The 106,338-nt window shown below is 37.0% G+C and carries 105 protein-coding genes and 1 tRNA gene (1 of these 106 cut by a window edge); 33 read left to right on the top strand and 73 right to left on the bottom strand.

What is annotated here, in order from left to right; all coding sequences use genetic code 11:
• The 27 genes from UMU13_RS04935 to UMU13_RS04805 all read right to left on the bottom strand — a co-directional run.
• Window positions 1-2,131, bottom strand: a 2,131-nt coding sequence (locus UMU13_RS04935) for a sensor histidine kinase (RefSeq protein WP_328217525.1), incomplete at its 3' end; no start/stop codon positions are given.
• 302 nt (window positions 2,132-2,433) lie between these two features.
• Window positions 2,434-2,772, bottom strand: a complete 339-nt coding sequence (locus UMU13_RS04930; protein ID WP_328217523.1) for a transposase — start codon at window positions 2,770-2,772, stop codon at window positions 2,434-2,436.
• A 39-nt stretch (window positions 2,773-2,811) separates the two neighbouring features.
• Complete coding sequence (locus UMU13_RS04925; RefSeq protein WP_328217521.1) at window positions 2,812-3,483, bottom strand: transposase; 672 nt, start codon at window positions 3,481-3,483, stop codon at window positions 2,812-2,814.
• A 309-nt stretch (window positions 3,484-3,792) separates the two neighbouring features.
• The gene (locus UMU13_RS04920; protein WP_328217520.1) at window positions 3,793-5,448 is read right to left on the bottom strand and encodes a putative bifunctional diguanylate cyclase/phosphodiesterase; all 1,656 of its coding nucleotides are present in this window, start codon (window positions 5,446-5,448) and stop codon (window positions 3,793-3,795) included.
• Between the two features lie 127 nt (window positions 5,449-5,575).
• Window positions 5,576-6,289: a DUF6088 family protein gene (locus UMU13_RS04915; RefSeq protein WP_328217519.1), complete on the bottom strand. Its 714-nt coding sequence runs from the start codon at window positions 6,287-6,289 to the stop codon at window positions 5,576-5,578.
• Between the two features lie 168 nt (window positions 6,290-6,457).
• Window positions 6,458-6,613: a hypothetical protein gene (locus tag UMU13_RS04910; RefSeq protein WP_328217517.1), complete on the bottom strand. Its 156-nt coding sequence runs from the start codon at window positions 6,611-6,613 to the stop codon at window positions 6,458-6,460.
• Window positions 6,614-6,819: 206 nt separating this feature from the next.
• Window positions 6,820-7,773 carry an ArdC family protein gene (locus tag UMU13_RS04905; RefSeq protein ID WP_328217515.1) on the bottom strand — a complete coding sequence of 318 codons (954 nt, stop codon included), beginning with the start codon at window positions 7,771-7,773 and terminating at the stop codon, window positions 6,820-6,822.
• Window positions 7,766-7,957, bottom strand: a complete 192-nt coding sequence (locus UMU13_RS04900; protein WP_328217514.1) for a DpnD/PcfM family protein — start codon at window positions 7,955-7,957, stop codon at window positions 7,766-7,768. Before UMU13_RS04900 ends, UMU13_RS04905 begins: the two co-directional genes overlap by 8 nt.
• Window positions 7,958-8,034: 77 nt before the next feature.
• Window positions 8,035-8,280, bottom strand: coding sequence for a hypothetical protein (locus UMU13_RS04895; protein WP_328217513.1), 246 nt, complete (start codon window positions 8,278-8,280; stop codon window positions 8,035-8,037).
• Window positions 8,281-8,490 carry a hypothetical protein gene (locus UMU13_RS04890; RefSeq protein WP_328217512.1) on the bottom strand — a complete coding sequence of 70 codons (210 nt, stop codon included), beginning with the start codon at window positions 8,488-8,490 and terminating at the stop codon, window positions 8,281-8,283.
• 80 nt (window positions 8,491-8,570) lie between these two features.
• On the bottom strand, window positions 8,571-8,900 hold the full coding sequence (locus UMU13_RS04885) for a hypothetical protein (RefSeq protein WP_328217511.1): 330 nt from the start codon (window positions 8,898-8,900) through the stop codon (window positions 8,571-8,573).
• Window positions 8,897-9,682 (bottom strand): hypothetical protein, encoded by a 786-nt coding sequence (locus UMU13_RS04880; protein WP_328217510.1) that lies wholly within the window; start codon window positions 9,680-9,682, stop codon window positions 8,897-8,899. Before UMU13_RS04880 ends, UMU13_RS04885 begins: the two co-directional genes overlap by 4 nt.
• A complete protein-coding gene (locus UMU13_RS04875; protein WP_328217509.1) occupies window positions 9,645-9,890 on the bottom strand; it encodes a hypothetical protein in 246 nt (81 codons plus the stop codon). Before UMU13_RS04875 ends, UMU13_RS04880 begins: the two co-directional genes overlap by 38 nt.
• A gap of 75 nt (window positions 9,891-9,965) precedes the next feature.
• Window positions 9,966-12,575: a DEAD/DEAH box helicase gene (locus UMU13_RS04870; RefSeq protein ID WP_328217507.1), complete on the bottom strand. Its 2,610-nt coding sequence runs from the start codon at window positions 12,573-12,575 to the stop codon at window positions 9,966-9,968.
• Window positions 12,576-12,671: 96 nt separating this feature from the next.
• Window positions 12,672-13,145: a DUF3232 domain-containing protein gene (locus UMU13_RS04865; RefSeq protein ID WP_328217506.1), complete on the bottom strand. Its 474-nt coding sequence runs from the start codon at window positions 13,143-13,145 to the stop codon at window positions 12,672-12,674.
• Window positions 13,146-13,228: 83 nt separating this feature from the next.
• Window positions 13,229-13,771, bottom strand: coding sequence for a hypothetical protein (locus tag UMU13_RS04860; protein WP_328217504.1), 543 nt, complete (start codon window positions 13,769-13,771; stop codon window positions 13,229-13,231).
• A gap of 10 nt (window positions 13,772-13,781) precedes the next feature.
• Window positions 13,782-14,858 carry a DUF6094 domain-containing protein gene (locus UMU13_RS04855; RefSeq protein ID WP_328217503.1) on the bottom strand — a complete coding sequence of 359 codons (1,077 nt, stop codon included), beginning with the start codon at window positions 14,856-14,858 and terminating at the stop codon, window positions 13,782-13,784.
• A gap of 75 nt (window positions 14,859-14,933) precedes the next feature.
• A complete protein-coding gene (locus UMU13_RS04850) occupies window positions 14,934-15,275 on the bottom strand; it encodes a hypothetical protein (protein WP_328217501.1) in 342 nt (113 codons plus the stop codon).
• Window positions 15,276-15,289: 14 nt separating this feature from the next.
• Window positions 15,290-15,571 (bottom strand): hypothetical protein, encoded by a 282-nt coding sequence (locus UMU13_RS04845; protein WP_328217499.1) that lies wholly within the window; start codon window positions 15,569-15,571, stop codon window positions 15,290-15,292.
• Between the two features lie 111 nt (window positions 15,572-15,682).
• Window positions 15,683-15,844: a hypothetical protein gene (locus UMU13_RS04840; RefSeq protein ID WP_328217497.1), complete on the bottom strand. Its 162-nt coding sequence runs from the start codon at window positions 15,842-15,844 to the stop codon at window positions 15,683-15,685.
• Window positions 15,841-16,107, bottom strand: coding sequence for a hypothetical protein (locus UMU13_RS04835; RefSeq protein ID WP_328217496.1), 267 nt, complete (start codon window positions 16,105-16,107; stop codon window positions 15,841-15,843). The genes UMU13_RS04840 and UMU13_RS04835 overlap by 4 nt, the downstream gene beginning before the upstream one ends.
• 150 nt (window positions 16,108-16,257) lie before the next feature.
• Window positions 16,258-17,223, bottom strand: a complete 966-nt coding sequence (locus tag UMU13_RS04830; RefSeq protein ID WP_328217493.1) for a hypothetical protein — start codon at window positions 17,221-17,223, stop codon at window positions 16,258-16,260.
• Window positions 17,224-17,467: 244 nt separating this feature from the next.
• Window positions 17,468-18,346, bottom strand: a complete 879-nt coding sequence (gene bet, locus UMU13_RS04825; RefSeq protein WP_328217492.1) for a phage recombination protein Bet — start codon at window positions 18,344-18,346, stop codon at window positions 17,468-17,470.
• Between the two features lie 153 nt (window positions 18,347-18,499).
• Window positions 18,500-18,892 (bottom strand): single-stranded DNA-binding protein, encoded by a 393-nt coding sequence (locus UMU13_RS04820; RefSeq protein ID WP_328217491.1) that lies wholly within the window; start codon window positions 18,890-18,892, stop codon window positions 18,500-18,502.
• 362 nt (window positions 18,893-19,254) lie between these two features.
• Complete coding sequence (locus UMU13_RS04815) at window positions 19,255-19,443, bottom strand: hypothetical protein (protein ID WP_328217489.1); 189 nt, start codon at window positions 19,441-19,443, stop codon at window positions 19,255-19,257.
• A gap of 105 nt (window positions 19,444-19,548) precedes the next feature.
• The gene (locus UMU13_RS04810; RefSeq protein ID WP_328217488.1) at window positions 19,549-19,683 is read right to left on the bottom strand and encodes a hypothetical protein; all 135 of its coding nucleotides are present in this window, start codon (window positions 19,681-19,683) and stop codon (window positions 19,549-19,551) included.
• A gap of 85 nt (window positions 19,684-19,768) precedes the next feature.
• On the bottom strand, window positions 19,769-20,092 hold the full coding sequence (locus UMU13_RS04805; RefSeq protein WP_328217486.1) for a hypothetical protein: 324 nt from the start codon (window positions 20,090-20,092) through the stop codon (window positions 19,769-19,771).
• 850 nt (window positions 20,093-20,942) lie between these two features.
• On the opposite strand from UMU13_RS04805, the gene UMU13_RS04800 reads away from it, so the two are divergent.
• On the top strand, window positions 20,943-23,231 hold the full coding sequence (locus UMU13_RS04800) for a PAS domain-containing hybrid sensor histidine kinase/response regulator (RefSeq protein ID WP_328217485.1): 2,289 nt from the start codon (window positions 20,943-20,945) through the stop codon (window positions 23,229-23,231).
• Here the strand turns inward: UMU13_RS04800 and UMU13_RS04795 are convergent, their stop codons facing one another.
• The 18 genes from UMU13_RS04795 to UMU13_RS04710 form a co-directional block, all read right to left on the bottom strand.
• A complete protein-coding gene (locus UMU13_RS04795) occupies window positions 23,232-23,804 on the bottom strand; it encodes a hypothetical protein (RefSeq protein WP_328217483.1) in 573 nt (190 codons plus the stop codon). It abuts the gene before it with no gap.
• Window positions 23,804-24,229, bottom strand: coding sequence for a hypothetical protein (locus UMU13_RS04790; protein ID WP_328217482.1), 426 nt, complete (start codon window positions 24,227-24,229; stop codon window positions 23,804-23,806). Before UMU13_RS04790 ends, UMU13_RS04795 begins: the two co-directional genes overlap by 1 nt.
• Before the next feature lie 266 nt (window positions 24,230-24,495).
• A complete protein-coding gene (locus UMU13_RS04785; RefSeq protein WP_328217481.1) occupies window positions 24,496-24,768 on the bottom strand; it encodes an HU family DNA-binding protein in 273 nt (90 codons plus the stop codon).
• A gap of 64 nt (window positions 24,769-24,832) precedes the next feature.
• Window positions 24,833-25,285 carry a hypothetical protein gene (locus tag UMU13_RS04780; RefSeq protein WP_328217479.1) on the bottom strand — a complete coding sequence of 151 codons (453 nt, stop codon included), beginning with the start codon at window positions 25,283-25,285 and terminating at the stop codon, window positions 24,833-24,835.
• A gap of 20 nt (window positions 25,286-25,305) precedes the next feature.
• On the bottom strand, window positions 25,306-25,674 hold the full coding sequence (locus UMU13_RS04775; RefSeq protein ID WP_328217478.1) for a hypothetical protein: 369 nt from the start codon (window positions 25,672-25,674) through the stop codon (window positions 25,306-25,308).
• Complete coding sequence (locus tag UMU13_RS04770) at window positions 25,661-26,620, bottom strand: ParM/StbA family protein (RefSeq protein WP_328217477.1); 960 nt, start codon at window positions 26,618-26,620, stop codon at window positions 25,661-25,663. The genes UMU13_RS04775 and UMU13_RS04770 overlap by 14 nt, the downstream gene beginning before the upstream one ends.
• 123 nt (window positions 26,621-26,743) lie before the next feature.
• Window positions 26,744-29,209 carry a type IV secretion system protein TraC gene (gene traC, locus UMU13_RS04765; RefSeq protein ID WP_328217476.1) on the bottom strand — a complete coding sequence of 822 codons (2,466 nt, stop codon included), beginning with the start codon at window positions 29,207-29,209 and terminating at the stop codon, window positions 26,744-26,746.
• 2 nt (window positions 29,210-29,211) lie between these two features.
• Complete coding sequence (traV, locus tag UMU13_RS04760) at window positions 29,212-29,835, bottom strand: type IV conjugative transfer system lipoprotein TraV (protein WP_328217475.1); 624 nt, start codon at window positions 29,833-29,835, stop codon at window positions 29,212-29,214.
• Window positions 29,836-29,865: 30 nt separating this feature from the next.
• Window positions 29,866-31,230 (bottom strand): TrbI/VirB10 family protein, encoded by a 1,365-nt coding sequence (locus tag UMU13_RS04755; RefSeq protein ID WP_328217474.1) that lies wholly within the window; start codon window positions 31,228-31,230, stop codon window positions 29,866-29,868.
• Window position 31,231: 1 nt separating this feature from the next.
• Window positions 31,232-31,948 (bottom strand): TraK domain-containing protein, encoded by a 717-nt coding sequence (locus UMU13_RS04750; RefSeq protein ID WP_328217473.1) that lies wholly within the window; start codon window positions 31,946-31,948, stop codon window positions 31,232-31,234.
• Window positions 31,945-32,514, bottom strand: a complete 570-nt coding sequence (locus UMU13_RS04745) for a TraE/TraK family type IV conjugative transfer system protein (RefSeq protein ID WP_328217472.1) — start codon at window positions 32,512-32,514, stop codon at window positions 31,945-31,947. The genes UMU13_RS04750 and UMU13_RS04745 overlap by 4 nt, the downstream gene beginning before the upstream one ends.
• A gap of 9 nt (window positions 32,515-32,523) precedes the next feature.
• On the bottom strand, window positions 32,524-32,808 hold the full coding sequence (gene traL / locus UMU13_RS04740; protein ID WP_328217470.1) for a type IV conjugative transfer system protein TraL: 285 nt from the start codon (window positions 32,806-32,808) through the stop codon (window positions 32,524-32,526).
• A gap of 94 nt (window positions 32,809-32,902) precedes the next feature.
• Window positions 32,903-33,247: a TrbC/VirB2 family protein gene (locus UMU13_RS04735; RefSeq protein WP_328217469.1), complete on the bottom strand. Its 345-nt coding sequence runs from the start codon at window positions 33,245-33,247 to the stop codon at window positions 32,903-32,905.
• A gap of 95 nt (window positions 33,248-33,342) precedes the next feature.
• The gene (locus UMU13_RS04730; RefSeq protein WP_328217467.1) at window positions 33,343-33,951 is read right to left on the bottom strand and encodes an OmpA family protein; all 609 of its coding nucleotides are present in this window, start codon (window positions 33,949-33,951) and stop codon (window positions 33,343-33,345) included.
• Window positions 33,952-34,310: 359 nt separating this feature from the next.
• Window positions 34,311-35,060: a hypothetical protein gene (locus UMU13_RS04725; RefSeq protein WP_328217466.1), complete on the bottom strand. Its 750-nt coding sequence runs from the start codon at window positions 35,058-35,060 to the stop codon at window positions 34,311-34,313.
• 2 nt (window positions 35,061-35,062) lie between these two features.
• Window positions 35,063-36,061 carry a ParB/RepB/Spo0J family partition protein gene (locus UMU13_RS04720; protein WP_328217465.1) on the bottom strand — a complete coding sequence of 333 codons (999 nt, stop codon included), beginning with the start codon at window positions 36,059-36,061 and terminating at the stop codon, window positions 35,063-35,065.
• Between the two features lie 144 nt (window positions 36,062-36,205).
• The gene (locus tag UMU13_RS04715) at window positions 36,206-36,454 is read right to left on the bottom strand and encodes a hypothetical protein (protein ID WP_328217464.1); all 249 of its coding nucleotides are present in this window, start codon (window positions 36,452-36,454) and stop codon (window positions 36,206-36,208) included.
• Between the two features lie 115 nt (window positions 36,455-36,569).
• A complete protein-coding gene (locus UMU13_RS04710; RefSeq protein WP_328217463.1) occupies window positions 36,570-37,814 on the bottom strand; it encodes a hypothetical protein in 1,245 nt (414 codons plus the stop codon).
• Between the two features lie 564 nt (window positions 37,815-38,378).
• Here UMU13_RS04710 and UMU13_RS04705 point away from each other — a divergent pair.
• The 3 genes from UMU13_RS04705 to UMU13_RS04695 all read left to right on the top strand — a co-directional run bounded on the left by UMU13_RS04705 (window position 38,379) and on the right by UMU13_RS04695 (window position 41,675).
• Window positions 38,379-38,798, top strand: coding sequence for a helix-turn-helix domain-containing protein (locus UMU13_RS04705; protein ID WP_328217462.1), 420 nt, complete (start codon window positions 38,379-38,381; stop codon window positions 38,796-38,798).
• A 154-nt stretch (window positions 38,799-38,952) separates the two neighbouring features.
• The gene (locus UMU13_RS04700) at window positions 38,953-40,050 is read left to right on the top strand and encodes a helix-turn-helix domain-containing protein (protein WP_328217461.1); all 1,098 of its coding nucleotides are present in this window, start codon (window positions 38,953-38,955) and stop codon (window positions 40,048-40,050) included.
• A 110-nt stretch (window positions 40,051-40,160) separates the two neighbouring features.
• Window positions 40,161-41,675, top strand: a complete 1,515-nt coding sequence (locus UMU13_RS04695; protein WP_328217460.1) for a hypothetical protein — start codon at window positions 40,161-40,163, stop codon at window positions 41,673-41,675.
• A 150-nt stretch (window positions 41,676-41,825) separates the two neighbouring features.
• On the opposite strand, the gene UMU13_RS04690 is transcribed toward UMU13_RS04695, so the two are convergent.
• Both UMU13_RS04690 and UMU13_RS04685 read right to left on the bottom strand, forming a co-directional pair.
• A complete protein-coding gene (locus tag UMU13_RS04690) occupies window positions 41,826-42,332 on the bottom strand; it encodes a lytic transglycosylase domain-containing protein (protein WP_328217459.1) in 507 nt (168 codons plus the stop codon).
• Window positions 42,329-42,769: a metal-dependent hydrolase gene (locus tag UMU13_RS04685; RefSeq protein ID WP_328217458.1), complete on the bottom strand. Its 441-nt coding sequence runs from the start codon at window positions 42,767-42,769 to the stop codon at window positions 42,329-42,331. Before UMU13_RS04685 ends, UMU13_RS04690 begins: the two co-directional genes overlap by 4 nt.
• 577 nt (window positions 42,770-43,346) lie before the next feature.
• On the opposite strand from UMU13_RS04685, the gene UMU13_RS04680 reads away from it, so the two are divergent.
• The gene (locus UMU13_RS04680) at window positions 43,347-44,726 is read left to right on the top strand and encodes a hypothetical protein (protein ID WP_328217457.1); all 1,380 of its coding nucleotides are present in this window, start codon (window positions 43,347-43,349) and stop codon (window positions 44,724-44,726) included.
• Between the two features lie 178 nt (window positions 44,727-44,904).
• On the opposite strand, the gene UMU13_RS04675 is transcribed toward UMU13_RS04680, so the two are convergent.
• The gene (locus tag UMU13_RS04675) at window positions 44,905-46,185 is read right to left on the bottom strand and encodes a hypothetical protein (protein ID WP_328217455.1); all 1,281 of its coding nucleotides are present in this window, start codon (window positions 46,183-46,185) and stop codon (window positions 44,905-44,907) included.
• Window positions 46,186-46,906: 721 nt separating this feature from the next.
• Window positions 46,907-47,329: a hypothetical protein gene (locus UMU13_RS04670; RefSeq protein WP_328217454.1), complete on the bottom strand. Its 423-nt coding sequence runs from the start codon at window positions 47,327-47,329 to the stop codon at window positions 46,907-46,909.
• 138 nt (window positions 47,330-47,467) lie between these two features.
• Between UMU13_RS04670 and UMU13_RS04665 the strand changes: the two genes are divergently transcribed.
• The 10 genes from UMU13_RS04665 (at window position 47,468) to UMU13_RS04620 (ending at window position 59,420) form a co-directional block, all read left to right on the top strand.
• The gene (locus UMU13_RS04665) at window positions 47,468-47,920 is read left to right on the top strand and encodes a TrbI F-type domain-containing protein (RefSeq protein ID WP_328217453.1); all 453 of its coding nucleotides are present in this window, start codon (window positions 47,468-47,470) and stop codon (window positions 47,918-47,920) included.
• Between the two features lie 3 nt (window positions 47,921-47,923).
• The gene (locus UMU13_RS04660) at window positions 47,924-48,583 is read left to right on the top strand and encodes a hypothetical protein (protein WP_328217452.1); all 660 of its coding nucleotides are present in this window, start codon (window positions 47,924-47,926) and stop codon (window positions 48,581-48,583) included.
• Window positions 48,570-49,526 (top strand): TraU family protein, encoded by a 957-nt coding sequence (locus UMU13_RS04655; RefSeq protein WP_328217451.1) that lies wholly within the window; start codon window positions 48,570-48,572, stop codon window positions 49,524-49,526. Before UMU13_RS04660 ends, UMU13_RS04655 begins: the two co-directional genes overlap by 14 nt.
• Window positions 49,511-50,239, top strand: coding sequence for a hypothetical protein (locus UMU13_RS04650; protein WP_328217450.1), 729 nt, complete (start codon window positions 49,511-49,513; stop codon window positions 50,237-50,239). Before UMU13_RS04655 ends, UMU13_RS04650 begins: the two co-directional genes overlap by 16 nt.
• Before the next feature lie 14 nt (window positions 50,240-50,253).
• On the top strand, window positions 50,254-52,545 hold the full coding sequence (traN, locus tag UMU13_RS04645) for a conjugal transfer protein TraN (protein WP_328217448.1): 2,292 nt from the start codon (window positions 50,254-50,256) through the stop codon (window positions 52,543-52,545).
• 13 nt (window positions 52,546-52,558) lie between these two features.
• The gene (locus UMU13_RS04640; RefSeq protein ID WP_328217447.1) at window positions 52,559-53,125 is read left to right on the top strand and encodes a TrbC family F-type conjugative pilus assembly protein; all 567 of its coding nucleotides are present in this window, start codon (window positions 52,559-52,561) and stop codon (window positions 53,123-53,125) included.
• 244 nt (window positions 53,126-53,369) lie between these two features.
• Window positions 53,370-54,353 (top strand): conjugal transfer protein TraF, encoded by a 984-nt coding sequence (gene traF, locus UMU13_RS04635; RefSeq protein WP_328217446.1) that lies wholly within the window; start codon window positions 53,370-53,372, stop codon window positions 54,351-54,353.
• Window positions 54,343-55,806, top strand: coding sequence for a conjugal transfer protein TraH (locus tag UMU13_RS04630; RefSeq protein ID WP_328217444.1), 1,464 nt, complete (start codon window positions 54,343-54,345; stop codon window positions 55,804-55,806). Before traF ends, UMU13_RS04630 begins: the two co-directional genes overlap by 11 nt.
• 9 nt (window positions 55,807-55,815) lie before the next feature.
• Window positions 55,816-56,199 carry a hypothetical protein gene (locus tag UMU13_RS04625; protein ID WP_328217442.1) on the top strand — a complete coding sequence of 128 codons (384 nt, stop codon included), beginning with the start codon at window positions 55,816-55,818 and terminating at the stop codon, window positions 56,197-56,199.
• On the top strand, window positions 56,196-59,420 hold the full coding sequence (locus UMU13_RS04620) for a conjugal transfer protein TraG N-terminal domain-containing protein (protein ID WP_328217441.1): 3,225 nt from the start codon (window positions 56,196-56,198) through the stop codon (window positions 59,418-59,420). Before UMU13_RS04625 ends, UMU13_RS04620 begins: the two co-directional genes overlap by 4 nt.
• A 71-nt stretch (window positions 59,421-59,491) precedes the next feature.
• On the opposite strand, the gene UMU13_RS04615 is transcribed toward UMU13_RS04620, so the two are convergent.
• Window positions 59,492-59,803: a hypothetical protein gene (locus UMU13_RS04615; protein ID WP_328217440.1), complete on the bottom strand. Its 312-nt coding sequence runs from the start codon at window positions 59,801-59,803 to the stop codon at window positions 59,492-59,494.
• Window positions 59,804-59,953: 150 nt separating this feature from the next.
• Between UMU13_RS04615 and UMU13_RS04610 the strand changes: the two genes are divergently transcribed.
• The 11 genes from UMU13_RS04610 (at window position 59,954) to UMU13_RS04560 (ending at window position 69,738) form a co-directional block, all read left to right on the top strand.
• Window positions 59,954-60,358, top strand: coding sequence for an MbcA/ParS/Xre antitoxin family protein (locus UMU13_RS04610; RefSeq protein ID WP_328217439.1), 405 nt, complete (start codon window positions 59,954-59,956; stop codon window positions 60,356-60,358).
• Window positions 60,351-61,046, top strand: a complete 696-nt coding sequence (locus UMU13_RS04605) for an RES family NAD+ phosphorylase (RefSeq protein ID WP_328217438.1) — start codon at window positions 60,351-60,353, stop codon at window positions 61,044-61,046. The genes UMU13_RS04610 and UMU13_RS04605 overlap by 8 nt, the downstream gene beginning before the upstream one ends.
• A 135-nt stretch (window positions 61,047-61,181) precedes the next feature.
• Window positions 61,182-62,036: a DsbA family protein gene (locus tag UMU13_RS04600; RefSeq protein WP_328217437.1), complete on the top strand. Its 855-nt coding sequence runs from the start codon at window positions 61,182-61,184 to the stop codon at window positions 62,034-62,036.
• 11 nt (window positions 62,037-62,047) lie between these two features.
• Window positions 62,048-63,772: a type IV secretion system DNA-binding domain-containing protein gene (locus tag UMU13_RS04595; protein ID WP_328217436.1), complete on the top strand. Its 1,725-nt coding sequence runs from the start codon at window positions 62,048-62,050 to the stop codon at window positions 63,770-63,772.
• A 13-nt stretch (window positions 63,773-63,785) separates the two neighbouring features.
• Window positions 63,786-64,289 carry a hypothetical protein gene (locus tag UMU13_RS04590; protein ID WP_328217434.1) on the top strand — a complete coding sequence of 168 codons (504 nt, stop codon included), beginning with the start codon at window positions 63,786-63,788 and terminating at the stop codon, window positions 64,287-64,289.
• A gap of 18 nt (window positions 64,290-64,307) precedes the next feature.
• Window positions 64,308-64,898: a DUF4400 domain-containing protein gene (locus UMU13_RS04585; protein ID WP_328217432.1), complete on the top strand. Its 591-nt coding sequence runs from the start codon at window positions 64,308-64,310 to the stop codon at window positions 64,896-64,898.
• Between the two features lie 209 nt (window positions 64,899-65,107).
• Window positions 65,108-65,299, top strand: a complete 192-nt coding sequence (locus tag UMU13_RS04580; RefSeq protein WP_328217431.1) for a hypothetical protein — start codon at window positions 65,108-65,110, stop codon at window positions 65,297-65,299.
• Window positions 65,299-66,564, top strand: coding sequence for an ATP-binding protein (locus tag UMU13_RS04575; RefSeq protein WP_328217429.1), 1,266 nt, complete (start codon window positions 65,299-65,301; stop codon window positions 66,562-66,564). The genes UMU13_RS04580 and UMU13_RS04575 overlap by 1 nt, the downstream gene beginning before the upstream one ends.
• A gap of 2 nt (window positions 66,565-66,566) precedes the next feature.
• On the top strand, window positions 66,567-68,165 hold the full coding sequence (locus UMU13_RS04570) for a TraI domain-containing protein (RefSeq protein ID WP_328217427.1): 1,599 nt from the start codon (window positions 66,567-66,569) through the stop codon (window positions 68,163-68,165).
• A gap of 100 nt (window positions 68,166-68,265) precedes the next feature.
• Window positions 68,266-68,556: a helix-turn-helix transcriptional regulator gene (locus tag UMU13_RS04565; protein WP_328217425.1), complete on the top strand. Its 291-nt coding sequence runs from the start codon at window positions 68,266-68,268 to the stop codon at window positions 68,554-68,556.
• 9 nt (window positions 68,557-68,565) lie between these two features.
• The gene (locus tag UMU13_RS04560) at window positions 68,566-69,738 is read left to right on the top strand and encodes an Arm DNA-binding domain-containing protein (protein WP_328217423.1); all 1,173 of its coding nucleotides are present in this window, start codon (window positions 68,566-68,568) and stop codon (window positions 69,736-69,738) included.
• A gap of 12 nt (window positions 69,739-69,750) precedes the next feature.
• Here the strand turns inward: UMU13_RS04560 and UMU13_RS04555 are convergent.
• From UMU13_RS04555 to UMU13_RS04495, 13 genes are all read right to left on the bottom strand, one after another.
• A tRNA-Thr gene (locus tag UMU13_RS04555) sits at window positions 69,751-69,823 on the bottom strand.
• A complete protein-coding gene (gene rnr, locus UMU13_RS04550) occupies window positions 69,814-71,886 on the bottom strand; it encodes a ribonuclease R (protein WP_328217421.1) in 2,073 nt (690 codons plus the stop codon). Before rnr ends, UMU13_RS04555 begins: the two co-directional genes overlap by 10 nt.
• Window positions 71,879-73,276: a sigma-54-dependent transcriptional regulator gene (locus UMU13_RS04545; protein ID WP_328217419.1), complete on the bottom strand. Its 1,398-nt coding sequence runs from the start codon at window positions 73,274-73,276 to the stop codon at window positions 71,879-71,881. Before UMU13_RS04545 ends, rnr begins: the two co-directional genes overlap by 8 nt.
• Complete coding sequence (locus tag UMU13_RS04540) at window positions 73,273-74,226, bottom strand: two-component system sensor histidine kinase NtrB (protein ID WP_328217417.1); 954 nt, start codon at window positions 74,224-74,226, stop codon at window positions 73,273-73,275. Before UMU13_RS04540 ends, UMU13_RS04545 begins: the two co-directional genes overlap by 4 nt.
• Window positions 74,227-74,229: 3 nt before the next feature.
• Window positions 74,230-76,482: a penicillin-binding protein 1A gene (locus UMU13_RS04535; RefSeq protein ID WP_328217416.1), complete on the bottom strand. Its 2,253-nt coding sequence runs from the start codon at window positions 76,480-76,482 to the stop codon at window positions 74,230-74,232.
• 5 nt (window positions 76,483-76,487) lie between these two features.
• Window positions 76,488-78,464: an excinuclease ABC subunit UvrB gene (gene uvrB, locus UMU13_RS04530; RefSeq protein WP_328217414.1), complete on the bottom strand. Its 1,977-nt coding sequence runs from the start codon at window positions 78,462-78,464 to the stop codon at window positions 76,488-76,490.
• A complete protein-coding gene (gene fdhD / locus UMU13_RS04525; protein WP_328217412.1) occupies window positions 78,461-79,237 on the bottom strand; it encodes a formate dehydrogenase accessory sulfurtransferase FdhD in 777 nt (258 codons plus the stop codon). Before fdhD ends, uvrB begins: the two co-directional genes overlap by 4 nt.
• Complete coding sequence (mobA, locus tag UMU13_RS04520; RefSeq protein ID WP_328217410.1) at window positions 79,197-79,808, bottom strand: molybdenum cofactor guanylyltransferase; 612 nt, start codon at window positions 79,806-79,808, stop codon at window positions 79,197-79,199. Before mobA ends, fdhD begins: the two co-directional genes overlap by 41 nt.
• Before the next feature lie 14 nt (window positions 79,809-79,822).
• A complete protein-coding gene (locus UMU13_RS04515) occupies window positions 79,823-80,707 on the bottom strand; it encodes a PHP domain-containing protein (RefSeq protein WP_328217409.1) in 885 nt (294 codons plus the stop codon).
• A gap of 3 nt (window positions 80,708-80,710) precedes the next feature.
• Entirely contained in the window at window positions 80,711-81,280 is a 570-nt protein-coding gene (locus tag UMU13_RS04510; protein WP_328217408.1) for an indolepyruvate oxidoreductase subunit beta, read from the bottom strand.
• Window positions 81,281-81,306: 26 nt separating this feature from the next.
• Window positions 81,307-83,073 (bottom strand): indolepyruvate ferredoxin oxidoreductase subunit alpha, encoded by a 1,767-nt coding sequence (iorA, locus tag UMU13_RS04505; protein ID WP_328217406.1) that lies wholly within the window; start codon window positions 83,071-83,073, stop codon window positions 81,307-81,309.
• A 6-nt stretch (window positions 83,074-83,079) separates the two neighbouring features.
• Window positions 83,080-83,643, bottom strand: coding sequence for a hypothetical protein (locus UMU13_RS04500; RefSeq protein ID WP_328217405.1), 564 nt, complete (start codon window positions 83,641-83,643; stop codon window positions 83,080-83,082).
• Window positions 83,644-84,306: a histidinol phosphate phosphatase domain-containing protein gene (locus UMU13_RS04495; protein ID WP_328217404.1), complete on the bottom strand. Its 663-nt coding sequence runs from the start codon at window positions 84,304-84,306 to the stop codon at window positions 83,644-83,646.
• A gap of 367 nt (window positions 84,307-84,673) precedes the next feature.
• Here UMU13_RS04495 and UMU13_RS04490 point away from each other — a divergent pair, with 367 nt between their 5' ends.
• The 3 genes from UMU13_RS04490 to UMU13_RS04480 all read left to right on the top strand — a co-directional run bounded on the left by UMU13_RS04490 (window position 84,674) and on the right by UMU13_RS04480 (window position 89,710).
• Window positions 84,674-85,951 carry a c-type cytochrome gene (locus tag UMU13_RS04490; RefSeq protein ID WP_328217402.1) on the top strand — a complete coding sequence of 426 codons (1,278 nt, stop codon included), beginning with the start codon at window positions 84,674-84,676 and terminating at the stop codon, window positions 85,949-85,951.
• Window positions 85,951-87,048 (top strand): hypothetical protein, encoded by a 1,098-nt coding sequence (locus tag UMU13_RS04485; protein WP_328217401.1) that lies wholly within the window; start codon window positions 85,951-85,953, stop codon window positions 87,046-87,048. Before UMU13_RS04490 ends, UMU13_RS04485 begins: the two co-directional genes overlap by 1 nt.
• 277 nt (window positions 87,049-87,325) lie before the next feature.
• Window positions 87,326-89,710, top strand: coding sequence for a vitamin B12-dependent ribonucleotide reductase (locus UMU13_RS04480; protein ID WP_328217400.1), 2,385 nt, complete (start codon window positions 87,326-87,328; stop codon window positions 89,708-89,710).
• 60 nt (window positions 89,711-89,770) lie between these two features.
• Here UMU13_RS04480 and murI read toward each other — a convergent pair whose 3' ends face one another.
• The 7 genes from murI to hflK form a co-directional block, all read right to left on the bottom strand.
• Window positions 89,771-90,541, bottom strand: a complete 771-nt coding sequence (gene murI, locus UMU13_RS04475; RefSeq protein ID WP_328217399.1) for a glutamate racemase — start codon at window positions 90,539-90,541, stop codon at window positions 89,771-89,773.
• Window positions 90,542-90,651: 110 nt separating this feature from the next.
• Entirely contained in the window at window positions 90,652-92,238 is a 1,587-nt protein-coding gene (cimA, locus tag UMU13_RS04470; RefSeq protein ID WP_328217398.1) for a citramalate synthase, read from the bottom strand.
• Complete coding sequence (locus UMU13_RS04465) at window positions 92,228-93,457, bottom strand: aspartate kinase (protein WP_328217397.1); 1,230 nt, start codon at window positions 93,455-93,457, stop codon at window positions 92,228-92,230. Before UMU13_RS04465 ends, cimA begins: the two co-directional genes overlap by 11 nt.
• A 15-nt stretch (window positions 93,458-93,472) precedes the next feature.
• Window positions 93,473-94,639: a cofactor-independent phosphoglycerate mutase gene (locus UMU13_RS04460; protein ID WP_328217395.1), complete on the bottom strand. Its 1,167-nt coding sequence runs from the start codon at window positions 94,637-94,639 to the stop codon at window positions 93,473-93,475.
• A gap of 18 nt (window positions 94,640-94,657) precedes the next feature.
• Window positions 94,658-95,971, bottom strand: coding sequence for a homoserine dehydrogenase (locus UMU13_RS04455; protein ID WP_328217393.1), 1,314 nt, complete (start codon window positions 95,969-95,971; stop codon window positions 94,658-94,660).
• 118 nt (window positions 95,972-96,089) lie between these two features.
• The gene (gene hflC, locus UMU13_RS04450; protein ID WP_328217392.1) at window positions 96,090-96,947 is read right to left on the bottom strand and encodes a protease modulator HflC; all 858 of its coding nucleotides are present in this window, start codon (window positions 96,945-96,947) and stop codon (window positions 96,090-96,092) included.
• Window positions 96,944-97,936, bottom strand: a complete 993-nt coding sequence (hflK, locus tag UMU13_RS04445) for an FtsH protease activity modulator HflK (protein ID WP_328217391.1) — start codon at window positions 97,934-97,936, stop codon at window positions 96,944-96,946. The genes hflC and hflK overlap by 4 nt, the downstream gene beginning before the upstream one ends.
• A gap of 555 nt (window positions 97,937-98,491) precedes the next feature.
• On the opposite strand from hflK, the gene fusA reads away from it, so the two are divergent.
• The 4 genes from fusA to UMU13_RS04425 all read left to right on the top strand — a co-directional run bounded on the left by fusA (window position 98,492) and on the right by UMU13_RS04425 (window position 102,418).
• Complete coding sequence (fusA, locus tag UMU13_RS04440; RefSeq protein ID WP_328217389.1) at window positions 98,492-100,573, top strand: elongation factor G; 2,082 nt, start codon at window positions 98,492-98,494, stop codon at window positions 100,571-100,573.
• 50 nt (window positions 100,574-100,623) lie between these two features.
• Window positions 100,624-101,442 (top strand): hypothetical protein, encoded by an 819-nt coding sequence (locus UMU13_RS04435; RefSeq protein WP_328217388.1) that lies wholly within the window; start codon window positions 100,624-100,626, stop codon window positions 101,440-101,442.
• A gap of 378 nt (window positions 101,443-101,820) precedes the next feature.
• Window positions 101,821-102,096: an integration host factor subunit alpha gene (locus tag UMU13_RS04430; protein WP_303701791.1), complete on the top strand. Its 276-nt coding sequence runs from the start codon at window positions 101,821-101,823 to the stop codon at window positions 102,094-102,096.
• Window positions 102,089-102,418 (top strand): MerR family transcriptional regulator, encoded by a 330-nt coding sequence (locus UMU13_RS04425; RefSeq protein ID WP_328217385.1) that lies wholly within the window; start codon window positions 102,089-102,091, stop codon window positions 102,416-102,418. Before UMU13_RS04430 ends, UMU13_RS04425 begins: the two co-directional genes overlap by 8 nt.
• A gap of 29 nt (window positions 102,419-102,447) precedes the next feature.
• Here UMU13_RS04425 and rlmN read toward each other — a convergent pair whose 3' ends face one another.
• The 3 genes in view from rlmN to UMU13_RS04410 are tightly spaced (at most 42 nt apart) and all read right to left on the bottom strand, a layout consistent with a single transcriptional unit that may run on beyond the window.
• Window positions 102,448-103,488 carry a 23S rRNA (adenine(2503)-C(2))-methyltransferase RlmN gene (rlmN, locus tag UMU13_RS04420; RefSeq protein ID WP_328217383.1) on the bottom strand — a complete coding sequence of 347 codons (1,041 nt, stop codon included), beginning with the start codon at window positions 103,486-103,488 and terminating at the stop codon, window positions 102,448-102,450.
• Window positions 103,485-104,813 carry a GGDEF domain-containing protein gene (locus UMU13_RS04415; protein ID WP_328217382.1) on the bottom strand — a complete coding sequence of 443 codons (1,329 nt, stop codon included), beginning with the start codon at window positions 104,811-104,813 and terminating at the stop codon, window positions 103,485-103,487. Before UMU13_RS04415 ends, rlmN begins: the two co-directional genes overlap by 4 nt.
• 42 nt (window positions 104,814-104,855) lie before the next feature.
• Window positions 104,856-106,338, bottom strand: partial view of an ATP-binding protein gene (locus UMU13_RS04410; protein WP_328217381.1) — the 3' portion only. The gene runs 5 nt beyond the window's last position; 1,483 of the gene's 1,488 nt are visible here — the last part of the coding sequence; its start codon lies beyond the right edge, outside the window — the gene reads right to left on this strand; it ends in the stop codon at window positions 104,856-104,858.

The following is a 106,338-nucleotide window of genomic DNA, read 5'->3' as shown; positions in this document are numbered from 1 at the left end:
TGTCAACACTTATACTGCCGCCCATAAGATTAATAAGACGCTTGCTGATAGGTAACCCCAGGCCGGTACCCCCTGCCTCAACACCAGCCTGCGACTGGCTGAACGAATCGAAAATATTTTCCATATCTTCCTCTGGTATACCGGGGCCGCTGTCTTCCACTTCGAACATTAGATTTACCGCTTTACTTTCTTCATGACCGGTTTCATCTTTTTCCTCAGCTTTTACCTTCAGACTTACCCCTCCGGATTTGGTAAATTTAACAGCATTTCCGATCAGATTAACGAGTATCTGACGAAGTTTCCCTTCATCTGCAATAATGTTTTGAGGAACATTTTCCTCCCGGTCGACAAGAAATTGAATCCCTTTGCCATCAGCTCTGGAACGGAACATCATTTCAATATCTTCCAGAAGTGTGTGCAGACAGAATTTATTTTTATGCAGGGTGAGCTGTCCCGATTCAATTTTGGAAATATCCAGAATATCATTTATCAGATTCAGCAGGTGCCGTCCGCTGCGGTTAATTGTATGCACCTGTTCATATTGTCGTTCGGTAAGTGCGGGATCTCTCTCAAGAATCTGGGCAAACCCCATAATGGCATTCAGCGGTGTACGTATCTCATGGCTCATGTTGGAAACAAAGACACTTTTTGCCCGATCGGCATCTTCTGCTGCCTTGCGTTTTATTCTTTCCCTTTCAGCCTGGTGGCGCTCAGTTATATCCTGCACAACACTGATTACTCTGGTTTCATTATTTTCGGAGTAATACGTATTAAGACTGATCTCAGCAGGAAATTCGCTGTTGTCTTTTCTTCTTGCTAACACTTCCAAACCCTTTCCCATTTCTCTTAAAACCGGATTTTTCAAATAATCTCTGCAAAGCTCTTCGTGTTTATCATGAAAACGTTCGGGTATTAAATCATTCAGATTTTTTTCTCTGATTTCAGCCACTGTGTATCTGAAAATATCTTTCACCTGTTTATTGGCTAACAGGATTTCACCGTCCTCATCAAAAACAATTATGGCATTGGGAGCGGCTTCCAAAATTTTTCGTAAACGCTCTTCACTCTTCCTGAAAGAAGCTGTCATTTTATCTGCAATGCTTTGTGCTCTTTTTGTTGTTTTTATTTGGATCCTTAGTAAAAGGATAGTAAGCAAAATAAGTGTGATACCCGAAAATAGGATACCCATTCGCGAGAGAACGTCCTCTTCATCCATTTTAAATGAAGGCGTTGGTGTAAATGCCAATGTCCACTTTTGTCCGTGCAGATTGAGTGTTTTTTTTACAAATAATCCGTCATCTGTATTTAATTTATTTTTACTTTTGGAATACAAAAGATTTCCGGAAGAAATACCGGAGCCGCTGTATAGTTTCAAAAAAGCGTTCTCAGAAATATACAATGAAACGTAATTCATAAGATTAGGCAGGCTGAAAGCGCAATATACATATCCTTCAATCTTTTCTCTACGATCTTTTACTGAGAAAGGTACCGTTTTCCCCTTATAAACGGGAATAAACAAATAAAAACCTTTGTGAAAGTTCTCTTTTCCTTCAATATTCATTTCAACAGCATCTGAAATGGATGCTTCACCGGTATCCCGGGCACGCTCCATAGTTTTCCTGAATATTGGATTAGAAAAGGTATCAAAACCCAGCCGCTGCCGGTTGTCTTTATTAAACGGTTCCACAAAAACTATAGGAGCATACACTTCCCTGTTTTTATCCGGCCATACAGTGTAATCTGAAAATCCTTCTTCTTTTATTTTACTTATATGATTTTTCAATTGTGATGCACGAATAGTTTGTATAAAACCCACAGCCTGGAAATCAGGATACGGAGGAGTCATTATCCTGTATTCATAATATGCTCTCCACTCGTCCCTGTTTACCTCTTCGGAAGCGAAAAATAGACCGGCCCCTCCCTGCAGGATCATTTTGAAATTATGTAATCTTTCAGTAAGCTCATATGTAATACTTTCAGTATATCTTTTAAACTTTTCCTGTTTTTCTTTTTTGTGGGCATTATTCCAGTGATACCAGACGACAACAGTTGCAACCAGCATAATCAGAATAATAAAATACTGTAACATCCTTTTGAAAAGGGAAATATTTGTCTTTATTTTAGAATCCACCAAAACACCCCGGCAGCATAAATTCTTTTTTAACAGTATCAGATATCAGAAAGCTATAAATAATTATACCATAATTTTTCAATACTTGATTAGATTTTTCTAATTATAAATCATTTCACTCTTAATTTGAGACCTTTGAATCATGTCATTTTTTTTAAATTTCTTCAATTTTACCGCCAAATTTGTTAACTTCTACTTTTTTAAACGATATTATCAGCAAAACAAAATTAGTTTTTTCGTCTAAATTACCTCAAATTGTCCAAAATAGGTAATTTTGGACACACCTGTATTGTTAAATCTTGTCAAATCATTCTTAAAGCACCCTTTCTCAGATTATATGCCATACAATGTATAGACAATTCCAGCCTAACCTTATCAATACCTATAAACCGGCTACGAGTATAACCAAAATGAAGTTTAATCAATCCAATTGCCTGCTCAACGACATAACGAACCTTGCTTACTGCCTTGTTATGAAATTTCTGAAATCCTGTAAGTGACTTATTCCGCGCTGCCTTATACATTATCATATCTACATAATTACTTGAGATATCTCTGCGGTTATATTCACTGTTGTAGCCTTTATCTGCATATATTGCCGTTCCCTTAGGCAAGTTAAGCTTTTGTAATAAAGGTGACAAATTCCGCACCTCACTCTATCTGGCACTCTTTACCATTTCTCACAATATATAACCGTCCGAATTTACACAGAAAAATTGTTTGTAGCCATAATACGCTCTATTACCCTTCTTTAACCAGCTAGCATCAGTGTCCTTCGAATAACTTCTGTTGCTTTCATTATTCCCTCCGGAACCACCACAGGAACTATCATTGTCATCATCTCCTTCATGCCGATCTTCTGCAATATCATTTACTACTTTACGGGGACGGCACGAGGACTCTACCAATGTCGCATCTATTATCGCTTCCTTCCTGCTTTTCACTATTAAATTTGATTCCGATAACTGCCTGTTTATCTCTGAAAATAACTCGTCAAATATCTCCAATTCCAGTAATCTGCTCCGAAACCTGCTGATGGTACTGTGATCCGGAACTTCTCCGGATACACTTACTCCTACAAATCTTATTACTGACAACCGATCCTTTAAGGCAAATTCAGCCTGATGGTCACTCAGCTTTTCCCAGGATTGTACTAAAAGTATTTTAAACAAAAGTAACGGGGAATAAGCTCTGCTGCCAGATGTGTTCTTAGTCCATCTGTATTTCTTATCAAGGATTGATTTTACTTTCTTCCAGTCTATAAGTGAATTTATCTTATCAAGATAAGTCGAATCATTAGCTTTAAAGTCTAACATTGAATCTAATACTGTGGGTTCTATGTACTTTTCCATAATTGCTCCTCTGTCTTTAATTAATCATGTAACTTATCACATAAATACATAACAGTAAGGACAAAATATATTAACTAAAGACCTTTATAGTATTTCCTGTGCAAAGGTCTCTTGTCTTGAAATAATTAATCAAGAATCTGCAATTAAGATAAAATTCATCCTAATTAGACTGTCTGTCAACCTTTATTTTTAAATCATTCAAACTTATCATAATTTCTACAAGCATATTAACGAAATAAAAGAAAAAATATTTTTGAGAGTCTATTAAACAAAAGCTTTTATAAGAAAGAAATAGAAATTTTTTAGAATTTATTCAACAAACTTGCCATTTGTCTTGTTGTAAATTTCTTCAATTTCAGCCGCCGGCAGAGGATGGCAAATATAATAGCCCTGGGCTAAGTCACATTTTTCCTGTTTTAGAAATTCCAGTGATTCCTGTGTCTCAACGCCCTCAGCAACAACTTCCATATCCAGTATATGTGCGAGCCTTATAGCCTCTCTTACAATATGAACCGAATCATTATCCTCAGGTAAATGTTTTACAAAAGCCTGATCTATTTTTACTGCTGAAACAGGCAGTTGTTTCAAATATAAGAGAGAGGAATAACCGGTGCCAAAGTCATCTATGGAAAGAATTATGCCGGCATCACTTAAACTTTTTAGCATAGGGATGGATTGTTCTATATTATCCATAAACGAATTTTCCGTAATTTCCAGCTCAAGATATTTCCCTTCAATGCCATACCGGTCAAGCAAATGAATAATTTTCTGAGTGAAGTCAGAATCAGCTAAATTTTGAGTTGATATGTTTACAGCCAGCCTAATATCTCTAATCCCTTTATCGTTCCACTTCAAAAGCTGAGCAAGCCCTTTATCTATGGTATAAAATGTAAGCCAGTGTATAAGCGTACTCTCTTCAGCTCTGGGAATAAATTTACCCGGTGGAATATAACCATATACTGGATGATCCCATCTCATAAGTGCTTCAAAGCCATGCAATTTGCCTGTACTTAAGTTGATTTTAGGTTGAAAATGAAAATATATTTGTTCCTTATCCAATGCCTCTTTTATATCACCCATTAACTTCAGATTTTCAACAGAAGTTTGAAGTGCCTCACTCATTGTCATAATAAAATATCTTTTATTTGATTTGATTGCTTTGACCGCTGCTGAAGAAGCTTTTTGCAAATAATATGAAGATATATTATTTATTTTATCGAATTTAAAAATGCCCATGAAAATATCGCCATGCAGTCTTATGTCCTCAAATTCAAATGCGTCATAAAAGCGACTTTCCAGTTTTTTAAGCAGTTCTTCTATTTTATTTTCATGATAGTTTTTCACAAGAATACCCACTTGGTCAAAATGGGTGCGGTAAACTTTTATGCTTTCTTTTGAAACTGTGCTCAGGCGGTCTGCCAGCTGCCCTATCATATTGTTTATAACTTCCGGCCCGAATGCACTTTCCAATTCTCTCGAGTTTTTTATTATAGCTGTGATCATGTAATGATGTTTACCCGCTTTTTCCGCGGCTGAAAGATCCTCTACTTCTTTTTCAAGAGAAAGTCTGTTTGGAAGACCTGTTATCTTATCATGTACAGCCTCCCATTTTGTCCGGAGCATATATTTGCGTGCATTGCCGGCAAAAGCACCTATAAACAATCCTATAAATGAAAAAGAACTTGCATGCTCAATCCAGCCGGTAAAAGCTTTGAAACCTTGAGCATCAATATGTGAATGAATCAAAGGGCTGATTGCAATGCTGCCTATAACCCCGGAAATCAGACCTCCCCAGGAACCATAAATAATTCCGCCTAAAATCACCGGTATATACATCAAGTGCAACCAATGACCTTCAGTAAGATGCACCATCAGGGCAATTAATGTTATAAGAAGTAAAATTAAAGGTATACTTATAAGTTTAATAAATTTTATATGGTCTTCAAGCCAATCGAAAATTTTCATAAAATACACAAACGCAGCACCTTTTTTATAAAACTGACTGAAAAATGAAAATTGCTTGTTAATGAAAACACTTTATCATTGTCATTTAAAATTGTTGCTTCAAAAATATCATAATTTTCATGAAGCTTCATACAATATTCCAATCAAATTTATTTGGCAAAGCTTCTGATGATATATTAAGATTATATTTTGTGAGTGGATTTAAGCTACAAGCTAATATATTTGAATACTTTTTATAACCAATAACTTCCAAAATACTTCCAATAGTAGCTCTAACAAATGGCTGATACCCAGATGCAAAGTTTATAAAGTTTTGAAAATTGATATTTTTTCTCAAAAGCTTCTGTTTTAAATAATCAACAACTTTGTCCGGTTCAACGTCAGGAGCTCTTTTTATATTTTTCACCAAATCCAAGTATTGCAAAAGAATGACATCTGATTTGCTTGAAATGTTTACTTCTAATGGCTTAAGATAAATTGTCATTTTTCCTGCGTTTTTCTTTTCCGGAAACTTTACTTTATTTGTACAAATTTCAATTACTGTTGGAACTTGGCTGGTTAATCCCATATAATTATATAGATATATACCGGAGTAATATCCGCTAATTGTCTTGTCTCCTAAATAAAACTTTGCAACATCCTTATAACTTAATGGCCGTGTCCCAAAAATATCTTTTTTAGGCTTATAGTATTTGCCTTTTGAATATCTTTTTATCCTTCCTAATTTCACAAGCCTGCTAATCGAACTTACAGCACTATTTGCATTATCCCATTTCAAATCTTTTAGGGTAAAAATTTTCCCTTCGTTTATATTTTCAATAGATTTAACTATGCTGCTCATTATTAACACCTCTGCGAGTAATAATACATTATTTTTAATGTATTTCAATAGAAAAACATTAAAATATTTTTTATAATAAATTATAAAAAAAGCCTCCTACCGCTCAAGGCGATAAGAGGCTTTGGAACTCGTCTCCGGTATAACCGGCTCGGGTAACATAAATCATTCTTAAGTGCCAGCTTCTGAAACGCTAATATGATGACAAAAACAGCTATCTTCTTCAATAACAATCTGTGCGATGTCTTTAAGATACTTGCTTAGTTTCTGCCATTCTTCTGTTGATACCTCGTAAATTTTACCAGTAACTAATGTGAATCTTACCATAGTGAACCTCCTATCCTAATTTTTGGGTGGGCAAACCCAAGAAAGGCATGACAGGGAGTACGGAGGCAGTTGAAAGGTACTCCCAATGGCAACCCCAACCACTACGGATGTCATGCCCTCTTTGGGAATGCCCGACCCTCAAGGATAGAAAGTTATTTATTGATATAAGCAGAGGGGTAAAAACCCCTCATACTCTGACAATCTGACTAAGCCACTTTGCTATTAGAAGCCCGTTCAGCTTTTTCAACTACATACTGAACAGCCTTCCTTGCTTCCGCAGAAGCTTGAAAGATAGCCTTTTTGTTTTCTTTTATGAATTTACTCCAACCTTTCACATACGCACTGGAGTTTTCATAATTTATTCTCATTCCGGTTTCAGCCATTAAAAAAGCTGCACCGATCTCTGCAACAAGCTCCTCATAAGAGTATTGATGCTTGTCGCCAGTATCTATATTTGACACTCCCGCTCTTTTAAGTCTTGACTCATGCCCTGTGGAATGAGCGATTTCGTGAAAGAGAGAAGAGTAATAACTATCCGTTGACTCAAAATTACCAATATCCGGGATTTGTACCGTATCCCACGAGGGGATATAACAAGGTTGAACCCCGGTATACTGAATATTTAAGCCATCGTTCTGCATACCTTTTACGATATTTTCGGGCTTTTCTTGTTTAGAGTTTGCAAGATTAACATATTTACTCTTGTCAATCCCTTCAACATCATCAAGGTTAAAAACCCTGTAATATCGCATCAGGAAGAAAGTTTTAGGCTTCTTATCCTCCTGTTTATCTTTCTCCTGCTCACTTTCGTCAAAGACTTCAATATCGTCTTTTTTGTCCTCTTTTTCCTCGTCTTTGTCGTTATTTTGAGCAGTAATTTTTTTGTTAAAAATCACCATTGAGCTTTTTGCACCTTTTTTGATGCTACCGCCCAATTGTTGGACCTGCTTAAAAGAGAACCATACCGATGATGTATATTCCATCACCTGCATATCCCAAGAGAGCAATAGTTGGTTAAGCCCCTGGTATTCTCTTTTTGCAAATCCGTTAAAATGTTTTCTCATCCATCCGGCTTTCCAAGGCGGAGTGCCAGACTCTATCTGTTCTATGATTTTTTCAGTGATTATATCATAGACGGATTTTTTAGTTTTCTTAGCCATGAGTGTCCTCCTTCCCGCTTTCGAAGACAGAAAATTCAACATCAACAAAGCTGTCATACTCAAGGACGATGTCTCCACTTCGGTACTGCTTTTTGACCCTATCTAAGGCTTCAATCTCAGAGGGAGCTTTGACACTCACGATTTTTGCTGAAATTTCTTTAATTTCAATTTTATAGTTTTGCATTTTTGCCTCCTGTTTCTTCAACACCAGAGGCAGTTCCCCTCACCGGGGGAATAACTGCCCCCGGTAGGTGGGGTTTTTTATATTAATCGTTCTTCAAAGAGACGGAGAACCATCTCTTTGAGGTATTTATTGTCGCCAAGGCAAAGGTAGGAATAGTACAAATGACTATCTTCCATGTCCTTGACTTTTATAACTTCGCCTTCTTTGGTCGTATGCTCTGCGTCATTTCTTTCTTTTCGACCGGATGGCTGATATTGAGAACCTTCTTCACCAAATTCCCAGTAAATTGCTTGTGCATCTCTTGCATCCCTACCGAGCCCCATCTAATCCTCCTCATCTTCATCAAGTTCCGATGAAAAGTTTTCGGCCGTACACTTGTAAAGAATTTCGTAATCAACTTGTCCGTCTAAGCCTTTTTCTACAAGACGAACAAAATCGTAAAACTCATCTTCTGATTTCGGCGGACGGCCTACATAGGACTCAAAGCAATCTGAATTAACCGGGATTTGGATATTCTCTTCAAAATATGCCATATCTGCCTCCTATTTTTTATTATAGACGGAGACAATTATCCCCCAAACGGAGAACAATGTCCCCGTCCGGGGTTTGTTTTTTACCAACCTTTTTCGCAGAAGTAGTTTAAGTTATCATACCCTTCTGCTTCAAGTTGGCTTATTTTTCTTTTAAGCTTGTTAACCTCATTTTGTTTATAAGTCTTTTTTGAGGTTTCTTCTTTTATAACTTCTCTTAATTGGTCTATCAGTACATTGACTACAAGTATCCCTTTAACTCTTGTTTTTGCGTTGAAGTTTCTAATAATCATATAGTCAATCTTATGGCTGATAGAGTCTATTGTGTTTTCACAAATGTACTCAACTTTTTTCATCATGCGATCTCCAGAGTCTGTTGTGTATTCACAAATGTATTCAACTTTTTTCATCATACAACCTCCATGAAGTCCTCAATGGACTGTTCTCGGAGGTCGGTTTCTCTATATCTCTTTTCAGCAACCCGCTCAGTTTGCATACGATTTGCCATCGATTTAGCTGCACGGATTACCCTATTATAAATGTTCCACTCAGCCGCCGAGAAGTCGGGAGTTTGAACTTGAGGATACCCAAAAGTTTTGTAAATTCTGACTTCTTGAACAATTTTTACCGCAGCTTTCATCTGACATCTTCTGAGATTGAAAACATCAACTCTTGCTATCGAGTAGAACATCTGAAAGAAGTCGTTTTTTCTTTCTTCTTTTTTCTTTTTTTCAGCTTTATATTTTTCTACATCTTCCCGGAGTTCTCTGAGGTTTTTCCTAATACCCTCGATAGTCTCAGAAACCTCAACGAACCGTATGCCATATAGAAAATTACAGGCTTCATTAAGTCTTTTTAAAGAGAATCTTTTGTGGTCGGTTACTAAATATTTTACTTGTGTTGCTAAAATATTTAGCTTTGTTTCAAGCATACTTATTTGAGCTGAAACATTTGCACGGCCAGCAGTTTCTCTTGTGTACCACTGCGACTTAAAGTAGCCAAATTTTTCTCTATACTGCTTTAGCTGGCATATTCTGTCCTCAAAAAGTATGAGAACATCTTGTGGAAGATATTTAGTATTTCTTATCATGACTGCCTCCTTTATTTGAGGGCAGTTCACCACCACGAGGGCAGTAAACCACCCCCGTGGGGTTATTTTATAATTCGTATGGGAAATATCCCCTAATGAACTCACTATCCTCTTCAGATAGCTCTGTATCCATACAAGGACAGGATATTTCCAAAATTGTTTCAGAGGTAATCAGCATATCTGAAAAGTCCTCTTCTTTTACACACTTTAAAAAAGTTTTTGAGCTTACTTGCTCAGAGAAACTTTTTGCAACTATGTCTATTTCTTCGTTGCAATTTTGGCACTTAATACCTTCTTCTAAGATTTTAATCATAACTGCCTCCTAAAATATTATTTAAGGGGGGCATTTGTCCCCACGAGGAGAACAAATGTCCCCCCGCAGGGTTATTTATGCAGCATCTTCACTGTCTAAAGCTTCAAGCATATCGAAAACCGAAACCATTTCGACTTCGCCCTTCTTTTTGCCTTTGCCGACAGTATGCTTTTTAGGTTCAAGATTTGTGATGATCTTGTGGACAGTAGATTCGATTGTCCGGGTTCTGCCTTTTGATGTCTTGATTTCTTTAACCTCTGTAGCTGTCTCAGTGAGATCAGCAATTTCAAAGGTTTCATCAAGGTCAAAATCGGCCACAGCGTCTTTCTCCCTGTAGGAAGAAAACACATCTCCCAGACTGCGATCTTCTGTCTTTTTATCTCCAACCAGTTCTTTGGCCATCTGAATAGCCATTGATTCACCCTCAGACATAGAAGATAAGCCTTGGTCGGAAAGATCACCCTCAACAGCCAATGAAGTCTCAAGTTTTGATGCTATTAACTTCATTGCCTGTTCCTGCATTGTCTCAGCATAAGCCATATAGTAAACTCTAACAGGCTTATCCTGTCCAATTCTCCAAGACCTGCGGGATGCCTGACGAAGCGTATAAATATTATAGCCCGTCTGGAAGAAGATAATTGTCGGAAAATCCAGTAAATCCAAACCCGTTTTAACAAGATTCGGATTACAAATGAGAACATCTGTATCCGGATTTTCCTTCAATTTTTTCTTTATCCATGCTTCCCGCTTGTCGGTCGCAGGTGAGCCGGTTTTTAGTACAAGTGCGTTAATTCCTTGTGCTTCAAGTCTTTCAACAAGATCAGGAACTAAGTTTCTTGTACCTGTATGCTCTAAAAATACAGCACACTTGCGGTTCTCCTGCTTTTCCTCAAGAATTTTGTCTATTAATTTCCGCTCTTTAGGGAGCATATATTGATCATAAGGTTCTGCATATGCTATGACCTCACCTTCTTGGGTCTGCGGATTGTATGTATATGGATCATATACAATCTCACCTCTTCTCGCCCCATCAGGCAAGGAATACAGCGAATTTACCAAAGCTCCCAAAAGCTTATTTGAACCTCTCGCTAAAGCTTGTTTAACTTCAGATGTCAGCTCATTCTCAAATTCTTTGTAGATTTCCTTTTGAGTATTTTCCATAGGAACTGAAATTATATCCTCATTATATTTCGGAAGCTGATCTGAAACATCGGAAAGCTTCATAAAATATGTTGAGTCGAGGATAAACTCAGGAAGTAAAGCCGGTGACATACCCGGTTTACTGTGAATTCTGACTGACTTCAGCTTTTTGCCTATGGAAGAATTTCTTCCGGACTCTCTTACATATATCCGGGTTTCCTCGATTACTCCGTAATTTCTTTCAAAAGACGTTACGGAGTTATGGGCATAACCTTTTTCAATAAATCTCTTTGTAAACATACGAAAGAGGATATAAAAAAGGTTCTTTGCATACCCGCCCATGAGTGTACCAGTCATAGCAAGAGTTTTGTCAGCACAGCTAACAAGATTTGCCATAGCCTGCCCAACAGCGGTATCACCGCCTTTTAACTCATGGACTTCATCGAGGATAAGGAAATCTACTTTGACTTTCTGCCTTTTTATATATTCTGCAAGGCCGTATCTGCGAAAACCTTCTCTATCTGCTTGATAAAGAGGTGTACCACAGTTAGTGCAGGTTGCAGAATTATTTTTTTCATCTTCTATATTTTCGCTTGCGAGCAGAACTCCACAATCAGGACATTTCTTTGCTCTGAGTGTTTCTTCATCCCACTTTACAAGCGATTTTTCTTTATAATGGAGCTTCGCCTTAGTATTTTTTAATACCCAAAACTCCATACCTTGGGGCTTATCAGTATCAACATCGGATACTTTATCCAATGTTTTTACTTTTGCCCCTGGAATTGTCTCTTTAATCTCTCTAACCCATTTTCTTGCCAAATGGGGTGGACAAACAACAAGTGTCCTCTTGTTTTGGCGTGGATTAAGATATGCCACACAAACTGACATTATCGTCTTGCCAGTCCCCATTTCCGCTGTAAGGATTAAAGATTTCTTTTTTTCTTTGTAAAACCCTTTAGCCAGTGCCAGGATTGCATGACGCTGGCTATTAAAAGGTTTTCTAATTAATTTATTGAGCTTGGAGTTCTCTTGTTTTTCCCACTCACCGATTTGAGCGGGATTATAAACAGGCTTGAGCTTGCTCACAGCCTTCTCTTTAAGAGTGTCTCCAAACTCGTTCAGGAAGTCAGTTAAAGTAAGATTGTCATCTTCTTTCTTTTCAGGTTCACCACCGCCCGGACCAGAACCGTTAGGATCGTCTGGATCTTCGGGCAGTGAGTCTAAAAAGTTTTGAAGAGTTTTCTTACTCTTTGTAACTTCCCTAAATTTTTCTAAACTTATATCAGCAGCACCTTCAAGGATGCCACCGTTTTCGACAATATTCACTACTTCTTTTAGTGATCTTGGAGTCTTATAGACTCCCCCGACTGTCATTCCAACTGAAAATATTTCATTCAGTGAGAAATGACCAAACTCGCTGAACTGACCTACAACATATCCGAAAGGTGTATCACCTTGCCTGACATAATCAGTAGGAAACCAGTACCAGTCGAGCTGACCGTTGTAGAAAAAGAAGTTGATTTTGTTTTTTTCAAGATAATCCATTGATCTGCCTCCTTCCCGGACGGAAAGAAAGGACAGACTTATCCCCCGAACGGGAGACAAGTCGCCCCCCGTCCGGGGATGTTTAAATGAGATTTATTATTTTTTTCTTTTAACAAAAATTCCGTAAATAAGTTGTCCGGCCCAATCGCCGACCGCTACCCTGTTACGGATAGTAGAGGGATCGAGTGAATATATCCCGCCTTTGGGACATTCACCTTCATATTCTTTTAGGCAATATCTGTTTAAAGCATGAAGAGCCGAGATTAAAGCTTCATGGGCTGATGTTCTTCGTCTATCCAGCTCCATCATCAATTCTCTGAACTTTTCACCCTCAAGCCTTTTTGCCTGAGTGTTACCTATAACATCATTTCTGCAAATCACTTTTACATACTCAGATGCCTTTTCAATCAGGTTGCCTAAAAGATTTTCACCTATATCGTCACCCTCAACGAGATCTGATATAGTTTCGTATCTTTCGATACTTTCCTCTACTTTATTTTTGTTTTCGTTTTGCAAAATATACTCCTTCTCTCTCTTGGTGAGAGAAATGTTTTTTATGTTATTTTTCATGCTTCGCCTCCTTTGTCAATACAGCAGGAGACGAACGCTATTATACCCAGCAGGGAACGTTACGCCCCCTGCTTTGGGGTTTTTTATGATGCTTTTGCTAAAGGTTCTGATGAAACAATATCAAGAACCTTTGTCTCTAATTCTTCCTGACTCGGCAGTTCTATTTCAACAGCCGATTCATATCCGAAAGTCCGCAATTGCATTGTGTTAGGTGAGTTTGTGACAAACTTTGCATAAAGCTCATCTTTCCACTCCGGCAACAACGGTGTCGGATATTTTGCATCAAGAAGATCGTACAGTTTGTCCGGTGTGGGCTCTATGATAACCGCCACACTCTGAATATCCTGTATATTTAGAATATCTTTCAGATAGATAATGCAGTGATTCACTCCATGAGCAATCTTTTTCTGCATTACTGTATAATTATTGGTTAATGACCTTGCCATAGGAGCAAAGGTTTCGTTTTCTTCCTCTATCCTGATTTCCTGCTTGTTAATTAAAGCACTGGAAATCGCTTTGACAAGATCGGGAGTACCGAATAATGAAATCATATATACTATACCACCCATTTGAACGTATCTGTCCGAATAAGCGATATTCCCCATATAATCTATCTTTCTATACATTCAGCACCCCCTATTCTATATTTATAAACTGCAAAGAATTCAGGTCCAAAGCTCTGACTTGAACCTGATACTTTTTTGTACTCTTAACGGTTGTTTTCTCACTACCATTAAGTAATTCGTCTTCTTCCTCGCCATTTTGTTGCATGAAAGACTTTATGTTTCCCTTAACGACTAAATCATACTTGTCGTTTTTTAGCCTTCCATTCATCATCCCTGATGCGAGCAACATTGCCAAATGTCCATTTCTCAGCATTGATAAAGGCTGTATTTCTTCGACTTTATCAACTGATATCCGGCGATCATACTCGGCATATACTTGGGATGACTTAACAAAAGGGAGGACTTCATCAGGGTCTATGCGGGTTGATGTGAAGTTTTTCAACTCCACATTGTTTCTTTCAACCTCATAAAGAGGACGATAATCACCCGCACGTAAGATGCTTTCTGTTGTCCAGAGCGACTCATAAGCCGTTTCCGGTTCAACATATTTGATGATATTTTTCATCATAGCACGCTTTGCATCTATTTCCGATTTTCCTGAAAAAGCAGAAGATTTGCCAATTACAACTACCTGCTTGAACTGTTTATACAGTTCTTTAGGAAAAGCAAGAACCCGTAAGTCCTTTAATCTGAGGAATAGACGATATGTGTGTTTTAGCGATGCAAAAGGTATTACATACACTAAAACACCTTTGGTATTCAGATACCGCAGATGAAACTGAAGAAATTTTTTTTCCGTTCTCTCGGTATCTGATTCTTCACGCTCTTTAGTTTCCCAATCATAAGTCGGATTAAGAAACAAAAGGTCGAAAGCATTATTTGTTATGCGTGTTTCATAAATCGCATCACAGTTCAACACTTTGCCTAACCTTCCTTTTGCTTGTCTTGCTCTGTCCTTATCAAGCTCAATGCCATATGTTTCTACAGGAGCTTGCTCAGTTAAACCGGCAAGAGCATCGCCTTGACCACAGCAGGTATCAATACATCTGCTACCAGATGAGAAACTAAAGAGTTCCTTTATTTGCTCTATAACTTCGGGGGGCGTGGGATAATGCCCCATTTTAGCTTGAGATGCTAAACGACTCATATTTGCCTCCTTGCTGAGAACAGAGGCACCTATCCCCCGAACAGGGGATAGTACCCCTGTTCGGGATTATTTTTTTTATGATACAGATTTTATTTTTTTCCTACCTTCCACAAAAGGTGGTAGAAATCCTTCTCTATAATGTCTTTCAATATCCCTACCAGTAAGAATACCAAAACACTTTTTCAGTGTTCGATTCCTACTTATTGGACATCCCCAGCATTGGGGGTCCTTGACACCAACTGAGTCAGTGTAATCCTTTACTGTCTGGAAACGTCCGTACTGGCATTCAACTTGATAAAAGAACGGAGCTATTTCTCGTCCGTTTTCTACCATGTAATCCCTAATCTCATTTTGCTCTATATAAGCATCAATAATTTCCGGATCAGGCTTTTTTATTATTTTTTCGATATTTAGCATGATACACCCCCTTTTTACCCGCAAGCGGAATAACCGCAACTGTGGCATTTTCTGCAACCTTCTTCGATTGCAATCGGACTGCCACATTCCGGGCAAGCTCCCATACCAACAGGTTTTTGAGCTACTTTAGTAACAGAAGCCCTGGGAGTGTTATCAGAATATTTTTCAATAGGAGTGATCTGTTTTATACTGCCAAATCTCTCCACAACTTTTTGGAGAAGCGACAATGCTATCTCCATATTGGGATAAGTAAAAACTTTACCTTTTTCTGTCATAATCTGAACTCTTGTGCTCATAATCTACCTCCTGTTTTTTAAATTTTTTTTAGGATTGCCCACCTAAAAATAAGGACAGGAGGCACTATAATCCCCAACAGGGGATTAGTACCCCCTGCTGGGGTTACACAATTAATTCAGTCTATCTAAAGCTTCTTTGGGTGGTGAGCATAAATGGCTCACATTTATCCCCTTTTCTATTTTATTAATTTTATAAGCTATATTTTCAGCTTCCTGCTTTGAAGAAGCTAAAAACAAGTAGTATCTTTCTCCAATTTTCAGGCAATAAGTCATGCAGCACCTCTGTTTCTTCTTTCGATTTCCTCCTCAACAACCAACTCAAGCATCTTTTCATAGATGATTGTCAAACTGCTGAGGATTTTAAGGAAATGTTTGTAATTGCCGATAAATATCACCTGCATTGTGTCTTTATCGACAATTTTATAGGTGCTTTGATCTGAATATGGAGTTCTGCTTATTTGCAGACTAAAACCCCATTTATCAAGAAATTTACCGATTTTTTTAACTGACAATTCTTGGGATGCAATGTCTATCATATTGCACCCCCTATAATAGCAGCTATTGTAACTGCCATTCCGATTAATGTCATATTTACTAATTCAACCATAACTGCCTCCTTCAGTATAGTAACGGAGACAGTTATCCCCCTAACGGGGACAACTGCCCCCGTTAGGGGTGGGTTTTATTTATTTTTTTACTCTTTTCTTTTTCTTAAAAACTTTAAGTGATGCCGGAAACTCTCTCGTCTCCTTGCACTCCTCAAATATCTCAGGGTACTTTTCTTTAAGATCAGCACCCTTAACAAATTCCGATGTTCTCGGAGCCGTCACACTGACGGACAGCATAAGGTCCTCATTTGTTGCCGATAATTTTTCATCACCGGTATATTTGAGGATGTCGTCTCTTATTTTGTCTAATTTGTTTTTCAGCTCTTTTTCCTGTGCCTTTTTATCAGCATAAGAAAGAGCCAAATTCCACACATCTTCCGGAAGCTTGCCCCGATCATAAACAGGACAATCTATCTGATATTCGCAATGCCCGCATAATAGTGAAGGTTCACACTCAGGCTTTACATCACCATTAACGGCACTCCAAATGTTTTGTGCCTTTTCGACAAGCTGTTCAAATATCAGGTCAAAGGGTTCATATGAATTGAACTCTTTTCTTTCTCCTGTGTTCAGATCAAGAGCAAATATAGCACCCTTGATTTTGGCATCAGGGTATATTAGCTTTGCCAATCCCATTTGCCAATATAGTTGAGACACCCAGCCCTCATAAGGCTTATCAGGGATTCCGGAAGTCGTTTTAACTTCGCAAATTCCTATAGATTTCATATCTTTTGAGTAAAAGAAGAAATCCACGTGTGCCTTAAAATGAGGATATTCTGGATGAATCAGCTCTTCTTGTGTGGAGTATTTATAGTTTGTTCTCCCAAAAATTTTTAAAAGAATCTTTTCAGCCAAATGTCCACGCTCAAAGCTTATAAGCGTTTCAATGTCATGCTCAGGCGGAGAAAGTTTTGACAATACCGCCTTACGAGGACAACCAGACACATCAGACGAGCCGATATATTTAGTACGGTCGCCTAATTCCTTATTTGACTGTTCTTTATTTATTTTTGGGAGTGTTTTTTCAATTATTTCTGATAGCATCTTCTCTGCCTCCTTTAGTTTCCACCGCAGGAGGCAGTCGTCCCCCCGTGGGAGACGAAACTAAGCCTCCCACGGTGGGGATATTATTTTATATTAGGATAAAAAGTACATCAATTCCTTTTATCCTTTATTTTTTTCATAATGTATTCCTATAAACAGAGCAATTACAATTATTCCTATCATTGCATATAATGCAATCCATACTATCATGTCATTCTCCATCATTTGACTTTCTCCTTTTCTCCTAAGCAGACAATTGATAAACATCCTCTTTTACTTGGATGAAATATCTCTCAAGCAACTCTTTCGCCTTTGGCTTGCCATATGGAGAACCTTTCACATAGTATGTGTTGGAGTTCTCTTTGCCTTGGGCTATTGTAAAGCCCAAATTTGCCAAAAACTCTAACAGTTGCTTCTTTGCCTGCTCATCATTTATAGGATTTTCTTTCGAGGGCGGTGTTTCCGTTTCAATCTCTCCTTCATTAACAACTGTTTCAGGATCACGGATCACCATTCCCTCAGCATCATATGTGCCATAACCTATTTCCTCTGCACCGTAGATGCCGTTTATATTAAATGCTTTCCGCAAGCACTGTGATTCAGCCACCTTTTTCAGCATAGTGTCAGGTTTATCCCGCCAAAATGCCGTCAAAAAGCCTTCTTTTGTCCGTTGAGCGTACTCATTAAACGAGACCTCAACTATAAAAGGTTGATTTGTGTCTTTACGGTACACGGTACACCGTGCTACAAGCTCATTTTTATATTCCCATCCGTTTTTGTTAAGGACAGGGATTTCTTTTAGAAAAGATTCAGTTTTTATGCCCGCAAACTGTCCGGTCTTATGAGCTATACTCAAAAAACCGTCACGACCGACAAGTGGCTCATATTTTTCGACCCATTTGCCATTAATTTTTTGCCTGCGGGGTACAAACATTACTTCTTTCATCAGCGGATTGAGATCAAGCTGTTTTGCTACACTGATACAATAGCTTATCTCTTCATTATCCGCTCCATGAGGAAAGAATTGCTTTTTAATCACTTGCAATTCTCTTTCACTCAGTGAGCTAAACCCGCTTTTCTTCTGCAATGTTTGTTTTTCTTGAATTCTTGCCACGTTTTGCATAACTGCCTCCTTATTTTATTTCCCCCTGCCGGTTGCTACACCCGCCACAGGGGTACTCTCCTTAATAGGAGACAGTCCAATCCCCCACCGGGATTGACTGAGCAACCCCGGACAGGGGATATTTTGAGTTATTATTTTACAAAAACTTCCCTTTTAGAAAGGGATGTCGTTTTCATCCACATAATTAGCAGTATCAACAACAGGCTCTTGTTGCTGGCTACTACCATTTTTTTTCGGAAACATTTGCACGTTATCAGCCTGGATATAGCTGTAATTGACTTTCTGACCCTCAGCATTTTCAAAACTATTTTGCTTCAAAGAGCCAACAACTATTACAGGCTGTCCCTTTGCAAGGTACTCACCGACTACCTCTGCGGTTCTGCCAAAAGCAGTAACCTTTACAAAGGCTGTTTTGCCGTCTTTCTTCGGCTCGTTGTTAGCCAAAATAAAATTGGTAACAGTAACCGGCTTTTCCCTATCTGACAATACTCTCACTTCGGGATTTTTTGTCAGGTTTCCGCTAATAACTACATTGTTTAGATACATATTACTGCCTCCTGAAAATTTTTAAAATCCCATTATCCGGGTTTTCACCGGCCTGCTCTAATCCGTCAGCAGGGAATACTTCACCAGTACGCAACAATATTATTGTTACAAGTAACCGGTTTCATTTTTGGAAGGGGTTTTCTTTCGAGGGTGCGGACTCACCCTATGGCTTGAAAGTTACCATACAGGAGACAATTATCCCCTCGCAGGAGATCAACCGTCCCCTGCAATGGGGGTTTTAATTAATTACTTTTTTTTTGTTTCTTTTCCATGATTATTAGTGCTACCCCACTAAATATACCTAATGGTGCTATCACTAAAAGAAAAAGAAACAATGGATGTGAGAATAGTTCAAGCATTGTTCACTCCTTATCATCAATTAATAAGATAATTAGCTCCATCACAAAAGTCAACAGGAACGCAAAAAATGCGATCTTAAGAGTTATGCCATCGAATTTTTTATCGAGGGCAATTGCAACAAGAGCTGCAAGCATCAAGTCTTTTGATGCTAAGTGAGTGATTCTAAACAACGCTTTGAGAAAATATTTCATATTACACCTCCCCGCCCCAACAAGCAGGAAGGCGTTTCACTCCCTCACAAGGGAAGTTTAAACAACCTTCCCCTGTGGGGGCATTAATCATCTTTTTTGTTTTGTTTATGCAGCTAAATCATCATCTGCATATTGGTATACACAGACAATTGTTCTTTTACGCTGCATTCTTCTCAATGTGGCGTTATCCACATAGAGCTTGTTGCCTTTTGTTGTTAATACTAAATTTTTGTTTCTCATAACTGCCTCCTTTTGTTTTGACGAGGAGACAGTTATCCCCCAACAGGGAGTAATCTGTCTCCCCGTCGGGGTTTTTTTAGTTTTTTTATGCGGCCTCTTTTTCAGGTATAATCCCGAAACGTATAAGAGCCTCTACAATTGACCTTCTTTCTGCCTCAGTATGCGTTTCATCTTCTCGCTCAACTGAAGCTTGGGAATACACGTTCCCCTTTTTCTGGACTTTGGTAGTAATATACCCGTCCTTTGCCTTAAATGTGTTAATTTCCCAGCCTTCTGAGACCGGAAAATTTGACCTAAATTCGGAAAGAGCTTCAAGATACTCTTTTTCCTGTTTTTCTTTTTTCCCTTTTTTGGAAATTGTTTTGAACATAACTGCCTCCTTCTTTGTTAGGTTTTTTATTTTACCCAACAGAGACAGTTATAGCCCCAAGGGGACAATAATAACTGCCCCCATTGGGCTTGTTGTTTTTTAATTTTGACGAGTTCCCTTCTTTTCGACACCTTTGGTTTAACCTGCCATACAAATATTGCCTGTAAACCTACCTCTCTTTAGAAGTAAGTCCGACATCGTATATAGCAAGTTTCCTCCGGTGTCTTTCATTACACCTACTAACATGACCTGATTAAACACAAGTCAAGTAAGTGCAATGTGCCCAAATGGGCAAAACCCTTTGCATACAAATATCCTGCAATCCTAACGCACTTGTATTGTATACACAAACTTTCGGCTTTCAGCCGATGCTAACTGTCGTTTGATATAGCAGATTTGGCAGGATATACTTCTCCTGTTGTTTTGCTTTTAGATTTTCTTTTTCTTCACTTATTTTTTGATTTTTTTGCAAGACACTTGCATAGAAAGGATTTGTGATTTTATAGATATTAATCTTTGGTTTGTAATTGATTTATTATATTTTTCTGCTCCTCTGGATAATATCCTCAGAACAGCTCCTAAATAAAGGAGATTTAATATTTGAGATGAAAAGAAGGGATGCGGTACTCATTTTATTTCATTATGGATTCCTGATATATAGGCTTTAATTCCCGCAACTCCATAATGAAATCATTGGGCGTAATTCCCCCTGCCACTGGTTCACTATAACCCGCCACGGTTATAGCAATCCACACCGGGGTTTACTTGATATTTTGTTTTCAAACAACTAATAAAATTATACAAAAATAAATGTAATATTTCAAGTATATATCTAAAATCTTTTAAAAAATGTTGCATATCAACTTGTTAAACTGATATAATAATATTTATGAATAACAGCCAAAAGCTTAGCTATCAAAATCTGCTGGATTCCATTCCCGTGCCTATATTCTACAAAGGTACAGACGGTAAATATCTGGGTATGAACAAAGCTTTTGAGGATTTTTTCGGAGCAAGCAGAGAAAATCTTATAGGCAAAGGTGTTTACGATATAATCGATAAAGAATATGCAGACGTTTATTTTAAAAAAGATAAAGAACTTTATGGCAATCCCGGTGTACAAATCTATGAAACTCAGGTCAAGGACAATCAAGGCAATATCCATGAAGTAGTTTTTAACAAAGCAACTTTTTTTGATGAAACCGGTAAAGTTTCAGGACTTGTAGGCACAATTCTCGATGTAACTGACAGAGTCAACGCCGAAAAAGAAATTACTGAAAAGCAACGGAGATTAGAAACACTGATGTCTAATCTGCCCGGGATGGTTTATCAATGTCTGAATGATCCCGACTGGACTATGCTGTTTGTAAGTGAAGGGTGTCTGGATTTAACAGGATATCATGTTGAAGAATTGATATTTAATAAAGATATACCTTATAGTGCTGTAATCCATCCTGCTGATCGTGAAAAGGAATGGGAAAATGTTCAAAAGTCTATTGAAAACAATGAAAGTTTTATGAGCACTTATAGGATAATTACCAAAAATGGTAAAACAAAATGGGTGTGGGAACAAGGAGTAAAAGTTGGCAAAAATGAAAACGGAATTGATATTCTTGAAGGCTATATTACCGATATCACTGAATCCAAAAGTTACTTTGATGAACTTCATACGATAAAAGACTTTGTTGATAATGCTCCAGAAGCAGTATACTGGGTTCGTCAAAATGGAAAATTTGCCTTTGTTAATAACACAGCTGCTCAAATACTGGGGTATCATATTGATGAGTTATCTCAAATGTCAGTATTTGATATTGATGTGGATATTAGTGAAGAAAAACGAAAGGATTTATGGGACAATATACGCATAAATAAAAGTGTTTCAATTGAAAGCAGGCATCAGAAAAAAGACGGCACTATCATACCTGTTGAGATATCAATCAGGAAAATAAATTATGCAGGTGAATATTACCACGGATGTTTTGCAAAAGATATAACTGAACGAAAGAAAGCTGAAAAAGAAAAAGAAATTCTTAATGCCAAACTTAACCAAAGCAGTAAACTTGAGGCAATAGGCAGGATGGCCGGAGGGATTGCGCACGACTTTAATAATATGCTGAGTGTTATTCTCAGTTATTCGGAAATGGGTTTATTAAAATCTAATCGAGCAGATCAATTTCACGAGTACTTTGAGGAAATTGGCAAAGCAGCACACAAATCCGCAGAAATAACTGATCAGCTATTAAATTTTGCCAGAGAAAAACCGATATCGCCAAGAATATTAAATCTTAACGAATCAGTTAAAGACATGAAAAAAATGCTAAGCAAAGTTGTGGGTAAAAATATTGAGCTAAACTGTGAGTTAAGCAGCAATTTATGGCCCGTAAAAATAGATCCCTCCCAAGTGAGTCAAATATTAACTAATCTTTGCGTAAATGCACGGGATGCAATAAAAGACAAAGGGGAAATATATATTAAAACCTCAAATGTGACATTAGATAAACAGTATTATGTTTCTGCTGGAGATTGTTATCCGGGTGAATATGCAGTCCTTTCCGTCAGAGATAACGGTATGGGCATAAGCAAAGAAATACAGGAAAAGATTTTTGAACCGTTTTTTACAACGAAAAAAGAAGGCCACGGAACCGGAATAGGTTTGGCTACACTATACGGTATTGTTAAACAAAACGGCGGATTTATAGATGTCCAGAGCAAAATAGATGTTGGTACAACTTTTAAAGTTTATTTGCCAAAATATAAAGGAGAAAAAACTGCCGGTGATGAAGAAAGAACAAATATTTTAAAGGGCAATGGCGAAACAATATTATTAGTTGAAGACGAGCCTTCTCTCCTTGCTGCAAGTAATAAAATGCTCCAAAAATTAAACTATAATGTAATTTCCAGGCTTTCTGCTAATGAAGCTATGAAGATAGCTGATGAATATAAAGAAAAGGACAAACATATAGATTTATTAATTACTGACGTTGTAATGCCTGAAATGAATGGTAAAGAGCTTTTTCATCAAATGCAAAAGTTATATCCTGAAATAAAAACTTTATTTATTTCCGGCTACCCGGAAAGTCACATAACAGAAGAAGTAACCAAGTCAGATAACATATTTTTTCTTCAAAAACCTTTTAACATTAATTCAATAGGAAACAAGTTAAAAGAAATACTGTGATCAAAAAATCATCGAATAATAAAGAAAAAACGCTAAAATAATAAAAGCAGATAAGGATACCACCGTTCTTCTGACTTTAAGCATATTCAGTCTCATAACCTGCCCCATTAATCTATTTTTTATCAGAACATTGTATTTCTGAATATAGAAAAGAATAAAACTGATCCCTATCACATTTGAAAAAATCCCCATAATCAAAAATGGTACTTCATACTTTGTAAAAAATATAGAAATACCTGAAACTGCCATGAAGGGTATCAGGTTAGCAATATAATGGGTACAGCACAAAGCCATTGTGCCGGAAGAAACACCGCCAGTTGCTACTAAAGTCGAAGTTGGAGCTTTATTTTCTTTCAGGCTCTTTCTCATAAGAGTAAATAACCCTACCTGCAAGCCAAAACCTGCTGCTATAGGCAAATAAAAATACCATCTGAACGCAAATCTTTCTAATGCAGCATCCAATGAATTCAATAAAGCCAATAAAGTAAAAAACAAAAACAGAAGTATTAAAGAAGCTGTAAGACCTGCCCGTAAAGGTAAAGGTATCTTTTTGGCACCTTTGAATGAAGCCATTAAAGACTCCATTCAAAAATTCTTAAGCTATCATTAGTTTTTATAGTGAGTTTTAGCTTATTAATTGCCTTATCATAACCGGGAAAAATAATTTTGCCATACCTATGATGACCACCAGGAGCAGATCCATTCCATTTAATAGGCTTCATAACTTTTTTGTTATTTATGACAAGCTCCGATATTTGACTCATATCAAAATCCAATGATCCGGAATGCGTGTTTATAGCTATTTCAAAAACTATCTCCGAAGAAGAGAGATTAACAGGTTTAGCAACAATTGAAATACCGTCGATTTCGTTTACTATAGAATTCAAACTACCTGTTATATTCTTTGTATTTTCTTTAGCATGAGTATAGCTGTATAGTAACGAAATTAAAAAGAATACTAACAATACTCCGGAAAAGATTTTTTTAAATTTTTTCATAATTCAATCCTTTTTTATAGTTTAATGCTTGATTACCAAAAAACATGCCAACAATCAAAAACCTGCTATTTGTTTGTTATGATTAAATCTTTCTTGTGATAACTAACTGTCTAGATATAATTATTGTGCATATTTTACTCAGTGTTTAGAATATTATACAAATTATTTGGAATGATTAAACAAGATGATAATTAAAAAAGTTAAGGAAATTATGAATTAAAAGGGCTGTCTTTTACTTATAATAACAGCCCTTCTGCATTGATGATTTATTTTACAGCTTCTTTAAAAACTTTCCCTGCTGAAAACTTTGGAACTTTAGTAGCTGGAATTTTAATTTTTTCACCAGTTTGAGGGTTACGCCCTTCTCTGGCATTTCTCTGAGCTTGCTCAAAACTTCCAAAACCAACTAAAGTTACCTTGTCATCTTTTTTTACAGCATCAACAACCGTTTCCTGAAATGCATTTAACGCTTTCTCTGTGGCGGTTTTGCTAAGTCCGCTTTTTTCAGCCATTTTTGCCACTAGATCTGTTTTTGTCATGACTACCTCCAAGATATAATATCTTCTCTATAACATCCTCTGTACTGCTTTATCAAGCCTTAAATCAAGTACTCAAGGGATCTCCGACAACTGCTCCTTTTTTAGTTTTCGATTCTGAGACTTTTTTGTTAGTCTTACTTTTCTTTTCTTTTGAAGCGGGATTCTCTTTTTTGTTACCGCCAGAGCCGTATAGTTCTTGCTTAAGCTCATTATTATACTCAGTAACTTTTGTTACAAGTTCAGCGTACTTGTCTATTGAGTTGTTAAAAATTTTTGCGTCAAGCTTTCCACGTAAACGTAAACGTACTATTGAATTTAAAAGTGAATCTGTTCTTTTAGCTTCACTTATCATCTTTTTTACCGGAGGATTGTTTGGAAAAATAATATAACCTTTAATATTTTCTGCTAAAACATTCAATGAGTGTGTGTCCTGAGCCAAAGCCTCAAATACCTTTTTCACATCCGCTTTGGCAACTCCTGATAAACTTGCCAAATTATCAATATACTTTGCAGCCATTACTGCACCTCCTATATTTTTTAAACATTTAAACCATTAAATGGATTTATGTCGTCCGTTCCCTCTGCCCAATCATTGTTGTCATTAGATTTATTAACTTTTTCAGATTCCTCTGATTCTTGCAGAGTAGTTTTTTGTGGGACGTGCTTTTTTGATTTATTAGATGCACCCTCATCTGATTTACTGATTTCTTTAGCTTCTAACACAGCCAATTCCTCTTGCTCCCGTCCGTAAGACAGGTCTGCAAAAGCATCTAAAACAATGCCCCGAACTACTTTCCCTCTTGCAGACTGAGGAATTTTTTCAAGCAACTTTATTACAACGCTATCTTTTTTATTATTTTCATAGAGAGTGAAAGTAAATTGCCTGCGTCCTTTACTTTTGCTCATTCTCCACCTCTCCTGCCGCCTTCCGACCAAACTTTTCTCCGTACTTGTAAAAACCAAGAACATTAGCCATAGAGGGATTTTCAGGGATATAAAAGTTTGCTTGATCGGGGATTATCTCTTTGATAACTTCTGTGCCGCCGCCAATAAATACAACTCTGTTTACTTCTTTTAAAACCTCTGCCCAGTTTTCGTTTAAGATACCTACTAAATCCTGGCAATAAGCTATCTTAAACTCGCTTATCATTTCGCTAAGATCATATTCCTTGCCCTCATACAGCAACTTATTCGTCCCTACTATGCTTTCTATTCTTTTTATATCAGGGCTAATATTGAATCTTCTATTTATTTCGTTAGCTAAGTCTACATATAATTTCTGTATACCGTAATTTTTTGAAAGTGACTGACCGACATTAAATCCACCTTCCCGAAAATATGCCAAATCAAGGGTATAGTAACCTATATCAACAATAGCTGTGCCCTCTTCTTTTTTCATATACTCCAGTATTGCTCCTGCACCCTGTGGCAGAACAATTACTTTGTCTGTACTGTAAAGAAACTCCTCACCATTTACGCTAAATTTAAAATCGCTTATACTTTTTAACTGGGCTTTTCTTTCCTCGTTATATTGAGATAAGGGTAGACCGAGCACCATTGTGTCGATATTTTCGTTCAACTCATCCCTAAGTTTATATAAAGCGTATCCAAGTAAAGCCTTCCATTTACTGCTTCCATGAAAACTATCACCTATTAAAGATATCGGAGTTCCTTCACTTAAAGCTTTATCACCAACGTAATATTTCTGTCCGTCAACTTCTATTCGGTCAGACTTTTTCATGAAATCAAGATTGTTGCGTCTGTATCTGACAAGGTAAGAATTGAAATAATCTCTTTTTGTATCTGTAGCTATTTTTGTTCTGCCATAACCTACATCAACAGCTAAAACCATATTCTGCCTCCGTAATAGTATTAATGTGTTCCGTTTTACCAGCCCTTTCAGGTTGGTGTTAATGGAACTAATATGCCCTATTAATTGATAGGATTTTGTGGTTTCTCAGCCAGTTTGGTCAATTTAAGCTTCTCTTTCAGCTCGTATAATATGATTTATTGCATCTCTCACACTGCATCCGAGCTGATTTTGTACATTTTTGATCTTTTTCTTATCTTCAGCATCAGTTGTATAGAGATAATATGAATATCTATCCGTAATAAGCCTACCGATGCCAAGTCCGCCGGCACCGGAGATCATAACTTCTGAATATTTTCCTTTTACTGTGTCCACACTCTTTAGAAGCTCGAAAAAGTAATCATGTAAAGAAAGCTTTTTCTCTGACTTCGCCTGCTCTATTATTTCATTTTTCTGCCCAAGCATCATTTTCCATTCTGAGTTAGTAAAAATCGCTCTGGTGGTATCGTTCATAAAAAAATCCATTATAGACTGAGTTACTACAACAGCGGATGCCATATGCTTTCTGAAACGCCTGAAAGATTTTTCTATGAAAGCGGCTGACAGAGAATTTCTCATCAAATCCCATGCTTCCTCTATTACCATCATCTTTTTGCGATCGTATGACATAAAAATATCCTGAGATATTCTAAAAATCATCATCATAAGAAAGATACCCTTTAAATCCTCTTTCTGTTCAAGAGTATCCAGCTCAAGCACAACAAAATCTTTGTCATACTCAAATGTATCCTTGCCGTTTACCCATTTGGAATATCTGCCCTGTTTGGAGAAAGGAAACAATGCTGTTGCAATATCTCTTGCTTTTTTATCATCTTTGTTAGCGAGTATCTGTATAACATCGTCCCAACAGGTTTCATTTTGCTTTTCTCTGAATGCTTGTCTTATAGCCTGTTCAATATGGGCAGCAATCAGTTTTTTCGTCTCATCTTTTTCATCCTGAGATGCGTACAAACTCATACCGAGCATTGAGCCGACAAGGGGCACAAGCAACTCAAATTCATCGCTTGCTATGTTGCCATCCGTACCTATTTTTGCTTTAGTAAAAGGATTGATAACTATATCAAGTTCAGGATCAAACTCTATAAACTCGCCACCTATCTGCTCAGCCAATTTTTCATAGCTTCTACCCACATCAACAATAAAAACTTTCCCGCCTTCTGCCAGACAGGAACAAACCATTTCATTTGTCATAAATGATTTACCCTTACCGGACTCAGCAACTACTGATATGTTATAGTTACCGTCTGTATCATAAGGGTCAAAATTCATTAACTGCCCTCTTCTCGAAACAAATGTCAGATAAGGATTCTTCCCACCCTTCCAGTCAGATGATACAGGAGCCATATTAGCGGCATTATTAGAAAATAAGGGTTCAGCTCTCTTTAAGAATTTTTCGTAATATCCGTCATACTGCAGAGGTAGTGTTGATAAAAAAACAGGAAAGGCCGTCTCCGGGTTTTCAGGGATTATTGTAAAATTTTTTTGCAACCATAATGTCCTTATAAACTGCCCCAAATATTCAATATGATCATCATCATCACCCTGTACCCAAAGGCTTAACTGCATAGGTGTCTGTACTTTGCCTTCTTCATACAGCTCCATTCCCGTCTGAAAATTCTGATACCTTTTCCAAAGGGTAGGCATATATTTAGCAACCGGATTACCATCTGCTTGTTGTGTAGTCCAATGAGATTTTACTTGAAAACGCTCTTTAGCTTTCATAGAGTTCGGAAGTCTTAAGTTCAGAGTCACAGCAAAAGGTGTTGGTATCTGTTTCATATTGTCGGTAAATGAGCCGAATAACTCCCCGAATTCAAATAGATTCATTTCTGCAGGGAAATCTTTTACGGAGTATACCCGGTGAGGTTTGTCATTGATAGATATGTCTCCGTTATCCTGTACTTTTATTTTTGTACTTGGATAAACAACGTGTTCCCTCAACTCCTTAGAAGGATTATAGGTTATATTCTCTGGAACATCGATATTGAGTATTTCTCGCATAGTCTCAATAAACCTTTCCGGCGGGCAGGCTACAGGTCCGAAACCATTGGACTCTAACGTTCCTTTATAACTGCTCAACGCTTTCTTGGCACTCATAATTTCATTGTCTACATCAGTATTGCCTGATAAGGATTTAAAAGGGATTATCACCGAAAAATAAAGTCTGAAATCCCGAACTCTTAAGTCGAAAGAGTCAAAAAAACTTTTTTCTGTATGCTTTAGGTAAAAATCTTTTCTCTGGGCAAACAGCTCTCTTATTGCCTCATCGTCTATGTTTGTTTTGTTATTAGCTTTCCTATCGTAATACTCATCAACCTGTCTATTTATGTTGGGAGATGCATATAACATCAGAGATATATACCAATCATCGCTGTGTCTGGGGGCTGTAAAAAGGGACTCCAGAGCGTTTGATGCACTTGTTCCGGCATAAGGTATAGGGTTGCACTCAAACAGTATCCCCCAGCCACTTCTCAGAATATATATTCCATCCTCGTATCCATAGGGGGTAAGATAGTCGGCAATCCTGCCCCTCTGCATAATTGCTTCAATGTTCTTAACAGCAAGTCCCATATTTAATTGCCTCCGTTTAGAATGCTTACAGGATTTGCATTATTCCTTATACTTCTTGCATCATCTTCGGTTGTAAAAATCCAGTCCGAACGATCTTCAACAACATATATGAAGTGAGAAAATACAAGATCACCCATATCGTTTTCATACGGAGCAATCCATATTCTTGTAACCTTTTCCGGCTGTCTGATCGGAATACCTTCTTTAGCTTTAACAACACCTTTTAAGAATTCTCCGCCCTTCAATGGTGATTGCACTTCTTTCATGTTGTTGTTATGTGATTGTTTAACCAATTTTTCATATCTTTTTTCCGCATCTCTTTTGCACATTCTATATGCAGTTTTATCCTCAAGAAATTTCTCTACTCCGCACTGCTTTTCTATATATTCTTCCTTATCAGGCATGTTCTTATATGCACGATCCTCTTTAAAACCTTGTATATCCTGTCTGTTGCTGTATACATCCTGCACACTCGCACAAACTCCGTTATCAGGATTCGGGCAACTGAACTCTGATGCCCCAGCGGGATTAAGTGCCTTAGCACAGCCACTGAATGTTAAAGCTGAGATCAGCAATATGATAAAAACCTTTATATTCCGGAATTGGGAACTAAAACAAATTTTCATTAAAATACCTCCTTTGCTGTTGGGCTCCTTTCAATTTTTCAGTGGTGTTTTTTCTATATCTTTATTCATTAATACAAATTCTTTTCCGTCTTTTAGTACCATAGTGACATTTCTTCCTGCTCCCACTTCTATTACAGGAAACATGGATTCAGCCATTTTCATATAAAACTCTGCCAATTTGCTCATGGCATTACCCACTCCTTCAAGACCTGCCGCTTGGAAGGCTTTATCTGGATCAATAGATTTTGTAGAGCCTTCAGGAGTTACCGATATATCACTCGCCGCTTGAGTGAAAGCATTAGCAACACCTTCTGCAAAACCTGCGACAAGAGCTTTTGCAAGGATAGTGCCCTGCTTTGATACAAGCCTGCCTCTTAGTCCTACCTTGCCGTCTTCACCCATGATCCAGCCCTGAATATTTGTATCTACAACCTTTTTCTCATAACCTTCCTCAATGCAGGAAAGTTTTACCATGCGTATATATGCACGCTCGCTTGATAAGTCGCCTCTTGCTGAGCCAATGCCTATACAATCAATCATGTTGGACCTGTAACGGTTAGGCAAAATTGTGTTTTCGTTAAGATTTATCAAAACAGGCTGAGGCTGTTGCTCGCCTACCTGCATTGTAGGTGCATCCACACCTGTTAGAAGCACTCCTCTAACGAAAGAGCCGCTCGGTATATAGAAACTCTCCTGCGAGGCATTATCTTTTGTTAGAGAAGCTTTGTCTGCTTCATAGACATATATGCTTTTTTCTTCTTCTCCTGTTGTACTTTCTGGATTTGTAACAGGTTGTTTCATGTAATTACTGTTCTTGTTATAATATTGCTTGTATCCTTCCTGTTCTTTATTGTTTTCATAGGGTTTAGGTGGCGGAGGAAGAATATCCATATTTACAGTTTTAGCTTCTTCCTCTGTACTTTTATTATCTTTTGATAATTTATTTTCAGCATCTTTGTTTTCCTCTGTTGTTGTCTTTTCTGTTGTTGTTTTCTCTATAATTTGTTTCTCCTGATTTATTTTCTGTTTAAGCATTTCCGTAATTTCCTGCTTTGTGATTTCGTTCTCTTTCTTTTCTTTTTTGAGCTGTTGAACAAGTGAGTTTATCTGGGTGCGTAGCTCTTTATTCTGTTGTTTGAGCTCGCTAAAATCAGCCTCTATCCTTGACTTCCAGTCAACTTGTTTTTCTGATTTGCTGAGTAAGCCTTCTCTTTCAATCTTTTTACCTGCATGTAGCTTTTGCTGTTTCTGCACAAAAGACCAGTATGAAAAGACAAGTATGCCGATTATAAATAAAAGCAGTACACCAAATGCCATAAAACGTTTCTTTTTGATAATATCGTCATCTGTCTGTATTCCGTCTTTGTTAAATACGTTTTTCAGCTTATCCAGCATCTTAGCCCTCCACCGTAACTGGATATACTATGTAAGCTTTAGTAGTCCCGTTATCGGACAATTCATGTTTATCTAAAGAGATTGCTCTCATCCCTTGTGTGTAAAAATCACGTTCTTTTAAATATAGAGAATCCCCGGAGATGTTTGTCACTTGCCATATCTCAAGCTTGTATCTGTAACCTTTAAGTTCTTTCAATTTTTGCAGATAAAGCTGATCTGTACTGAAATAAATATTCTCATCTGAAAAATCTTTCTTAAAGTAACCGTCAATATTCCCGCTGTTTTTAGCAGATATAATCATATTTCGGATGACAACTTCATACGGAAGCGATTTCTCAGCTCTTCTAATCTTTTCATTCTTTTTTGTAGGATCAATTATTTCTACTGTTTGAGCTGGAATACTCTGAGGAATGAGGATTATATTAATTACGCTGTGTTCTTCATCATTTAGTATAATAAAAAGCTCTGCCGGCTCATTTTTGTTAAGTCTTACAAATAGGCTTTTGTTCTCAATATTGAGAGTCATTTTTTTAGACGTTTTTACCTCTTTGATTTGATAGGGCAGTTTAATATGATTTATTTCCTGCAAAGATACCTCAATGAATCGGTTCTCCCCGAAAAGCTCTCTAATATCTTTGACTACTTCAGCTTTAAGATTTGTTGTTACTGTCAAACAAAATAAAAAAAGCAGAAAAACCGGTAACATTATACGCTTCATCTTTTATCAACCTCCTTGCTTAAATATGTCAGATACATATGGCCGTTTATAACAGCCATTCTTATGGTGTACTTAACGTCATATTCATTTATGTTTGTCCCCACTTCTCTGAAAGCTTCGCCAGGAATAATCATTTGAGCATAATTTCCTTTAATCTGAAGTTTCATATCTTCCCATTCAGGATAAAAAGCCTGCCTAACCCTGTTTTCTTTCACATGCTTTTCAAGTTCCACTAATTCGGGCTTGATATCTTTTATATTCTCCGGGTGTGTCATGCTAAGAAGGATGTATGTATTATCATCTATATTCTCAGACGAGTAATTCCCGACTGTCGCTACTATATACTTGCCCCACATCTCAAAAAGACTTCTGCTAACCTCGTTCGATGAATAAACTATGGACTCGGTAAGTCTCGTAGGCGGAAGCTGGATAACTACTTTTTGGTGAGTGAAAGAATAGGCAGTCAAAATCATCAAAAACACATTTAATACCGCCAATATTATAGTGAAATGTGAATACTTTTTGGCTTTATTTTCTACGTTTTTCCATTTTTCTACAAATGCCATTAATTCCCCCTAATCAGTGAATTCTCTTACATGGTATGGTGGAATATTGTTTGGCGTCATTACGCCTATCTTATATAAAAAGTGCATAATAAAGCCTTTGTGTTTTGTTTTTTTAAGACGGCGGTAGTACATGACTAAAATAAAAGCTAAACCTACCGTTATAATTGCATGCCTTATAATCAATCCGATGAACATGCTTGCAACTAAGATGCCAAATTCATCAATTTCCCAAAAAAGAACGACCGGTAATTGATCTAAATCTTTAGGTATTTGGTAATTTCTATTGTCTTGCATAACTGCCTCCTTGACAAATGCGGAGCGGAAAACTGCTAATCGGCTTCTAACCGATGCTAAATGACAGAGGGGCGGGAGCAACCCCTCTGTCATTTTAGCTTGTTCCAAAAGCTGCTTGTCCAAGATCAAAGAAACTTGTTGCTATACCGCCAAGACCACCGATTACAAAAGCAAGTACGATTCCCCAGCCGAGTGCAGACAAACTTTTTGTTGCAATGGAAATACCTGCAGCAATAATAAAAGTTACCAGTGCCATCAAAAGACCGAGATTACCGGAGATCCAATCTCCAAGAGTATTGTAAGTCTGTTCGAAGGGATCGGCTGCCATTGCGTTTGTGGAAACTGCAATTACTGCTACACATACAAACAATCCTAATTTCAAAATTTCAGGATTGTGCATGGTACTAAGGTACTGCATCTTAAATTTCTTAATTCTCATTTCTAAAACCTCCTCTATGTTTTTTCCACTCCGGAAATTTAATAACTATCAATAACCCACAAAAGGTTATTGCTCCCGCCAACGCTATGAATAGTTCACTCACTCTTTACCTCACGCACTGCGTCTTCCACTGCTTTTTTTGTTAATATTTCAACTTCAGCACGTCTTGAAAGTCCCTCTGTCCGCTTGAAACAACAGTCCCCCTTGCCTTCAACGGTTGTGTCAAAGCCTTTAGTCTTGAAATAACCGGCAACTGTCATCGCTCTTTTAAGTGCAAGCATGTTGTTGTATTCTTTCGAACCTACACAGTCCGTATATCCGGTTATTTTTAAGGTCGGTTTATTTTTATCCTTATACTTTAGAACAATTCCTTTGAGCTTTTCATAACCTTCAGGAGATATGTTATACTCATCGAAAGCGAAATAGACGGTTGCCAGTAAATTTTTCTGTTCATCAGCCAAAGTTTTATTATCCGCTTTCACAGCTTCGTTTTTAGACAAATCTTTATCTGTACCATGTTTCTTAGCTTTCTCTGTTCCCCTTTTTTGAGGAGTCACCTCTGCTTTCATCAAAGCAAAAGGGTTCTGTATGTCACTGCCTTGACTTTCCACTCTCTCTGCGATTACGTATTGATTGCTTTTTAAGAAGGTTGTGCCTTTATATATATAATCATCTACCTGCTTATGAATTATCGCAGCATCCATAAAACTCTCCTTATCCGATGAATTTGTTGCATATATACAGTAGGGCTAAAAAAGAGTAGTGATTGTGGTTTCTCAAACTTTCTCGAAAATCATTGTTTGAGATACCACATCCATTTTTTCAAAATTTTCCTATTCTGAATTGTGCTATAGGTGAGGGAAAAATACTGATAAGTGAGGATTTTTATGATAAAGTGTCCTTCATGCGGAGAAGAAATGCTCGCAACTAAAGAAAAACATGAAAAAGGAAAAGTCACACTTATGCTTAAATGCGAAAAATGCTGGTTTATTAAATATATTGAATTAAAAACGACCGATCATTTTTTCTTAGAAAACAAATTAAGATTAATAAAGAAACCAAATTAGACAGCTTCTTTGTATTTGTTTTTTCTTTTACAAGATTTGCATACTCTCTCATATCTCTCAGCTATAATTTCTTTGAGACAGATGTTGCATTTTCTTACTTCTAACTGGGCGGAATTAATCAGGATTTTAAAGACATCGTTGGGCTTAAACTCTGTAAAATATTTAAAGTAAAGGCTGATAAAATCTTCAAGTGTAGGTGCTAAATTGTATTTTTTTATAATTTTTAAGCATAAGATTTTTTCTTTTCTCCCCATCAACCTCTTATCAGAAGTATAATCTTCGGGGCATACGTATTTACCTACTTTTATGAGTCTTTTTCTTAAGCTGGAATGATCTGGTGTAAAACCCTCATTTGCTTCTTCAAACAATTTAGCACAGTTTCTCAGGCTAAGGCCGGATTTCAGCAGCATAACACAGTCTTCAAAAAACTGAGTTTCTATATCAGGCTCTGGTGAATAACCGAATTTATCTTTTAGCGATTCGTAAATATAGTTAACATCGTATCTTCCTGCAAATTTACTCAAAACTGATGTTATTGAATGTCCCCTTTTAAGGAGTTTATGAGCAATAGTGACATCCTTAATACTTGGCTTGCGTTTGCCTAAATTTATTTTTACACAGACTTTTTTACTGTACTGATAATTTTTCCTTAAATACTGCACTCTACAGTTTGACAGTTCTGAGATATACTCAGGATTTAACCCCATATCGATAAGCCTTTTTATATCATCACAGTATTTATACATTTTTACTCCAGAAAATTTAAAACTTGCTCTTTATACATTTCTTCTACTTTTTCCGCATCTTTAGAGTTTTCTATAAATTCCTGCAAATCTTCCTTATCAATTAATCGAAATAAAGGAGCTGCAGGAGGATAATAATTATCAAACAGATTGCACTCCACTTCTTTATAATCAGCCATTTTCAATTCTTTTAATGACATATTGTACTGTTTGCACTTTTTTACAAGATCAAGTATCGATGCATTTATTTTGGCAATGTCCAGGGCAATATCTTTTAAGCCGGCGTCACTTTCTGACAGGGGTGAATTACCTCTTACAGTTAATCTTGCCATTTCGTTTTTCAGATCATAATATTTCTTTTCTGCCTTTTTTGCTTTTTTAGATAATGCATCTTTTTCCTCGTATAACCTTTTGAGTTCGTCTTTCACATCTTCTGCAGCTACATCTTTCAGTTGTTCATAAATAAAATATTGTATCTCTGGTGAAGCACTGGCAATACTGCCTGCTTTCTTGATGCTTACATTACCCTTATCGATTATTGGTTTTAATTCCGGAATCATTTTTTCCTCGATACTGATAAGAGAGGCTGTATTATTTTGCCCATACTCAGACACCCTGCTTATCTTTTTTACTTTCTCTTTTTTATTTTTACCGGAAGTTTTTTTATAGAGCATATATAAAGCTTTCGCCTTTTGGGATGTAGTTAATTGCCTTCTGCGGATATTGGCGTCCACCATGCAAAGATATTCTTCTTCTTTATTTCTAAACTTTTTTACAATGCATGGCAGTTCTTTTAAGCCAAGTTCTTTTGCAGCTCTGAACCGCTGGTTGCCGGAAATTATTGTATATTTATTTTTTCCGGTTTCTTTCACAGTTAATGGATCGATGATTCCCAGTTCTGCGATACTATCTTTCAACTCTTCAAATTCTACCCCTATTATATCATCAAAATAGTCTTTGTTTTCTTTGTGCTCCGACAGCTTTTCAATTTCTATCAATTGCACTATAAAACCTCCTTTTTGATGTGTTTCACTTGTTTACCTGCCTTTGAGGCTGGTGCTTTATGCTTAACATTTGGCATACTTTTATACCATTTCACAAAATGTGAAGTGGCATACTTTTATGCCATTTCTATATTATAATTTTGCTCAAGCAATCTTTTTTGACTGAATTATTAACTTTTTCACCTCTGGGTAAGGTATATATACCATCCCATGTTTTTTATGATATTTCAGACGCCCAGCATTTATCAGATTGTAAAGATATTTTTTGCTATAGCCCGTGTGTTCCGTAACCCTTTCTATATTCCAGGCTCTCTCTTCTCCTATTTTATCCCAATCTGTACTATTGAGATATTCGCAAATAACATTATAAAGATTTCTGTCCAAATCGCTCATATGCCAGCCCTCCTAATTTATTGGTCTTCAAAAAAATCATCTATAATTACATTATCCGACGTATTTGTCCGATCTATTGTGGCATTTATAATCTTTTTTCCCCGGATTGATATTCTCACTTTCTTTCTCCAGTAATTACAAGCTTCAACCTTTCAGATCTCCTATAAGTCCTATCAACGTCTAAAATCATTTCACCGGAATCTATTTCTTCTTTAAGCCCTATTTTTTCTATATCAGGTACAGCTTCACTATGGTTAACGCAGATACAGTTACAGGCGTAATTAACGTAAATATCTTCCTTTTCGATGTATCTTTCATAACTTACTTTGCCGGTTCCATTGCAGTATTTGCATGATAAATCTGCTGTGTGCTTAATACGCTCACGCCTATTTTCTTTTACTTTTATATGCTGGTATCTATCTGGCAAAAAATCTTCAAAATAACGGTTGTCTTTTCTTTGGCCATAAAAATTTGAAGGGTCTTTAATATAGCGATGTTCATGAATATGCTTAGTTGTCCTGTATTCTGAATAGTTCTTTGCGGCAGCTTTCAGCTCTTGCTCAGAATATTCGTTTAGAAGTTTTGATATATTTTGTATTGCTCGCTCTTTATTCCTGCGTTTATCACTTTCCTTGTTATAGTTTGCATATTGCTCATAGATCTTCTCAGCGGTTGCTTTTAAATCATCCTCAGGTGCAAAATCTTTTTTTGCACCGCCTGTAGTATTCTCTGTATTTGTAGTCTCCGTAATAATAGTCTCTGTATATGTATTTCCTTTTAGGGAAATACCCTCTTTACTTTTAGGGAAACACCCTCTTTCCTTTTTTGTAACTACCTCTTTACTTTTAGGGAAATAGGTATTTACCTGAGCCGATTTTTCGGGAAAGACCTGTTTACTTTCAGGGAAAGAGGTGCTTTCTTTTAAGTTAATAGTAATCTCTTCAATTCTTTTGGGATTAATATCAATATACATTACGTTAGTTATGATAGATTTGTTCTCAAGTTCTATGTTTTTGAAAACCCTTTTTATTAAACCCAAGTTTTCTAACTGAATCAAAGCTGTTCGGATTTGTTTTTTTGAAAATCCAAATTGAATTTCAAAAGACTTGTATGAACGTTGCAGCATATCATCTTTAAATTTCTTCTTGTACCCAGTAAACTTGCCAGTAGTTTCTTCTTTTACCGCTGTTCCACGATACCAGTACAATATTTCTGCAAGTATTATGATTGCGTTTATATCCGGCTTGCCGTTTGGTCTGGTTATTTGTGAATACCAATTGTGAGGTATTATGTTGCCATCAAGGTTTAGTTTAGTTATTTCCAAAACCTTATCTGTTGCATCTAAAGTTACTTCGGACATTCATTTCTCCAAAATTTTTGTTTTCCGTCACTTTTACATCCAGATAAGCGTCAATTTTTTCGAGTACAATTTTTTAAACTATTCAGTGATTAGTATTTCTATCTTTATGCTGTTATAGCAAATGTGGTTTTTTAAGCTTCTGATAAAAGTTAATTCACGTAAACATTTATTCTGTTATCGGTGCAAAACAGTGAGACTCATAAAGCATTGTTAAACAAGAGCTCTGTCACCCCTGTGACATCTCAATGTCACACCTCTGACATTTGATCTGAACTATCTTTTTAAAATCACATTATTCTTATCGGGTCGATTATTTACCTAATAGAATGTGTTCCATTAATATACAAATATATTGTTTTCAATATATAATTTCAACCATTTTTGTGAATTATAATTAACAAATTGGCTAAATTATTAATCTACACTAATCTTATATAGTTTATTATTAACAAGTTACCTATTCACATACTCATGTGCTCATTATTGCTTGTTTATTTTAATATAATAAGTATTATAAGATAAAAATACCCAAATAATATGTTATAGTGTATAGAGGATTGTTATATGTCTGATATCAAGACCAATGAGTACAAATCAATTATTGGAAGTAATCTTAGGTTCTGGAGGAATATTCGAGGTTTGAAACAAGAGTATATCGGGAAAAAAATAGGTTTAAACAGATCGTACATATCAAAAATTGAAAATGGTGAAGCTAACCCCTCTTTGGAATATTTAAGCAAAATTGCTCAGTTATTAAATGTCGATATTGAAGATATTGTCGCACCACAGCCACACAGAGAGTTAGTTTTAGAAGTTTTTGAAGATAAATCCATTGATCCACCTGTAACAGATGATGAGCTCAAAGATTTGCTCTCCTTAAGGTTTAGAAGCAAAGAGCCAAATCTAAACTTTTTTTATTTTATGTTAGAGTTACTTAGAGGTGGCAAGACCTTTTTTAGTGAAAAAGAAGGTAGTAAACGGTAAAAAAAAGAAAGTGAGCAATGAACTTCCCACGACTAAAGTCGTTGGCTTCTAACTTCACAGTTATAATTTCCTACTTCAATAATATCCTACATATATATACCATTTGACAATATATTGTAATATAGTATATTTAATTAAAAGAAAGGGGGTAGCCATGAATATACATGAACTCTCTAAAAATGTTAAACAACTGAGGAATGCCAAACGGTTGAGTCAGCAGGATTTAGCTGAGATAGCCGGTATTTCTTTACCGGCGATCAAAAACCTTGAAAATAAAAAAAGTGAGCCAAGAGTAGCTACTTTACAGGCAATAGCCAAGGCTCTTGGAGTAAAACTTCACGAGCTTTTCCAGCCTGCGAGGGAGCTAACTACTGTCAGATTTCGTTCAGCAAAACGTATGCAAAATCGTGAAAATATTCTTTCCTATATTGCAAGGCGAATTGACGACTTCAATTACTTGGAAAAAACTTTAAGTAAAAAGAAACAGTTTTCACTTAACTCCATAAGAAATGAATATTCACAAATCTCTCCTGTTGAAGCTGCACAACTTTGCAGAAAGAAACTGGGACTTAAAGATACTGAACCAATCCATGATATCTGCGGCTTACTGGAGGATGCAGGCGTAAAAGTCTTCCCTATTCCATTGTCATCAGATAGTTTTTTTGGTCTCTCGATTGGTGAGGATGATGGTGGTCCTGCTGTCGTGGTTAACGTATGGGATAGGATTTCTGTAGAAAGATGGATTTTTAGTGCCGCGCATGAAGTTGGTCACCTTATACTGCATCCTGATGCATATGACGTTAATTTGGTAAAAGATGATGAGAAAGAGGAAAAAGAAGCCAATATGTTTGCCAGCCATTTTCTTATGCCGGATAAAGGGTTTTTGAAAGAATGGAAAGAGGCTTTAGGTTTACACTTTGTGGACCGGGTTTTAAAAATCAAGCGTATTTTTCGTGTTAGTTATAAAGCTATTCTTTCAAGACTTATAGAGCATGGAAAAGCTGATAATTCTATATGGAAAAAATTTAATTTTGCTTTTCAGAAACGTTATAACCGCAAACTCCCTTTTAAAGAAGAACCGGAAAGTATATCAGGTGCCGAACCCTTTGGTATGCAACGATTTGACTTTTATGAGGATCGTTTCAGCCGCCTTGTGAGAGAGGCTGTGGAAAATGACAAAATATCTCTCAGCAGGGGAGCTGAAATGCTTGAAGTCAGTATTGAAGAAATGCAGGAAATTTTGAAAGACTAAGGAGTAAGGAGGTGGTGTAGAAAATCAATATTTCTTTCTTGCTAAATGCTACGAATTTTACCCTTTTTAATCTATTTTAATCCTTAAATACTTTATAGGAGGTTAGTTTTATGAAAAGAGTTTTTTTGGTGGCGGTTGCTTTGCTTTTTGTGGGTTGTGCCTACACTTCAGGAACTCATTTGGCAGTCTTAAGTGGTGAGACAAAGAAGAATCACCAGATTGATAACACCACAATTAGGGGAAAAGTAGCGTCACTGAATAGCATTAGATATTTGTATGCTGAACACCCCATACACATTTACAATGTAGATGAAAGAACCTTTCTTGTTCCGGTTGGCGGGCATTTAGTTGACAAGCTTAACTCTAAATTGCTGCAAATATGCGAAGATTTGAACGGTTCTGCTATTGAAGAAACTGTTGTTATTGATTCCTTTACAAATCAAAAGTCTATCAAAGAATCAAAAGCTAACGCTAAATCTAATTATTTCAGATGTATCAATGAAGTTAATAATTTTACTGTTGCACAGAGTTTCTCTTTGATGCGTAGGCTTGACCCAAATGGTGAGTATTACCCATTAGGTTTCACTGTTATCATAACTGAAAAACCCGAAAAACCTCAAATGTCTTATATGCAGTATAATACATTTGTTTCTGGCAAAGAAGATATTACCTTGACAGAGCTGTTAGACAGTAAATTTAGCATGATGACTGCATTGGGTAATGGAATTGCTTTATCACATGATAAGATTGGCTTAGGTGGTTTGAAAAAACTTGATGATGGCTCATATGAACAAACATTTACATATGACCCTGACCGTTCAGTTGTAGACCCTGTTCGTGATTATGGAATTATTTCGGATTTAAACGCTTTCTGTTCATACCATGACGGTTATTTGAAGCCTATTACAAATAGCAGAGTAAATATGTTTGCAGAGTTTGGAAAGAAAATTTCAAACACTGTAAATTATCAGTGCAACTCTCCAGACACACCTTTTTATTTTAAATTCAAGTACACAAAACTCGCATACGAAAGACCATATAAAATTGTAATCAGAAGAGGAACTTTGACTAATGTTAAGCAAAAAAATGCAGACAAAACTAACATGGGCCATGATATGCAAAACTCACTGTCTGAACAAGGGCTAAAAGCAATGCTTAAAGAAAAGCTCGCCAAGAAAATGGACTCTTCTGTAAATACTAATATTAACGGAAGTTCATCACAGCTTGTTACTACTGTAAATTTCAGGACTCCACATGCTGTTATGGACAATCCGAATTATGTGCTTGATATATACTGGATAAGGCAAAATGGCAATTGTGAGAATATCTCTATTGTAAAAACATACAAATATAGTAACGATACTGCAGAGATAAAAAATTACCTAAAATGTAACGGACGAGTAAAAAGATTACAGAATACTAACTTGCCGGTTCTATTGCCTGATAACTTAAGAAATAAACAAGACTCTTTCATGAAACAAGTTCAGGATACAGGAAGTTTAGTGTATGTTGATTCTTATTCTGGAATTACTGTCATAGGCAGGAAAGCCGATAATTATTGTAAATCTTATTTGTTCTATATGAAAAATAATCAACTGCTCAAGGCTGTTCAGGGCGGTTGTTAATTACCCGTGGGACACACGGGGGCTCGCTTGGTGCCGCAAGGCAGAACTCCCGGGTACGGGAGTGCCCCCAAGAATCCCACGGCTTTAGCCGTGTGGAGTGTCAAATTATTCGTCACCCGACAATAAACCGGGTGACGGTTTGTTTTTTCATCACTTGGTTTTGCTTGCCAACAAACCGGTAATCTTATTTATATATTTTCTTTTATATTTTTCAGTATGTGAGTGATAACGCCCGATTGCTTCCCAATTGTATCCGTGACGGCTGATCTCATAAGCCAAAATCCAACTTCCCAGATGTACGTTGAAACAGGGGTCGAGTCCGTAAGAATAATCGTAATTAAACCTGTCAAACCACCATTTATTAATCTGCATAATCCCTACATCAAAGCTCTCTGACTTATTTTTGTTAATGATTTTAAGAGCTTTCTCAGGGCTTTCAGGATAGTAACTTTTACCGGATACATTTATTGCGAAAGGATTACCGTTACTCTCAGTCTCTATTATCGCCCTGATTATTTCAGGAGCTATGTTATATTTGTAAGCCGCATCGGATATGCAGGAATCAATTTTACTACTTAAAGAAGGCTCTGACTTCCTTGCTTCCGCATGGGCTATGTTTGCAAAAAGCAGAAGAAATACCAATACAATTAATCTCATCGCCCTACCCCAAAATATAAGAAGGTTGCAGACAATATGGCAACAAGTGCATATTCTGCAGCTGAACCTACTAAGAACAAGTGAAAACCTATTGATTGTTTGAAAGGATTGAGAAAAGGCACTCCGCTTTTTGTGAAGCTGTCAAAAGCGATATGGAGCAAACTGCCGAATGAAAGATACCAGATGATCTCAGATGTGTTTATTTGGAAAATAACAGGAAATACCTGACTATAGCACAGAAACAAGATTACAGCCCACAATAGCCACCAATGCGTAATTGTCCGATGTACTCTGAGAAATGTCCACTCGTTATTTCCGGCTATTATCCTGTCCAGCAAATCAGGTAATATTCCACCGAGTACCGTTAAGGCTATACCGGCTATATCAAAACCGAGAAATACTGAAAGTGAACCGTTAATTGCTTTGTGGGAACCCATCTTCATGAGTGGAAGTATAGGAAGTAAGACGACCCATTTTTGTGGTATTAGGGTATAGAGACTTTTGAATAATTGGTATATTGTCACCCTGAACTTGTTTAATGTGTTCCACTAGCATCGATCAAAGACCGATTAGCAGCTATGTAAATAGCTAAATTGAATGTTTTACAACATATTTACCAGCCTGAAAGCCTGGTGATAGACGAAGTCAATCAATTTGTGTATACAACATATTTACCAACCTATTAGGTTGGTGCTACAGGGTCTCATAACTTATTGATGATACGAGATGCTGAAATAAATGATTGCCTATGGCAAATTTACCCTCCATGGGCGGATGTTACAGCATGACAAATAGAGTTATTCAAAAGTCTCGTTTATGTATATAAAATGTGGAGAATCGGGTTCGATCCCTCCCACCTCCCTATATTCCATCTTTTTTCCCATATTATTAATTATATATCTTTCAAAAAAGTCTGAAATCTTTCTTGAAATGGTAAAACAGTATGCTAAAATAAGATAAATAACCCGGAGGGTACTGCCTATGCCAAGCGGATGGAATCATCAGCTGTTTAATATGTCACTCGTGGCAAAATCAATCCGTGATATCCCTAATAAAATATCAAAAACGGACAAACATTCAATCAACAGTGTAAAACGCAGTATAAGGGAACATTTCAGAGGAATAAAAGAACTATCCGAAATAAAGGCCAAAGCTGAGGAATTATACAGCAGATCCGTAATCACCCGTGAGGAGATGCAGTTTATAATAGATAATCCCGAACTGATTGGTGAAGGCGGTTCTGAAATAATACCCTACCTCGGGTTTGCAGTGAAACCGGTGAAAAATATTTCAGCATCCGGTGGTTCCGGCCGTGATCCGCCTGATATTTCAGGTACAGCCTGCAATTCCGTTAAGAATACAGAAAAAACACTCACCAGAAGACATATCCTCAAAACAGCTGCTGCTGCGGGCATATTTGCAGTCCTTTCACCCTTATTATCCAATGCCGCTTCTCTGGGAGATGCTTTAAGTAAAAACCAAAAAGGAGTTTATCCTACAACATTAGATTATAACTTTGTAACACCAGATGGAACACCTAAATTTGGTTATTCTGAATGGGACAGAAACAGAATGAAAGATCAGAATCTACCTCCGGGCATATGGGAAATGCTCAACAGAGAAGGAAACAAATATATAATAAAAGCATTCAAAAAACACCAAAGTTACGATGCTGATTTAAGACAAATAAATGGATTAGAACATCTTGCTTCTGATGTCCAAATGAGAGAACCTGGGTTTTGGCTAACTTTTGGACTAATAAATAAAAAAACTGGTGGTGCAGATATGCACTATAATTTAAACGACCTACAAAAAGATGAGAGATTTGACGAGCTAAGCCCATCAGTATATTATTTTGCAAGAGGTATGGAAGACTTTGGTACATATTGGATAAAAAATAAGAGAGGTAAAACAAAAGGAGCTACTTTTAAACAATGTAAAGAGATGGAATTACACTTTTTAAAAGGATTATTCACATCTTTCAAATATGAAGACAAAATAACTGATTACGATAAATTAGGATATTATGAAAAAAGAGTAAAACAGAAAGAGATAGGCGAGAAACTCGCAAAAGAATACCAGTCAAAAGATATCAACGGCCGAGAGGCCATGATCAAAAACATTATACTCCCCAAAATCAACCAACTCGGAAATTCCGGCGACGACTATATGAGAAAACTTTGGGCAAGTTGGAACATAACTATGAACGTAATAAATTACGACTACACTTATGGTTATAACAATGGCAATACAGAAAAAAAAGAATATGGAGGAGATAATTCAGATTTAATGTGGAATAAATTAGAGGAAATAATAACACCTAAAAATGGAGACTATATCTTACCACAAATAAGAGGGCCGCCAAGATACTATAATAAAAGATATTATTTTTAAAATAATTCTTTAGCACTTTTCTTCTTAATAGGCTTTCTTGATACACTTCCCGGAAGCGGGGCTTCAGCCCCGCCCGGAAACAATGTCTGTTTGAAAATCAAAACCCGCCTTATGAGTTCAAGGTTCGACGCTGTATTCCCACTCAACCAATACACAAATACACAAATACACCAATAAACTAATCAACTTGCGATATAAATGAAAACCGGTCAGCGGTATCGTTATAAAAATTACGGCTGTTCACCCTGTTAAATCCCAGTTTAAATTCCGGCATCTCCCTGCCCTTTAAAAAATCCCTGTGCATAAGAAGTGTCGGCTTGACAGCACCGTTTTCCACCTGCACAAAGCGTCTGTGGGAAGAACTCAGATTTACAGATGGTACATTCAGCTTGCACGCAAAATATATCAATTCCATTATTTCATCATTGGATACAAGGGGCGCACCCTTTTCCTGAATAAAATACTTCTGCAGACTATCCGCTAAATAGCCGTCCATGCCGCCCGGTCTGAATTCCATCAAAAATTTATCATATGTATCCACCGCATCCATTGCAAATGCACCAAGCATCCCGTCAAAACCGTATTTACTGCATATATACATCATGGCAAGATCATCGGATACTCCCTCGCCATCCCTCAGTCTGAAAAACGCCTGGTCATATTTCGGGTATTTGTATAATCTGCTTTCTTTTTTTATAACACCCAACTCAATAAGATATCGTATGTTTGCGGATGTAAACTCACCTCTGCCCGTATCCCCGAGATTAATGTCCTTGAATTGCCGCCTGTTTACCACATAAATACTGCCGCCACCTATATTGAGATCATTACCGCCGAAATCCTTTTTATACCGACCTATGGTCTTTCTCCGGTATCCGTAGCTGTCCATATAGCCTGCCAGAACCATACCTTTTAAAAAGGGGAGTGTTTCTGCGGATTTGCCTTCAAGAAATTTTACGCCAAACAATCCCCCTGTATCCGTATACAGAGGGATATTATCCTGATCTATATATGCAAAAATATGATTGGTTAATTTTTCGATTTCACGATTCCGGAATCTGCGGACATCCAGATTGTTAAGATGAGGGTACATCCTTTCAAGAACAGTGCAGACCTTGTCAAAAGTGGCATCCTTAAATTTTAAAGGTATCCCGTCATCATCGATAAACCAGCCGTGACCGTTTAATGCCCTGCCCAGAACAGATTGGACAAGGACATTCTCAAGATGCTGACTGCCTAATAAAAATTTCCGGGACAGCAGATATTCAAAATCGAATTCCACGCACTTATTAAAAAGATTTTTATTATTCTCTGTGGATACAGTCTTAAAAATATCCTGCTTCTCAGGATAGGCACCGTCAAACTTGTCATTATCCCTGCCTTTATAGCTGTCCATCAGTATGGATACTTTATTCAGGGATGTATCTGTTCTCTTTTTCTTGTTACGTTTTTCCCGCATTAATACGTACCTTAATTTTGATTGATGAATTTGTACAATAAGCAGGTGAATTTATCAATACAATACCTCCGGAAGATTCTGGTGGATATTATTTATCCTCTTATTCAGCAAAAATTACCTCTAATTTTTGAGTTTTAGACAAAAAGGTAGGTCAGTATACTCAAAAGGACTATCTTGCATCACAAAGGAAATGAGAAGTAAATATGTTTATTATCAGATATATATATCTGTCTCAATAAATCCGATACATATGCTCAACATATAGATGCTTATCATTTGCATACAACCGTTTCATTAAATCCAACAAATTAAGTTCAACACATTAATTTGACTTTATAACTCATCAGAATATGACCGGAAAATCATAAAAAATTATAGCAGAATATAAAAATATATAGGCAGTTATCTACAAGTGGTGAAAGACATATTTAAACAAAACGCCTGTTTGCCACTGGATATTTCATTCCCTTATAATATTCCTGTAATGAGTTGGATAATTATCATAAATATCCATTAGCGATTATTCAAATTTTCACAATCACTTTGTTTTTTATTACTTCCAATTTCACCCATTGCCATAAAAATATATTTTTTCTGGCTTTTTATAAAAGTTGCCTCTATGTGTGCTTCTAATATAAAAGACATATTTGTGAAATTAATAGAAAATACATTAGAATCTATATTTGGATACTTACATATGAGCCCTAATTGATATGACTTATTAATCCCACACTTTTTGACTTTCTCTATATATCCGCCTAATTTTTTGAATTTTTTTTGCATAAAAATCTCTTTTCTCTTGCAATTCACGCATTTCATTTTCTAATTCTTTCAACATAGGATACATATTATCTTTACCATATTGTTTTAAAACTTTATGAGTAATTCTGCGTCCGATTCTTTTACCATACCATTTTTTGCCTTCTTTCGTATTAAGCTTATAGGAGATTTTCCACTCATATGAGTGAGGACAAAAAATACAGTCGTCATTATAACAATGCTTTAGTGTCATATAAATTGAGTTTCTTTCATAATACTTTTTTTGATTTTTAACCTTATGCTCCATTTCTTTTTTCACTTCTTCGAACTTGTCGAATAAGTCATCAAGCAAAGCTTTTAATCTGTCTTTTTCGTATTCAATCACACTATCACCTCAATGCCATTTTACTCATAAGATAGCATTTAAAGACAAAATAAATGTGGTTTTTCATTCAAATACCACAATTTCTTCTCTGTTTTATTATTATTTTCTAACATGAACAAAACTTTGAAGGAGGCAGAAATGGCGGAAGAAAATATCAAATCAAAACCGTCGGAAAACGGTAAAAAAAATAGCAGCAAAGACAGTAACAAGAAAGGGGTTGGAATAACTTTTTATATTTTCGCTGTGATCGCTTCAGCTCTAATCGTTGCAGTCGGCATCACCCAATATCGTATGTTTTATTTCAAAAAGGACATTCATCAAAACATCGCAACGGTTAACACTACCGCTCTCATTCAGGAGTTTAGGCTTAATTCAGTTGAATCGCTAAAGCAAAACAAGCAAACAAGCATCTCTAAAAACGAGTTAAAAAATTATCTAAATGACATGCAGGAAATCGTTGACGGTATGTCTAAGAAGTATGGAGTTGTTTTGCTTGAAAAAGGTGCAGTTATAAGCAAAGGCTTCGTCGACTTAACGCCGGAACTTAGGAAAAGAATGGTAGACAGAGGATATGAGTTTTTAGAGGAGTGATTTATGCGGACTGTCCTTATGGTGATTTTGATAACCTTGGTAGCATTCAATGCCTATACATCAGCAGGCGGAGTTGTAAACTTAGGAACTCATGGGAAAACATATCCAATTATAGAAAACAATTTTTATACTTGGCTGATGGATAGAATCCGTTCTCAGAAAAATAAAGTACCCAGTATAAATGAGCATACCCTCAGCAAAAAACTTGCAAAGAAAATGCAAGTTAAAGATTTTGATATACGCAATTGCACTGAAAATAAAACTAAAACCGTTGATCCTACCTATATCCTCGATCACAACATAACCGATTCAAACGGAAACATTCTTTATTCAAAAGGTACTGTTGTAAACCCATTCGATTATATCAGTTTTAAAAGAAAGTATTTCTTTCTCGATGTGGATAATTCAACACAAATTCGGCTCTATAAAAAATTATTAGCTTCCTCTGATAAACCCATACAGCCATTGGCTGTAAGTGGAAATCTGCAGAGGTATTATCAAAAAGCAAAATCACTAAATATACCTATCCCAGCAGGTAAACCCAACAAAAGAATAATTGAAAAAATGAATATAAAATGTGTACCGGCATTGGCATATCAATCCGGCAAGATTTTAAAGGTTCGGGAGTACGGTTTAAAGGGGGAGAAAAATGCACAAGAGTAAGAAAATTATCATAATTGCAATTATTTTATCTGTTTTTATTTCCATGCCTCGTAAATCCCATTCCGCCGGATGTGTGCCTATGTTTAACCCTATCTCAAATGTTGATTGGAGTATGTTTGTTAGGGAGTTTAGATTTTTAGGTATTTGTGCTTGTGGTGATCCTGTACCAAGAGTAGGCTTAAAGATACAATATGCAGAGCCAATAGCGTTAATTGAAACAACTCAGAAGCCTTTTTTCTTCCCTTCGTTTAATATTGATTTAGGTATGGCTTCAGGCCTTTATAAGGTTGGAAGTCAGATGGGCGACAGTGGAAGTTCAGTAAATTCGCATTTTGTATGGTATCCGGTGTTCTGGGTCTTAAATATATTATCTGATGTTCTATGTATGCAGGCTGATCCCACCTCTATTGACTTCGGTTATTTGTCCGAAGTTGACCCGACTTGGACATATGATGAATTAAATCACTTCATACAGCCGGAGAAACTATTATTTGCCAACCCTATTGCTCAGTCAGCATGTTTGGCAGATTGTGCAGCTTCTACATTTCAAAAACCTCTTAACCTAATGTTTTGGTGTGCAGGCTGTTGGGGCGGTATATTTCCAGATAGTGGCAATGTTCAGGAACAAAAGCAGAACGACATAGTGCAATCTAATCTTATAGCAACAAGAATAATTGATAAAATGCACAATGCTTTTTTATTGTGGGCTACTAGTCCCGGTGAAACAGTTGGCTTGTCTGAAATACCTGATTCAATATGCCAGCCTATGCCTTTTCCCAGGATAATAAAGACTCAATACTGGCTACAGCCCGCATGTCCTGTAACACGAAATGCATATGCAATAGGTACTATACCACCCGTTTTTGAAGCTTTTGCAAAATCTCCGGGCTATGAGGATTACGTTCATGTCTTATGGAGGAAAAGAGTATGCTGTCTATTATAAAAAGAAAGAAAAAACTGATAATTTTAACCTTCTTGTTATTAGACATATTTATAACAAGCACTGTACATAGTGGGCAATATGATAGTTTATACAATGATTTTCACAATGACAGTGAAAGCTATAAAAGCGAAAATAAAATCAATGAAATTAAAAACACTGCTCCCCAGTATGATGAAAATAAAGCTAATTATCAGGATGCTAAAGATCAGGAAAGTGCAAACAGATTTATGGACTATGGAACGGAACTAACAGACTCATGCACGGTACAGCTCTACGAACAGGAAAAAACATATGAATGCAAAGAAGAAGAGGACATAACTTATGATTTCAGTAATGGTAAATCAGAAATCCTAAGCGGAGAGGGTCTTGATGGTATTCAGATTCAAGACGGAAAAATAAGATTTTACGACGATGATTACGGCACAGGTTCTTGGGTTAGTTTAACAGGTTCAGGTAGAAGCGGTTCAAATGACGGTATTCAAATAAGCAATGAGAAAATAAGGGTTTATGACGGTGCTGATTATAGTGGTTGGATTTCATTTAAGAATGGTGGTTTAGCGGCAGCAGGAGATACGGGTATAGAAATTAAGGATGAGCGTATCAGATATCGTGATGATTTTGATAATCAAGCAGGTGGTTGGTTAAAGATAAACATACAAAATCATGTATACAAAGACTGTTCTTATAATATCAGCTCGGAAGCAATTAACTAATAAGAGGTTAAGTTATGAAATATATTGTATATGCTCTAATATTATTTTTTGTTGCAGGAGCTAATGTCTATGCAAATGACGAATGGCAGTGCATTGAACATGGAGATGTTTGCGTACATTCGATAGACGATGACTGCGTTGAGTGGAAATATGATGTATGTAAAAAATATACAAGAAAGGTTAAGCAATATTCAGCCGGTTGTGATCTTTCTAATATTATGGAAATGATTAATCAGGAACATTGCAATGTTGTTATTAAGTGCAACGACCCTATTAGTGTTGTAGGTACATGCGAAAGAGGCTCAGGATGTTATCCCGGACATTATATAGATACCTGCCCTTCCGGGTATGATCTTAGAAATACAGGAAATGTTGAGCAAAGAGACTGTGCACAGTATGGACAACAAGGTACTATGACTGTTCAAAAATTTGAGTACGGGCATTTTGCTGGTGGCTCAGCTATGACACTGCAAGGTGGTGGTGTTACTTGTCAAAAGTATTATAGTCCCAGACAAGCCCCTTCTTGTGCTGAAAGACTATCCAATGGTGAAAGACCTTCAAAGTGTTATGTCAACGAATGTGCTGATTTAGCAAAAAATCCCAGATGCACAAGAGTAGATGATTTAGGAACAACGGAGTATGGAAATGAGCCTGATGTTTTATCAACTGATTGTGTATGGATATATAACCCTGGAACCGGTGGTGCTATATGCACGGATGACCCTAATAAAATTGCCAATCTGACAGATAAAGATAGGCTTTATGATGTTAAAATAGAAAAATATCAGTGTGAAAGCACAGATGTTAGAAATTGCCAAGATAAACAATACAAAATGGTATGTCCAGACGGTTCAGAAACACTTTGTCAAAGTAAAAAAACTTGCCTTGAAAGGCAAGAAACTACAATTACCGAGACTGTTGAACAATCTTACACTCTTACAAGAGATTATACTTCAGAGACCTGTATTGTAGAAAATAATGGCTGTAATGTTTATGCAAATGACGAGAGGTGTGTGGCTATACAATCCAGCTCATCTCCACCTATTAATATGATAGGTGGAACAGGCAACTTAAGCACAGGGGGAGGCGGTAAAGTAATAGTTACTTTAGGTAAAATAGGAGATAATTACTGGTCAGGATGGTGCAGTATATATGAAAGAGAATACAAAATTGAAATAACAGATATAGATAGGATCATCTCTGCAAAACTTACTACTGCCAAATGGGATGATTTCATTGAAATATATGTTAACAACAATTTGGTTTATGATGGCACATATAGTAGTGTTCAAGGACAATTTCCACCAGAAAACCCTAATGGATGTTGGGACCCTTCTACAAGTTGGACAGTTAACCCAAATGTTGACATTCTTCCCTACTTAAAAAATGGTGTGAATGTTCTTAAGATAAGGATTTCAGTGGCTGACGGAGGGGAGGGGTATGCTTTTTTTGAATTGAAGACAGGTACGCAAAGGACTTATAACTGCTATGAAAACTACGATACTTCAAACATAGATGATAGCTGTACTGGGCAGGGAGAGCCTTTGTGCCGCTATTGGCAAAAAGATATTGTTGATGAAACCAAAGCAGTATGCTCCAAAGCGGAATTTTATTATGAGTGTGAGCAGAAAGTCACCGAAAATAAATGCGTTGACTACAAAGAAGAAATTATTTGCCAAGACCAAGCAATATCTCTGCCTAATGTGCAAATGAGAAATGATAACATGACCGGATTTGCAGAATCTTTAGGAATATTAGGGATGTTGGATGATATCAATTCGATCTGGAGTGGTGAATATCAATATTGTTCATACGGTTATTTTGTGAACGGATATGCCGGAGTTTATTGTGACAACTGCGAAGGTGAAGGCGGATTCCTTTGTTTTAAGAAAAAGCCTGAACAGCAAAAAGCTTATGAAATGAACGAAAAAGGCTTGTGCCATTATCTTGAGACAGATTGCACCAATGAGATTGATCTTGGTTTTGATGAAATCTGTATAGAGCATACGAGAAAATACTGCTGTTACGACTCTAAGCTCGCCAGAGTTATTGTTGAGCAGGCTTATCAACAGTTAGGCAAAAGCTGGAGCAGTGGATGCAACGGCTTAACTGTAGATGATTTGAATGAACTTGATTTTAGCAAAATGGATTTTTCAGAAATAGAAGCAGATATAAAGTCTAAAATTGACTCAAGAACCAATAAAATTGATAGCACGATAAAAAGTAGAATAGAAAATTATTACAATGATTTCACAAGTCAAATGGATGCCCAGGGAGCTCATCCTCAAGACCCTGATAATAAGTAGAAGGAGGTATATAGTGAGAAAATTTCTAATTATAGTTTTTATATTAGTTTCAGTAAGCCTAGTTATTGCAGGACAATACGATTATCCCCAACCGGAAATTAAATATGATATGGAAAACGTCTTGAAACAAATGAAAAGATTCCAAAATGAGTATAAAAAGAATGGGCGAAAAAAACAGCCACAGCTTGTATATTTATATTCAGACAGTATGCCGGCAAGTACCTTGCGGAGCATTTTTAAAGATGCCAAAAAAATTAAATCAATCAAGTTTACAGGATGTGTGCGAGGCTTTATCGGCAAAACTTCAGCGGATTTGAAAAAATACATGAGAAAACAAGTAAAAAAAGCAAAGATTGATAATATACCTGTCAGAATGGACCCGTTCTTTTTTAAGGATTTGAAGGTAAAGAGAGTACCCGCTCTTGTTTATGCAAAATGTACTACCTACCCTACAAAATGTGATTATAAGTATATAATTTACGGCGACAGCAAACTCTCATACCTTGTTGAGCAAATCTATAATGCATCCGGAAACCAATTAGTAGGGCAAGTTTTAAAAGAGCTGGAGGGGCAAATATAATAAGAGGAGCTAAAAAGCTCCTCTTTTAATTACTATGGGGGGTCTCCCCAATATTCACCTGCGGGTGTCTCCCGCTAATAGTTTAATTCGGATTTATGTAATACTTAATATTTCACGCTTGTCAATAAAAATCAATTATTAGTGCTATTAAAAAAAAATTCAATTTCCGATAAATACCACAATTTTTTATCAAAAATTTCTTACCATTAAAACTGGAAAATAATTTTTTGATGAGGTTTGTCTTATGCGTATCCCTATGATTTTAGCACTTATCTTGTTTGTTACCACACAAGTTTTTGCCAATGATCCAACATCAGGGTGGCATTGGTATGAAGAACCAATAAAAGAAAAAAAACATGAAACAAAACAAGAAAAGAAACCCGAGCCCAAAACAACGATGAAACAAATAAAACCACCAGAATCAAAAAAGAAAAAAACTCAAAATGCTTCAAAAAAACAATACAACACTTCCGTTAAGAACTTTAAGTTTCCGCTAACAGAAGAAGCAAAAAGAATACCGGTTTTGGCAAACTGGCTGAGAAACCCTACTGAAGAAAATGCTGTAAAATGGCTTGCATGGCAAGCAAAATATTTTGAACATAACGGTAGAATATCCAGAAGTTTAAGAAATGCTTATTTGGATCATGGAGATAAAGTCTACCGATTGGAAGGTATGCCTGAACAGCCTGTAGGCTCTGCTATTGCCAGCAGAAAAGAAGATGAAGTTTATAAAAAAGTTTTTAATTCTGTTGCTGATGAAGTCGGTATATTCTTTTTCTACAAAAAAGGATGCGAATTTTGCGAAGCTGAGATCAGGCCACTCAATAATTTTATTAAAAAATATGATTTCAACGTATTGGGAGTTGTGTCGTCGCCAAAATACGTAATCAAAGGCTTGCCTTTCAAAACAAAAGTATCCCCCGGAGTCTTTTTTAAATATGAAATCACATCTGTACCTACTATTGCCGCTTTTTATTCAAAGGAGAATGATATGCAGGTTATCGCAAAAGGATATACTCCAACCTCTCAAATAGAATTAAATTTAAGAGCATTTCTGCTCAAACATAATCTTATTACCAAAGAAAAATTTATTAACCTTTGGAGAGCTGAGGATACGCTTGTATTAAACAAAGTGCTGAATAAACGAGGTGTTATGCCACAGCAGATAAAAAGTCCAAGCAATTTGAATATACAAGGTCTTGCAGGGGGTTTGAGCTATGTTCAATAAAATTGTTTCAATTTTTATGATTATTGTTGTTCTATCTGTAACCTCCATTCCTTCTTCACCTTTTATAGGAGTTGCAAACGCAGGTATAGAAAGTGATATGGAAGGTTTTCTTGATGAAATGAATGTTATGTCAAATATACAAATGCCAGGAGCTTTTGAAGCCGGAGGTAGAAATATATATTCCGGCGGCTCAATGAGTATGAGAATAGACACATCTACACCTCCAATTATGACATTTCAGCCACCGTCGCTTCGTATTTCATGTTCAGGTTTGGATTTTAATGCTGGTCTTATCTCTGTTCTTAACTTGGATATGATACAAAATTTACTTGAACAGGGTGGGACTTCATTAGCTTGGGGTCTTTTGATAGGATTAGCCTATTCTCTTCCCACAGTTTCAAACGTTTTTGAAAAAATACAGAAATATACTCGTTGGTTACAACAGTTGCAAGGTAATGCATGTCAAATTGGCAAAAATCTTGGAGCTTCACTTGGAGGAGCCATAAGAGAAAGTTTTCAGTCTAAACAGAAGTCGGAAGCAGTAGCAAGCGGTTCTGCTGGTACTACAATGGAAGCTCAAGCTGATATTTGGGACAGCCCAAGTAAATTTGCAAGAAGCTCAAGAGGCAATCTTGTTTATGATGCACTTGCTGATTTAGGTATTATGGATGATGAAACAATAAAAGCTGCAATGGGCATATTTGGAACAATCGAGTGGTTTCCTCAAACTGATAAATCAGGTGACTGTAGCCCCGATAACCCCGAAGAAGTAAATATAATCCATCGTGTTTATACGCCCGCAATGTCAACAAAAACAAGTGACATCATAGAAGCTTTTGTGAATGGAGGTGAAATTGACACATATAGTTGCTCAGCTCATTGTGCCGCTTTGGGTATTTTAAGCACATCCTGTACTGCGTTAGCTCCAACAACAATTCATATAAACGGCTTCAGAGAGGAAATATATGATACCCTATATTCTGCAATTGAGCATCTTGCAGATGGTGAGGGGCTTACCACAATGGAACAGCAATATATTAATGCCCCAGTTATGCCCAATTTTACGGATATGATTCTTTACCTTACTACTCAATACCGTCAAAATAAGCCGATATTAGCAGATTTACAGGCTATTTCCGAATATTACTCATACTGGATGTTAGAATATATGCTGTCATACGTAAACAATGCTATCCACAAAAGTAAACCGATTTTATTGTCATCAAAAGAAGTACCTTCAAGACTTACAGATGAAATTGAAGATTTTTATGCAACATACCGCAAAGCAAGCGTGGATATTAATAAGGTTTTTAGAGAGGCGAGAGAGAGGTTTATTAAAGAAATATCTCTTTCTCAACAATTAGCCGGTATGTCGATACTAAAAGGTAAAAACATCATCGCTAATATGGGGACAATCAATCTTGGTGGCAGTTTGTCTGGAATGAGTAAATAGGGGGGAATAATGCAATACTTAGGATATGCTCTAGCAGGAATTTATTTAATTGCTTGTATAGTAATTATAAATATACCGCTTAAAAAACTGGAAAAGAATAATAACAGTGGAAAGATAACTGGTAAAACTAAAATTGCTTTCAAAACATTGTCAATTACGGTTTTTGGTGTTTTTACAAATTTACTGTTTATTTTTTATTTAATTACATACGAATATACTCAGCAACTCTGTTTGCTATCTATATGCATGATTATAGCAGGAATTTGTTTGAAATTATCCAGTAAATTCAAAGCAATTACCACACAATTAATCTTTTTCTCAACAATGTTGTTTGCCACTACTTTAATAGCATTATTGCTGAGGCATTCTGCCTTAAATGGAGGTGTCTTGTGAAAAAGTTAGTATTAGCTTTGTTTATCATATTACCTGTGCCGGTTTTTGCTGAAAGTATTTATTACACTTACGGCAATGCACCCATGATACACGGAGCTTTTAATGCGATAGCCATGATGTTTAACAGCTCAAGTTTTGCCAGAGCTGTAGAAGTAATCTTTGTATTAAGCTTTGCAGCTTCTGTCTATATGAGTGTTTTTTCAAGACGTTTTGAGTTTTTAAAATATATGTTTCTCTCTATTTTCATTCTAACATTTTTCTTTTGGGACAGAACTACGCTTGTTATTGAAGATGTAACATTGGATCAAACCTATGTTGTGGATGATGTGCCATACGGATATGCTATTGTAGGAGAACTTATTTCCGGATTCGGGCACTTTATAACAGATTTCACTGACACAGCCTTCAGTGTACCTACGACTGAGGTTCTTTTTGGCAAAAACAACGCCATTCCTGCAGAACTGAGCTTTAGCAAAGTGGGTTTTGCGGGTCCTTTTAAATCTATGAAAAGTTTAAGTTCTTTTGAGCTTAAAGATGCCGAGTTAAAATCTGATATTAATGAATATGTAAGCAAATGTTTAGTTTGGGACGCTATGGGACTTAAAAACTATGAAATGAAAAAACTTATGAACAACGATAATCTTATGAAAAACGAGTTGTTCCCGGAAGGTTTCAGATCGAGGTATGATGTACCTGTAAACATTGGCGGCACATCAACAACTTGTTCGATGTATTTTCCAGTATATCTTGAAACAAGAATAACAGAACATACTAATAATTTAATTGGCAACCTTTATTCAGAAACAAAACTCAACCCATATATGGATTCTCTGTCACAGTCACTCGCATTTTTTACAAACAAAAGTTACGACACTTACAACGCAATGGTGCAATCAGCTTTGATAAAAACAACGGTAAAAGGACTTGCCAACGGTACTTTTGCAAACGACAGGGATGCTTATAATCAGTTTATAGCAGAGATGGGCATCGAACAGTATCAGCAGAAAGGCAATATTTTAGCAAGATTCGGGATGCAGGTTATGCCAATCTTTAAGAATGTTATGGAAGTTTTAATGATAGGCGTATTACCCATAATACTTCTATTTTTTATTCTGCCTAATGGGTGGAAACTTGTTTCAAATTATTTTCAATCGTTAATATGGATACAGCTTTGGAATCCTATATTATCTATTATAAATTATGTGCTTGTCATGGCAGGAATCTGGCAAAATCAGATTGCAAACCAAATGGCAGGAATTAGCAATCAGGGATTAACAATAGGCAATTTTGCTTATTATACCGATTTTATAGACAGCTACATTGCAGTTGCGGGATATTTGATGCTCAGTATGCCCGCTTTGGCTACTGTTGTTCTCATGGGCGGACGTTGGGCCACAGGAGCATTGGCTCATGGAATAGCTCTAAGTGCATATGGTGCGGCAGCTCAGGGAGCAAGTCCGCAAGGAATGGAGCAAATTCAGCGACAAGGGGCAATGTCTGAACAAATGGTAAAATGGAATGAAAGTGGCATCGACCGCATCGGTATGCAGATGAATAGGCAAGCAGGTTTCGGACAACAATACATGCAGGAGTCCTCACAAGCCTGGGCTACAACAAGAGCCATGGGTAAAATGGGATATACAGGTTCGCAGGGACAACAACAGTTTTTTAATTGGCAGTCTGAAGTAAGCCAAGCACAACGTATGCAGGATTTGACTTCTCAGGAAATGACAATGAAAGAAATGAGTTCAGGTGGTGGCATGTGGGGCGGTGTATTACCTGCCGCTCAGGCAAGGTCAATGGGTAATGTCGCCAATATGACAGCAGAGCTTGAAAGCCCGCAAAAAACTTTAGGTGCTATGTATGAAGCAAGAAATACATTATCTACATATGAAGCTGAGGCAGCTAATCAAGGCAATGTTGATTTAGCTGCAAAATATGATCGAATGGGAGATATGCTTAATAGCCAAATTTCAAAATATGACGCTAATCAAGACGGCAAAGTGGATTCTGATATGATACAGGAAATGAAGAACGATATTGCTACCTTTAATCAGACAAGGAGTAATACTGAATCACTCGGTTTTATGCAGGGAGCAGAGGAATTTGATAACCCCAGTGCACAAGCAATGTTGATGGCGAGTATGCAGTCATCTGGTGGTCTTAGACAAGCACTTGAAACAAGTGCCGAATATGCTTCTAAAGATTATTCAGATGCTATTAATATAGGTTCAGCTAACGCTGCCGAAACTCAAGCAAGAGCCGATGCTATGCTTGATAAATGGGGAAGCTACGATAATATTGAAAGAGCTAAATACAGTGCCGGCATACTTGCAGAAAGCAAACTTGCAGGACAAATTGAAGGTTGGGATACTGATGGTGACGGCAAAATAGACAGCCCTGAGGCAGAGCAAGGTATTCAACGATTCGCTGCTATGTCCACTTACATGGATAAATCAGAAGCACAGCAATTCTGGGATACTTTTGAGGATGATCCAAATAAGGCTATGGAAGCTCTCAATATGAAATATGGGCAGAGATTTGAAGCAGAGAAAGCTTTTGCAGAAGTAGCAGAAGAGCGTGGCTTGAGTGCTGAAAGACTTGGTGGAATCATGGCCAATGAAGAAATATTCCAGATGGAATACAATGAAGGAAAGAATGCATTGATACAGGACATGGCAAGAGTACTTGGTATGAGCGAGGCAGCCTTGCGAGGTTCTGACCCAGAACTCACTGCTATTAGTGGGTATGCGGGTAACTTATACGATAGAGTTAGAAGTGGAGAAATAACACCAAGCCAAGCTGCTGAAGAATTAAAACTTACTGGCATGGGAAGAATCGGTGCCTCACTTGCTGGGGGTAGTCGAGGTGATTTGAGTTTTATGTCAGGGAATTCAATTGGTGCTACTATTAGTGATGGAGTTGGTGATCATGTGAAGAATGCTGCTAAATTTGTGGCAACGCATGATTTCAAACAGGATGTGCAACAACTCCAAAATGATATTAAAAGTGAAATTAATCGTTTTAAAGAAAATGGTTTTGATGGGCTTAAAATAACTCCGAGCAATACAGTCGATAAAACTAAAGAAAGTTTGCCTGGACAAAGTCTTGACGAAAATAATCCAAACCATCAAAGATATTTAGAAGTTAACTCTCGTACTAATAAAAATCCTTTGAGTCAGTATCAAACAAACAATGTGCCTTGGAAACTTGGACTTTGAGTTGACTTTTAGTCCAAAATTATAAGAAATTAAATAAACAAGAAATAAGCCCTCTTTTAGAGGGCTTATTTTTATAAAAATTCGATAATATACAATAATATAGGTATGATAATTCCTGCAATAATAGCAGCTTTAAACTTAAACACATAAATTTTTGCAGCAGTGTCAACAGCACTGCTATGTCTTGTATAACCAGCTTTTTCTCTCAACTTTGCGTTTTCTCTCTGGAGTTTTTCAAAGCGACCTTTAGTAATAGGGTCCATATACTCTTCATCGTTTGAAGCGTACTCAGAGGATGAACTTGAGTTATTTTTTTTACCCGACAATAATCCAAGCAAACTAGCAAATAAAATAATGAAGATACCTAAAAAAAACTCTATCATAACACTACCCTCTCTTATTTATTCCCACCCCAACTATATAAAACAAGATAAAACACTGCAAATATTTTTCAACATTTTTCTTACATATTTGGAATATTAACTTGATTTTTCCATATATGGAACATAATATATGATATAAGGAGAATGCTTATGTTAGCAAACGAAAAGGAAAATTTTCCTGATAATATTGACAAAGACAAGCTAAACCGTGTGGCTCTAAAAACTTTTTTTAATATCTGCAAACAATGGGGTATTGATAACTACAAAGACCAGATGATACTTCTTGGCTTATCTTCTGAATCCACATTTTATAAATGGAAAAACAATCTAAACGGTAAACTTAGCAAAGATACTTTGGAAAGAATTTCTTATATAATGGGTATATACAAGGCTTTGCAAATTTTACTTCCCTACTCAGCAAAAAACTGGGTCAAAACCAAAAACCCCGTATTTGATAACACATCACCGCTAAAAGTAATGTTGCACGGAAATGTAGCCGACTTATTCATTATCAGGAATTATCTTGATGCTGAGCGGGGCAGTTTGTATGAGTGATGTCCCGGTTTTGACTTTGGAATGGGAGACAAGTTATAGGATCATACCAACTTTGTTTCCGGAAAGAACTCTTTTTGATGAAGTGTGTTCAGGGGATGAGCTTGAGTATGTTTATTATATAGAAAGTTTGACTAACGAGCGAATTAGCGATGAAATAGGTGACACAAGCAAAGTACCAAAAGATGAGTGGGTACTTGGCGAGGGCTCAACTCCAATAATGGCAGCTTTCACTCATGTCAAAGCTTCCAGATTCACTACTGACTATTTTGGTGCATACTATGCAAGTAAAGAGTTAAAAACAGCAATATATGAAACTGTTTATCATAGAGAAAGATTTTATAGTGACAACAAAGCCCCTGCCGGACATTACCACATGAGGGTCTACAATGCCCGGATAAAGGGAAACAATTTTTATAATATTCAAGATCAGAATGTGTACAAAAAATATTATAATCCGGATAATTATCTCGATTCTCAAAAATTAGGTATACTTGCAAAAAAACAAAACCGAGACGGTATAATATACAAAAGCATACGTTATACCGCCGGCACTAATGTGGCAGTTTTGAGACCAAAGGCTATTATTCCCCCAGCTAAGATACACAAAATCCTAAGTTATTATTGGGATGGAGAAAAAATAAGCTTAGTGAGTGATCTTGGTAAAGGCAAGAATTTGTTAAAAGAATAAGCAATTATATACCTACAATTATTGAAATACAATAATTTCAAAAACATTTTCCAAATCTTCTGAAAATACCACAATTTTTTATCAGGTAATTCTTATATTTTTTAGTGATAAAAAAACGGTATAGGAGATAGCCATATGAAACAATCAAATTTTTTTAAAATCATTTGCACTTTTTTTGTGATAATTTTTCTTTCACAGTCATACTTCTTATTTGCCCAAACAGAAGATCTTTCAGAAGCTACAAAGAATATCATCGAATATCTTAATAAAAAGTCCCAGGGCAAAGCGGATATAAATGTGAAAAAAGAAATAGATATACCAGATTCTGATTTTTATTATGTACTATTGGATTTCAGCTTGGGGGACAAATCAAAAGAGTTGTCGTTTATAACAAACGGTAAATATATTACTAATGCTTTGATTGATCTTGAAACTGGCAAAAACCTTGCAAAATATTATGAAAGTATTTCAAAGAGCGTTGATATAGAAGTATCAGAAAATGAGGTTTATTTCGGTAATCCAGAAACAGCTAAAGTAAAAATTGTGGTATTTTCAGACTTTGAATGCCCTTACTGCAGAAAGATGTCAAATGAGCTTGGATCTTTTTTCAATAAGCATAAAAATGACATAGTAATATACTACAAACATTTCCCCCTATCCTTCCACAAAAATGCAAAACTGCTTGCAAAAATCTACGAGGCAGGAAAACAATTAGGCTATAACTGGAATATGTATCAATACAGCTATAAAAACAAATCATACGAAGAGATAACAGGTATTTTTGAGAAGAAGCTTGAGAATGATGATATAGGCAAGTTTTACAAAATACTGAATTCCCCTGACATCACACAAAAAATTAAAAAAAATATAAAACAAGGCAAAGAAATTGGTGTAAGAGGAACTCCATACCTTCTTGTCAACGGTCATCCTATAAATGGCTATCAGCCTGAGTTGATTAAAAATCTTATTATAAAGGAATTAAAGAAATAGAGGGGTGATAGATGTTTTTGAAAAATTACTACATAAAACCCTTTATTATAGAATTCTTGCTTGCCTTAGGGGTTATGTTTTACGGACAATATTTACAACTTCCCAGCTCTATCAGCACAGGTTTAGGTATGGGAATCCTCATATTAGCTATCCATCGTTTTTACAAACTGATGATGCGTTCGGCTGAAGTTAAATCTTTGGCACTTTCCAAACCTGTAACTTACAGCGTTGTTAAGGCGAAGCCGAATAAAGACAAAACTTTTATTGGCAAAGGTTTTGTATGGCAAAATAAGCATGTTCAAAGGATGTATGATCTGTTACAGCAGGAAACTTTGCTTAAATATTTTGATATGAGCAAAACCGGCGGCAATCCGGCTATTCACGGTGTCGGTTATTCTGATGAAAAGACCATTTCGCTACCTAATAAAGTACTTGCTTTGCAGACCGCCGTTGTGGGGGGCACAGGAAGCGGAAAAACAAGACTTCTCGAATCACTTGCAACCCAAGGAATACTTAGAAAAGAACCTGTTATTATCTTTGATCCAAAGGGCGATAATGAGCTTGTAGACAGAATGTATGATGTGTGCAGGCGTACAGGCAGAGAGGACGACTTTCAGTTTTTTTCTCTCGCTCACCCCAAGTATAGCTTAAGCTACAACCCTATGGATAATTTTGCAAAACCTACCGATTTAGCTTCAAGAATGCGGTCTATTATGGAAGTCGGCAATGACCCTTTTTACGCCGATTTCGTTTGGAATGTGATTTTAGGTGTCTGTAAAGGATTAATGTCACTCGGTGAAGCTATAACGCTTGATAATATAGACAAGTATGCTCTTGGGGAGACAAAAGACCTTTTTAAAAGAGTAAAGCAGGCTTATGACGAGGTAAAAAATAAAGATACTGAAAAAAATAAAATGCTTGAAGATGCCTATAAGTCATTATCTAATCTTATGGAATATCCCGGAGATTTCTTTATCAAGGTTCGCTCTAATCTTGCACCAGTTTTAAGTTCTTTGACATATGGTGAAATCGGCACACTTCTTTCAAGCATACCTTCAGACATCACATGGGAAAAAGTAATTAATAAAAATCGTGTTGTTTACTTTTATCTTGGAAGTATGCTTGATGCTACCGTTGCTAAAAACGTGGGGCGTTTAGCCTTGCAAGATTTCTTATATTATGTAGGTAATATCTATGCTTTTCAGGAAGATAAAGACAGACGGCCAATAAATCTGTTTGTTGACGAGTTTTACAACGTTATGTTTGACGGTTATGTTGACCTTTTGAATAAGTCCAGGGGAGCTGGTGTCAGAGCTACACTTGGTATGCAGACATCAAAAGACATAGAAGCTGTTGTTGACCGTGCAAAAGCATCTCAAATACTCGCAAACACAAATAACAAGATATTTTTGAGGACTCCGGAAAAAGAAATAGCAGAGCTGTTCCAAGATTTATACGGAGAAACAATTATAAAAGAAAGAATGAAAACAATCAGTTATTCTCCAGATGCTAAAGAGGACGGTATTCTGTATGGGGGAAGTTCCGGGGAAAGATTGATTAACAAGCCTGTTCCATTAATTGACAAAAGCTACATAACGTCACTGCCTGTCGGGCATGCTTTTATGTATACACAGGGGGAGAACCCTTACAAACTCAGACTTCCTATAATCACTGATAATATTGAGAAGTCCTTTATGAAGGAAGTAATAACGGATAATAAGAGAAAAATAATTTAAACGGAGGTGTTTTATGAAAAAGTTAGTTTTTGTTTTAATGGTTTTAAGTTTGGCAACAGTTGTTTTTGCAGAAAATCAAAAGTTTTGTAACAAAATTAATGCTTTGGATAACCTTAATCTTAGAAATTTTCCAAAAACATTACCAAAAGATTGCAATAACTGGAAAAAAATAGCTTCTACATGGAAAAATTCAACAACTCTAAGATATAACAAAGAGTATGGTTATGATGTGTTACATGAGTTGTGGCAAACAAAAGATGAAACAAAAATGTTTATCTTTGAAACAGTTATCGGAAATAAGAGACCGTATCTCTGGATATTTGTAGACTTAGAAACAAAACTCCAAGATGGTCGTATAGATGAAAACAATGATGGTTCTTTTGAAAGACGTTTTACTTTATATCCCAATGGTCCTAAGCTTAAATATAGGTTGCTACCCGATTGGCAAATAAAAAAATTTACACCTACTCATGGTAAATATTCTTTTGAGCGTACTATGGGGATCAGTCCAAAATAATACTGAAAGAGGTGTAATGTGAGCTCAGAAAGCATGACTGACAGAAGATTTATATTTTTTGCAACAATACTTCTCATTATCGGAATAGAAATGTTTGCCTTGAGATATATGCTTAACACTAACGAATCCTATGGGCAAAGATTAGTAAACGCTGAAGTTGATAACTATGTTCAGATTGCTGGCGGGGAAACAAAGAAATGGATAAATGCCGGTGTGCATAATATTAAAAGTTTTTTGTACCACGCTGTAAAAAAAGATGAAGAAGTCTTTAATATGTTGATGAATTCTGTTGGTGTTCCAATTATTGCAGGATTCATCAGATCTCTGTCCTTGCTTTATGCTTTGCCGCTAATCTTTGTAGGCTCAATACTGGGATTTGCCGAAGGTAGGATCGCTCATAACAAAAAAATTGAGCAGTTTAAAATAAAAAGCACAATTCTGTTCCACTGGACTCACAGATCAGCAGTATTTTTCTTTGTTTGTATGCTTGTTGCTTATTTGCTTTGCCCTATTCCATCAAATCCATACCTTGTTGTTTATGGCTATGGATTACTTGCCTATATGCTTGTTTATAACTCAGTTGCAAATCTACCGATAGGTAATCTCTAAGGTGATTTATGGGAGTATTAAGCGGAGAAGAAAGAAAAAAGCGGGAGTTGTGGAGGCAAGGCAAACTAAGCAGAAAAATCAAATGTTTGAGGTGCAGAGAATATTTTGTCAGTGAAAGTGCTGCTGTCAGAATTTGCAAGCAGTGCAAAAGCAATAAGGACAATTATAATTTAACATATAATTTTTATGGGAAAATATAGAGGTTTGTTATGAAACAATTAATTTTCATACTGGCACTTGCTTTTGGATACCATTGGATGGTTCAGAACGGATACACAGAGGAAGTTCTAAAAGCAATCGGAGATTTTGACCCTGACGGATTTGTGCAATTTGTCAAATCTCTTACATCGGAATTGGCGGATTTAGCTGCAGAAATATTTAAGCAAGTAAGGAGCCAGTAATGCCTTATTATGTTGGTTCTATCAAAGATAAAAAAATATTCTGGGACCCTTTTCAAGCTCATAACCCTCATTTGACTATCTGTGGTTCTTCCGGATCAGGCAAAACCTTTTCAATCAAACAAATAGTAAATACGCTACACAAAAAAGGTGTAACTTTTACTATAATAGACAAGCACGGTGATATTGTCGTAAACAATGCCAACAAGCCTACTCTTCCAATAACAGAGAATGCTTTGTCCATAGACAGTGACAAAGGAATTAATCCACTCAAAGCAAGCGGATTTGAGGGTGGACTGAAAGCGTCCATCCTTTCATTTATTTCACTTTTAAACGAGCTATCATCCGGCACAAAACTTGGACATGAGCAGGAGAATATGCTCTATCATGCAATTGAGGAGTTATATTATAAAAATAAAATCACAGAAGACAACTACAAGAATATTGAAAGATACCCAGACGTTGACGATTTGGTACGGTTTCTAAAATACAAGTATAAAAAGACTCTCACCGGAGAATTGGACTCCAAGGATTTAGAGCCATTAAATCAACTATTCAAATCTAAAAACAAACTTCTCAGGCTAGAGAAAAAGAAAGTTAAAGCTGAATCGTTAGAAATTGATTCAGAAATTGAAGACCTTAATAAAAAAATTCAAAATGAGATTGAGATACTTGTTGAGAAATACAGGCAATATCTTGAGAAAGGCATAATCAACGATAAAGATTTCTTAGTTTATAACAACCAGCGTTCACTGCTTGGCTTAATTAACAGATTAAGCAATATTAACAAATCAGGCGTTTTTGTAAAAAATGAAATTAGTCTTTACGACTCATGCGTTAACATCAAACACCTCGACGATGAGCAAAAGAAGATAGTCACATATTACATTCTTAGCAGACTGTATGATTTTTTCACCAATCAGCCGATAACGGACACAGTAAAGCATTACATCATAATTGATGAGGCCAGCTTTTTTATGGATGTTCCTAAAATAACGAACATGATAATAAAGATAGTCCAGGAAGGCCGAAAATTTGGCTTAGGCGTTATTTTATCTACTCAGAACCCTTTACACTTCCATACGGACATTTTGCTCAACACAGCCACTAAAATCATCTTTGCGATTGATCCTATTGTTTACAAGAACGTATCGAAAAGTTTTGGCGTTGATGAAAAGAGTTTCAATTATCTTAAACCCCGTCAAAACTGCTTGTATTCAACAAAATCATTCAACAACGGTAAATACTATACTTTGCAGAGGGATTAATAATGCTTACAAAGCTTTTTAAGAGAAAACCGGTATTTGAAGATAACGTAAATGCAGAAATTGAAAAATATTTTAGCGAGTACAAAAAGTATATCAATAAAATCGACAACCTTCTCCCTTCATATAAAGACGTAAGCTATGAAATGTTCTATGATATTTTAGTAAGGTTTTTCAGAAAAGTATATGACCTGCCCGCTTCTGAAAATCATCACCATTCTGAAAGATTCGGCTTATTTGTGCATTCACTTGAAACATGCATAAACGCTCTTGTTGCTCAGCACAGAAAATTGGAGCTGAAATTTGACGGTAACGGTGATCTGGACAGCCAATTTAATCTCCGGAATAAAGAGAAGATTTTATACAGGACAGCTATTCATGGGCTACTGCATGATGCAGGAAAAGTTTTTGATATGGATATTATATCTAAAAAGAAAGAAATTCAGTGGGATAATTACGACGACAACCTTTTAGATTTTGTTCTTAAGAATGGTGATTATGATATAAGATGGCACAAAGAAAGAACAGGTAAACACGAAAAAAGAAATATCATAATCCTTTGGCAAATGCTTGAGACAAGAGATAGACAGTATCTGACAGCCTATAACTTTATCAGGCTTATCGACGAATTTTGGGGTTATGACCCAGTGGAAACGACAAAAGAGTTAGTAAAAGATGCTGATATTTTGAGTGTCCAAATGGACTATGAGGAATCTTTGCCTAAAACGGAAAATAAAGAGGAAGTATATGAAATAATAGAAGCTTTTTCAGCCTCAATTGCTGAAATGAGTGATAAGAGGATGCTTGCGATAAATGAGAATTTTAGTGATCTTATTGTTCTTGATACCATAACCCTTATTGTAAATCCCGGAACAATGCAAAAAATCCTTGGCTACATGAAAAAACACTATCAGCTAAAAACAACTCGGGAGCATGTTGTAAAACTGATGAGAGATAAAAATATTATACTTGAAACTGATACCGGCAAAACATTTATACATGCACTCATTACACTGCCCGGGAGTGCTAAAAATTTTAAGCTTAATTTTGTAATTATCAAAAATAAATACGTATGGGGCTGTAATAAACCTGAGAATTTTAAAGGCAAAGTAGAAATACCGGATTTTGACATAGAGGAAGGAAATACTAAAGCAGAATTCAAAGAGAATACCGATAATAAAAAGTTCGATACAGAAACTTTCAGGGAGAACATGACACCTCAGAAAAAATTATACGAATATATTAAAACTGAAAAACCTAAAAAATTCGATATTTTTCTTAAAGCTCTTGCTTTGACTCTTGAGACGGAATCATCGTTAAAAAACATAGAACGTATAAAAATAGATAATCAGGAATACGTTGTTATTGGCTATAAAGAAGGATTTAAGGAAATTGCAGAACACACGGGAGTCTTTGATATAAAAGATGATGAAAAAGAACAAAATAAGGCAATACACGGCTTTATAAACAGTCTATACGACGGTGGGCACACTGCAAAATTTAAAGAGTTTGAAGAAAAACCATTAATACCGGTTAAAGGGAAAAAAGAATATGAAAAGGCAATTTTAGTATTCAAAGATTCTATCATTTCTAAGCCGAATTGAATTGACCACAAAAATTTTTTCATTATTTAGGTAAATACCACAATTTTTTGTCACAGATTTTATTAGATTAATGTCAAGTAAAGATTTTGGAGGTATTATTATGAAACGAGAAGTATATATAAAAAATATTATAAGTGAAGATGGGAGTGTGGCAATTGTGGATGCAACGCCTGAAATTCAAAGTCTTCGAGAAAAATTACGGATGGCCTATATGGAAGACAGTTTGATGTCAGTTGAAGAAGTAAGACAATTGTTAAAGCTGGAAACTAAAGAGGCAGTCTATAATAAAATACAAAAAGGCCATTTTCCACCCTCTTTATACCTTAAAAGAAAAGGCTTCCCTACTTTATTTAAGAAAAAAGCACTTTACCGATTTCTCGGATTAAGTTAATAAAATGTTATGGGTATTTATCAAAGGAATAAAAAATTATGGCTAAATTTTGTTTATAAAGGCGTTCGGTGCTACGAAAGTCTGGGCATAGAAGATACTAAAAGTAATCGTAAATATGCTCAAAGACTACTTGCAGAAATTCAAAACAAGATAGAATTTGATACTTTCAAATATGATGAATACTTTCCTAATTCTAAAAAACTGAAATTATTTAATTTAGTTCCTACCAAAACAAATTACGTTAAAAACGTTGTAACTGAATTCATCAAAACCAAAGAAAACAAATATGAAGCAAACATCATTTCTCATAGTTCCTTACGGAATAATAAGGGAGAGCTGCTGCATTTCAATTCTTATTTTGGTGATTACCTAATAGATAAGATTAACCAAATAGATATTGAAAATTGGATCGTAGAACTTGCTAAAGGACGTAAGAGTAAAACAATTAATAATATATTAAGCACAGTGAAACAACTTTTCAAATATGCAAAAGCAAAAGGATATATAGAATATGACCCTTCAGAAAACGTTAATTTTTTAAGAGAAGAAAAACCTGATATTGAGCCTTTTAGTTTACATGAGATGAATGCAATACTTGAGTTTTTCAAAGAAAACAAACCCAAAATATACCCTTTAATAGCTTTTTTGTTTTACACAGGTTGCAGGACAGGTGAATGCCTTGCAGCAAAATGGGAAAATCTTGATTCAAATACATGGACTTATCATATAAAGGAAAGCTTTTCAGATCATAGGCTAACAAAAACTAAAACAAAAAATTCGAATCGTATAATTGATATTATCCCTCCGTTGCAAGAGGTTTTGAGAAGTCACAAGTTAAAAACATTTATGAAATCTGATTTTATGTTTTTGAACCAATACGGAAAACCCTTCAAATCATCAGGTAAAATATTATGCCAGCATTGGAAACCTGCATTAAAAAGACTTGGGATTAAATACAGGTCAATTTATCAAACCAGACATACATATGCTGTTCTTTCATTAATAGCAGGCGAAAACCCTCATTATGTGTCCAAACAATTAGGACATGTTAATATGCAAATGTTATTTACAAAGTATGCAAGATATATAGAAAATTACAAACATACAGAATCAAAATTTGCAAATTATGTTACAAATGTGTTACATCAAGAAAATACTGATTCCCAAATAATTAATAAATAAAGAATAAAAAAAAGCTGGCAGCCGGAATTGAACCGGCGACCTATGAATTACGAGTTCATCGCTCTACCGACTGAGCTATGCCAGCTTGAAATCCACTTCTAAATAATCATAGTTTATTCTGTCAACCGAAACCTTCAGAACATCCCCTATTCTATACATTTTTTTTGAATTTTTACCAACAAGATATTCATTTTCGGGATCAAAAACATAATAGTCATCATCAATATTTGATATTGATAGGAATCCTGTAAGAAGCATTTTAGGCAGAAATACAAAAATACCGGAGGATGCCACCCTGTTTATATGACAATCAAAAACATCATCAATATGTGCTTCAAGAAAGCGCAATTTTTTATACTGACGAATTTCCCTTTCGGCTTCTTCTTCCTGTTTTTCCATTACTGAGCTGTGTTCTGCTGCCTCATTCATAAATTTTTTGGTCGGTTTAAAATCATAGTTATACAACAGCTTTTTTAAAAGTCTGTGAACAATCATATCCGGATATCGTCTGATGGGGCTGGTAAAATGTGTATATGACTCCGAGGAAAGACCGAAATGACCTATGTTGTCTGTGGAATAAACTGCCTTTTGCATCGTCCGGACAAGAAGTGAACTGAGAATGTAGCTGAATTGTGAGTTTTCAATCAAACTTGATATCCTCTGAATATTTTTCGGGGTTATCTCATCCGGGGTTTTAACGTCAACCCCAAATCTTTTACACGTCTGGACAAATTCATTAATTTTTGCCGGATCTGGACTGTCATGAATCCTGAATATAGAAGTATCAATTTTTTTCTCAAGAAACTCGGAAACAGCCTCATTTGCTTCTATCATAAAATGTTCTATAAGCCTGTGAGCAATGTTTCTCTCCAGCGGTTTCAGATCATACAAATCACCATTATCATCAAATAAAAACTCAACCTCAGGCAGATCAAAGTCTATTGTCCCCTGCTTTCTTCTTCTTTTTATTAACAACTCAGCCAAAGCGGCAGAATCATCAAGCAATTTTGACAGCTTCTTGTTTTTAGGAATTTCTTCTTTTATTATATATTTATAAGCAATATCATAAGTAAGCCTGTAATTACTTCTGATAACCGACTGATATATATTCGAAGAAGTTCTGTTTCCATAAGAATCATAATCGATTTCCGCTGTGAGAGTTAGTCTTTTAACTCTCGGCTTCAGACTGCAGAGATCGTTTGAAAGTTTTTCAGGCAGCATTGGTATGGCAAATTCCGGAAAATATACGCTTGTAGCTCTGTTATAAGCCTCTCTATCCAGATTGGAATCCGGTTGAACATAATGAGCCACATCGGCAATATGTACATAAAGTTTATATCCACCATTGTCATAGCTTTTTATGGAAACAGCATCATCAAAATCCCTGGCACTTTCACCGTCAATCGTTACGGTAAATAATCCGGTTAAATCTTTTCTTTCGCCGGGATTTTCAAACAATGCCTTTGATTTTTCATGAAGCTCCTTAGTGACATCTTTAGGGAATTTCCTTTTATATTCGTATTTTTCCATTACAATTTTATTCTCAATACCCTTGTCAGAAAGGGATCCAAGTTTTTTAGCTATCTTCCCTTCTGCGTTCTTTCCCTTCTCCGGGTATTGAATAATATCGGCAACCACAACATCATCTGTTTTTAATTTTTTGGAAAATCTGTTGGGGATATAAATATCTCCATAAAATTTCTTCACAAAAGGAACAACATAAGCAAAGTACTTGGATTTTTCCACTCTCCCGACAATCCGTTTGAAACCGCGCTCAAGAATTTTCACCACATGCGCTTCTTCTTTACCTTTAAACTTCTCAATTTTAATTGCCACTCTGTCCTTATGAACGGCACCATTTAATCTTTTGGGAGGAATAAACAAATCCTGCATATCTTCTTTTTCAGGCACAAAGAAGGCGTAGCCGTCGGGATGCCCGTCTACATAACCCGTATGCAAATTGAGATCATCTGTTAGTGCATATTTACCGGATTTCAGCTTGACAATATCTCCGGAAATGATCATGGATCTTAAGACCTTACGGAGATTTTTCTTTTCGATTGACAATGCCTGTTGCAACTCGTCTAAATTAAGAGGTCTGCCCAGGTTTTTCAGTTTTTCTAAAATTTCTTTTTTTGTTTTACTCAATATTCAACTCTTTTATTTTTTTTCTCAGTGTATTTCTGTTAATACCCAAGATTTTAGCCGCAAGGGACTTGTTTCCGTCTGTTTCCATCAATGTAGCCTCAAAAAGAGGCTTTAACGTTATACGGCAGAATTCGTCAAATGCCATATTTTTTTGGGAAAGATTTTCTGCATCTATAATATCCTGTGCCAGTTTGTAAAGCTGGGAAAACAAAGAATCGCTGTAACCATTCAGGACATTATTTTTGGAAATTTTCTGAGGAAGATCGTCAACTGTAATAACACTTCCGGATGATTGTATTATTGAGCTTTGTATGACATTTTCAAGCTCTCTGATATTCCCCGGCCAGGTGTACTTTCTAATTTTTTCCATGGCATCTTCGCCTATAGACAGTACTTCACCTTTCAAATCTCTGTATTTTTTAAGAAAATGATTGACAAGGAAGGGGATGTCCTCTTTGCGCTCCCTTAACGGTGGAATATCCATGGATACGACATTAAGTCTGTAATAAAGGTCTTCGCGAAATTTCTCCTGTTTGATAAGATTCTCAAGGTTTTTATTGGTTGCTGCAATAATTCTAAGATCCAGCTTTACGGTTTTATTGGACCCGAGCCTGTTAAGTTCCCGCTCCTGCAGTATTCTCAGCAGTTTCGACTGTAAAGAATAATTGAGTTCGGAAATCTCATCCAGAAATATTGTTCCTCCGTTCGCCTGCTCGAACTTTCCTGTTTTATCACTTACAGCTCCTGTAAAAGAGCCTTTAACATGCCCGAATAGCTCACTTTCCATAAGTTCATCAGGGATTGCAGGCATATTTATAGCCACAAAAGGCTTGTCACTTCTATTACTTTTCTCATAAATCATTCTTGCAAGTACTTCTTTACCCGTGCCTGTTTCTCCTTGTATCAAAACATTTATGTTTGTTTTGGCAATTCGTCCAATTAATTTATAGATATCAAGCATTTTCTGGCTGGAAGTTTGAAAATCATAGACAAATTCCTTGCCCACAGTGGATTCAGCTTCTGTCTTTTTGCATATCTCAAGTATTTTATTCCGAAGTTTCTCCAGATCAAAAGGTTTCGGGAAAAAGTCCAGTGCCCCGGCATTTATTGAGTTGATAACATTGGAGCTGGTATTCTGTGCAGTCATAATAATAAAATTTACTCCGGCATAAGTCTTTTTCCATCTGTCAACCAACTCAATACCGTTTGCATTATCCAGAAATATATCCACAAGACAAACATCTATGTGTTCACGTTCAAGGATATTTGCTGCCTGTTCAATATTTGTGGTTGTCAGGACTTCGATAAAATCATTCTCCAGCCCTTCTTTAAGTAACCACAAAATATTTTCTTCGTCATCGATTACCAGTACTTTTAAAAATTCATTCATATCGGCAATAACACTGTAAAAACTGTTCCTATATTATTTTGGGAATCAAAACTCAATCTGCCTTTATGCTTTTCAATAATTTCCCTGGCTATAATAAGTCCCAATCCCCTTCCCTTGCTTTTTGTCGTAAAAAATGGAGTAAAAATTTTGTTGCGGATATTTTCAGGAATCCCTCCGGCTTCATCGATAATAGTAAATTTTGCCATCGATGACAATCGTTTTTTATTTGAATCTCTGTATTTAATTGTGGTGTCTATCGTATAAAATATTTTAATATTGCCTTCCGGATTTGCCTCACAGGCATTTTTTATAATATTATAAAATGCCCTGTACAACTTGTCCCTGTCGCCGTTTATTTTTTTTAAATCGGTTGAAATCTCTGTAGAAAAACTGACATTTTTAAATAAAACCTGGAGTGAGGCAAGCATTTCTTCAAAAAATTCCAAAATATAAAATTCCCTGTAGTTAAGATTTATATCCAGAATAAAACCGAATTCATCCACAAAATTTTCCAGCCGGCTGCATTCATTATCTATTATCTCAGTACATTTAAGCGTGTAACTATCTTTACTCTTATTTTTTAGAAGCTGAACCGTTCCATTTATCACAGTCAGAGGATTTTTTATTTCATGCAAAAAGGAGCTTATATCAAAAAAACTGCTATATTCAGCAAAAATTTCATCCATTGGAAACAAAATGACATAAACCGTGCTTTCATACTCAGTGGACTTAATGAAAAATTTTTCCTGATTTATGTGGATAAGTTTTTCATTTCCCGCCAATTTACTGCTGAGAAAATAGGGGATATCATGAATACCTGACTTGATGAATTTTGGGAAAAGGTTCTCAGCGCTGCTGTTATATTGGGCAATTTTATTTTGTTCAATTGCAATCAGAGGCATTCCCAAAAGATCAAAATGGTCGAACAGGTCATTATTTATATTGTTCATAAATTATTTAACAACTTTTTGCTCTTCCGGGTTTCTGTAAAACGGTTCAAAGGAATACTGCTCGGAGTAACTGTCCGTAATCTTGTGGGTTTCTTTGTCCACTTTGTAATAGTAAACGTTATCCGTTGAAGGCATTACTTCATAGTCCCTGTATTTAACGGCATCTTCGGTAAAATCAATCCATGCCGGTAGTGCAGCTCTTGCACCAGTTTCCAGATTACCGATAGTTTTATATTCATCAAATCCCGTCCAGCTGCCGATAGTTAAATTAGGTGTAAATCCGACAAACCAGGCATCGATATAGTCATCTGTCGTACCTGTTTTACCTCCCATTACACGGTGAATATGACTGGCCCTGCGGCCGGTTCCGTTTTCTATGACATTTATCAGCATATCCGTCATAATCTGGGCAGTCTCAGGTTTCAGCGTCCTTTCTGCAACTGTCGGCTTTTGTTCATAGATTATCTCGCCGCTTCTGTTAACCATTTTGGTTACATAAAAAGGCTTCATTCTTTCTCCCATATTGGGAAAGACCGAATATGCATAAACCATCTCTTTCAGCGAAATTGCACCTGAGCCAATGCTTATCGAAAGATTGTTTGCAAGGTCTGAGGTTATTCCAAATTTTTCAGCATAATTTTTTATTGTGGAAACACCGATCTGATCAGCCAGTTTAATTGTAACAACGTTTCTGGACTTGGTAAGTGCCTTCTTCAATGTTGTAAAGCCATAAAATTCCTTTTCAAAATTCTCAGGCCGCCAGAACTCGTTCTTATTTTCCATGGTTTTTATAATAGGTGCGTCAAATACCAGAGACATGGGGTTATATCCATTTTCCATCGCTGCGGAATAGACCACGGGTTTGAATAAGCTTCCCACCTGTCTTCTAGCATCCACCGCCCTGTTGAACATGGATTTTTCATAGTCATAGCCACCAACCATGGATAGAATTGCACCCGTTTTGGGATTTATAACCATAAAAGAGCCTTCAACCTGAGGCTCCTGGGTAAGCTCATAATAAGGTTCTTTCTCAGCACCTGTATTTTTTACCAGGATATAATCTCCCTCTTTTATAATTGTTCTCAAGTCATCCAGCCTGTTGCTGTCCCCTTTATAGGGGTGGGCCCACCTGCAGTCTCTAAGAAAAATGCTTGCTGTATTGTTATCAATTTTTATTTCAGCCTTATATCTGCCCACTTCGGATACTTCGGCAACAATGTAGTTCCCCTCTTCTGTTATATATGAGATATCTTTAAGTTTTTTATCAATATCACTTTCGCTTTCATTTCCTATAGGGCCGAAATACCCCTGTCTGTTTGTCACTTCGGCCAAATTCTTTTTCACAGCTTTTTCAGCTAATTTTTGAAATTTCATATTCAAAGTAGTATAAACCTTATAGCCTCTGCTTTCCAAGTCATTTATATTTAACTCTTTTTCAAGGTTGCTTATCACATAGTCCACAAAGTAGCTGGCTGTTCTTCTCATGTTGGGGGCTTCGTCAATAATTTTTATTTCTGTTTGTGATGCCTGATTGTATTCATTTTCTGTTATAAAGCCCTCTTCGTACATCCTGTATAACACATGATTTCTTCTTTCCTTGGCTTCATCCGGATTAATATGCGGAGCGTAGTATCCGGGTGCCTTCGGAAGTCCTGCTATCATTGCGCATTCTGCTAAGGTAAGATCGGATACATGTTTGCCGAAATAAAAACGTGCTGCAGCTTCCACTCCATATGCACCTCTGCCGAAATATACCTGATTCAGATACAGCTCCAGAATTTTGTCTTTGGTTAAATAATTATCTATTTTGTAGGCCAGAATAGCCTCTTTTACCTTCCGCTTAAGTTTTCTTTCCGGAGTTAAGTATATAACTTTGACAAGCTGCTGAGTTAATGTACTTCCTCCCTCAACAATGCGTCCTGCTTTAAGATTTACAAAAAACGCCCTGACAATTCCCTTTAAATCTATCCCGTCGTGCTCATAAAAACGGCTGTCTTCAACTGCAATCAAAGCCTTTTCAAGTTTATCAGGAATTTTTTCAAGACTAACCGGATATCTTCTTTTGCTGCCGAGCTCTGCAATAGTTTTATTGTCTCTGCCATATAAAATGGTGGGCTGTTTATATTTGAAATCTTTCAGTTGTTTGATGGACGGCAGTTCGCTGTTGAGCTTAAAGAAATAAGCACCAAGCCCAATAGTTACCGATAAAGTCAAGACGACAAGCAGTATGCCGGTATATAAAAGAAATTTTTTCATTTTATTTATTTTTTTGCCTTATATTCAAACAGCATATCTCTGATTTTCGCTGCTTTTTCATAGTCAAGTTCCTCTGATGCTTTATACATTTCTTTTTCCATAACTTCAATGTCTTTTTTCCTGTCACCGGTCAGCAGTCTCTCAACGGCATCATCTTCAACCTCAACTGTTACATAGTCTTTCTCGTAAATACTGTCCAGAATATTTGTTATCTCACTCTTTATCGTTTCCGGTGTTATTCCATGTTTTTCGTTATATAACTGCTGTTTTTTTCTTCTTCTGTTTGTTTCCTCAATAGCGAATTTCATCGATTTCGTCATTTTGTCTGCATAAAAAATAGCTTTGCCGTTTACATTACGTGCTGCGCGGCCTATTGTCTGTATAAGGGATCTGTCAGAACGCAGGAAACCTTCTTTGTCAGCATCAAGTATTGCAACAAGGCTTACTTCGGGAATATCAAGCCCTTCCCTCAACAAATTTATACCCACCAGCACATCAAACTTCCCAAGCCTCAGCTCTCTGATTATTTTTATCCGCTCCAGAGTATCAATTTCCGAATGCAAATACTCAACCCTTAACCCCATCTCTTTATAATATCTTGTCAGATCCTCAGCCATCCTTTTTGTAAGAGTTGTCACAAGAATCCTTTCGCCTTTTTCAACAATACTGTTAATCTCGCTGTATAAGTTGTCCACCTGGTTTTTTGCCGGCCTAACTTCGATTGCCGGGTCCATAAGTCCGGTGGGTCTGATGATTTGTTCAACAACAGTATTGCCGGAATCAGTAATTTCAAAGTCAGCGGGTGTTGCACTGACATATAAAACCTTATCCAGCCTTTTATTAAACTCATCAAATCTAAGCGGTCTGTTGTCAAGAGCTGAAGGCAGTCTGAAACCAAACTCCACAAGTGTTGACTTTCTGGATCTGTCACCCTTGAACATCCCCCTGACCTGAGGAATTGTGATATGTGACTCGTCCACAATCACAAGTGAATCCTCGGGGAGATAACTAAGCAGTGTCGGCGGAGTATCTCCCGGATTGCGCCCGTCGAAGTATCTCGAATAATTTTCGATACCGTTGCAGTACCCCGTTTCCTCAATCATCTCTATATCGTACATTGTTCTTTGAGTAAGCCTCTGGGCCTCAACAAGTTTGTTTTCTTTTTCGAGTATAGCTGTCCGCTCCAAAAGATCGGATTTGATTTGTTTTATAATTTTATCCACACTCACAGCGGATGTCACGTAGTGTGTATTGGGGTAAACGGCAATTTTCGGTCTCTCCTTTATTGTTTTCCCCGTTATAGGGTCAAATTCGGAAAGCCTTTCCACCTCATCACCGAAAAATTCTATTCTGTAAGCTAAACTGTCCTCATGCGACGGAAAAACTTCAACAGTGTCACCTTTAACACGAAAAACACCTCTGTGAAAATCATAATCATTCCTGTCGTATTGTATATCCACCAGTTTCTGCAACACCTCTTCCATGCTCCGGTCATCGCCGGTTTCAAGGGTGACAAGCATTCCGTAATAGGCTTCCGGAGAACCTAATCCATAAATACATGATACACTTGCAACAATTATAACATCTCTTCGCTCGAGCAGACTTCTTGTGGCTGAATGGCGCATTTTATCTATGTTGTCATTAATGGAAGAATCCTTTTCTATGTATGTATCAGACTGGGGGACATAAGCCTCAGGCTGGTAATAATCATAATAACTCACAAAATATTCCACTGCGTTATCAGGGAAAAATCTTTTGAATTCGCCGTAAAGCTGGGCAGCAAGCGTTTTATTGTGAGCAATAATCAGTGTCGGAACTTCAAGCTGTTGTATAACGTTTGCCATGGTGAATGTTTTGCCGGAGCCTGTGACACCCAAAAGCACTTCTCTTTTGACGTTGTCACGGTAATTTTCGACTAGCTGTGAAATTGCCTCCGGCTGATCACCGGTGGGCTGGTAGTCCGATACCAAATCAAAAGTCATTCAATCCTTCCCGGATCATTAAATACAGTGAAACCTTTTTTACCGGTTAACCCGGCCAGTGTCATATTGGACTTTTCTGCCAAATCAATCCCCAATTTAGACGGAGCAGTGCGTGAAACAACGATCGGAATCTCTGCACGGCTGCATTTTAGTATCATTTCAGAGGTTAATCTGCCCGTCGAAATCAAGATACCGTCTCTTGATAAGTCTTTCAAAACAATACCGCCTACAACTTTATCTATAGTATTGTGTCTGCCTATATCATCAGATGTAAAACAGTCACCATCAGAACCGGCAAAATAAGCCTTATGGACACACCTGGTTGCACTGTGCAAATCGGATTCTTTTTCCATAACCCCGAAGTGATTCAAAATATCTGCGGCACTGATTTTAAATGCTGAATCAATTGTTTTTATGTCATCATATGTTTTATCCAGCACTTTGCCGCCGCCGCATCCGGATGTAATGGTCCACGTGGAGTTGCTGCCCAACGGTCTCGGATCTTTTAGATAAACATATATGTTATAATTTTCACACATCCTGTAATTAACTACATCATCCGAAGTGTTTATTATCCCGGAAGTAAATAGGAACCCATATGTAAATTCCTTTTGCTGTTCAGGAATAAGCATAACAGATGCAAAAAACTCTCCGTTTACATGAATATTGTGCCTTATTTCTTTGATAATAAGGGATTCTTCTTCAGCGAATGTGCCGTCATACCTGATTGTCTTACAGCGTGTAACCAATTTTTTTGAGAATTTCCACTGCATCTTTGTAATCCTTCTTTGTATTTATATTGATAAAACTCAGCATATTCTCATCAAACTGCCTGCACTCTTCTTCATCCACATATCTGACGTCAATCTCATCCATCATATCAATAATGCGGTAATTACCTTTAAAATATTGCTTTTTCAAATTAGTCAATAGACATTTACTGTAAAACCCCGTCAATGTATGTATCTTATTATTAGTTTTCGGGAGAACTGCATCCCCGTCTTTTAAAGACATATATTCTACAAGCTTCCTTTGAACAAAAGGAGTATCAGCCGAGGCAACAAAAACCTTTTCGTATTTGGAATTTAATAATGCAGTAATAATCCCAACCAACGGACACTGTTTGTCATAAACATCGGCAAGTAATCTCACATTGTTTAAATCGCTGAATTTGCCGGGATTTTTGCATATAACCATTGTATCATCAGATAAATCTGAAAGGCCGTCAGCCAGAATTGAAGTCAGACTTCTGCCGTTAATAGCCGTCAGGGTTTTATCCTGTCCAAAACGTCTGCTCTGACCGCCGGCAAGTATTGCAACAGAGAATTCACAGCCTGCTTCCATAATCTGCCTTTCCTTTATAGATTATATAGATAAAGATTCCTCCGGTCTATTACTTCGAGTAATTTTTCTATTATAGCCGGATTTAAACTGCAGTCCACCCCCATAAAAATATTGGGCTTAACATTGGGACCATGATAATCACTGCCTGCGGTATAAAAACAATTATTTTCATCAGCAACTGACCGAAAGAATCTTACTTCCACGGAATTGTGATAACTGGAAAACACCTCGACAGCGTCAAAAGGAAAATCAAACAAATCGGGCATTATATTGCCGGGATTAAGTATTGGATGTGCCATTGAAAAAACAGCTCTGCCGTACATTTTGTCAAAAAATTCTCCGATATCAATCAGGGGCACGTGAACGTGAGCTAAACCGCCTTTTGCGAAAAAATCAAAATAGAAACTTGTATAGGGCGAATATGATTTTTCCCCTTCAATATATTCTGAAAGCAAAGTTTTATTATCTTCATTTTTCAGCAGCGTATTGAGAAATGTTACTCCGGAAGGGACATTGCCAACTGCATAATTCATCAAATCATTAAAACTTATCTTAAACCCCAGATTCTTAAGGGCTTTTACCCTTGCATGAGCCTGCTTTAGTTTATTTTCATTTATTATTTCAAATACGCTATGAAGAGCCTCATCTTCAGAGGTTATACCATAAGCCAGAACATGTACCTCATGTTCACCGTAGAAGGTTGAAAATTCTGCAGCGGGTATCATAACGGTACCAATGTCCCTTTTAAAGCCTTTTAACTTGTTATATCCGCTAATGGTGTTATGGTCGGCTATTGCAAAATATTCTATATTTTTCTGTTTGACATATTTTAATATTTCTTCAGGAGAATATTCACCGTCGGATGAACAGTTAGAGTGTATATGCAGATCAATTATCATATATCAGGCATTAAACCCCAGATCAAAAGCCTTTAAATTGTATTCAACGGTTTTTGGAGGAACTTTTTCGCTTATTACATTCTCCCAATATTGTTTTTCAAAAGGAAGCAATGTGGCAAGCTTACCTAAAACCACTGTACTTGTCACTTTTCTGTTAAGCGCCTGTTCTGCCAAATCAAATGCATCTATCATATAACTCTTGTTAAATTTCTTTATATTATCTTCCACATAATTTTCAGGATATTCTTCCTCTCCGCCTGCAGTACCCGGCGCATGAATTCTGCCGCTGTTAAGTATCAAACTGGTTCTTTTATTTATATATTCAAGATATCTCAAAAATTCCATCCTTTCAAAAGATACCAGTATATCCACACTGCCCACCGGAATTACGGGCGAAGCTATTTTTTCACCAATTCTAACATGGCTGACAACACTCCCACCCCTCTGTGCCATTCCGTGTATTTCACTTTTTTTCACATCATAGCCTGCAGATAAAGCCACATCACAGACGATATCGCTGGCTAAAACTGTTCCCTGTCCGCCGACACCAACCATTAATATATCAAGTTTCATGAAAACTCCTTAAATTCTGCCACTTTTTATTCGCCGCGTTTTTTTATAGCTTCAAATTTGCAGACTTTCGGACAAAGCCCGCATCCTGTGCACAGTGTTTCGTCTATGAATGCAAGTCTCTTTTCGCTGTCCCATAGAATAGCCGGGCAACCCAGTCTCACACATGCTTTGCATCCTGTACACTTATCTTCAAGAATGTAGTACGGACTTGAAATAACACTTTTATCTGCAAATATGCACGGTCTGTTAGTAATTATTACACTCAATTCCTCTCTGGCTGTTTCTTCCTTAAGGGTATTCAGGCATTCTTCAACATTAAAAGGATCCACCACTTTCACATGACTGATTCCCATACCCCTGCACAACACCTCTATGTTAACCTGAGGAGCAGGAGAACCTTTTATCGAAAGACCTGTGGCAGGGTTTGGCTGATGTCCTGTCATCCCTGTTATTCTGTTATCAAGAATAATTACAGTTGATGTTCCGGAATTGTAAAAAGAATTTATAAGTCCGTTAATACCTGTATGCAAAAAAGTTGAATCGCCGATTACCGCTACTGATTTTCTGGCATATTCGCCATTGGAGCCTTTGTCTATGCCATGTGCCATCGATACACTGGCACCCATACAGATTGTAGAGTGCATAGCAGACAACGGAGGCAGAAGACCGAGCGTATAACACCCTATATCTCCGGCGGCAAACAGTTTCAGTTTATTTATAGCATGAAAAATACCCCTGTGGGAACAACCGGGACACATATTCGGCGGACGTTGAGGCAGCTTGTCATTGATATCACTGTAGAGCGGTTTATAGTTTCTGCTGACATATCCTTTTTCAGAAAATATATCATTTAAACGTTCAACAGAAAGCTCACCCATAAGTGATCTGTTCAAGTTTTCCACATTAATACCGTGTGCCTTCAGCTCATTTTCTATAAATGGATCAAGTTCTTCAACCACAAAAAGTTTTTTCACTTTCCCGGCAAACTTTTTTATCCCATCTAAAGCAAGAGGATAAACCATATCAAGCTTAAGAACGGAAGCTTTTGGTAAAGCCTCTTTAACATATTGATAGGCAATCCCGGAGGAAACTATCCCTATGTCTGTATTGTTTATTTCCTCGTGTATAAAATCACTTAAATTGTGATTCAAATCACTTTGAATCTGTTCAAGTCTGTCTTCCACAAAATAATGCCTTTTACGTGCATTGGCCGGCACCATGACCCATTTCGGAATATTGACTTCCAGTTCTTTTCGTTCAGTTTCTTTTCTGCTGCCGAGTTCAACAACAGACATGCTGTGGGAAAGTCTTGTAACCGATCTGAGTAGAACAGGAGTGGAGTATTTTTCTGATATTTCCATCGCTTTCTGAACAAAATACTTGGCCTCGCTGCTGTCGGCAGGCTCCAGCATAGGTATTTTTGCAAACCTTGCATAATGACGGCTGTCCTGCTCGTTCTGAGAGCTGAACATATTGGGATCATCTGCAACAACTACAACCAAACCTGCATTTACTCCGGTGTAGCTCAAAGTCATTAAAGGATCTGATGCCACATTCAGCCCGACATGCTTCATACATGTCATTGACCGTGTTCCTGCGAGACTTGAGCCGATGGTAACTTCCATGGCCACTTTTTCATTTGTAGCCCATTCGGAATATATTTCATCAAAATATTTTATATTGTCAGTAATTTCACTGCTTGGTGTTCCCGGGTAAGAACTTACAACGCCGATTCCTGCCTCATAAGCACCTCTGGCTATTGCAGCATTGCCGCTCAACACACGTTTTGTCATCAATTTCTACTCCCAGTTTTTTAACAGTTCCAGCAATCTGCTGTCAGGATAGTTTTTAGCAAATTGATCCAGCTTTTTTTGTGTATAACCTGATTTTAAAAGTTCTCTGTAGTCCCATAATCTTTCCAGATAAGAGCCTTGTGTATATTGGGACAAATTTATGCTTTCCCCAAGATCATAAAGGAGGCTATCAGCCAATTCTTTATATGAGCCTCCGGTTTTATTGAGAAGCTCTTTTGCTTTTTCAATATTTCCGGCATTCAGGTAGAGGTTTGCGGCTCTGTATCTGGCATAAGATGCAGTTTCATCCACTTCAGTGCCTACTCTAAGAAAACTTTCAACCTGCCGGCTGGCGAGATTATCCGTTTGAAACATTAGCTCATACTGGCCTAATCTGCTGATTTTCTGCTGTTTATTACTTTGAATCACGGTAAAGACACCGTAAATGACTATGATGGCAAGGATTACTCCTCCGATGGATATCATTATCTTTTTGAAGTTTTTTTCAAGAAATGCCTCTACCTTATCGACAGGTACCTCTTCACTCTTATGCTGCTTTTTCTTGGCCATTTAAACCTCCAGTTTGGAATTGAAAATAAATTTATTGTTTTCAAAAGTTTTTCTTATTTCTTCATCCCTCAGTCCGCAGCCTCTTAAAATTTTAACTGCCATATCAGAGGTGACGGCATCACCCGGCTCATGAAAATCATTATTAATAACGAGATTTGCCCCTGTTTTAAGTGCAGTTTTAGCTACATGACCGTTGGTGAGGCTGTGCCCCTTCCTTGTTGTTATTTCAAGATAAACATTATTTTCGGCAGCCATTGAAGCATCTTCCTCACTAATCAATCCCGGATGAGCAAGGATATCCACGCCGGCTTCAATAGCGGCTCTGTTGGTGCCGTTTTTTACAGGCTCAACAATTGTTTCGCCATGCACAATGATTATATCGGCTCCATTTTCCTTTGCCATATTCTTCAGTTCGTAAATTTCATCCGGTTGTACGTGCGTGAATTCAACACCCACAAGTATGCTGAAGTTGGGATTACTTGAGTTTATTTTTGTTTTTAGTCTGAGCTGATTTTCGAGTATAAATCTGAAATTAGTCAAATCTGCATGGTCAGTTAAAGCAATTCCTTTATAACCGAAAGCCTCGGCCCTCATGGCCGCCTCTGCAGGGACTAATCCGCCGTCACTAAATATTGTATGTGTATGCAAATCGTATTCAAACATAAGCTTCAATAATATTCAAAACTCACTAAAAATCAACAATAAGTTTTTTTGGCATCACTCCAAAATTCACATAAAGTTAGCTAACATACTACTGATTTCAATATTATATGCTCACTCAACATTCTAAACGATTTCAACCAAATCAACTATTTCACTACCTCACTACTTCACTATCTCACCAGTTCACTATAAATGATACCTTTCTTTACATTTTTTCACAATTAATTCTTGTGCATCAACCTTGTGATAAGATATAATTAAAGCAGAAAAACTGCAAACAGGTTTTTGTTATTATATTTTATCAAAAAAGCTGATGTGGGTTTAATTGTTTTTGAAGTGTTAAAAATTTATTGGCAAGGAGGCAGCAATGGATTTTCCTTTTTGGATTCATCCTTATATTTCAGGAGGTCAGCTGATTGCATCAATAGCAATACTGCATGTTTTCATTTCTCACTTTGCAGTTGGAATGGGGCTGTATGTGGTGCTGGCAGAACAGAAAGCTGTGAAAAATGAAGACGGGGAACTACTGAAATTTGTAAAAACAAACAGCTCTTTAATACTTTTTATCTCAGCTATTTTAGGGGCACTGACAGGTGTCGGGATATGGTTCAGTATTGCACTGGTTTCACCGGCCGGAACCGGCTCTTTAATTTCCATTTTTGTGTGGGGATGGGCCAGCGAATGGGTATTTTTTGTTCTGGAGATATCCGCTCTGCTTATGTATTACTATACATGGGACAAAATCAGCCATAAAACACATATCTTTATAGGCTGGCTGTATTTCATCGGAGCATTTTTCAGTCTTGTTATTATCGCAGGGATAATAGCCTTTCAGCTTACTCCCGGAACATGGAATACGGACAGGACATTTTGGAGTGCATTCTTCAATGCCAGCTATCTGCCTCAGGTTGTGGGAAGATTTGGAATCAGCCTGATTCTGGCAGCCGTTTATTCCACACTTGTTCTCTCCTTTACAAAAAATGAGAGGGTTAAAAAAACTGCCGGACACTTTTCCGGGGTATTTGCTGCCGCAGGGTTCATTCTGACATTTGGCGGATTTTACTGGTGGGAAATCTCACTGCCTCAAAATATACAGGGACTCCTATCCGGGGGCAATGCCATACTTACCAACTTTTTCAGGTACGCATCTTTCACTGCACTCGGTCTTGCAATTGTTTCTCTTTTCTTCACCTTTGTAATTCCTAAGAAAATAAACATTGTAGTGGCAGTGATTTTGATGGTAACAGGACTTTATAGTTTCGGATATTATGAATTTGCCAGAGAACGTGCCAGAAAACCTTTCATTATCATGGACTATATGTATGCCAACGGAATATTGAAAAGTGAGGTCAGCAGACTAAACAAAGATGGCATCCTTTCAGAAGCCGACTGGACTCTGCTGGGCAAACCGGATACAAAAATCTCAAAAGGAAGGGCTGTCTTTGAAGCGGAATGTGTGAGCTGCCATGAAATCGAAGGTTATAATGCCCTGAAACCAAAAGTGCAGGGTATGGGTGAACAGGATTTAGCTTTTTTCCTCACAATGCTTGATTCCAACCCCCTGATGCCGCCTTTTGTGGGAACGGAAACGGAAAGAAAGGCGCTGGCAGCGTATATAAACAAAGAAGTAAACGGAGGTTCATAATGGAAAGCTTAAATATAATTCCCTCTTTTCTCCCCATAGGAATATCATCCCCTCCTGCACTATTTGTGTTTTTCCTGACTTTCACATTTTTCCTGCATATAATTTTTGTTAATCTCACTCTGGGCGGGAGTTTATTGCTGCTCAGCTCCAAATACATTTCGAAAATTTATGGTGATAACAACTATAATATGATTGCCGAAGAGTTAGGATATTTAAACACTTTTAATATATCACTGACAGTGACGACAGGTGTCGCTCCTTTACTGTTCGTGCAAACAATTTACGGCAATTTCTTTTATACTTCTTCGTTTCTGCTGTCATTTAAATGGCTTTTTGTGCTGGCTGCGGTTATTTTTGCCTACTATTTCTATTATCTGTACAAAATGAAGCCTCTGTATATAAGGTATTCCGGAGGCAAAGGAATTATTTTTATTGTTCTTGCCGCACTGCTTTTTCTTTATGTGGCATTTATGCTTGTTAGCAACACAGTTCTTTCAACGCACCCTGAAGCCTGGAAAGAAGTATATCTGAATAAAAGAGCTTTCTTTGACCTTCCGACACTCTTGCCCAGGTATATACATTTTGTGTTTGCAGCTACTGCTTTTGCCGGACTTTTTCTCATGGTGTACTCCAGAATGAGAAAATCATTTTCTAAGGAACTGAAAGAAAAAATGTACAGTTTCGGGAAAAAATCGTTCTTTGTTGTAACACTGGCTCAAATACCGGTTGGAATCTGGCTTCTGCTTTCCCATGAAAAAGAAATAATGATGCTTTTAATGGGAGAAAGTCTGTTGGGAACAGTTTCTTTTATTATTGCCTTAATCGCTGCAGCGGCTGCTCTTGCTGTGGTACTGCTAAAGAAAGACAATATCTATCTTTTCGCAGGCCTGGGGGTTGTGATAACAATTTTCATGGTGCTTATCCGAAGAACCATAGAAAACGGTTATTTCAGCAAATATGTAAATATCTATAATATGGAAACCAACCCCCAATGGGGAATTTTTATAATATTCCTTGTACTGCTGGTTGCAGTTTTGGGAATATTAGGTTTTACACTTTTCAAAATTAACAGAGAGTTAAAACCGGAGAATAAATAATTTTTCCTGTCTCCGGCAAAAACAGCCAATGAATTATAAACAGAGCGGAATATATACTTATCCGCTCTGTTAACCAATCAGCAACACTAACCAAATAACTGATATTATGGAACTTTTTAAGCAATGAATTTTTTATTCTAATGCTGCTAATTACTTAGAACGATATCAAAAATCTATACTTGATTATTTGAAAATTACCACTTATTATTTTTTTAATTATCTTTTGTTAACAAAGCTTTTACGTTTTAATGCTTATTTTAAAGGAGGTTGTGCTTCAATGGAGGACAATAAAAGGGAAAACAAAGGCAGCAAAAAGAAAAATAACCTAAAGATCAATTACCAGGAGATAAAAAAACGGTTAAATGAAGAACCTCAGCTATCTGCTAATGCGGTAACGGTCCTCAGAAGGCGTTACCTTAAGAAAGATGAAGAAGGCAATGTCATTGAATCTCCCAAAGAAATGTTTCAGCGTGTTGCCATTAATATAGCTCAGGCTGAGCTGTTATATAATAAAGACTGCGACATAAGTAAAACAGCAGAAGCTTTTTACAATGAAATGGTATCTCTTAGGTTTTTGCCAAATTCACCCACACTTATGAATGCCGGCAAAGAGCTTCAGCAGCTTTCTGCATGCTTTGTGCTGCCGGTAAACGACTCACTGGAAGAAATTTTTGAATCTGTTAAGCATACCGCGCTTATACACAAATCAGGAGGCGGCACAGGTTTCTCTTTTTCAAGGCTGCGTCCCAAAGATGACGTGGTGAAAACTACAAAGGGTGTTTCCAGCGGTCCCGTTTCCTTTATGAGTGTTTTTGATTCTGCAACAGAAACTATAAAACAGGGAGGCACAAGGCGCGGTGCCAATATGGGTATCTTACGTATTGACCACCCGGATATAATGGATTTTATTTATGCCAAAAGGGATAAATCCCGTCTTACCAATTTTAATCTTTCAGTGGGTATAACAGAAGAGTTCATGAAAGCAGTTGATGAAAACCGTGAATACGACCTTATTAATCCAAAAAATAAAAAAGTATTAAAAAAGTTGAATGCCAGAGAAGTTTTCAATGAAATGGTAACCTTAGCCTGGGAAGGCGGTGATCCCGGAATAATTTTCCTTGACAGAATCAACAGAGACAACCCCACCCCGCAAGTCGGTGAAATTGAGAGTACAAACCCTTGCGGAGAGCAGCCGCTGCTGCCATATGAATCCTGCAATCTCGGCTCAATTAATGTGAGCAGGTTTGTTGATAACGGTAATATTAAGTGGGAAGAGCTACAAAACACAGTAAAAACGGCTACACACTTTCTGGACAATGTTATCGACATGAACAAATACCCTATAAAACAGATAGAGGATATGACAAAAAGAAACAGAAAAATCGGACTCGGCATAATGGGATGGGCAGACATGCTATCAAAGCTGGACATTCCTTATAACTCCGAGGAAGCTTTAAAGCTGGCTGAAGACCTTATGAAATTTATTAGAGACAAAGGCAGAGAAGCATCATCAGAGATTGCAAAAATAAGAGGCAATTTCCCAAATTTTGAAGGAAGTATTTATCCGGGACTTGGTTTTGAATACATGAGAAATGCCACTATAACCACCATTGCTCCCACCGGAACTATATCTATAATAGGCGGAAGTTCCAGCGGAGTGGAGCCTTACTTTGCAATAGCTTTTTACAGAAATGTGATGGACAACGACAAGCTTGTGGAAGTCTGCCCTACTTTCCGTGAAATATCTAAAAAGGAAGGATTTTTCAGCTCGGAGCTTTTTGAATACATTGCAGAAAAAGGTACGGTAAAAGAGAGCACAGTGGTGCCGGAAAAATACAAGAAAGTTTTTGTCACTGCTCATGAAATATCTCCAAACTGGCACGTCAGAATGCAGTCGGCATTCCAGAAATTTACCGACAATGCTGTGAGTAAAACTGTAAACTTTGCCAATGAAGCTACTCCTGATGATGTAAGAGAGGTATATGAACTGGCATATAAAGAAGGTTGTAAAGGTATTACAATATACAGGGACGGATCCAGAACCGGCCAGGTTTTAAATGTAGGTACATCTAAAGATAAAGAAGAGGGTAAGGAAGAAGAAAAATTCCTTGAAGTAAAAGGTACTTTCAGCCCCAAACCCAGGCCGAAAATGCTTATGGGAAGAACTATCGAAATGATGACAGGCTGCGGCAAACTGTATGTAACTATCAATTACGATGAAGAAGGAGAACCTTTTGAGGTTTTCACAAGCATGGGCAAAGCAGGCGGCTGTGCCCAAAGTCAGTGTGAGGCAATGGGCAGACTTATTTCACTCGCATTAAGAAGTGGAGGAGAACCGGAAACCATTATTAAACAGTTGAAAGGAATTTCCTGCCATATGAGGTACGGTTTCGGTCCTAATCAGGTTTTAAGTTGTGCTGATGCAGTGGGCAAAGCGATTGAAAAAGCAGTAAGTAACCCTATAGAAATAAGCGTGATTAATCAGGAGAAAGTAACGGTAGATAAACTTCTTGAAGAAGCCGAAAAGGGAGAAAAAAATGTTGAAGAGAAAACAGACACTCCTACTGTAAAAAACGGTGCCTGTCCTGAGTGCGGCGGCCCGATTCAGCATGTGGAAGGTTGTGACGTATGTTACTCCTGCGGCTATTCACACTGCTCTTAAAAGATAATTTATGAAACATGACAGGACAGCTTCAGTTTGTATCTCAGTCTGAAGCTGTCCCTATTTTTCGATATTAACTTCTGAAATTTTTGTTTCTCCGAGTATTTGTTGTGCAAATTTTTCAAATGAGCACGCGTCGTCAGTTACAAATATTTCTCTTTTGCCATTTTCTTTAAATGGAATATTCAGGTTTTCTATGTCTTTTAGTATTGCTTCAGCAGAATCAACAATGTTAATATCCGGGAAAAGTGATTTTATGCGCTCCTTTAACAGAGGATAATGTGTGCACCCCAATATCAGCGTATCTATTCCTTTTCTGTGAAGTGTTCCGACATATTCTTTTATTACCATATCCGTTATTTCGTGATGGATTCTACCTTCTTCCACAAGGGGGACGAAAAGCGGACAGGCTTTTTGATACACATCAATGTCTTCGTTTATTTTTTTTATTGCATTATAGTAGGAGCGGCTTTTCACCGTTCCATTTGTTCCTATAATACCAATTCTTTTGTTGAGACTTGTTTTAACTGCCTGGTAAGAACCGGGTGCAACAACACCGATAACAGGTACGCCGAATTTTTCCCGAAGAAAATCAATTGCATAAGAGGAAGCCGTATTGCAGGCTATCACAAGGGCGTCCACATTAAAATTAGAAATGAGAAAGGATGCACATTCTCCACTGTAACGTCTTACGGTGGAAGGAGATTTGTTGCCGTACGGAACCCTTGCCGTATCTCCCAGATAGAACAAATCCGCTTCAGGAAAATTTTCGGCAATACTTTTAAAAACAGTAAGCCCCCCTACTCCGGAATCAAAAATACCTATTGTCACTGTCGCTCCTGTTTGGTTCAACGTTCAAAGTTCTAGGTTCAAAGTTCCAAACTAAACTACCCCTACAACCCTTACTACCTTCAACAACATCTAACTACATCAAACAACCTCTATTTATACGTATCCTTAAACAGTTTGTATTCGATAGAATCCACCATGGCCTGATAACTTGCATCAATGATGTTTTGTGCAACACCTACAGTGCCCCAGGCATCCGTCTCATCTTTGGATTCTATCAGAACCCTTGTTATAGCCTTTGTACCGTCTTTACCGGTAAGAATCCGTACTTTATAATCCACAAGATCCATAGTCTTTAAGCTGGGGTAGAATTTTTCCAGAGCCTTTCTCAGAGAATTATCAAGAGCATTAACCGGGCCGTTGCCTATTGCTGCTGTATGCTCAATATCTCCTCCGACTCTCAGCATAACGGTAGCCTCTGCAAATGGAGGTTCAATGGCACTTCTTTTTTCGTCTATAACGCGGAAGCTCAAAAGGTCAAAAAACTTTGTAAAGTTACCTATAGCTTTACGAACCAGAAGTTCAAAAGAAGCCTCAGCACCTTCATATTGAAACCCTTTATTTTCAAGTTCTTTCAGTTTTTCCAACAGACTGTTCATATTTGGATCATTGCTGTCGAGTTCAAGGCCAAAATCCTTTGCTTTGTACATAAGGTTACTTTTGCCTGAAAGATCGGAAACAAGTACCCGCTGAGTGTTGCCGACGAGTTCGGGTTTAATATGTTCGTAGGTTCTGGCATTTTTCAAAATAGCACTTACATGAACTCCGCCTTTATGAGCAAAAGCAGCTCTGCCGACATAAGGCTGGTGAATATTGTGTTTGAGATTTCCGAGTTCGTTGACAAGCCTGGAAAGAGACCAGAGTTTTTTCAGTTTTTCATCTTCCACACAGTCATAACCATATTTCAACTGAAGGTTTGGTATAATTGAGCAGAGGTTCGCATTACCGCATCTTTCCCCGTATCCGTTTATCGTTCCCTGAATGTGTGTAATACCATTGCGGACAGATAAAACAGAGTTGGCGACGGCACATTCGCTGTCATTGTGGCAGTGAATACCAAGGGGGTAATCCCCAGTAACTTCTCTTACTTTCTTGATTATATCAACCAATTCATCGGGCATAGTCCCGCCGTTTGTATCACACAAAACAAGGCAATCGGCTTTTGCATCCATAGCAGCCTTAAGCGTTTTTAACGCATACTCAGGGTTGGCTTTGTAACCATCGAAAAAGTGTTCAGCATCGTAAAAAACATTGCTGACCTTTTTTTTCAGATATGCAATTGTATCATTGATAAGTTCCAGATTATTTTCCAGAGATATTTTTAAAGCTTCGGTAACATGCAAATCCCACGTTTTGCCGAAGATTGTTATATTGGCCGCTCCACTTTGCAAAAGCGCCTGAATGCTTTCGTCATTCTCACAGCTTTTTTTCGCCCTTCTTGTGCTGCCGAATGCGCATATTTTTGCCGGATTTACTTTGGATTTTTTAACTTCGTTAAAAAATTCGATATCCCTGGGGTTAGAGCCAGGCCATCCCCCTTCGATAAAATCAATTCCGAAATCATCAAGCTCTTCGGCTATCCGTACCTTGTCCTGTACGGTAAAGTTAACATCTTCCGACTGAGTACCGTCTCTGAGTAAAGTATCATAAAGTACTAAAGTTTTATCTTCATGAGGCATCTTCTCCCTCCGGCAATAATTTTTCATGTAATACCCTGACAGCAAGTTCCGAATATTTTTCTTCAATTACAGCTGAAATTTTTATTTCACTTGTGGAAATCATCTGTATATTGATATTATTTTCCTGTAGTGTTTTGAACATATCAGCAGCAACACCGGCATGGCTTTTCATACCAACACCCACAACCGATATTTTAGCAATCTTTTCATCGCTGATAACATCCTTAGCTTCTATATCTTTGGCAACCTTTTCACACACATCCATTGCTCTTAAAAGATCTGTTTTAGCCACAGTGAAGGAAAGGTCTGTTTTCAACTCAACACTTACGTTCTGGATAATCATGTCAACATTTATATGATTTTCGGCCAGTCTGCCAAAAATTTCAGCTGCAATCCCCGGTCTGTCCGGAACACCCCTTATAGTAATTTTTGCCTGATTTTTATCTGCTGTTACACCTGAAACAATAACTTTTTCCATCTCTATATCCTCCTTTGTAACTAATGTACCGGGTTTTTCTTCCATAGATGACAGTACCATTATATCAACACCATATTTCATGCCGAATTCAACGCTTCTCGATTGAAGGACTTTTGCCCCCAGCGATGAGAGTTCAAGCATTTCCTCATATGATACTTTATCAAGTTTTCTTGCTCCTCTGACAATGCGGGGATCAGCCGTATAAATACCATCAACATCCGTATATATTTCGCAGACATCCGCATTTATAGCAGCAGCTATTGCCACAGCCGTAGTATCTGAACCGCCTCTGCCGAGTGTTGTTATATCTCCGGTCTCCGGGAAAATACCCTGAAAACCTGCAACAACACAGATTTTGCCTTTACTTATCGCCTCTTTCAAGCGCTCAGCACTGATTTCCTTTATTCTGGCCTTTGAATGTGCGCCATCGGTAACCATCCCTATTTGGGGACCGGTAAAGGATATCGCATCATAACCCATCTCTTTCAATGCCTGGGTAACAAGGGCGATACTCGCCTGTTCTCCGGTTGAAACAAGCATATCGTATTCTCTTGGATCATATTTGGGGCTTATTTCTGTTAGCAAATTTATAAGTCTGTCGGTTTCCCCGCCCATTGCAGAACAGGTGACCACTACGTCGTGCCCTTCATCTTTGCGTTTGGCTATTCTTTTTGCAACATTTTTAATCCGCTCTACTGAGCCGACGCTGGTTCCACCGAATTTCATGACCACCAAGCTCATCGTATACCTCCTGGGTTAAATTATCGATTTATTAATAAAATAATCAGCTATCTTATAACCATCATTGATGTCAAAAGAAGGTTTTATAAATTCAGAAAAATATACATTTTCATCCTTTTTCACATTACTGCCGTAAATTATTGCCGGTACAGGATCGGCAACATGTGTTTTTAATGAAATGGGTGTGGGGTGATCAGGAGTAAGGAGAATTCTGAAATCATCAAAATTGCTGAGTCCGTCCATTATAATCGGCAGCATGATTTTATCAATATTCTCAACAGCATTAATTTTCTCTTCGGCACTTCCCATATGCCCGGCTTCATCCGGTGCTTCAACATGGACAAAAACATAATCTTTATTTTTAAGTGAGTTTACAGCATATTTTGCTTTGCCCTCAAAGTTTGTATCGATAAAACCGGTGGCTCCGGGTACATCAATAACATCAAGTCCTGCAAATTTGCCTATTCCCTTTATCAAGTCCACAGCCGCCACTACAGAACCACTCACTCCATATAATTTTTGAAACGAATCCAAGAGCGGTTTTCTGCCTTCCCCCCAAAGCCATATGCCGTTTGCATTTTCTGACTCCATGTTTGCTATAATATCATTAGCCCTTTTCATAACAGCCTTTAATTTTTCTGCACCTCTGCCGGCGGGCAGATAGTCGCTAATATATTTACCCATTATATCATGAGGCGGTGTGGATGTTAAGTTATAGTCGCAGTTTCTAACAATCATGAGATTTCTGTAACCGACACCGCTGTAAAATTCAAAGCCTTCATTTTTAAATTCCTTATTAAGCATCCTGATGATTTTTTCTGCTGTTTCCTGGGAAACGTGTTCCCCACTGAAGTCATCCATTTTGGAATAATTTTCAGAATAAGTTACAATATTACAACGAAAGGACATATCGTTATCATCCAGATCTATCCCTTTACTGGCAGCTTCCAGAGGGCTTCTGCCGGTGTAATATTTGCGGGGATCGTAACCAAATACACTGAGATTGCAGATATCACTGCCGGGATACATGCCTTCGGGAACAGTATGTATTTTTCCGCAGGACCCGTTTTTGGCCAGATAATCCATATTAGGTATATTTGCATATTCAATTATTGTACGGTCATCCAGCTGAGGTATTCTGTAATCAGCCATTCCATCACAAAGTAAAACAAAATATTTCATTTAAACACCTTGTAAATATTATATGCCTTCCACTCTGATAACAACAGTTTTGTCTCTCACGAAATCGGAATTATCAAGCTCATCCACTGCATTTTTTACATTTCTTCCAATTGTTTCATAAGTCATAAAAACAAGAGGAACAATCTCACCAGGCGAAGTTTGGGACGGTTGTATAGCTGAATTGATACTGATATTATATTTCCCAAGTACTCCGGCTATTTTTGACAAAACCCCGGGCTTATCTTCAGCACTGAAACGCAGATAAAATGCAGACTCGATATCATTTATATCCTTTACAGGAAAATATGACTTATACTCTTTTGTAAAACCGAGAACAGGAACCCGTGACGGGCATTTACATTTCATATCCCTGGCAATTGTTATAATATCGGAAACAACTGCACTGCCGGTGGGAAGACTGCCTGCCCCGCGCCCGTAATGTATTGTTCTGTCAAGTTTATCGGATACAAAATAAACTGCATTAAAAACATCCTGAACTTTGGATAAAATATAGTTGTGGGGAATTATAGTCGGGTGTACCCGAACTTCAATATCGTTATCATTCTTTTTTGCAATGGCCAGCAGTTTTATCTTACAACCAAGTTTTTTGGCAAACTCAACATCCACACATTTGATATTAGAGATACCTTCCACAAAAACATTTTCAAAAGGCACTACAGTATTGAATGCTATTGATGAAAGGATGGAAATTTTATGTGCAGTATCAGTCCCTTCCACATCAAAAGTGGGGTCAGCTTCAGCATACCCAAGACTCTGGGCATCTATCAGCACATCGGCAAATTCCTTTTCCTCTTCCTCCATTTTGGTAAGAATATAATTTGCTGTTCCATTGATAATACCGTAAATCTCTTTAACATTATTGGCAGCCAGGTCTTCTTTAAGCACTCTGATAACGGGGATTCCGCCGCCAACACTCCCTTCAAAACCAAGACACACATTATTTTCTTCTGCAGCCTGAAAAATATCCTGTCCGTCCACTGCAAGCAGAGCTTTGTTTGCTGTTACAACATGCTTTTTATTGGCGATAGAATCCATGATAAAGGTCTTTGCAGGGCTGTAACCCCCGATCAGCTCTATAACGATATCAATCTCTTTATCATTTATGACGTCGTAAGCATCGGTGGTTTTGTTGGGGACGTTTTCCAGATAATCATCCTCAATTTCCTCAATCTTTAAATCGGCCACAGTTTTAACATTAAGGGTAAAGCCGGTTTTGTCCTTAATAACTTCTTTGTTATCCAAAAGTACTTCCAGTGTACCTCTGCCCACTGTGCCGTAACCGATAATTCCAACATTAATACTCTTTTTCACTTAAAAAACCTCCTGAAAATATAGCTTGGGATATTACTATTTAGCCTCTTCAAAGTCAAGCGCATAACTTTTAAACCAAGCTGTCAAACAAGATTTTTTATTATTTTAATTTGTTTGATTACTTCACTCCCTTTTCTAATAATTCAAAAATATCCGATTGCGTTGTCAGAAAATATTTGTTGTTTTCACTCAATGAATCAAAAATCTCAAGTTTTTTGTTAAATGCATAAAACGATTCATTAGCACTATATGCATCGGCATATATTTCAATTGTTTTGGAATCCGTCTCACCTTTAATATTTTGGACTTTTCTGTATGCTTCAGCGAGGATTATACGTTTTTCTTTGTCAGCTTTTGCACGAAGTTTTTTAGCTTCCTCTCTACCTTCGGATCTGTATCTTTTTGCAATTCTTTCCCGCTCTGAAACCATTCTGGCAAATACAGCCTTCTCGTTTTCAGGGGGCAGATCCGCCCTTTTAATACGAACATCAACAATTTCGATACCGTACACTTCTGCTTTTTTCTTAGAAGCTTTTGTTACATTTTTCATAATTTCGGCTCTGTTGTCAGCAATGACCTCCGAGAGAGTGTGATTTCCCAGCTCAACCCGTATTTCCGAGTAAATAATATCATCAAGTCTTGACATGGCACCGTTCGTTGTTCTCACAGCCTGGAAAAATTTCAAAGGATCTGCAATGCGCCATTTACAATAATTGTCCAGAAGGAGGTTTTTCTTATCCTCTGTAATCACGATCCTCGGATCAGCATCATAATCCAGTATTTTTTTGGAAAAATATGTGGCTTGCTGCAAAAATGGGATTTTCACATACAAACCAGGTTTTTTTATGTTTTTCACAGGTTTACCCAAATAAGTAACAACAACCTGCTGGTCAACGTTCACAATATAAAAAGCTCCGCCAATAAGCATTACGGCAAGTATTAGCAGGACACCTGCGATTGAAATTATTTTTTTCATTTATTCACACTCCCTTTAAGATTCTCAAGACCTATAAATGTATTGATGTCAGAAATCTGAGAATCAAAAACATGAAAATCACTTTTGCCTATAACCTCTTCCATTTTATCAAGATAAAGCCTTTTTCTCGTTAGCTGAGGAGCTTGTTCGTAATTTTTAAGAATTTCACTAAATCTATCGGCATCCCCTAAAGCTCTTTTCACCTTCTCCTCTCTGTATGCTTCAGCATCAAGAATCATGGAAGCTGCAGTACCCCTGGCTTGGGGGATAACCTGGTTGGCATAAGCTTCAGCCTCGTTAATAAACCTGCTTTTATCTTCTCTGGCGCTCGCAACATCCCTGAAAGCGGATACCACTTCATCAGGGGGGTTAACATTCTGCAGCTGCACAGCCACGATCTGGATACCTGCATTGTATTCCCTGAGTATGTTTTGAATCATTTCATGAGCTTTTATCTGAATCTCATCTTTGCCAACAGTAAGAATATAATCGATTTTCTGTTTACCCACAATTTCCCTCATACTTGATTCTGACACCTGCTTAATTGTAGAAACGACACCCTGTATATTATACAAATATTTAACAATATCACCGATCCTGTACTGTACTATAACATCCAGATTGACAATATTTTCATCTCCGGTGAGCATCTGCGCTTCATCTTCAATAAGTCTGGATTCACCATTTTCGTAGCTTCTATAGCCAATCTCCAGTCTGTGAACATCTGTGACATCGGCTTTATTTACCGTTTCAATAGGATAAGGGAAATGATAGTGCGGACCGGGCCCCACGACTCTGGCTACTTCACCGAATCGTTTTACTACAGCCTGTTGATTGGCATCCACCAGATAGATTCCCGTCAGCATCCAAATTATGATGATAACGAGAAGTATCGGAAGAATTAGTGATTTTTTAAATTTAAACTTGGGGAGATTAGGAATATTAAATTTATACTTATCCATACCCCACGGATCTTTTTCTTCACTCATATAGTACCTCCATAAATTGTAACCGAATCATATAGAAGTATACCAGTAAAATCAATCATGGTTTATAATATAACTGATGTATTGGCCTGTTATTTGTTAAGACTGATTAAAAAAGGAAGTTAAAGGCAATTTTCGCTCAAAAATATTGAAGGTTATAAAAATGTTTGGTAAAGTAAATGAAAAAGTTTTATAGTAAAGTATTAATAATTCAAGTTTCGCACTTACACTGTTTTCACGTCTTTGTTCACCCTGTTAAATATCAGCTTCGCTGATTGCCTGTGGCATTTAACAGGGCAGGGAGTGAAAACAACGAAGCAATCTCTCTATTTTTCTTGTTTTGAGATTGCCACCCGCCCACTTAAGGCGTTAAGTGGGCGGTCGCAAGGATGCCTATGGCTAGCACCAGTCTTTTAGACTGGTAAATATGTTTAACATTCTATATATTCGCCAGAGGCGAATGCTAGACAAAACGAAGTGCGAAACTTGAATTAATAAAATAAAAGCAGAGCTTTTATGACCATAATAAAAAGCTCCAAAACTATTGGGAGGTAACGTATGCAGGTTGACGAAGTGAAAAACATCAGAAATGTAGCTTTTATTTCACATGGAGGAGCAGGAAAAACAAGTTTAATAGAAGCAATCCTGTTTAATGCAAAAGCCACCAAAAGAATCGGCAGTGTAGATAACGGAACAAGTATAATGGATTTTGATCAGGTGGAAATAAACAGGAAGATTACTATAAATCCCAAATTATGCTCAATTGAATGGAATAAACATCTGCTTAATCTTGTTGATACCCCCGGATACGGTAATTTCCTCCATGAAACAAAATCAGCCCTTTCAGCGGTTGGAGGAGCTGTTGTCATTGCCAGTGCAATAAGCGGCATTAAAGCCGAAACAGAGCGTGTCTGGAATTTTGCAGATGATTTCGACCTTGCCAAGATAATTTTTGTCAACAAAATGGACAAAGAAAGAGCGGACTTTTACCGCACATTGGGGGACATTGAACAATCTTTCGGTATCACACCCATTCCCCTTTACCTGCCAATCGGAAAAGAAGAATCATTTAGGGGTATTGTAGATCTTATAAAACAGAAAGCCTATGAATATCCCAGTGAGCCAACTGCAGAATTTAAGGAAATAGATATCCCGGCTGACATGAAGGAAGCTGTAGAGAGTCAAAGAAATAAACTGCTGGAAGCTATCAGTGAAACAGACGACGAATTGATTGAAAAGTATCTTGAAGGAGAGGAGTTTTCCGAAGAAGAAATTTTAAAAGGTATACGTGAAGCCACGATAGCCAAAAGGTTTATACCGGTTATATGCGGCTCAGCAGTAAAAAATGTGGGAAGTAAATTTCTGCTTGAATCAATAATAAATTTTATGCCCTCACCACTTGAAAGGGAACAGAAAGTTGCCAAAAACAAGAAAACCGGTGAGGAAGTAATGCTGGATCCGGAAAATAAAGATTTTGTGGCTTATGTTTTCAAAACTTTTATCGACCCTTTTTCCGGCAAATTATCTATTTTCAGAGTTTATTCTGGTGAAATAACCAATGACACAGATGTGTACAATGCAAGCAAGGATGAAGTGGAAAAAATTACTCAGCTTTACCTGCTTCAGGGTAAAAATTTCGTTAAAACAGATAAAGTTGTGGCCGGACAGATTGCCATGGTGAACAAATTGAAATTTACAGAAACATTTGATACACTTTGCTCCAATAAGAAAGAGAGCTGTATTATAGATCCGGTGACTCTTGCAGAACCTGTTCTATCCTTTTCACTTGTACCAAAATCCAAAGAAGACGAAGAAAAAGTCAGTACAGGTTTACACAGGCTGATGGAAGAGGACTTGGGCATTAGGGTCACCAGAGACGAACAAACCGGAGAACAGATTCTAAGCGGTATGGGGCAGATGCATATAGAGGTTGTAACAGAGAAACTTAAGAAAAAATTCAACGTTGATGTGGACTTGAAAACCCCTAAAGTCCCCTACAAAGAAACCTTAAAAATAAGTGCCAAAGGGCAGGGAAAATATAAGAAACAATCCGGGGGACGCGGACAGTATGGTGATGTCTGGATTGAAATGGAACCCAATGAAAGGGGCGGAGGCATAGAATTTATTGATAAAATTGTGGGCGGCGTTATTCCGAAAGGCTATATTCCGGCTGTTGAAAAAGGTATCAGGGAAGCTGCGCTGGAAGGTGTACTGGCCGGGTATCCCCTTATTGATTTTAAAGTCACCTTGTACGACGGATCTTATCATTCTGTGGACTCATCAGAAATGGCTTTTAAAATTGCAGCATCAATGGCATTCAAAAAGGTTGCAATGGAAGCCAAACCAGTACTTCTGGAACCCATTGTAAATATGGATATTTTCGTTCCGGAAGAAACTGTGGGTACAGTAATAGGAGATCTTAACTCCCGAAGGGGGCGTGTCCAGAATGTTGAGCCACAAACCACAGGTCAGCATATTACAGCTCAGGTGCCTATGGGTGAAATTTTAAAATATGCACCTGACCTAAGAAGTATGACAGGCGGCAGGGGAATGTTTACAATTGAATTTTCCCACTATGAAGAGGCGCCGTCGCATGTGGTGGAAAAAGTTAAAGAGCAGTCTAAAGTTGAACAGCAATAATAAATATTCGTGCCTCTGTATAATTGCTTATACAGAGGCTTTTTATTACTATGATTGACATAAATCTCCTTAAATATTTTGATAAAAGTTTTTCAGAGATATACAGGATTGAGAATGAAACAGAAATTTCAGATAAAAAGGCTCTGTTCAAAAAGTTTTTTATTAATTTATACACAAACCCAAAAGTTTACTTGCCGGTACTGCTATTTTTGCTGATTCTGTTTGCATTGAGCCAGTACAGCTTACTGACAACAATATCCGTAATGGACAGCAAGATTCAGACAAGTGACCGAACAGAAATAGCCAGAAAAAGTCCCCCGGTCAAAGAACAAATTGTAAAAAAAGAGGTTATACCAGTTACCATTGATAATGATAGTAGGGAAATAAACGATAAAGAACAAAAATCTGTTAAAACAAATGCGGCAAAAAAATCCAGTTCTTCAAAAGATAGTACAAGGGCAGACATGCCTTCATCCTCAATAAAACCGATAAAAAATAAAAAAGAACAGCAAAATACAAAATCTTATGTTATTATAGTAAAAGGACTGGATAAAAACAAAATAGATAAAGTGCAAAAATTAAGTGAAACTTTTGGTGTAAAAGTATCAAAAACCTTACAGTTACAGACGGAAAAACAACTGTGGCGCGTGTATGTGGCAGATGTAAATTCTGATATCAAGATAGGCGATATCAAAGTTAAAACAATTGCAACATTTGCAGATAAAGGCGAAGCAGTAAATTTTGCCAAAGAAAGGGAAGGTAAATTTTTTATAAAAAAAGAAAATATTATGAATGAAGAATATAATGTTAAAATCGAAGGCTTTGAAAGTATAAATAAAGCTAAAGAATTTGCAGAAGAGATAAAATAAAAATTTATATTAGTAAACCAAGTTTCGCAATTACACTGTTTTCACGTCTTTGCGAGGAGTGAAAACGACGAAGCAATCTCTCTACTTTTCTTATTCTGAGATTGCCACAACCCTGTTTCCACAGGGTTTCGCAAGGATGCCTATGGCTAGCACCAGTCTTTTAGACTGGTAAATATGTTTAACATTCTATATATTCGCCAGAAGCGAATGCTAGACAAAACGAAGTGCGAAACTTGAATTAGTAATGCATAATTTCGGCCGTTTTTAGGAAGTTTTATCAGTAAGCAATAATTTGCATGTTTAATTATTGATAATTAGTGAAAACTATTGACGATAAAGAAATATTTAGATAAAATTACAATAAGCAGGGGGTGTATTATGACAAAAGCGGATATAGTTGAAAACATTTACGAATCTTTAGGTATTACAAAAAAAGACATATCTGATGTTGTGGACAGTGTTTTTGAAATTATGAAAGATGAAATTCTTAACAAAAACAACGTTAAAATTTCAGGATTCGGAAATTTTGACGTCAAAGTGAGAGGCAGAAGGATCGGCAGGAACCCCAAAACCGGTGTGGAAACCGTTATTGAACCAAGAACGGTCGTCGTTTTCAGACCCAGCCAGATATTTAAAGAAGAGGTAAATGCATAAAGCCAAGCTTTATTATAAAATTGGTGAAGTTTGCGATATCACTGGTCTGAAGCCGTCTATTATTCGTTTTTGGGAAAAGGAGTTCAGGCAGCTTAGACCGGTTAAATTCGGTTCAAATCACAGGTACTACACAAAAGATCACCTTAAAACTTTGGAACAGATAAAAGAGCTGCTTTATACTGAAAAAATGACAATAGAGGGAGCCAAAAGAAGGCTGGATGAAGATAATCTAAGGTCAAAAAAGCAGAATCCGGCAGAAGACAATATTATCAGCGTAGTCAGATCTGAGTTGGAAAGAATACTTGATATTCTGAAACACTGACCGGTAAATTTAGCGCTAAGTAAGGAGAGTTAAATTTTCTTGTTGTATCTGGCGTATAATTGTCCGCAAGCGCCTTCAATATCACTTCCCAGACTCTTCCTGATAAAAGCGGAGAAACCCTTATCCAGCAAAACCTTCTGAAATGCTAAAACATTTTCATCCGCAGCTGAATTAAAACCTATATCGGAATCATTATACACGATAAGATTTATCTTAACCGGCAGCCCTCTTAAGACCTCAACCAGATATTTTGCATCCATTTGACTATCATTTATATTTTTCAACAGCACATATTCAATAGTTATGCGCTTTCTTTTCTGCAAAGGAAGGTTTCTTAAAGTGCTGATTAAAGCCTCAACAGGATATTTTCTACTGACCGGCATATATTTTTGCCGAGTCTCGTTGTCCGTAAAATTAAGTGAAACAGCAAGGTTTACAGGAGAATCCAGCTCTTCATACATTTTATTTAGTTCATCAGCCATCCCGCATGTGGAAACAGTTACTTTTCTGTGAGAAAAATTAAGTCCGTTTTCATCAAGTATTATTTTTATGGCTTCATTGAGGTTATCAAGATTATCAAGAGGCTCCCCCATTCCCATAAATACAATATTTGAAAGCTTTTCATTCTTTTCAGAGAGAAGTCTGTTCATAATAATTATCTGCCTAACAATCTCCCCTATTTTTAAATTTCTTATAAGTCCTATTTTGGCGGTACTGCAAAAGGAACACCCCATTCTGCATCCGACCTGTGTGGATACACATCCCGTAAGTCTTTCACCGTCTCTTAAAATTACAGTTTCTATCCGGTTGCTATCATCAAGCTCCAAAAGCAGTTTTGTAGATCCGTCTTTTTTCGACTGTATGTTTTCAATAACGTCTATTTTCCGAAAACCATATTTCTGTCCGAGTTTTTGACGAAGCTGTTTAGACAGATCGGTCATTTCCTGCAAATCAAAAACCCCTTTTGAGTACATCCACTTGTAAAGCTGCCTGCCTCTGAAAGGTTTTTCTCCCAATTCAGTCATTTCGTACTCGAGGTTATGCCTGCTTAAATCATCCAGAAATTTCATATTTCACTTACCACCAATCTGTTTTTCCCAAGCCTTTTAGCTTCATACATTGCATTATCACACATTTTATAAATGATATCATAATCAGCATCTTCAAAATTTTTCACTGTGAGCACACCGGCTGATATTGTAAGGATTATTTTTGAGGATTCAAAAGCAAAGGCTTTTACTGCAACCTCTCTTCTGATTTTTTCAGCCAAAAAACGCCCTCCATCCGCTTCGGTCTCAGGAAGCAGAATCCCAAATTCTTCCCCGCCTAATCTTGCAAAAATATCTGAATCTCTTATCAGTGAATGGACATAAGAGGTAAGTGAAACCAAAATATGATCCCCGGCACTGTGCCCATACTTATCATTAATATCCTTAAAACTGTCAATATCGAAAAAAATCACCACAAAGCTTTCCCTGTGTCTTTTGCTTCTTTGAAGCTCTTTTTTTACCGTTTCATCAAAAAACCTGCGATTATAAATATCTGTCAAATAATCTGTAATATACATTTTCTGCTGTTTTATAAGTGATGATATATAAAAAATTGTGGATTTTATCTGGTTTTGCAGCGCCTCTGCCATGATTTTGACATTTTCATCGGCTGCCGGCCTTTTAATACCTATTACAGTAAATATGGTTTCATCCGCCAAAATGTTCTTCTTTATAAAAAAATCCAACTCTGAAATATCGATGTGTTTTTCTTTTATTTTAAATTCATTTCTTAAAACTAATTTACCTTCAGTCAGTTTATTCTCTACAAGTATTTCATCTATTATATCTTTTGACAGCCTGTTATTAGGGGATACAAAATATTCTGTTTTATCTTTTGTGACTCTGCCTATCACAAACAATTCCGGCAGCAGAACGATATCAACTACTTCTATAATCTTTAAAAAACACTGATCCAGACTTTCCAAACCTTTAAGGATCATTTCATGGAAATATTTATTTAAAAACAGCTCCTCCATATGGACAACAAGGTTCTGAAAAACATCAGATTCATTATGTTTGACGGGTTCCAGCAATTCTTCTGTAAAACTGTTCAGAACTTTAGGCAAATCACTCTCCGGAACACTTATCAAATCCGGCAGAAAATAATAATTTTCTGAAATCACAATCAAAGGCGGTTTTAACGAACATATTTCCTTAACAAAAATCGAAATACAAAATTTGTTGCTATAAAGAAATTTTTCAGAAATAAATACGGCATTGTAATTTTTTGCAATTAATTTGCTGTAAGCCTCATATTTATCTAAAGCATAATCGCAGGAAAAATCTTTAAATAAACCCTGAAGGTATTTTTTATCATGAAAACACAGAAGAAAAATTTTGTTCATAGATTAATACTCTTAATTTGTGTCTGTTATTATTTATCTAAACTATTCCTTTTCAAACTTTATAATAAAATTAGTCCCTTTATCGTCAGAAGTAAAGTCAAGAGTTCCATTGTGTCTCTCCACGATTTGCTTAACCATTGTTAATCCGAGCCCGGTTGCTTTGTCTTTGCCCTTTGTGGTAAAAAAAGGCTCAAAAATTCTATTTTTTATATCTTCTCTTATTCCCGGTCCGTTGTCTGAAACCTCAAAAACTGTACAACTGTCTTCCTCATAAGTTTTAATGGTGATTTCGGGGTTTTCACTTTTAGAGACAGCATGATTTGCATTTATAAGCAAATTTAAAACAACCTGCTCAATTTGTGATTTAGTGCCTTTAAAAACAGGGATATCATCCTGCATATCAAAATTTATTTTAACATTACCCCGCCTGATTTCATATTCACTGAAACTCATTACCTCTTTAACAATATTGTTGATATTTATAGGATAAGGTTTTTCTCTGGAAGGTTTTGCAAACTCCAAAAGACTGTTCGTTAATTTCTCTATAGTTTGAAATCCCGTGTCAATTTTTTCAACCACACCTTTCAAAGTTTCATCGTTTGTTTTCATCTTTAAAACTTCCAAATATGTTTTAATAGCTGTCAAAGGATTATTAATCTCATGTATGATGCCGGATGTAATCACCCCCAAACCTGCCATTTTATCCACTTGATCCATAGTATTAAAATTTTTCACATCACTGCTTACCTCTCTCAGTGAAATCACAACCTCATCATCTGTCATGTCAAAATTTGCCAGGAAAAAACTGCCGGTTCCGCCCACAGATTGGAGCTCTATATCGATATTTGACAGTTTTCCATTTTCTTCCAGCTTTTTTCCTAATTCTTCAGTATTCATACCAACGCAGCTGAATAATTCAAAAAAATTCATCCCGGATATGTAACGTTCTCTGAAAGCTTCCTTTTCAATAGCACTGCTGTTATAATAAGTGATATTAAAATCTCTGTCAGTTATTACAATAATATCCGAAAGTTTAGACAGTATGCCTGAGAACCTATTTTCATACTCTTTTAACTGCTTATTAAGGTCATGTACCTGCCTTGCTTTGTTTTCAAGGGATTTTGACATTTGCTCTGATAAAGGTTTTGTATCGGGGTTTTTTTGACCTGTTTCTATAAATTTTTTGATTTCTCTGGCAAAAGAAACAGGATCAACCGGTTTTGAATAATATGCAGCGCATCCGGATATCCTCGAAACAACTTCATAATTACCTGAATAATCCGCTGTAAGAGCAACCACGGGAATATCTTTATACTCCTCTTTCGATTTTAACCAGGAGGTCACCTCGTAGCCCATAAGATTGGGAAGATCTATATCCATAATGATCAAATGAGGTTTATAGCTCTCTACTTTATCTATAACATCCAAACCGTCCACTGCGTTTTTCACATCGAACCCATTTTTTTTAAGAACAAACTCCACAAGTTTGTAGTTCTCAAAATTGTCTTCAGCATAAAGAATTCTG

The organism is Flexistipes sp., from assembly GCF_036172515.1.
GTDB lineage: Bacteria > Chrysiogenota > Deferribacteres > Deferribacterales > Flexistipitaceae > Flexistipes.
This window is presented reverse-complemented; position numbering and strand designations above follow the sequence as displayed.

Excerpts from the sequence above, each read along its gene's own strand:
- UMU13_RS04925 (WP_328217521.1), bottom strand. The coding sequence starts at position 3,483 with ATGGAAAAGTACATAGAACCCACAGTATTAGATTCAATGTTAGACTTT.
- UMU13_RS04920 (WP_328217520.1), bottom strand. The coding sequence starts at position 5,448 with ATGAAAATTTTCGATTGGCTTGAAGACCATATAAAATTTATTAAACTT.
- UMU13_RS04915 (WP_328217519.1), bottom strand. The coding sequence starts at position 6,289 with ATGAGCAGCATAGTTAAATCTATTGAAAATATAAACGAAGGGAAAATT.
- UMU13_RS04910 (WP_328217517.1), bottom strand. The coding sequence starts at position 6,613 with ATGGTAAGATTCACATTAGTTACTGGTAAAATTTACGAGGTATCAACA.
- UMU13_RS04905 (WP_328217515.1), bottom strand. The coding sequence starts at position 7,773 with ATGGCTAAGAAAACTAAAAAATCCGTCTATGATATAATCACTGAAAAA.
- UMU13_RS04900 (WP_328217514.1), bottom strand. The coding sequence starts at position 7,957 with ATGCAAAACTATAAAATTGAAATTAAAGAAATTTCAGCAAAAATCGTG.
- UMU13_RS04895 (WP_328217513.1), bottom strand. The coding sequence starts at position 8,280 with ATGGGGCTCGGTAGGGATGCAAGAGATGCACAAGCAATTTACTGGGAA.
- UMU13_RS04890 (WP_328217512.1), bottom strand. The coding sequence starts at position 8,490 with ATGGCATATTTTGAAGAGAATATCCAAATCCCGGTTAATTCAGATTGC.
- UMU13_RS04885 (WP_328217511.1), bottom strand. The coding sequence starts at position 8,900 with ATGATGAAAAAAGTTGAATACATTTGTGAATACACAACAGACTCTGGA.
- UMU13_RS04875 (WP_328217509.1), bottom strand. The coding sequence starts at position 9,890 with ATGATTAAAATCTTAGAAGAAGGTATTAAGTGCCAAAATTGCAACGAA.
- UMU13_RS04870 (WP_328217507.1), bottom strand. The coding sequence starts at position 12,575 with ATGGATTATCTTGAAAAAAACAAAATCAACTTCTTTTTCTACAACGGT.
- UMU13_RS04865 (WP_328217506.1), bottom strand. The coding sequence starts at position 13,145 with ATGAAAAATAACATAAAAAACATTTCTCTCACCAAGAGAGAGAAGGAG.
- UMU13_RS04860 (WP_328217504.1), bottom strand. The coding sequence starts at position 13,771 with ATGTATAGAAAGATAGATTATATGGGGAATATCGCTTATTCGGACAGA.
- UMU13_RS04855 (WP_328217503.1), bottom strand. The coding sequence starts at position 14,858 with ATGAGTCGTTTAGCATCTCAAGCTAAAATGGGGCATTATCCCACGCCC.
- UMU13_RS04850 (WP_328217501.1), bottom strand. The coding sequence starts at position 15,275 with ATGCTAAATATCGAAAAAATAATAAAAAAGCCTGATCCGGAAATTATT.
- UMU13_RS04845 (WP_328217499.1), bottom strand. The coding sequence starts at position 15,571 with ATGAGCACAAGAGTTCAGATTATGACAGAAAAAGGTAAAGTTTTTACT.
- UMU13_RS04840 (WP_328217497.1), bottom strand. The coding sequence starts at position 15,844 with ATGACTTATTGCCTGAAAATTGGAGAAAGATACTACTTGTTTTTAGCT.
- UMU13_RS04835 (WP_328217496.1), bottom strand. The coding sequence starts at position 16,107 with ATGATAGACATTGCATCCCAAGAATTGTCAGTTAAAAAAATCGGTAAA.
- UMU13_RS04830 (WP_328217493.1), bottom strand. The coding sequence starts at position 17,223 with ATGCTATCAGAAATAATTGAAAAAACACTCCCAAAAATAAATAAAGAA.
- bet (WP_328217492.1), bottom strand. The coding sequence starts at position 18,346 with ATGCAAAACGTGGCAAGAATTCAAGAAAAACAAACATTGCAGAAGAAA.
- UMU13_RS04820 (WP_328217491.1), bottom strand. The coding sequence starts at position 18,892 with ATGTATCTAAACAATGTAGTTATTAGCGGAAACCTGACAAAAAATCCC.
- UMU13_RS04815 (WP_328217489.1), bottom strand. The coding sequence starts at position 19,443 with ATGAAATATTTTCTCAAAGCGTTGTTTAGAATCACTCACTTAGCATCA.
- UMU13_RS04810 (WP_328217488.1), bottom strand. The coding sequence starts at position 19,683 with ATGAGAAACAAAAATTTAGTATTAACAACAAAAGGCAACAAGCTCTAT.
- UMU13_RS04800 (WP_328217485.1), top strand. The coding sequence starts at position 20,943 with ATGAATAACAGCCAAAAGCTTAGCTATCAAAATCTGCTGGATTCCATT.
- UMU13_RS04795 (WP_328217483.1), bottom strand. The coding sequence starts at position 23,804 with ATGGCTTCATTCAAAGGTGCCAAAAAGATACCTTTACCTTTACGGGCA.
- UMU13_RS04790 (WP_328217482.1), bottom strand. The coding sequence starts at position 24,229 with ATGAAAAAATTTAAAAAAATCTTTTCCGGAGTATTGTTAGTATTCTTT.
- UMU13_RS04785 (WP_328217481.1), bottom strand. The coding sequence starts at position 24,768 with ATGACAAAAACAGATCTAGTGGCAAAAATGGCTGAAAAAAGCGGACTT.
- UMU13_RS04780 (WP_328217479.1), bottom strand. The coding sequence starts at position 25,285 with ATGGCTGCAAAGTATATTGATAATTTGGCAAGTTTATCAGGAGTTGCC.
- UMU13_RS04775 (WP_328217478.1), bottom strand. The coding sequence starts at position 25,674 with ATGAGCAAAAGTAAAGGACGCAGGCAATTTACTTTCACTCTCTATGAA.
- UMU13_RS04770 (WP_328217477.1), bottom strand. The coding sequence starts at position 26,620 with ATGGTTTTAGCTGTTGATGTAGGTTATGGCAGAACAAAAATAGCTACA.
- traC (WP_328217476.1), bottom strand. The coding sequence starts at position 29,209 with ATGGGACTTGCTGTTAAGAACATTGAAGCAATTATGCAGAGGGGCAGG.
- traV (WP_328217475.1), bottom strand. The coding sequence starts at position 29,835 with ATGAAAATTTGTTTTAGTTCCCAATTCCGGAATATAAAGGTTTTTATC.
- UMU13_RS04755 (WP_328217474.1), bottom strand. The coding sequence starts at position 31,230 with ATGCTGGATAAGCTGAAAAACGTATTTAACAAAGACGGAATACAGACA.
- UMU13_RS04750 (WP_328217473.1), bottom strand. The coding sequence starts at position 31,948 with ATGAAGCGTATAATGTTACCGGTTTTTCTGCTTTTTTTATTTTGTTTG.
- UMU13_RS04745 (WP_328217472.1), bottom strand. The coding sequence starts at position 32,514 with ATGGCATTTGTAGAAAAATGGAAAAACGTAGAAAATAAAGCCAAAAAG.
- traL (WP_328217470.1), bottom strand. The coding sequence starts at position 32,808 with ATGCAAGACAATAGAAATTACCAAATACCTAAAGATTTAGATCAATTA.
- UMU13_RS04735 (WP_328217469.1), bottom strand. The coding sequence starts at position 33,247 with ATGAGAATTAAGAAATTTAAGATGCAGTACCTTAGTACCATGCACAAT.
- UMU13_RS04730 (WP_328217467.1), bottom strand. The coding sequence starts at position 33,951 with ATGGATGCTGCGATAATTCATAAGCAGGTAGATGATTATATATATAAA.
- UMU13_RS04725 (WP_328217466.1), bottom strand. The coding sequence starts at position 35,060 with ATGTATAAATACTGTGATGATATAAAAAGGCTTATCGATATGGGGTTA.
- UMU13_RS04715 (WP_328217464.1), bottom strand. The coding sequence starts at position 36,454 with ATGAGCGATTTGGACAGAAATCTTTATAATGTTATTTGCGAATATCTC.
- UMU13_RS04710 (WP_328217463.1), bottom strand. The coding sequence starts at position 37,814 with ATGTCCGAAGTAACTTTAGATGCAACAGATAAGGTTTTGGAAATAACT.
- UMU13_RS04705 (WP_328217462.1), top strand. The coding sequence starts at position 38,379 with ATGTCTGATATCAAGACCAATGAGTACAAATCAATTATTGGAAGTAAT.
- UMU13_RS04700 (WP_328217461.1), top strand. The coding sequence starts at position 38,953 with ATGAATATACATGAACTCTCTAAAAATGTTAAACAACTGAGGAATGCC.
- UMU13_RS04695 (WP_328217460.1), top strand. The coding sequence starts at position 40,161 with ATGAAAAGAGTTTTTTTGGTGGCGGTTGCTTTGCTTTTTGTGGGTTGT.
- UMU13_RS04690 (WP_328217459.1), bottom strand. The coding sequence starts at position 42,332 with ATGAGATTAATTGTATTGGTATTTCTTCTGCTTTTTGCAAACATAGCC.
- UMU13_RS04685 (WP_328217458.1), bottom strand. The coding sequence starts at position 42,769 with ATGGGTTCCCACAAAGCAATTAACGGTTCACTTTCAGTATTTCTCGGT.
- UMU13_RS04680 (WP_328217457.1), top strand. The coding sequence starts at position 43,347 with ATGTCACTCGTGGCAAAATCAATCCGTGATATCCCTAATAAAATATCA.
- UMU13_RS04675 (WP_328217455.1), bottom strand. The coding sequence starts at position 46,185 with ATGCGGGAAAAACGTAACAAGAAAAAGAGAACAGATACATCCCTGAAT.
- UMU13_RS04665 (WP_328217453.1), top strand. The coding sequence starts at position 47,468 with ATGGCGGAAGAAAATATCAAATCAAAACCGTCGGAAAACGGTAAAAAA.
- UMU13_RS04660 (WP_328217452.1), top strand. The coding sequence starts at position 47,924 with ATGCGGACTGTCCTTATGGTGATTTTGATAACCTTGGTAGCATTCAAT.
- UMU13_RS04655 (WP_328217451.1), top strand. The coding sequence starts at position 48,570 with ATGCACAAGAGTAAGAAAATTATCATAATTGCAATTATTTTATCTGTT.
- UMU13_RS04650 (WP_328217450.1), top strand. The coding sequence starts at position 49,511 with ATGCTGTCTATTATAAAAAGAAAGAAAAAACTGATAATTTTAACCTTC.
- traN (WP_328217448.1), top strand. The coding sequence starts at position 50,254 with ATGAAATATATTGTATATGCTCTAATATTATTTTTTGTTGCAGGAGCT.
- traF (WP_328217446.1), top strand. The coding sequence starts at position 53,370 with ATGCGTATCCCTATGATTTTAGCACTTATCTTGTTTGTTACCACACAA.
- UMU13_RS04630 (WP_328217444.1), top strand. The coding sequence starts at position 54,343 with ATGTTCAATAAAATTGTTTCAATTTTTATGATTATTGTTGTTCTATCT.
- UMU13_RS04625 (WP_328217442.1), top strand. The coding sequence starts at position 55,816 with ATGCAATACTTAGGATATGCTCTAGCAGGAATTTATTTAATTGCTTGT.
- UMU13_RS04615 (WP_328217440.1), bottom strand. The coding sequence starts at position 59,803 with ATGATAGAGTTTTTTTTAGGTATCTTCATTATTTTATTTGCTAGTTTG.
- UMU13_RS04610 (WP_328217439.1), top strand. The coding sequence starts at position 59,954 with ATGTTAGCAAACGAAAAGGAAAATTTTCCTGATAATATTGACAAAGAC.
- UMU13_RS04605 (WP_328217438.1), top strand. The coding sequence starts at position 60,351 with ATGAGTGATGTCCCGGTTTTGACTTTGGAATGGGAGACAAGTTATAGG.
- UMU13_RS04600 (WP_328217437.1), top strand. The coding sequence starts at position 61,182 with ATGAAACAATCAAATTTTTTTAAAATCATTTGCACTTTTTTTGTGATA.
- UMU13_RS04595 (WP_328217436.1), top strand. The coding sequence starts at position 62,048 with ATGTTTTTGAAAAATTACTACATAAAACCCTTTATTATAGAATTCTTG.
- UMU13_RS04590 (WP_328217434.1), top strand. The coding sequence starts at position 63,786 with ATGAAAAAGTTAGTTTTTGTTTTAATGGTTTTAAGTTTGGCAACAGTT.
- UMU13_RS04580 (WP_328217431.1), top strand. The coding sequence starts at position 65,108 with ATGAAACAATTAATTTTCATACTGGCACTTGCTTTTGGATACCATTGG.
- UMU13_RS04575 (WP_328217429.1), top strand. The coding sequence starts at position 65,299 with ATGCCTTATTATGTTGGTTCTATCAAAGATAAAAAAATATTCTGGGAC.
- UMU13_RS04570 (WP_328217427.1), top strand. The coding sequence starts at position 66,567 with ATGCTTACAAAGCTTTTTAAGAGAAAACCGGTATTTGAAGATAACGTA.
- UMU13_RS04565 (WP_328217425.1), top strand. The coding sequence starts at position 68,266 with ATGAAACGAGAAGTATATATAAAAAATATTATAAGTGAAGATGGGAGT.
- UMU13_RS04560 (WP_328217423.1), top strand. The coding sequence starts at position 68,566 with ATGGGTATTTATCAAAGGAATAAAAAATTATGGCTAAATTTTGTTTAT.
- UMU13_RS04545 (WP_328217419.1), bottom strand. The coding sequence starts at position 73,276 with ATGAATGAATTTTTAAAAGTACTGGTAATCGATGACGAAGAAAATATT.
- UMU13_RS04540 (WP_328217417.1), bottom strand. The coding sequence starts at position 74,226 with ATGAACAATATAAATAATGACCTGTTCGACCATTTTGATCTTTTGGGA.
- UMU13_RS04535 (WP_328217416.1), bottom strand. The coding sequence starts at position 76,482 with ATGAAAAAATTTCTTTTATATACCGGCATACTGCTTGTCGTCTTGACT.
- uvrB (WP_328217414.1), bottom strand. The coding sequence starts at position 78,464 with ATGACTTTTGATTTGGTATCGGACTACCAGCCCACCGGTGATCAGCCG.
- fdhD (WP_328217412.1), bottom strand. The coding sequence starts at position 79,237 with ATGCAGTGGAAATTCTCAAAAAAATTGGTTACACGCTGTAAGACAATC.
- mobA (WP_328217410.1), bottom strand. The coding sequence starts at position 79,808 with ATGGAAGCAGGCTGTGAATTCTCTGTTGCAATACTTGCCGGCGGTCAG.
- UMU13_RS04515 (WP_328217409.1), bottom strand. The coding sequence starts at position 80,707 with ATGATAATTGATCTGCATATACACTCTAACTGTTCATCCGACGGTGAA.
- UMU13_RS04510 (WP_328217408.1), bottom strand. The coding sequence starts at position 81,280 with ATGAAACTTGATATATTAATGGTTGGTGTCGGCGGACAGGGAACAGTT.
- iorA (WP_328217406.1), bottom strand. The coding sequence starts at position 83,073 with ATGACAAAACGTGTGTTGAGCGGCAATGCTGCAATAGCCAGAGGTGCT.
- UMU13_RS04500 (WP_328217405.1), bottom strand. The coding sequence starts at position 83,643 with ATGGCCAAGAAAAAGCAGCATAAGAGTGAAGAGGTACCTGTCGATAAG.
- UMU13_RS04495 (WP_328217404.1), bottom strand. The coding sequence starts at position 84,306 with ATGTTTGAATACGATTTGCATACACATACAATATTTAGTGACGGCGGA.
- UMU13_RS04490 (WP_328217402.1), top strand. The coding sequence starts at position 84,674 with ATGGATTTTCCTTTTTGGATTCATCCTTATATTTCAGGAGGTCAGCTG.
- UMU13_RS04485 (WP_328217401.1), top strand. The coding sequence starts at position 85,951 with ATGGAAAGCTTAAATATAATTCCCTCTTTTCTCCCCATAGGAATATCA.
- UMU13_RS04480 (WP_328217400.1), top strand. The coding sequence starts at position 87,326 with ATGGAGGACAATAAAAGGGAAAACAAAGGCAGCAAAAAGAAAAATAAC.
- cimA (WP_328217398.1), bottom strand. The coding sequence starts at position 92,238 with ATGCCTCATGAAGATAAAACTTTAGTACTTTATGATACTTTACTCAGA.
- UMU13_RS04465 (WP_328217397.1), bottom strand. The coding sequence starts at position 93,457 with ATGAGCTTGGTGGTCATGAAATTCGGTGGAACCAGCGTCGGCTCAGTA.
- UMU13_RS04460 (WP_328217395.1), bottom strand. The coding sequence starts at position 94,639 with ATGAAATATTTTGTTTTACTTTGTGATGGAATGGCTGATTACAGAATA.
- hflC (WP_328217392.1), bottom strand. The coding sequence starts at position 96,947 with ATGAAAAAAATAATTTCAATCGCAGGTGTCCTGCTAATACTTGCCGTA.
- hflK (WP_328217391.1), bottom strand. The coding sequence starts at position 97,936 with ATGAGTGAAGAAAAAGATCCGTGGGGTATGGATAAGTATAAATTTAAT.
- fusA (WP_328217389.1), top strand. The coding sequence starts at position 98,492 with ATGCAGGTTGACGAAGTGAAAAACATCAGAAATGTAGCTTTTATTTCA.
- UMU13_RS04435 (WP_328217388.1), top strand. The coding sequence starts at position 100,624 with ATGATTGACATAAATCTCCTTAAATATTTTGATAAAAGTTTTTCAGAG.
- UMU13_RS04430 (WP_303701791.1), top strand. The coding sequence starts at position 101,821 with ATGACAAAAGCGGATATAGTTGAAAACATTTACGAATCTTTAGGTATT.
- UMU13_RS04425 (WP_328217385.1), top strand. The coding sequence starts at position 102,089 with ATGCATAAAGCCAAGCTTTATTATAAAATTGGTGAAGTTTGCGATATC.
- rlmN (WP_328217383.1), bottom strand. The coding sequence starts at position 103,488 with ATGAAATTTCTGGATGATTTAAGCAGGCATAACCTCGAGTACGAAATG.
- UMU13_RS04415 (WP_328217382.1), bottom strand. The coding sequence starts at position 104,813 with ATGAACAAAATTTTTCTTCTGTGTTTTCATGATAAAAAATACCTTCAG.